Annotated in this window: 104 protein-coding genes, 3 tRNA genes and 1 pseudogene (2 of these 108 running past the window's edge); 53 read left to right on the forward strand and 55 right to left on the reverse strand. The window is 60.4% G+C overall.

Annotated elements, in window-relative coordinates:
* Positions 1 to 1,008 carry the end of a sensor domain-containing protein gene (locus tag ACZZ0Q_RS19440; RefSeq protein ID WP_463542285.1) on the forward strand. 3,123 nt of this gene lie to the left of the window's left edge, so 1,008 of the gene's 4,131 nt are visible here — the last part of the coding sequence; its start codon lies beyond the left edge, outside the window; it ends in the stop codon at positions 1,006 to 1,008.
* A 207-nt stretch (positions 1,009 to 1,215) separates the two neighbouring features.
* Complete coding sequence (gene glyA / locus ACZZ0Q_RS19445; RefSeq protein WP_463541120.1) at positions 1,216 to 2,469, forward strand: serine hydroxymethyltransferase; 1,254 nt, start codon at positions 1,216 to 1,218, stop codon at positions 2,467 to 2,469.
* A gap of 85 nt (positions 2,470 to 2,554) precedes the next feature.
* Here the strand turns inward: glyA and ACZZ0Q_RS19450 are convergent, their stop codons facing one another.
* The 6 genes from ACZZ0Q_RS19450 to hemA form a co-directional block, all read right to left on the reverse strand.
* Positions 2,555 to 3,067 (reverse strand): acyloxyacyl hydrolase, encoded by a 513-nt coding sequence (locus ACZZ0Q_RS19450; RefSeq protein ID WP_122492971.1) that lies wholly within the window; start codon positions 3,065 to 3,067, stop codon positions 2,555 to 2,557.
* Between the two features lie 149 nt (positions 3,068 to 3,216).
* Complete coding sequence (gene murI / locus ACZZ0Q_RS19455) at positions 3,217 to 4,011, reverse strand: glutamate racemase (protein ID WP_463541119.1); 795 nt, start codon at positions 4,009 to 4,011, stop codon at positions 3,217 to 3,219.
* Entirely contained in the window at positions 4,008 to 4,769 is a 762-nt protein-coding gene (locus tag ACZZ0Q_RS19460) for a molybdopterin-synthase adenylyltransferase MoeB (protein ID WP_463541118.1), read from the reverse strand. The genes murI and ACZZ0Q_RS19460 overlap by 4 nt, the downstream gene beginning before the upstream one ends.
* The gene (prmC, locus tag ACZZ0Q_RS19465; RefSeq protein WP_463541117.1) at positions 4,762 to 5,613 is read right to left on the reverse strand and encodes a peptide chain release factor N(5)-glutamine methyltransferase; all 852 of its coding nucleotides are present in this window, start codon (positions 5,611 to 5,613) and stop codon (positions 4,762 to 4,764) included. Before prmC ends, ACZZ0Q_RS19460 begins: the two co-directional genes overlap by 8 nt.
* Before the next feature lie 3 nt (positions 5,614 to 5,616).
* Positions 5,617 to 6,699, reverse strand: a complete 1,083-nt coding sequence (gene prfA, locus ACZZ0Q_RS19470) for a peptide chain release factor 1 (protein WP_463541116.1) — start codon at positions 6,697 to 6,699, stop codon at positions 5,617 to 5,619.
* Positions 6,696 to 7,973: a glutamyl-tRNA reductase gene (gene hemA / locus ACZZ0Q_RS19475; protein WP_463536241.1), complete on the reverse strand. Its 1,278-nt coding sequence runs from the start codon at positions 7,971 to 7,973 to the stop codon at positions 6,696 to 6,698. Before hemA ends, prfA begins: the two co-directional genes overlap by 4 nt.
* A gap of 197 nt (positions 7,974 to 8,170) precedes the next feature.
* On the opposite strand from hemA, the gene ACZZ0Q_RS19480 reads away from it, so the two are divergent.
* The 8 genes from ACZZ0Q_RS19480 (at position 8,171) to ychF (ending at position 14,959) form a co-directional block, all read left to right on the forward strand.
* Positions 8,171 to 9,898, forward strand: a complete 1,728-nt coding sequence (locus ACZZ0Q_RS19480; RefSeq protein ID WP_463560860.1) for a tetratricopeptide repeat protein — start codon at positions 8,171 to 8,173, stop codon at positions 9,896 to 9,898.
* On the forward strand, positions 9,899 to 10,516 hold the full coding sequence (gene lolB / locus ACZZ0Q_RS19485; protein ID WP_463541115.1) for a lipoprotein insertase outer membrane protein LolB: 618 nt from the start codon (positions 9,899 to 9,901) through the stop codon (positions 10,514 to 10,516).
* Positions 10,516 to 11,367 (forward strand): 4-(cytidine 5'-diphospho)-2-C-methyl-D-erythritol kinase, encoded by an 852-nt coding sequence (gene ispE / locus ACZZ0Q_RS19490; protein WP_463541114.1) that lies wholly within the window; start codon positions 10,516 to 10,518, stop codon positions 11,365 to 11,367. Before lolB ends, ispE begins: the two co-directional genes overlap by 1 nt.
* Positions 11,368 to 11,400: 33 nt before the next feature.
* A tRNA-Gln gene (locus ACZZ0Q_RS19495) sits at positions 11,401 to 11,475 on the forward strand.
* Positions 11,476 to 11,521: 46 nt separating this feature from the next.
* Entirely contained in the window at positions 11,522 to 12,463 is a 942-nt protein-coding gene (locus tag ACZZ0Q_RS19500) for a ribose-phosphate pyrophosphokinase (RefSeq protein ID WP_108098481.1), read from the forward strand.
* A gap of 127 nt (positions 12,464 to 12,590) precedes the next feature.
* Positions 12,591 to 13,202: a 50S ribosomal protein L25/general stress protein Ctc gene (locus ACZZ0Q_RS19505; protein WP_463541113.1), complete on the forward strand. Its 612-nt coding sequence runs from the start codon at positions 12,591 to 12,593 to the stop codon at positions 13,200 to 13,202.
* 31 nt (positions 13,203 to 13,233) lie between these two features.
* Positions 13,234 to 13,818 carry an aminoacyl-tRNA hydrolase gene (pth, locus tag ACZZ0Q_RS19510; RefSeq protein WP_463541112.1) on the forward strand — a complete coding sequence of 195 codons (585 nt, stop codon included), beginning with the start codon at positions 13,234 to 13,236 and terminating at the stop codon, positions 13,816 to 13,818.
* A gap of 40 nt (positions 13,819 to 13,858) precedes the next feature.
* Positions 13,859 to 14,959: a redox-regulated ATPase YchF gene (gene ychF, locus ACZZ0Q_RS19515; protein WP_463541111.1), complete on the forward strand. Its 1,101-nt coding sequence runs from the start codon at positions 13,859 to 13,861 to the stop codon at positions 14,957 to 14,959.
* A gap of 93 nt (positions 14,960 to 15,052) precedes the next feature.
* Here ychF and ACZZ0Q_RS19520 read toward each other — a convergent pair whose 3' ends face one another.
* Both ACZZ0Q_RS19520 and ACZZ0Q_RS19525 read right to left on the reverse strand, forming a co-directional pair.
* On the reverse strand, positions 15,053 to 15,490 hold the full coding sequence (locus ACZZ0Q_RS19520; protein ID WP_463541110.1) for a CopD family copper resistance protein: 438 nt from the start codon (positions 15,488 to 15,490) through the stop codon (positions 15,053 to 15,055).
* Positions 15,491 to 15,501: 11 nt separating this feature from the next.
* Positions 15,502 to 16,689 carry an NnrS family protein gene (locus tag ACZZ0Q_RS19525; RefSeq protein WP_463560862.1) on the reverse strand — a complete coding sequence of 396 codons (1,188 nt, stop codon included), beginning with the start codon at positions 16,687 to 16,689 and terminating at the stop codon, positions 15,502 to 15,504.
* A gap of 308 nt (positions 16,690 to 16,997) precedes the next feature.
* Here ACZZ0Q_RS19525 and ACZZ0Q_RS19530 point away from each other — a divergent pair, with 308 nt between their 5' ends.
* Complete coding sequence (locus tag ACZZ0Q_RS19530; protein WP_463541109.1) at positions 16,998 to 19,865, forward strand: bifunctional diguanylate cyclase/phosphodiesterase; 2,868 nt, start codon at positions 16,998 to 17,000, stop codon at positions 19,863 to 19,865.
* 86 nt (positions 19,866 to 19,951) lie between these two features.
* Positions 19,952 to 20,028: transfer RNA gene (locus ACZZ0Q_RS19535), tRNA-Met, on the forward strand.
* A gap of 86 nt (positions 20,029 to 20,114) precedes the next feature.
* On the opposite strand, the gene ACZZ0Q_RS19540 is transcribed toward ACZZ0Q_RS19535, so the two are convergent.
* From ACZZ0Q_RS19540 to ACZZ0Q_RS19570, 7 genes are all read right to left on the reverse strand, one after another.
* Positions 20,115 to 20,309, reverse strand: coding sequence for a hypothetical protein (locus tag ACZZ0Q_RS19540; RefSeq protein WP_463541108.1), 195 nt, complete (start codon positions 20,307 to 20,309; stop codon positions 20,115 to 20,117).
* Between the two features lie 303 nt (positions 20,310 to 20,612).
* Positions 20,613 to 20,972 (reverse strand): ribbon-helix-helix protein, CopG family, encoded by a 360-nt coding sequence (locus tag ACZZ0Q_RS19545; RefSeq protein WP_463541107.1) that lies wholly within the window; start codon positions 20,970 to 20,972, stop codon positions 20,613 to 20,615.
* Positions 20,973 to 21,540: 568 nt separating this feature from the next.
* On the reverse strand, positions 21,541 to 21,735 hold the full coding sequence (locus ACZZ0Q_RS19550) for a hypothetical protein (RefSeq protein ID WP_463541108.1): 195 nt from the start codon (positions 21,733 to 21,735) through the stop codon (positions 21,541 to 21,543).
* Between the two features lie 303 nt (positions 21,736 to 22,038).
* Positions 22,039 to 22,398 (reverse strand): ribbon-helix-helix protein, CopG family, encoded by a 360-nt coding sequence (locus ACZZ0Q_RS19555; protein WP_463541107.1) that lies wholly within the window; start codon positions 22,396 to 22,398, stop codon positions 22,039 to 22,041.
* 561 nt (positions 22,399 to 22,959) lie between these two features.
* Entirely contained in the window at positions 22,960 to 23,337 is a 378-nt protein-coding gene (locus ACZZ0Q_RS19560; RefSeq protein ID WP_463541106.1) for a Fic family protein, read from the reverse strand.
* A 3-nt stretch (positions 23,338 to 23,340) separates the two neighbouring features.
* Positions 23,341 to 23,553, reverse strand: coding sequence for a hypothetical protein (locus ACZZ0Q_RS19565; RefSeq protein WP_463541105.1), 213 nt, complete (start codon positions 23,551 to 23,553; stop codon positions 23,341 to 23,343).
* Entirely contained in the window at positions 23,546 to 23,791 is a 246-nt protein-coding gene (locus ACZZ0Q_RS19570; protein ID WP_463541104.1) for a YhfG family protein, read from the reverse strand. The genes ACZZ0Q_RS19565 and ACZZ0Q_RS19570 overlap by 8 nt, the downstream gene beginning before the upstream one ends.
* A gap of 148 nt (positions 23,792 to 23,939) precedes the next feature.
* Between ACZZ0Q_RS19570 and ACZZ0Q_RS19575 the strand changes: the two genes are divergently transcribed.
* Positions 23,940 to 24,263: a YdcA family protein gene (locus ACZZ0Q_RS19575; protein WP_463541103.1), complete on the forward strand. Its 324-nt coding sequence runs from the start codon at positions 23,940 to 23,942 to the stop codon at positions 24,261 to 24,263.
* Positions 24,264 to 24,840: 577 nt separating this feature from the next.
* Here the strand turns inward: ACZZ0Q_RS19575 and ACZZ0Q_RS19580 are convergent.
* The 5 genes from ACZZ0Q_RS19580 to ACZZ0Q_RS19600 form a co-directional block, all read right to left on the reverse strand.
* Positions 24,841 to 25,710, reverse strand: a complete 870-nt coding sequence (locus tag ACZZ0Q_RS19580; RefSeq protein WP_463541102.1) for an alpha/beta hydrolase — start codon at positions 25,708 to 25,710, stop codon at positions 24,841 to 24,843.
* Between the two features lie 99 nt (positions 25,711 to 25,809).
* Positions 25,810 to 27,723 (reverse strand): arginine decarboxylase, encoded by a 1,914-nt coding sequence (gene speA / locus ACZZ0Q_RS19585; protein ID WP_463541101.1) that lies wholly within the window; start codon positions 27,721 to 27,723, stop codon positions 25,810 to 25,812.
* Positions 27,724 to 27,862: 139 nt separating this feature from the next.
* Complete coding sequence (locus tag ACZZ0Q_RS19590; protein ID WP_463541100.1) at positions 27,863 to 28,234, reverse strand: translation initiation factor Sui1; 372 nt, start codon at positions 28,232 to 28,234, stop codon at positions 27,863 to 27,865.
* A gap of 189 nt (positions 28,235 to 28,423) precedes the next feature.
* A complete protein-coding gene (locus ACZZ0Q_RS19595) occupies positions 28,424 to 28,987 on the reverse strand; it encodes an NUDIX hydrolase (RefSeq protein WP_463560865.1) in 564 nt (187 codons plus the stop codon).
* The gene (locus ACZZ0Q_RS19600) at positions 28,984 to 30,057 is read right to left on the reverse strand and encodes a DUF2333 family protein (RefSeq protein WP_122454109.1); all 1,074 of its coding nucleotides are present in this window, start codon (positions 30,055 to 30,057) and stop codon (positions 28,984 to 28,986) included. Before ACZZ0Q_RS19600 ends, ACZZ0Q_RS19595 begins: the two co-directional genes overlap by 4 nt.
* Positions 30,058 to 30,404: 347 nt before the next feature.
* Between ACZZ0Q_RS19600 and ACZZ0Q_RS19605 the strand changes: the two genes are divergently transcribed.
* The 16 genes and pseudogenes from ACZZ0Q_RS19605 (at position 30,405) to ACZZ0Q_RS19680 (ending at position 51,554) form a co-directional block, all read left to right on the forward strand.
* Positions 30,405 to 32,012, forward strand: a complete 1,608-nt coding sequence (locus ACZZ0Q_RS19605; protein WP_463541098.1) for a diguanylate cyclase — start codon at positions 30,405 to 30,407, stop codon at positions 32,010 to 32,012.
* Positions 32,013 to 33,590: 1,578 nt separating this feature from the next.
* Positions 33,591 to 34,106 (forward strand): annotated as a pseudogene (locus tag ACZZ0Q_RS19610) (methyl-accepting chemotaxis protein); the annotation flags it as partial.
* A 261-nt stretch (positions 34,107 to 34,367) separates the two neighbouring features.
* On the forward strand, positions 34,368 to 36,155 hold the full coding sequence (locus tag ACZZ0Q_RS19615; protein WP_463541097.1) for a protein-disulfide reductase DsbD: 1,788 nt from the start codon (positions 34,368 to 34,370) through the stop codon (positions 36,153 to 36,155).
* A 128-nt stretch (positions 36,156 to 36,283) separates the two neighbouring features.
* Positions 36,284 to 36,727 (forward strand): type II 3-dehydroquinate dehydratase, encoded by a 444-nt coding sequence (gene aroQ, locus ACZZ0Q_RS19620; RefSeq protein WP_122454105.1) that lies wholly within the window; start codon positions 36,284 to 36,286, stop codon positions 36,725 to 36,727.
* 24 nt (positions 36,728 to 36,751) lie between these two features.
* Positions 36,752 to 37,210, forward strand: coding sequence for an acetyl-CoA carboxylase biotin carboxyl carrier protein (accB, locus tag ACZZ0Q_RS19625; RefSeq protein WP_463560866.1), 459 nt, complete (start codon positions 36,752 to 36,754; stop codon positions 37,208 to 37,210).
* 17 nt (positions 37,211 to 37,227) lie between these two features.
* The gene (gene accC / locus ACZZ0Q_RS19630) at positions 37,228 to 38,571 is read left to right on the forward strand and encodes an acetyl-CoA carboxylase biotin carboxylase subunit (protein WP_122493015.1); all 1,344 of its coding nucleotides are present in this window, start codon (positions 37,228 to 37,230) and stop codon (positions 38,569 to 38,571) included.
* 73 nt (positions 38,572 to 38,644) lie between these two features.
* Positions 38,645 to 39,496: an EI24 domain-containing protein gene (locus ACZZ0Q_RS19635; protein WP_463541096.1), complete on the forward strand. Its 852-nt coding sequence runs from the start codon at positions 38,645 to 38,647 to the stop codon at positions 39,494 to 39,496.
* 53 nt (positions 39,497 to 39,549) lie between these two features.
* Positions 39,550 to 40,428, forward strand: a complete 879-nt coding sequence (gene prmA, locus ACZZ0Q_RS19640; protein WP_463541095.1) for a 50S ribosomal protein L11 methyltransferase — start codon at positions 39,550 to 39,552, stop codon at positions 40,426 to 40,428.
* 68 nt (positions 40,429 to 40,496) lie between these two features.
* Complete coding sequence (locus ACZZ0Q_RS19645; protein WP_463541094.1) at positions 40,497 to 41,846, forward strand: DUF3426 domain-containing protein; 1,350 nt, start codon at positions 40,497 to 40,499, stop codon at positions 41,844 to 41,846.
* Positions 41,847 to 42,013: 167 nt separating this feature from the next.
* Positions 42,014 to 43,012, forward strand: a complete 999-nt coding sequence (gene dusB, locus ACZZ0Q_RS19650) for a tRNA dihydrouridine synthase DusB (RefSeq protein WP_463541093.1) — start codon at positions 42,014 to 42,016, stop codon at positions 43,010 to 43,012.
* Positions 43,009 to 43,329, forward strand: a complete 321-nt coding sequence (gene fis / locus ACZZ0Q_RS19655) for a DNA-binding transcriptional regulator Fis (protein WP_108098422.1) — start codon at positions 43,009 to 43,011, stop codon at positions 43,327 to 43,329. Before dusB ends, fis begins: the two co-directional genes overlap by 4 nt.
* Positions 43,330 to 43,411: 82 nt before the next feature.
* On the forward strand, positions 43,412 to 45,019 hold the full coding sequence (purH, locus tag ACZZ0Q_RS19660) for a bifunctional phosphoribosylaminoimidazolecarboxamide formyltransferase/IMP cyclohydrolase (protein ID WP_463541092.1): 1,608 nt from the start codon (positions 43,412 to 43,414) through the stop codon (positions 45,017 to 45,019).
* Between the two features lie 181 nt (positions 45,020 to 45,200).
* Positions 45,201 to 46,490 (forward strand): phosphoribosylamine--glycine ligase, encoded by a 1,290-nt coding sequence (gene purD, locus ACZZ0Q_RS19665; RefSeq protein ID WP_463541091.1) that lies wholly within the window; start codon positions 45,201 to 45,203, stop codon positions 46,488 to 46,490.
* Positions 46,491 to 46,615: 125 nt separating this feature from the next.
* Positions 46,616 to 49,402 (forward strand): hybrid sensor histidine kinase/response regulator, encoded by a 2,787-nt coding sequence (locus ACZZ0Q_RS19670; RefSeq protein WP_463541090.1) that lies wholly within the window; start codon positions 46,616 to 46,618, stop codon positions 49,400 to 49,402.
* A 31-nt stretch (positions 49,403 to 49,433) separates the two neighbouring features.
* On the forward strand, positions 49,434 to 50,033 hold the full coding sequence (locus ACZZ0Q_RS19675) for a MarC family protein (protein ID WP_463541089.1): 600 nt from the start codon (positions 49,434 to 49,436) through the stop codon (positions 50,031 to 50,033).
* 255 nt (positions 50,034 to 50,288) lie between these two features.
* Positions 50,289 to 51,554 carry an Hsp70 family protein gene (locus tag ACZZ0Q_RS19680; RefSeq protein WP_463541088.1) on the forward strand — a complete coding sequence of 422 codons (1,266 nt, stop codon included), beginning with the start codon at positions 50,289 to 50,291 and terminating at the stop codon, positions 51,552 to 51,554.
* A 348-nt stretch (positions 51,555 to 51,902) separates the two neighbouring features.
* On the opposite strand, the gene ACZZ0Q_RS19685 is transcribed toward ACZZ0Q_RS19680, so the two are convergent.
* Complete coding sequence (locus ACZZ0Q_RS19685; RefSeq protein WP_463560868.1) at positions 51,903 to 52,373, reverse strand: GreA/GreB family elongation factor; 471 nt, start codon at positions 52,371 to 52,373, stop codon at positions 51,903 to 51,905.
* A gap of 118 nt (positions 52,374 to 52,491) precedes the next feature.
* On the opposite strand from ACZZ0Q_RS19685, the gene ACZZ0Q_RS19690 reads away from it, so the two are divergent.
* The gene (locus tag ACZZ0Q_RS19690) at positions 52,492 to 52,692 is read left to right on the forward strand and encodes a hypothetical protein (protein ID WP_463541087.1); all 201 of its coding nucleotides are present in this window, start codon (positions 52,492 to 52,494) and stop codon (positions 52,690 to 52,692) included.
* An 8-nt stretch (positions 52,693 to 52,700) separates the two neighbouring features.
* On the opposite strand, the gene ACZZ0Q_RS19695 is transcribed toward ACZZ0Q_RS19690, so the two are convergent.
* Together ACZZ0Q_RS19695 and ACZZ0Q_RS19700 are read right to left on the reverse strand one after the other, a co-directional pair.
* A complete protein-coding gene (locus ACZZ0Q_RS19695) occupies positions 52,701 to 52,982 on the reverse strand; it encodes a PsiF family protein (RefSeq protein ID WP_463560869.1) in 282 nt (93 codons plus the stop codon).
* 61 nt (positions 52,983 to 53,043) lie between these two features.
* On the reverse strand, positions 53,044 to 53,400 hold the full coding sequence (locus ACZZ0Q_RS19700; protein ID WP_122493027.1) for a hypothetical protein: 357 nt from the start codon (positions 53,398 to 53,400) through the stop codon (positions 53,044 to 53,046).
* Between the two features lie 117 nt (positions 53,401 to 53,517).
* On the opposite strand from ACZZ0Q_RS19700, the gene osmE reads away from it, so the two are divergent.
* Positions 53,518 to 53,856: an osmotically-inducible lipoprotein OsmE gene (osmE, locus tag ACZZ0Q_RS19705; RefSeq protein ID WP_122454090.1), complete on the forward strand. Its 339-nt coding sequence runs from the start codon at positions 53,518 to 53,520 to the stop codon at positions 53,854 to 53,856.
* A 498-nt stretch (positions 53,857 to 54,354) separates the two neighbouring features.
* On the opposite strand, the gene can is transcribed toward osmE, so the two are convergent.
* The 10 genes from can to ACZZ0Q_RS19755 form a co-directional block, all read right to left on the reverse strand.
* The gene (gene can, locus ACZZ0Q_RS19710; RefSeq protein ID WP_463560870.1) at positions 54,355 to 54,999 is read right to left on the reverse strand and encodes a carbonate dehydratase; all 645 of its coding nucleotides are present in this window, start codon (positions 54,997 to 54,999) and stop codon (positions 54,355 to 54,357) included.
* A gap of 83 nt (positions 55,000 to 55,082) precedes the next feature.
* Positions 55,083 to 57,020 (reverse strand): bifunctional metallophosphatase/5'-nucleotidase, encoded by a 1,938-nt coding sequence (locus ACZZ0Q_RS19715; RefSeq protein WP_463541085.1) that lies wholly within the window; start codon positions 57,018 to 57,020, stop codon positions 55,083 to 55,085.
* 129 nt (positions 57,021 to 57,149) lie between these two features.
* Positions 57,150 to 57,602 (reverse strand): ribosomal protein S18-alanine N-acetyltransferase, encoded by a 453-nt coding sequence (rimI, locus tag ACZZ0Q_RS19720; protein WP_463541084.1) that lies wholly within the window; start codon positions 57,600 to 57,602, stop codon positions 57,150 to 57,152.
* Positions 57,595 to 58,410, reverse strand: a complete 816-nt coding sequence (locus ACZZ0Q_RS19725; RefSeq protein WP_463541083.1) for an energy transducer TonB — start codon at positions 58,408 to 58,410, stop codon at positions 57,595 to 57,597. The genes rimI and ACZZ0Q_RS19725 overlap by 8 nt, the downstream gene beginning before the upstream one ends.
* 120 nt (positions 58,411 to 58,530) lie before the next feature.
* Positions 58,531 to 59,403, reverse strand: a complete 873-nt coding sequence (locus tag ACZZ0Q_RS19730) for a ChaN family lipoprotein (protein ID WP_463541082.1) — start codon at positions 59,401 to 59,403, stop codon at positions 58,531 to 58,533.
* A 22-nt stretch (positions 59,404 to 59,425) separates the two neighbouring features.
* The gene (locus ACZZ0Q_RS19735) at positions 59,426 to 60,193 is read right to left on the reverse strand and encodes a heme ABC transporter ATP-binding protein (RefSeq protein ID WP_463541081.1); all 768 of its coding nucleotides are present in this window, start codon (positions 60,191 to 60,193) and stop codon (positions 59,426 to 59,428) included.
* Entirely contained in the window at positions 60,193 to 61,230 is a 1,038-nt protein-coding gene (locus ACZZ0Q_RS19740; protein ID WP_463541080.1) for a FecCD family ABC transporter permease, read from the reverse strand. The genes ACZZ0Q_RS19735 and ACZZ0Q_RS19740 overlap by 1 nt, the downstream gene beginning before the upstream one ends.
* Complete coding sequence (locus ACZZ0Q_RS19745) at positions 61,227 to 62,126, reverse strand: heme/hemin ABC transporter substrate-binding protein (protein ID WP_463541079.1); 900 nt, start codon at positions 62,124 to 62,126, stop codon at positions 61,227 to 61,229. The genes ACZZ0Q_RS19740 and ACZZ0Q_RS19745 overlap by 4 nt, the downstream gene beginning before the upstream one ends.
* Before the next feature lie 107 nt (positions 62,127 to 62,233).
* Positions 62,234 to 63,313: a hemin-degrading factor gene (locus ACZZ0Q_RS19750; RefSeq protein ID WP_463541078.1), complete on the reverse strand. Its 1,080-nt coding sequence runs from the start codon at positions 63,311 to 63,313 to the stop codon at positions 62,234 to 62,236.
* 18 nt (positions 63,314 to 63,331) lie between these two features.
* On the reverse strand, positions 63,332 to 64,045 hold the full coding sequence (locus ACZZ0Q_RS19755) for an energy transducer TonB (RefSeq protein WP_463541077.1): 714 nt from the start codon (positions 64,043 to 64,045) through the stop codon (positions 63,332 to 63,334).
* Positions 64,046 to 64,180: 135 nt separating this feature from the next.
* Here ACZZ0Q_RS19755 and ACZZ0Q_RS19760 point away from each other — a divergent pair, with 135 nt between their 5' ends.
* Together ACZZ0Q_RS19760 and ACZZ0Q_RS19765 are read left to right on the forward strand one after the other, a co-directional pair.
* Positions 64,181 to 66,409 carry a TonB-dependent hemoglobin/transferrin/lactoferrin family receptor gene (locus ACZZ0Q_RS19760; protein ID WP_463541076.1) on the forward strand — a complete coding sequence of 743 codons (2,229 nt, stop codon included), beginning with the start codon at positions 64,181 to 64,183 and terminating at the stop codon, positions 66,407 to 66,409.
* Positions 66,410 to 66,461: 52 nt separating this feature from the next.
* Positions 66,462 to 66,785, forward strand: a complete 324-nt coding sequence (locus ACZZ0Q_RS19765; RefSeq protein WP_463541075.1) for a Rieske (2Fe-2S) protein — start codon at positions 66,462 to 66,464, stop codon at positions 66,783 to 66,785.
* A gap of 3 nt (positions 66,786 to 66,788) precedes the next feature.
* Here the strand turns inward: ACZZ0Q_RS19765 and sfsA are convergent, their stop codons facing one another.
* Entirely contained in the window at positions 66,789 to 67,496 is a 708-nt protein-coding gene (gene sfsA, locus ACZZ0Q_RS19770) for a DNA/RNA nuclease SfsA (protein WP_463541074.1), read from the reverse strand.
* Positions 67,496 to 68,668, reverse strand: coding sequence for a pyridoxal phosphate-dependent aminotransferase (locus ACZZ0Q_RS19775; RefSeq protein WP_122493041.1), 1,173 nt, complete (start codon positions 68,666 to 68,668; stop codon positions 67,496 to 67,498). The genes sfsA and ACZZ0Q_RS19775 overlap by 1 nt, the downstream gene beginning before the upstream one ends.
* Positions 68,669 to 68,867: 199 nt before the next feature.
* Between ACZZ0Q_RS19775 and dksA the strand changes: the two genes are divergently transcribed.
* The 19 genes from dksA to ACZZ0Q_RS19870 all read left to right on the forward strand — a co-directional run bounded on the left by dksA (position 68,868) and on the right by ACZZ0Q_RS19870 (position 92,783).
* On the forward strand, positions 68,868 to 69,311 hold the full coding sequence (gene dksA / locus ACZZ0Q_RS19780; protein WP_457438518.1) for an RNA polymerase-binding protein DksA: 444 nt from the start codon (positions 68,868 to 68,870) through the stop codon (positions 69,309 to 69,311).
* A gap of 58 nt (positions 69,312 to 69,369) precedes the next feature.
* Positions 69,370 to 70,257, forward strand: a complete 888-nt coding sequence (gene gluQRS / locus ACZZ0Q_RS19785; RefSeq protein ID WP_463541073.1) for a tRNA glutamyl-Q(34) synthetase GluQRS — start codon at positions 69,370 to 69,372, stop codon at positions 70,255 to 70,257.
* 179 nt (positions 70,258 to 70,436) lie between these two features.
* Complete coding sequence (locus ACZZ0Q_RS19790) at positions 70,437 to 70,613, forward strand: hypothetical protein (RefSeq protein WP_108100001.1); 177 nt, start codon at positions 70,437 to 70,439, stop codon at positions 70,611 to 70,613.
* On the forward strand, positions 70,597 to 73,569 hold the full coding sequence (locus ACZZ0Q_RS19795; protein WP_463541072.1) for a sensor histidine kinase: 2,973 nt from the start codon (positions 70,597 to 70,599) through the stop codon (positions 73,567 to 73,569). The genes ACZZ0Q_RS19790 and ACZZ0Q_RS19795 overlap by 17 nt, the downstream gene beginning before the upstream one ends.
* Before the next feature lie 4 nt (positions 73,570 to 73,573).
* Positions 73,574 to 75,001 carry a sigma-54-dependent transcriptional regulator gene (locus ACZZ0Q_RS19800; RefSeq protein ID WP_463541071.1) on the forward strand — a complete coding sequence of 476 codons (1,428 nt, stop codon included), beginning with the start codon at positions 73,574 to 73,576 and terminating at the stop codon, positions 74,999 to 75,001.
* Positions 75,002 to 75,722: 721 nt separating this feature from the next.
* On the forward strand, positions 75,723 to 77,123 hold the full coding sequence (locus ACZZ0Q_RS19805) for a polynucleotide adenylyltransferase PcnB (RefSeq protein ID WP_122454070.1): 1,401 nt from the start codon (positions 75,723 to 75,725) through the stop codon (positions 77,121 to 77,123).
* On the forward strand, positions 77,123 to 77,614 hold the full coding sequence (folK, locus tag ACZZ0Q_RS19810; RefSeq protein ID WP_463541070.1) for a 2-amino-4-hydroxy-6-hydroxymethyldihydropteridine diphosphokinase: 492 nt from the start codon (positions 77,123 to 77,125) through the stop codon (positions 77,612 to 77,614). Before ACZZ0Q_RS19805 ends, folK begins: the two co-directional genes overlap by 1 nt.
* Before the next feature lie 167 nt (positions 77,615 to 77,781).
* On the forward strand, positions 77,782 to 78,582 hold the full coding sequence (gene panB, locus ACZZ0Q_RS19815; protein WP_463541069.1) for a 3-methyl-2-oxobutanoate hydroxymethyltransferase: 801 nt from the start codon (positions 77,782 to 77,784) through the stop codon (positions 78,580 to 78,582).
* The gene (gene panC, locus ACZZ0Q_RS19820) at positions 78,579 to 79,439 is read left to right on the forward strand and encodes a pantoate--beta-alanine ligase (RefSeq protein WP_463541068.1); all 861 of its coding nucleotides are present in this window, start codon (positions 78,579 to 78,581) and stop codon (positions 79,437 to 79,439) included. The genes panB and panC overlap by 4 nt, the downstream gene beginning before the upstream one ends.
* Positions 79,440 to 79,532: 93 nt before the next feature.
* Positions 79,533 to 79,913 carry an aspartate 1-decarboxylase gene (gene panD, locus ACZZ0Q_RS19825; RefSeq protein WP_122454067.1) on the forward strand — a complete coding sequence of 127 codons (381 nt, stop codon included), beginning with the start codon at positions 79,533 to 79,535 and terminating at the stop codon, positions 79,911 to 79,913.
* 175 nt (positions 79,914 to 80,088) lie between these two features.
* A complete protein-coding gene (gene pgi, locus ACZZ0Q_RS19830) occupies positions 80,089 to 81,753 on the forward strand; it encodes a glucose-6-phosphate isomerase (RefSeq protein WP_463541067.1) in 1,665 nt (554 codons plus the stop codon).
* Positions 81,754 to 82,020: 267 nt separating this feature from the next.
* Positions 82,021 to 83,958, forward strand: a complete 1,938-nt coding sequence (gene acs / locus ACZZ0Q_RS19835; RefSeq protein ID WP_463560872.1) for an acetate--CoA ligase — start codon at positions 82,021 to 82,023, stop codon at positions 83,956 to 83,958.
* Positions 83,959 to 84,012: 54 nt separating this feature from the next.
* Positions 84,013 to 84,891, forward strand: coding sequence for an oxygenase MpaB family protein (locus ACZZ0Q_RS19840; RefSeq protein ID WP_463541066.1), 879 nt, complete (start codon positions 84,013 to 84,015; stop codon positions 84,889 to 84,891).
* 101 nt (positions 84,892 to 84,992) lie between these two features.
* Positions 84,993 to 86,174, forward strand: coding sequence for an acetyl-CoA C-acetyltransferase (locus ACZZ0Q_RS19845; RefSeq protein WP_463541065.1), 1,182 nt, complete (start codon positions 84,993 to 84,995; stop codon positions 86,172 to 86,174).
* Between the two features lie 164 nt (positions 86,175 to 86,338).
* The gene (locus ACZZ0Q_RS19850) at positions 86,339 to 87,355 is read left to right on the forward strand and encodes a class I SAM-dependent rRNA methyltransferase (RefSeq protein ID WP_463541064.1); all 1,017 of its coding nucleotides are present in this window, start codon (positions 86,339 to 86,341) and stop codon (positions 87,353 to 87,355) included.
* Positions 87,356 to 87,518: 163 nt separating this feature from the next.
* Positions 87,519 to 90,503 (forward strand): DUF748 domain-containing protein, encoded by a 2,985-nt coding sequence (locus tag ACZZ0Q_RS19855; protein ID WP_463560873.1) that lies wholly within the window; start codon positions 87,519 to 87,521, stop codon positions 90,501 to 90,503.
* Between the two features lie 108 nt (positions 90,504 to 90,611).
* Positions 90,612 to 90,923, forward strand: coding sequence for a DUF2845 domain-containing protein (locus tag ACZZ0Q_RS19860; protein WP_463541063.1), 312 nt, complete (start codon positions 90,612 to 90,614; stop codon positions 90,921 to 90,923).
* A gap of 37 nt (positions 90,924 to 90,960) precedes the next feature.
* Complete coding sequence (locus tag ACZZ0Q_RS19865; protein WP_122493055.1) at positions 90,961 to 91,257, forward strand: DUF2845 domain-containing protein; 297 nt, start codon at positions 90,961 to 90,963, stop codon at positions 91,255 to 91,257.
* A 77-nt stretch (positions 91,258 to 91,334) separates the two neighbouring features.
* On the forward strand, positions 91,335 to 92,783 hold the full coding sequence (locus tag ACZZ0Q_RS19870) for a rhomboid family intramembrane serine protease (RefSeq protein WP_463541062.1): 1,449 nt from the start codon (positions 91,335 to 91,337) through the stop codon (positions 92,781 to 92,783).
* Between the two features lie 499 nt (positions 92,784 to 93,282).
* Here the strand turns inward: ACZZ0Q_RS19870 and ACZZ0Q_RS19875 are convergent, their stop codons facing one another.
* From ACZZ0Q_RS19875 to rlmE, 17 genes are all read right to left on the reverse strand, one after another.
* On the reverse strand, positions 93,283 to 93,480 hold the full coding sequence (locus ACZZ0Q_RS19875) for a CsbD family protein (protein ID WP_122454057.1): 198 nt from the start codon (positions 93,478 to 93,480) through the stop codon (positions 93,283 to 93,285).
* Positions 93,481 to 93,573: 93 nt separating this feature from the next.
* Positions 93,574 to 93,945 (reverse strand): BON domain-containing protein, encoded by a 372-nt coding sequence (locus ACZZ0Q_RS19880; protein WP_122454056.1) that lies wholly within the window; start codon positions 93,943 to 93,945, stop codon positions 93,574 to 93,576.
* Positions 93,946 to 94,143: 198 nt separating this feature from the next.
* Positions 94,144 to 95,559 (reverse strand): hypothetical protein, encoded by a 1,416-nt coding sequence (locus ACZZ0Q_RS19885; RefSeq protein ID WP_463541061.1) that lies wholly within the window; start codon positions 95,557 to 95,559, stop codon positions 94,144 to 94,146.
* Positions 95,560 to 95,687: 128 nt separating this feature from the next.
* Entirely contained in the window at positions 95,688 to 97,790 is a 2,103-nt protein-coding gene (gene pnp / locus ACZZ0Q_RS19890; protein WP_463541060.1) for a polyribonucleotide nucleotidyltransferase, read from the reverse strand.
* 225 nt (positions 97,791 to 98,015) lie between these two features.
* The gene (rpsO, locus tag ACZZ0Q_RS19895; RefSeq protein WP_010447232.1) at positions 98,016 to 98,285 is read right to left on the reverse strand and encodes a 30S ribosomal protein S15; all 270 of its coding nucleotides are present in this window, start codon (positions 98,283 to 98,285) and stop codon (positions 98,016 to 98,018) included.
* Positions 98,286 to 98,429: 144 nt separating this feature from the next.
* The gene (truB, locus tag ACZZ0Q_RS19900; protein ID WP_463541059.1) at positions 98,430 to 99,347 is read right to left on the reverse strand and encodes a tRNA pseudouridine(55) synthase TruB; all 918 of its coding nucleotides are present in this window, start codon (positions 99,345 to 99,347) and stop codon (positions 98,430 to 98,432) included.
* 4 nt (positions 99,348 to 99,351) lie between these two features.
* Complete coding sequence (gene rbfA / locus ACZZ0Q_RS19905) at positions 99,352 to 99,756, reverse strand: 30S ribosome-binding factor RbfA (protein ID WP_122493060.1); 405 nt, start codon at positions 99,754 to 99,756, stop codon at positions 99,352 to 99,354.
* 108 nt (positions 99,757 to 99,864) lie between these two features.
* Positions 99,865 to 102,369 (reverse strand): translation initiation factor IF-2, encoded by a 2,505-nt coding sequence (infB, locus tag ACZZ0Q_RS19910; RefSeq protein WP_122493061.1) that lies wholly within the window; start codon positions 102,367 to 102,369, stop codon positions 99,865 to 99,867.
* Positions 102,370 to 102,394: 25 nt separating this feature from the next.
* Positions 102,395 to 103,876 carry a transcription termination factor NusA gene (gene nusA / locus ACZZ0Q_RS19915; RefSeq protein ID WP_122493062.1) on the reverse strand — a complete coding sequence of 494 codons (1,482 nt, stop codon included), beginning with the start codon at positions 103,874 to 103,876 and terminating at the stop codon, positions 102,395 to 102,397.
* A 47-nt stretch (positions 103,877 to 103,923) separates the two neighbouring features.
* The gene (gene rimP, locus ACZZ0Q_RS19920) at positions 103,924 to 104,382 is read right to left on the reverse strand and encodes a ribosome maturation factor RimP (RefSeq protein WP_108098208.1); all 459 of its coding nucleotides are present in this window, start codon (positions 104,380 to 104,382) and stop codon (positions 103,924 to 103,926) included.
* 324 nt (positions 104,383 to 104,706) lie between these two features.
* Positions 104,707 to 104,792 (reverse strand) — tRNA-Leu (locus tag ACZZ0Q_RS19925).
* An 11-nt stretch (positions 104,793 to 104,803) separates the two neighbouring features.
* Positions 104,804 to 105,187: a preprotein translocase subunit SecG gene (secG, locus tag ACZZ0Q_RS19930; protein WP_122493063.1), complete on the reverse strand. Its 384-nt coding sequence runs from the start codon at positions 105,185 to 105,187 to the stop codon at positions 104,804 to 104,806.
* 3 nt (positions 105,188 to 105,190) lie between these two features.
* Complete coding sequence (gene tpiA, locus ACZZ0Q_RS19935; RefSeq protein ID WP_463541058.1) at positions 105,191 to 105,946, reverse strand: triose-phosphate isomerase; 756 nt, start codon at positions 105,944 to 105,946, stop codon at positions 105,191 to 105,193.
* A gap of 65 nt (positions 105,947 to 106,011) precedes the next feature.
* Positions 106,012 to 107,349, reverse strand: a complete 1,338-nt coding sequence (gene glmM / locus ACZZ0Q_RS19940) for a phosphoglucosamine mutase (RefSeq protein WP_463542284.1) — start codon at positions 107,347 to 107,349, stop codon at positions 106,012 to 106,014.
* 16 nt (positions 107,350 to 107,365) lie between these two features.
* Positions 107,366 to 108,217, reverse strand: coding sequence for a dihydropteroate synthase (gene folP, locus ACZZ0Q_RS19945; protein WP_463541057.1), 852 nt, complete (start codon positions 108,215 to 108,217; stop codon positions 107,366 to 107,368).
* An 8-nt stretch (positions 108,218 to 108,225) separates the two neighbouring features.
* Entirely contained in the window at positions 108,226 to 110,139 is a 1,914-nt protein-coding gene (ftsH, locus tag ACZZ0Q_RS19950) for an ATP-dependent zinc metalloprotease FtsH (protein WP_463541056.1), read from the reverse strand.
* A gap of 201 nt (positions 110,140 to 110,340) precedes the next feature.
* Entirely contained in the window at positions 110,341 to 110,970 is a 630-nt protein-coding gene (gene rlmE / locus ACZZ0Q_RS19955; RefSeq protein ID WP_122493068.1) for a 23S rRNA (uridine(2552)-2'-O)-methyltransferase RlmE, read from the reverse strand.
* A gap of 103 nt (positions 110,971 to 111,073) precedes the next feature.
* On the opposite strand from rlmE, the gene yhbY reads away from it, so the two are divergent.
* Positions 111,074 to 111,382 carry a ribosome assembly RNA-binding protein YhbY gene (gene yhbY / locus ACZZ0Q_RS19960; RefSeq protein WP_122493069.1) on the forward strand — a complete coding sequence of 103 codons (309 nt, stop codon included), beginning with the start codon at positions 111,074 to 111,076 and terminating at the stop codon, positions 111,380 to 111,382.
* A 14-nt stretch (positions 111,383 to 111,396) separates the two neighbouring features.
* Here the strand turns inward: yhbY and ACZZ0Q_RS19965 are convergent, their stop codons facing one another.
* The 3 genes in view from ACZZ0Q_RS19965 to carB are tightly spaced (at most 16 nt apart) and all read right to left on the reverse strand, a layout consistent with a single transcriptional unit that may run on beyond the window.
* Positions 111,397 to 111,813 carry a DUF4149 domain-containing protein gene (locus tag ACZZ0Q_RS19965; protein WP_463541055.1) on the reverse strand — a complete coding sequence of 139 codons (417 nt, stop codon included), beginning with the start codon at positions 111,811 to 111,813 and terminating at the stop codon, positions 111,397 to 111,399.
* A 16-nt stretch (positions 111,814 to 111,829) separates the two neighbouring features.
* On the reverse strand, positions 111,830 to 112,306 hold the full coding sequence (greA, locus tag ACZZ0Q_RS19970; RefSeq protein ID WP_463541054.1) for a transcription elongation factor GreA: 477 nt from the start codon (positions 112,304 to 112,306) through the stop codon (positions 111,830 to 111,832).
* On the reverse strand, positions 112,303 to 114,185 hold the 3' portion of the coding sequence (carB, locus tag ACZZ0Q_RS19975; protein WP_463541053.1) for a carbamoyl-phosphate synthase large subunit. It continues 1,339 nt past the right edge of the window; only the last 1,883 of its 3,222 coding nucleotides appear in the window; its start codon lies off the right edge, out of view — the gene reads right to left on this strand; it ends in the stop codon at positions 112,303 to 112,305. Before carB ends, greA begins: the two co-directional genes overlap by 4 nt.

Consider the following 114,185-nt stretch of genomic DNA (forward strand, 5'->3'; position numbering starts at 1 on the left):
ATTCATGTGGCCGAACAGATTCTGGCCAGCCTGTCGCAGCCGTTCATTCTTGAAGGGCGTGAGTTTTTCGTCACCGCCAGTATCGGCATTGCACTCAGCCCGCAAGACGGCGACGAGCTGAGCCAATTGATGAAGAACGCCGACACCGCCATGTACCACGCCAAAGAGCGCGGCAAAAACAACTTCCAGTTTTATCAGGCCGCCATGAACGCCACAGCGCTTGAGCGCCTGGAGCTGGAAAGCGACCTGCGCCACGCCCTCGATCAGAAGCAGTTCGTGCTCTATTACCAGCCGCAATTCAGCGCCAACGGCCAGCGGCTGATCGGTGCCGAAGCATTGTTGCGCTGGCAACACCCGCACCGGGGTCTGGTGGCGCCGAATGAATTTATTCCGGTGCTCGAAGAGCTGGGCCTGGTGGTGGATGTGGGCGACTGGGTGTTGGTGGAAGCCTGCCGACAAATGAACGCCTGGCATGCGCAGGGCGTGAAGGTGCCGAAAGTCTCGGTCAACCTGTCGGCCCGGCAGTTTGCCGAAGGCCAGTTGGGCCAGCGCATCGCACACATTCTTAAAACCAGTGGCTTGAGCCCGAGCTGCCTGGAGTTGGAGCTGACCGAAAGCATTCTGATGCGCGACGTGGAAGAAACCATGCAGGTGCTGGTGGGCTTCAAGCAGTTGGGGCTGAGCATTGCCGTGGACGACTTCGGCACCGGTTATTCCTCGCTCAATTACCTCAAGCAATTCCCCATCGACGTGCTGAAAATCGACCGCAGTTTTGTCGATGGCCTGCCCAGCGGCGAGCAGGACGCGCAGATCGCCCGCGCCATTATCGCCATGGCCCACAGCCTCAACCTGGCGGTGATCGCCGAAGGCGTCGAAACTCAGGAACAGCTCGACTTCCTGCGCGAGCATGGCTGCGACGAAGTGCAGGGCTATCTGCTCGGCAAGCCCATGACGGCCCGCCAACTGGCGGCACAGTTCAGTGGCAACGCGCTGTTTATGCTGAGCTAAAGGTCTGCTGCGGGCCTGCCTGGAAATTTGAAAGCACAATGAGCCGCACTTGTCAGGCACATGACCGACCGTCATGTGCCTGTTTCCGACGTTTCCGGTAGAATCGCCCGCTTCCAATCTTCGGGCCAGCACAACCGCTGCTGGGCTAAGGTCAGGCAGTTTGGCCGACGACCGGAAGATCGTTAATGACCTTTACAGGAGTCCGCCATGTTTAGCCGTTCCACGACTATCGCCACCTACGACGCCGAACTTTTTGCCGCCATGGAGCAAGAAGCTCAGCGCCAGGAAGAGCACATCGAGCTGATCGCCTCGGAGAACTACACCAGCCCGGCGGTGATGGAAGCGCAAGGTTCGGTGCTGACCAACAAGTACGCCGAAGGCTATCCGGGCAAGCGTTACTACGGTGGCTGCGAGTACGTGGATATTGTTGAGCAACTGGCCATCGACCGCGCCAAGGAGCTGTTCGGCGCCGACTACGCCAACGTGCAACCGCACGCCGGCTCGCAAGCCAACAGCGCTGTGTACCTGGCCCTGCTCAATGCAGGCGACACCATTCTGGGCATGAGCCTGGCCCACGGCGGCCACCTGACCCACGGTGCGTCGGTTAGCTCGTCGGGCAAGCTCTACAACGCCGTGCAGTACGGCATCGACGGCAACGGCCTGATCGACTACGACGAAGTCGAGCGCCTGGCCGTTGAGCACAAGCCAAAAATGATCGTGGCTGGCTTCTCGGCTTACTCGCAAATTCTCGACTTCGCCCGTTTCCGCGCCATCGCGGATAAAGTTGGCGCCTACCTGTTCGTCGACATGGCCCACGTGGCCGGCCTGGTTGCCGCTGGCGTGTACCCCAATCCGGTGCCGTTCGCCGACGTGGTCACCACCACCACCCACAAAACCCTGCGCGGTCCACGTGGCGGCCTGATCCTGGCCAAGGCCAACGCCGAAATCGAGAAGAAGCTGAACTCCGCCGTATTCCCGGGTGGCCAGGGCGGCCCGCTGGAGCACGTGATCGCCGCCAAAGCGATCTGCTTCAAAGAAGCGCTGCAACCTGAGTTCAAAACCTACCAGCAGCAAGTGGTGAAAAACGCCAAGGCCATGGCCGGCGTGTTCATCGAACGCGGTTTTGACGTGGTGTCTGGCGGCACTGAAAACCACCTGTTCTTGCTCTCGCTGATCAAGCAGGACATTTCCGGTAAAGACGCCGATGCCGCCTTGGGCAAAGCCTTTATCACCGTGAACAAGAACTCGGTGCCTAACGACCCACGCTCGCCGTTCGTGACCTCCGGTCTGCGCTTCGGGACCCCGGCCGTCACCACCCGTGGCTTCAAGGAAGCAGAATGCCGCGAGTTGGCCGGCTGGATCTGCGACATCCTGGCGGACCTGAACAACGAAGCGGTGATCGACGCCGTGCGTGAGAAGGTCAAAGCCATCTGCGCCAAGCTGCCGGTTTACGGCAAATAAGCTCAAGCGCCGCCTTTGCTCACGAAGGCGCAGAAACGAAAAAGCCCGGCCAAGAGCCGGGCTTTTTTATGCCTGCAGCGTGGCTTTAAAAGGCGACGCGGTAGTGCACGGTGTAAGCCTCTACACCATCGTTCGGCTGGCTGATGCCGGCGTTGGAATAGTGAATGGCGCGCAGGCCCACTTCCTGGCCGGCGAAGCGCAGGCCCAGGCCCAAGCGGTCTTCGAATTGGAAAGAGGAACCGAGATCGTTGGTTTCAAGTTCGGTGTTGGCGAACAGCGCCACGCCAATACCGGCTTCTACATAAGGACGAACGTTTTCGCCGGCGAACTCGTAAACGAACACCGGGGCGAACGACACGCTGTGGTTGCTGGAGGTTTTATCACCGTCCCAGTACGTGTAGCCCGCATCCCAGTAGCCGGTCAGACGACCAACGTCGCTCTGCCACCAACTGGTGCCGAAATCGAACTGGGTACCCAAGCGGTACACCATCGTCGAATCACCCGTTTGGCCAATGGCCACGGTGACATCGGCGGCGTGCGCGGAAAGGGACAAACCAAGGGAAAGGGCTGCAGACGCAACCAAGGAAATCAACTTCATCGCAACGTCCTTTGTATCAGGTTGATCACAGATATCTGCGTAACGGCTGAATTATAGAAATTTTGGCTATAAGCGAAAGGTACAGCTCGCATGAAATAGCGTTGATTACTCGGCCTTTTTACGGGATTTGCTCTCAATTGCTGATAACACTACCGCCCTAGCGGCGCGACGCTGACCCCTCTGCCAACTAGGAGCGGCAGTACCTGAATTAGGTTCGATAAATTTCCACTCGACCATAAACGGGTCGCGGAACCGGGCTGATCGGCGAGCAGATTCTGCTCACTGAGCAGCCGTTGCAGCTGCCGAGCGACCGCCATGCCGGTGTCAATGAGCGTCACCGAGGGCGGTACCAATTCCCGCAATAAGGGTTTGATAAATGGGTAATGGGTGCAGCCCAGAATCAAGGTGTCGCAGCCTTCGGCGAGCAGCGGCTCGACGTACCCGCGCAACAGTTCGCGGGTGACCTCGCTGTGCAGCTCGCCCGCCTCAATCAGCTCGACCAGCCCTGGGCACGGCCGCGTGATAACCCGCACATCGCTGGCGAAACGGTCGAGCAAGGCGGCGAACTTGGCGCTCTGCAAGGTGCCGGTTGTGGCCAGCACCCCGACCACTCCGCTTCGTGTTGCCGCCGCCGCCGGCTTTACCGCCGGCTCCATACCGATAATGGGCAACTGAGGATATTGCTCGCGCAGCTCGTTGATGCCCGCAGCGGTGGCCGTATTGCAGGCCACCACAAGCGCCTTGGCGCCCTGTTCCATCAAAAAATCGGTGATGACGGCGCTGCGCTTACGAATGAACTCGGGCGTTTTCTCGCCGTAGGGGACGTGGCCGCTGTCGGCGACATACAGCAAGGTTTCGTTGGGCAACAGGCGCTGAATTTCGCCCAGCACGGAGAGCCCGCCAACGCCCGAATCGAACACGCCGACCGGCGCCGACTTACTCATGGGCGCGACCCGCACACAGCGCAGGCCGGGTCACGTTTGACCCGCAGCTCGCGAAAGCGCGAGCCCAGCGCGTCGATCAGCAACAGTCGGCCCACCAGCGGCTCACCAAAACCGGCGAGTAGCTTCAGCGCTTCGAGCGCTTGCAATGAGCCGACCAGACCAACGAGCGGGCCGACCACGCCGGCTTCACTGCAGGTCAGCTCAGCCTCGCTGCCATGCCCGTACAGACAGTGGTAGCAAGGACTGTTGGCTTGGCGCGGATCGAACACCGACAACTGGCCTTCTAGGCGAATTGCCGCGCCACTCACCAGCGGCTTCCCGGCCGCGACGCAGGCGGCGTTCACCGCTTCGCGCGTGCCGAAATTGTCGGAGCAGTCCAACACCAAATCCACCGCCTCAACCGCCGCGTTCATGCTGTCGGCCTCCAGGGCACTGCGGTGGGCGTGCAGGCTCACGAGCGGATTGATCGCCCGCAATCGGGTTTGCATGGAGTCGACTTTGCTCTGGCCGACACTGGCTGTGTCGTGGGCAATCTGGCGTTGCAGGTTGGTGACGTCGACGGTATCGAAGTCTGCCAAATGCAGCTCCCCGACGCCCGCTGCCGCCAGGTAAAGCGCCACCGGCGAACCGAGGCCACCCAGCCCTACGATCAGCGCGCGGCTGTTTTTCAGGCGCAACTGGCCGTCGATGTCGATCTGGGTGAGCAGAATCTGCCGACTGTAGCGCAGCAGTTCTTCATCCGTAAGCGAGTCATGCATTGTCGTAACGCCCCAGGCTGATTCGTTCATGGCCGCCCAAATCGCGACGGCTTTCAATGGCATTAAAGCCTTGTGCTGCCAGCAGCTCACGGACGGCGGCAGCCTGGTCAAAACCGTGTTCCAACAACAGCCAGCCGCCGGCAACCAGGTGCGCGGGGGCGTGCTGAATAATCAATCGAATATCGTCCAGCCCATCCGGGCCCGACACCAGTGCACTGGCCGGCTCGAAGCGCACGTCGCCCTCGTCCAAGTGGTGATCGTCGGCGCGTATATAAGGAGGGTTGCTGACGATCAGGGCGAAGCGCTGAGCAGCGACCGCGCTAAACCAGTGACTGTGGCGAAAACCGGCATTGGCCAGGTTGAGGCGCAGCCGATTGCGCTCAGCCAGTGCTACCGCTTCGGGCACACGGTCCACGCCGAGAACCGTCCAGCCCGGGCGTTCGCTGGCCAGAGCCAAGGCAATAGCGCCCGTGCCGGTGCCGAGATCGAGCGCAGCAATGGGGTTATGCGGCAACAGCTCGAGCGCGGTTTCGACCAGCAACTCGGTGTCGGGACGGGGAATTAACGTGTGCGGCGCTACTTCGAGGTCCAGGCTCCAGAAGCCTTGTTGGCCGAGAATATAAGCGACGGGCTCGCCTCCCTGGCGGCGGGCAATGGAGGCGTGAAAGCGCTGCAATTGCTCAGCATCGAGCTCGCGCTCCGGCCAGGTGCGCAAGTAGCTGCGCGGCTTGCCCAGCGCCGCCGCGAGCAACAGCTCGATGTCCAACTGCGCGGTGTCCGAGCCAGGCAAGGTGACGCTGGCCAGCAGGTACTGAATGCTCGATGCGCCGCCTTGGCCAGTCAACGATCAGTCTCCCAGCGCGGCCAATTGGTCGGCCTGGTATTCGCTGAGCAGCGGTTCGATCACAGCGTCAACGCCACCGGCCAACACGTCGTCCAGGTTATAGAGCGTCAGGTTGATGCGGTGATCTGTGACGCGGCCCTGGGGAAAGTTGTACGTGCGAATGCGCTCGGAGCGATCACCCGAGCCAACGAGCAAGCGACGCGTGTCCGAGATCTCTTTGTGCGCCGCGGCTTCCTGTTGATCGTTGAGCTTGGCCGACAACCAGGCCATGGCCTTGGCGCGGTTCTTGTGCTGCGACCGTTCTTCCTGGCATTCGACAACGATGCCGGACGGAAGGTGGGTGATGCGGATCGCCGAATCGGTTTTGTTCACGTGTTGACCACCGGCCCCCGAGGAGCGGTAGGTGTCAACTCGCAGGTCCGCCGGGTTGATTTCGATGGCTTGCTGCTCATCCGGCTCCGGCAACACCGCGACGGTGCAAGCGGACGTATGAATGCGCCCCTGCGACTCGGTTTCCGGCACGCGCTGCACGCGATGCGCGCCCGACTCGAACTTGAGTTTGGCGTACACGTTGTCGCCTTCCACGCGAGCGATCACTTCTTTATAGCCGCCGTGCTCGCCGATGTTTTCCGAGAGAATTTCGACGCGCCAGCCGCGTTTTTCGGCGTAGCGCGAGTACATGCGAAACAGGTCGCCAGAAAAAATCGCCGCCTCGTCGCCACCAGTGCCGGCGCGCACTTCGAGGAACACGTTGCGGCCGTCGTTAGGGTCTTTGGGCAACAGCATGCGTTGCAGGCGGGCTTCCAGATCGGCGAGCAATTCTTTGCTGTCGGCCACTTCTTGCTCGGCCATTTCGCGCATGTCCGGGTCGCTGTCTTTGAGCAGCGCCTGGGCGCCCTGCATGTCGGCAGTGACTTTGCGGAATTCCTGCAACAGCTGCACCACCGGCTCGACCTCGGCGTACTCCTTGGAATACGCGCGGAACTTGCTCTGATCGCTGATCACCTCGGCGTCGCCCAGCAGCGCCGTCAGTTCCTCGAAGCGGTCGTGGATCATGTCCAGTTTATTCAGCAGTGACGCTTTCATTGCGGGGTTTTATCCGTGGTGCTCTCGTCGAGCGCGAAGAGTTCCTGGGCGACGGTCAACGCATCGATGCGCCCGTCAGCCGAGAGTTTTTTCAACTGCACGCTCGGCGCGTGCAGCAGTTTGTTGGTCAGGCCACGGGCCAGTTGGGCCAGCGCTTCTTCGGCCGAGGTGCCGTTGGCGAGCAAGCGCTGCGCCTTGGCCAGCTCGTCATCGCGCAGCCGTTCGGCTTGCTGGCGGTACGCCTTGAGCACATCCACCGCCGCCAACTCACGCAGACGCGACATGAAGTCGCTGGTGCCGACGGCGACCAATTCTTCAGCGGCCTGGGCAGCGCCTTGGCGGCTTTTGAGGTTTTCGGCGATTACATCGTGGAGGTCGTCGACGGTATAGAGGTACACATCGTCCAGCTCGCCGACTTCGGGCTCGATGTCGCGCGGCACGGCGATGTCGACCATAAAGATCGGCTTGTGCTTGCGCTGCTTCAGCGCACTTTCTACCGCGCCTTTGCCGAGGATTGGCAACTGGCTGGCGGTGGAGCTGATGACGATATCGCTGCTGATCAGCTCTTGAGGAATTTCCGACAGCAGCACCGCGTGGGCCCCGAACTGTTCGGCCAGCTGGCTGGCGCGCTCAAGGGTGCGGTTGGCCACCACAATGCGTTTCACGCCCTGCTCGTAGAGATGCCGGGCAACCAGGGTGATGGTTTCGCCGGCGCCGATCAGCAGGGCCTGACTGTTATTCAGGTTGCTGAAAATCTGCTTGGCCAGGCTGACGGCGGCGAAGGCCACGGACACCGGGTTCTCGCCAATGGCGGTGTCGGTGCGCACTTGTTTGGCGGTGCTAAAGGTGGCTTGAAACAGGCGCCCAAGCAGCGGGCCGACCGTGCCGGCTTCGCGGGCCACGGCGTAGGCAGATTTCATCTGACCAAGAATTTGTGGCTCGCCGAGTACCATGGAATCGAGGCCCGAGGCCACGCGCATCATGTGGCGCACGGCAGAGTCGTCCTGGTGCACATAGGCGCAAGCGCGCAGTTCGTCGAGGCTGAGGTTGTGGTAATCGGCCAGCCAGGCCAACACGCTGTCGGCGGTCAGGCTGTCCTGCTCGATGTACAACTCGCTGCGGTTACAGGTCGACAGAATGGCCGCCTCGCGGCTCGCGGTGCGCGCACATAGTTGCTGCAATGCCTCAACCAACTGCTCCGGGGTGAACGCCACACGTTCGCGGACGTCCACCGAGGCGGTCTTGTGGTTGATACCGAGGGCGAGAAAGGTCATGCAGGGTCGCTGGCAGAAACGGGAAGCCGCTAATTGTCCTACTTCACCAGAGTGAGAACAACCACCGCTCACTATTGTCCTAATAGCCGGTAGCCTGTCTCGCACAGCCAACCATAGATAGGCGCTTGCCCCATGGGTTTTGCCCCACGGCTTGTGTCATGATGCCCGCACCGCAGGTAAGTCGCCCTTTCCTATATATGAATAAATCGTTGCCATTGTTCGCCGCCGTCTTGTTTCTCGGGGGCTGCGCCAGCCTGAGCCCATCCAAGCAGGACGGCGTACCGCCGGTGGAAGACACCGCGCCGGTCGCCGTTGCCAAGCCTCAGGTGTACGGTTCGTTTAGCGAAGAAACGCTGCTTTCCTTGCTCACCGCCGAGCTTGCCGGGCAACGTAATCGCTTCGACATCGCCCTGGAAAACTACATTCAGCAAGCCAACGAAACCCAGGACGCCGGCGTTGCCGAGCGCGGATTTCGCATCGCTGAATACCTGGGCGCCGACGAACCTGCGCTGGAAATGTCGCTGATCTGGGCCAAGAACGCGCCAGACAACCTTGAAGCGCAACGCGCCGCCGCGATTCAGTTGGCCCGCGCCGGCCGCTACGACGAATCCATGGTGTACATGGAAAAAGTGCTGCAAGGCCAAGGCGACACCCACTTCGACTTCCTCGCCCTCTCCGCTGCCGAAACCGATCCCGACACCCGCGCCGGCTTGCAACAGAGCTTCGACCGTCTGCTGGTGAAATACCCGGATAACGGTCAACTGCTGTTCGGCAAAGCGCTGTTACTGCAGCAAGACGGACACCCCGACACCGCCCTGCAATTGCTAGAAGATCAGAAAGCCGCGACCCATGACGTCGCCCCGCTGCTGCTGCGCGCCCGTCTTCTGCAAAGCATGAAGCGCGGCGACGAAGCCATTCCTCTGTTGGAAAAAGGCATCAAACAGCATCCGGATGACAAGCGTCTGCGCCTGGCTTATGCACGCCTTCTGGTCGAGCAGAACCGCCTCGATGACGCCAAGGTCGAGTTCGCTTCCCTGGTTCAGCAATTCCCCGATGACGATGACCTGCGATTTTCGTTAGCGCTGGTGTGTCTGGAAGCCGGGGCTTGGCAGGAAGCGATCGGCTATCTGCAGGACCTGGTTGAACGCGAGAGCCACGTCGATGCCGCGCACTTCAATCTCGGCCGCGCCTATGAAGAATTGAAAGACCCGAACAATGCCGTTCAGGAGTTCAGCCAAGTCGGCCCAGGTAACGATTACCTGCCGGCGCAGCTGCGTCAGGCCAACATTCTGTTCGACACCGGTCGCAGCAGCGAAGCCTCGAAGGTGCTCGCCGAAGCCCGCGAAACCCAGCCGGATTACGCCATTCAGCTGTACTTGATCGAAGCCGAAGCGCAGTCCAGCCGGCAGCATTACGACCAAGCGTGGGCGGTGATTCAGCGCGCGCTGAAGCAGTACCCGGACGACCTGAACCTGCTTTACACCCGCTCGATGCTCGCCGAAAAACGCAACGACCTGAAGCAACTCGAAGCGGACCTGCGCACCATCCTCAGCCGCGAGCCGGACAACTCCATGGCGCTTAACGCCCTGGGCTACACGCTGGTCGACCGCACCACGCGCTATGCCGAAGGCCGTGACCTGATTCAAAAAGCCCACAAGCTGAGCCCCGACGATCCGGCGATTCTCGACAGCCTCGGCTGGGCCAACTACCGCACCGGCAATCTCGACGAAGCTGAGCGCCTATTGCGTCAGGCCCTGGAGCGCTTCCCAGACGCCGAAGTAGCAGCGCATTTGGGCGAAGTGCTTTGGGCCAACGGCAAACAGTCGGAAGCCAAAAAGGTGTGGGCAGCGGCTCAAAAAGAACAGCCCGACAATTCAATCCTGCGCGAAACCCTGTTGCGCCTGACCGGTTCCGAGAAGCTTTAAATGCGTTTGCGCCACCTCATTGTTATCGGCCTGCTCGCTGTACTCAGCGGCTGCGCCGGCCTCACCTCCCATGAATCGTTGGACGGCCAGGGTGACCCGGCTAAATGGCAGGCGCACAAAACGCGCACCGTTGCCCTGAACGGCTGGCAGATCAGCGGCAAAGTCGGCATTCGCGCTCCGAGAGATTCCGGCAGCGGCACGCTGTTCTGGCTGCAACGCCAAGACTATTTCGACATTCGTCTTTCCGGTCCACTGGGTCGCGGCGCTGCCCGACTGACCGGCCATGCCGGCGACGTCACGCTGGAAGTCGCCAATCAGGGTCGCTACCAAGCAGAAACTCCTGAGGCGCTGCTCGAAGAGCAACTGGGCTGGAAGCTGCCGATTTCACACCTGACCTGGTGGGTTCGCGGCCTGCCCGCGCCCGACAGCAAAAGCGGCCTGACACTCGACAGTGAGAGCCACTTGCAGCGCTTGAGTCAGGACGGCTGGCAAGTTGAATACCTCAGCTATGCCGAGCAAAACGGCTACTGGCTGCCAGAACGGATGAAGCTGCACGGTCGCGACCTCGACGTCACGTTGGTGATCAAGGACTGGCAGCCGCGCCAGCTGGGCCAGTGATGTCGGCTGCTCGCTTGACCTTGCCGGCCCCGGCAAAACTGAATCTTATGCTGCACATCCTCGGCCGCCGCGCCGACGGCTACCACCAACTGCAAACCTTGTTTCAGTTTCTCGACTACAGCGATGAGCTGACCTTCGCCTTGCGCGATGACGGCGAGATCCGTCTGCACACCGACATCGACGGCGTGCCCCACGAAAGCAACCTGATCGTAAAAGCCGCGCGGCAATTGCAACGCAACAGCGGCTGCTCGCTCGGGGCAGATATCTGGCTGGAAAAACGTCTGCCCATGGGCGGCGGTATTGGCGGCGGTAGCTCGGATGCCGCTACCACATTGCTGGGGCTCAACCACATTTGGCAGCTGGGTTGGAGCCTCGACCAACTGGCCGAACTGGGCGTGAACCTGGGCGCCGATGTGCCGGTGTTTGTGAAGGGCCATGCGGCATTTGCAGAGGGCGTTGGCGAGGTGCTGACCCCGGTGGAATTGGACGAACCGTGGTTTCTTGTGGCGATACCGCAAGTATCTGTCAGCACAGCAGAAATTTTCTCCGACGCGGAGTTGACACGCGATACTCCCCCGATTACATTGTCGGCCGTTCTCGAGCGGGGCGGTCGTAATGACTGTCAGTCGGTGGTCGAGAGGCGTTACCCAGATGTTCGTAACGCTTTGATCTTGCTAAACAAATTTGTTTCAGTTAGATTAACCGGCACTGGTTGTTGTGTTTTTGGGAGCTTCCCTAACAAAGCCGAAGCTGATAAAGTCGCGGCCCAACTTCCAGCCTCCCTGCCAGGGTTTGTTGCTAAAGGTTGTAACGTTTCGATGTTGCACCAGCGGTTACAAACACTGTCCTGAGAAGCGGATGCTAAGCATCCAGTTGCACATTACAGGGGCGTCGCCAAGCGGTAAGGCAGCAGGTTTTGATCCTGCCATGCGTTGGTTCGAATCCAGCCGCCCCTGCCATTTTCTATACTCATCCAGGTATACCCTCAGCCGGCAGGTACTGCGCGTGTCCAAGATGATGGTCTTTACGGGGAATGCTAACCCCGATCTGGCGCGACGTATCGTACGTCAGCTGCATATCCCACTCGGCGATGCCTCCGTTGGAAAATTTTCCGATGGCGAAATCAGCATTGAAATCAACGAAAACGTTCGCGGTAAAGACGTCTTCCTGATCCAGCCGACATGCGCGCCAACCAACGATAACCTGATGGAACTGGTGGTAATGGCCGACGCCTTCCGCCGCTCCTCGGCTACTCGAATCACAGCCGTGATCCCCTACTTCGGTTACGCCCGCCAGGATCGCCGTCCGCGTTCCGCTCGGGTGGCAATCAGCGCCAAAGTGGTGGCTGACATGCTGACCGTCGTCGGTATCGACCGCGTTCTGACTGTTGATTTGCACGCCGACCAGATTCAGGGCTTCTTCGATATTCCGGTAGATAACATCTACGGTTCGCCAGTTCTGGTGGACGACATCGAAGACCAACGTTTCGAAAACCTGATGATCGTGTCTCCGGACATTGGCGGTGTAGTGCGTGCTCGCGCTGTCGCCAAATCCTTGGGCGTGGATCTGGCCATCATCGACAAACGTCGCGAGAAGGCCAACCACTCCGAAGTGATGCACATCATTGGTGATGTTGAAGGCCGTACCTGCATCCTCGTGGATGACATGGTCGACACCGCCGGCACACTCTGCCACGCGGCCAAGGCTCTGAAGGAACACGGCGCTGCCAAGGTATTTGCCTACGCAACGCACGCCGTTCTCTCCGGTCGCGCCATCGAGAACATCGAAAATTCCATGCTCGACGAACTGGTGGTAACAAACACCATCCCGTTGTCGGCAGCTGCTCAAGCCTGCAAACGTATCCGCCAATTGGATATCGCGCCGGTAGTCGCTGAGGCGGTCCGCCGCATCAGCAATGAAGAATCGATCAGCGCGATGTTCCGCTAAGGGCTAAACCCCTGGCTGCATGACGCAGAACGAAAGTGCCCCGCCTCGTGCGGGGCTTTTTGCCTCACCGCCTTCCATTGCCGGTCGCAAGCAATGAAGGCGGCGATGTTTATTTTGGAGATTCACCATGACTGATTTTGCCCTGAATGCTGAAGTGCGTTCCGACCTGGGGAAAGGTGCGAGCCGCCGCCTGCGTCGTCTCGCCGCCCAAGTTCCTGCCGTAGTTTACGGTGGCGACAAAGCGCCTGTTTCCATCACCCTGCTGGCCAAAGAAATTGCCAAGCTGCTGGAAAACGAAGCTGCCTACAGCCACGTCATCACCCTGACCGTTGGCGGCGCTGCTGAAACTGTAGTGATCAAAGCCCTGCAACGTCACCCGGCCAAGGGTCACGTTCTGCACGCTGACTTCGTCCGCGTTATTGCTGGCCAGAAACTGACCGTCCTCGTTCCATTGCACTTCATCAACCAGGAAACTGCAGTTGGCGTGAAGCAGCAAGGTGGCGAAGTTTCCCACACCGCCGCTGAAGTTGAAGTGTCCTGCGAGGCTAAAGACCTGCCGGAATTCATCAACGTCGACATGGCTAAAGTAGAAATTGGTCAGATCGTTCACCTGTCGGACCTGACTCTGCCAGCTGGCGTTGAACTGGTTGCTCTGGCACACGGCAAAGACTTGCCAGTTGCCAACATCCACGCTTCGCGCGTACCGAAAGAAGATGAAGCAGAAGGCGCAGCCGAGTAATTCTCGCCTCGTCTAAGGAAGGGCTCCTGTCGTGACTGCCGTACAACTGATCGTCGGCCTGGGTAATCCAGGCGCTGAATACGAACAGACCCGGCATAACGCAGGAGCCCTTTTTGTTGAGCGTCTCGCTGCGGCCCAACGGGTCAATCTGGTAGCAGAGCGCAAATTTTTCGGCCTGACGGCGCGTTTCAGCCATCAAGGTCTCGATATTCGTCTGTTGATTCCCACTACCTACATGAACCGCAGCGGCCAGGCTGTTGCCGCCATGGCTGGTTTCTACCGCATTCCGGTAGACGCCATTCTGGTAGCCCACGACGAACTCGACATGCCTCCCGGCGTCGCCAAATTCAAACAAGGCGGCGGGCACGGTGGGCATAACGGCTTGCGCGACATCATTGCGCAACTCGGCAATCAAAATACCTTTCACCGTCTGCGCCTTGGCATTGGCCACCCCGGTGAAGCCAGCAAGGTATCCGGCTTTGTACTGGGTCGCGCGCCCCGCGCCGAGCAGGACAAACTGGACGCCAGCATCGATTTTGCCCTTGGCGTGATGCCAGAGGTTTACGCCGGGGAATGGAATCGGGCGATGAAGCTCCTGCACAGCCAGAAGGCCTGACCCTTCTTTTTAGCGAATTCACTTCCGCGAGGATTACACCATGGGATTTAACTGCGGCATCGTCGGCCTGCCCAACGTCGGCAAGTCCACCCTGTTCAACGCCCTGACCAAATCCGGCATCGCGGCGGAGAACTTCCCGTTCTGCACCATCGAGCCCAACAGCGGCATCGTGCCCATGCCGGACCCGCGTCTTGATGCGCTGGCAGCCATTGTTAATCCGAAGCGCATCCTGCCGACCACTATGGAATTCGTCGACATCGCCGGCCTGGTGGCCGGTGCATCCAAAGGCGAGGGCCTGGGCAACAAATTCCTCGCCAACATTCGTGAGACCGACGCCATCGCCCATGTGGTGCGCTGCTTTGAAGACGACAACGTCATCCACGTTTCCAACAGCGTCGACCCCAAGCGCGACATCGAGATCATCGACCTCGAACTGATCTTCGCCGACCTCGACAGCTGCGAAAAACAGCTGCAGAAAGTCACGCGTAACGCCAAGGGCGGCGACAAAGACGCCGTTGCGCAGAAAGCTTTGCTGGAACAACTGATCAACCACTTCACCGAAGGCAAGCCCGCGCGCAGCCTCATGAAGAACATGAGCAGCGAAGAAAAGCTGATCATCCGTGGCTTCCACCTGCTGACCACCAAGCCTGTGATGTACATCGCCAACGTGGCCGAAGACGGCTTCGAGAACAACCCGTTGCTCGACGTGGTGCAAGCCATCGCCAATGAAGAAGGCGCGATCGTGGTGCCCGTCTGCAACAAGATCGAAGCGGAAATCGCCGAGCTCGATGATGGCGAAGAAAAAGACATGTTCCTCGAAGCCCTTGGCCTCGAAGAACCTGGCTTGAACCGCGTCATCCGCGCCGGGTATGAGATGCTTCACCTGCAAACCTACTTCACCGCCGGCGTTGAAGAAGTTCGCGCCTGGACCGTTCGCGTCGGCGCCACCGCACCGCAAGCCGCTGGCGTGATTCACACCGACTTCGAAAAAGGCTTTATCCGCGCCGAAGTCATCGCCTACGACGACTTCATCCAGTTCAAAGGCGAAGCCGGCGCGAAAGAAGCCGGTAAATGGCGTTTGGAAGGCAAGGAATACATCGTCAAAGACGGTGACGTGATGCACTTCCGCTTCAACGTCTAAGGCTACGCGACAGACAAAAGCCCTCCACGTGAGGGCTTTTTTTCGAGCCAAAAATCTCATGCCGCTGGAGCGTTTCCAAGCACAACACACGCCTCAAACCGCAACAAACATCGCTTTGGCCATAAACACGATCCCCAGCATTTGAACCAGTACGCTGCCATGGATAAACCGCGAGCGCCCAGCCGTCATCCGGCCCGTTCGCAGCCAAAATACCCCCACCAAAAAGTGTCCAAGAATACTCAGGGCCAAGGCTATTTTCAGTGTCAGCAGTGCATTGAAATGCGAAGCGAAAGGCTCAGCCAACGCCGCGCGATATCGCCAGGCAAGGCTTGCGCCGGCGCCATACAACGCCAGTACGACCCAATGCATTACCACGCGCGCACGCTGCCCCACCGATCGGGAAAGCTGCTCGCGCGCACCGCGATGAAGAACCCCAGCAGCGCGGCTTAAAATCATCGTCTCGAAAAACACACCGCCGATAAAAAAGGCAGCCGCCAGAAAATGCACGAATTTAATCAGCAGGTAAGACATATCCCCTCCCCTTAGCCAGGCTGTCCGTCAGCTCGCCCGCGGCACAACATCGGTGCATAGCGAAACAGAAACAGCGCGAACGCCACGCTCCAACTCAGCCCAGCCAGCCAAAGCGACGGCCAATACCAAACCTGAACACCCACCACGCGAAACAGCCCGCCGACGTTGAGCAACAAAAACGCCACGCTCATGCCGCGAGGCAGCGTTAGCGCCCGCCCGGTATGCCCCAGCGAAACCCGCGCAAGCATCGCCAAAATCAGGCCGCCCATGGCCCCAATTGTCATCGCGTGCAACGCTTGGCTCGCCGAAACCGGAAGGCCGAAATGCCAGAGCGCCATGCCCGCACAGGCCAGCGCCAACCAGGCGTAAGCCAAGTGCAAGGACCACAATAGAGGCACCCGCAAAAGGCCCCTGTCGAACCAGCGAAACAAGCGAATGGCGTGCCCTAGGGCAAGCGCTGCGTACATCAGCCCTACGTCGAAACGCGGTTGCAACGCCGGGCCGGCGGCAAGCATCAATGCGAGACTGACAGTGACCAGCAGCAGCGCCCAGTCCAACCACGGCCACGGCTGCACGGCGTCTCTGCGGTTCAACCCGCGCTGAGTAAAAAAAGGAATCACCCGGCCACCGATCAATCCCATCATCGCCGCCACCAACCAGACCGCCGCCCAAATTCCCTGGCGCTGCCACACCTCATCGCCGCGCATCACACCCACCAGCGTTAACAGGTCAGCCGCCGCCAACAGCAGCAAAATGAACACGACCGGATAGTTTCGCCGCTGACGCGCAGCCCCTAGCAACCGCGCCATCAGAAACGCGGCGGCCAACAAAAACACCACGTTGCAGGTCAGCAACACCGCCGGTATCGGCTGCCACCACGCCAGCCGAGCGATGAGCCACACCAGCACCAACAGCATTAACGGCGGGCCCGACATACTCGGGCGTCCGGTCCAGGTCTGCACCGCTGTTAGCAGAAAGCCGACGATAATCGCCCCGCCAAAGCCAAACACCAGTTCATGCCGATGCCACGCCAACCACCCACCGGTGGGGCTGGCCAGTAGCGGCCTTGCGCTCCATGCCGGCAACCAAAGCGCCATCGCCACACACGCGAACAGGCAGCCGAACAGAAAGAACGGACGAAACCCCAGCCGCCACAACGCCGTACCGTTCAGCGCCTCACGTCGGTCAGTAATGTGCATAGCCTCTCCCCGGCCGTCAGCGGCCCGGCCGAATCCTGACGCCGCGCACTGCCCCATGGCCAGGCGGCCAGACGTCGCAGGGCGTGCGCTGGAGTCGTCCAAGCCTCGGACACAGAGCACTTCGGAAAAAGCGCAAGCCAACGGCGGCAGATTCGCCAGCGCTTACAGAGCTGACCGCCACCCTCGACAATCGCGGCCTAGGGCTGCGCCCGACTAATCGCCTCGCTAAAGCAATTCTTCGGCGCGGCTTGCAGCGCTTACGTGTAGGCCCGAAGATGAAGCCCGTCAGCACCTGGCTTGGAGCGCCAATGAACTCGTCCACCCTGCCCCATGGGTCGCCACACGCCGCAGCGTTTGCCAGCGCTATCAGCGCCTTGCTCACCGCAGCCAGCCACTGGTCACAAACGCGCGCCTGGGCCTGGTATCGGGTCAACGATCATTTGCACCTTAGCGGCCAGGGCGAAGCGGGTTCGTCGTGGCCGGCGAGTCTTTCGACCGCACAGCTCGACACGTTTTGCGCAACCCATCATCTCCAGCGCTGGGCCACCGGCAGCGGTGAAAACGTGTTGGGCTGGCTACTCGCCCCGCAGGATTGCAGCACCGAAGACGCAACCGTTCTGGCCGAGCTGGCGCAGCAATTGGCCTTGCAAACCCAAGCCATCACCCTGGCTCGTGCGCAGCTAACCCAACGCGTGCTGTATGAAATTACTTACCTGGCCACCTCCACCCGTGAGCGCTCCGAGTTTTTGATGGGTGTGCACAAACAACTGGCCAGCCTGATCGACGCGGAAAACTTCTACCTGGCGCTGTACGACAGCGATACGCGCAAGATCACCTATCCCTACTACGTCGACATCATTGACACCGAGGCCTTGGAGTCCGAGACGTACGAGTACCTGAACCCGGATCAACTGTCGCTCACCGGCACGGTGCTCACCAGCGGCCAGCCCTTGCTGATCGATTCAGCAGGCATCTACGCCGCCGAAGTCGAAGGCCGCTTTTTCTGCGTAGGACACAAGCCGGAATTCTGGATGGGCGCTCCGCTGAAGAACGCCTCCGACGAAGTGTTCGGCATGCTCGCCATGCAGGTGTACGAGAAGTCGCGCGTCTATAACTCCGAAGACCGCGCGTTATTTCTCGTGGTCGTACGCCACGTCGCCATGGCACTGGACCGCATTCTTCACCGCGCCGATCTGGAAGAGACCGTCTCACGGCGAACCCTGCAGTTATCCGAGCTCAATCACACGCTGCGCCAGGAAGTGGCCGACCGCGAGCGCGCCGAACATCTTCAGAGCGCGCTGTTCCAGATCACCGAATTGTCCAGCCAACCGGGGGAAATGGTTGACCTGTTTCGCGGCCTGCACAGCATCGTTGGCGAGCTGTTGTTTGCCCTCAACTTCTATATCGCCCAGTTCGACCGGCAGACCGACGAAGTCAGTTTTCCCTACTTCGTCGACGAACAACGCAGCGATCCACCACCGTCGCGCCGGGGCCAACGAGGCCTGACCGAATACGTAATTCGCCAGCGCCGGCCGTGCCTGATCGACTACGACGAAGCCTCACGGTTAATGGACGTTGGCGAAATCGAGCGCAGCAAAGAACCGGTGCGCTCACAGTCCTGGCTAGGCATTCCGCTGTTCGCCGACAACGACGTACGCGGCGTGCTGGTGGTGCAGAGCTATGAGCCCAACGTGCGCTATAGCCTGCGCGATCAGGAACTGCTCACCTTCGTATCGCGGCACATCGACACCGCCTTCTCCCGCCGCAACGCCGCCGAAGCGGTGCAGGCCGCCAACCTGCAACTGGAAGAACGGGTGCAAAGCCGCACCCGCGAACTGGACTACGCCAACGCCAAGCTGCAACACGAAAACACCCACGACTCACTGACCGGCCTGCCCAACCGCAGCCACCTGCAGCATCGCCTGAACCTGGCCTGGAATAACTTCCGCGACCACGGCAAGCAGTTGGTGGTGATGTTCATCGACCTGGACCGTTTCAAACTGATCAACGACAGCCTCGGCCACCACTTCGGCGACCTGCTGCTCACCGAAGCCGCCGCCCGCCTGCGCGCCTGCTTGCGTGGCAGCGACCTGCTCGCGCGCCTCGGCGGCGACGAATTTGCCGTACTCGCACCTGGCGCACCGCTCGACGTCGCCATTGGCATTGCCGAACGCATCCTCACCGAATTCGATCTGCCGTTCGCCATCGACGGCCACACCTTGTTCTCCTCGTGCAGCATCGGCATCGTCAGCGCCGACCAGCAATTCCATCAGGAACCCGCCGACCTGCTACGCGACGCAGACACCGCCATGTACCGGGTGAAAAATGGCGGCCGCGACAGCTACGCCGTGTTCAACCAGGAGCTGCGGCGCGAAGTGTCCGACCAAATGGAACGCGAAGGTGCGCTGCGAAACGCGCTAAAACGCAGCGACGAACTGGTGCCGTACTTTCAACCCATCGTGAACGTGCGCACCGGTGAACTGGTGTCGCTGGAAGCCCTAATTCGCTGGCATCAACCCGACGGCTCCGTAATCGCGCCCGGCTACTTCCTACCCGCTCTGGAAGGCCTACGCCTGATCGGTCGGCTGGACCTGTACATGCTCAACTGCGTGGCCGAAATTCTCGCCCAACCGCAGCACGCCAACTGGCCGACCGTGCACGTCAACTGCTCGAGCTATAGCATTACCCGCACCGAATTCGCCGATGAAGTACTGAGCGTACTCGCGCGCCACAACATCGCCCCGGCCCGCATCTGCCTGGAACTCACCGAAGGCGCACTGGTGGCCGAGCCGGCGCAAGCGCAACTGACCATGCAGCAATTGTCCGACCAAGGCATGAGCGTGGTACTCGACGATTTCGGCTCAGGTTTTTCATCCCTGAGCTACGTGCATCAGTACCAATTCAGCGGCTTGAAGATCGACAAATCCTTCATCTTCGAACTCACCACCAGCTCACGCAGCCGCGCCATCGTGCGCGCCATCGTGCGTATGGCCGAATCGCTGGGGTTATCGGTGGTGGCGGAAGGGGTAGAAGACGAAGCGACGTTGCAGCTATTACGCGAGATCGGCGCAGGGCAAGCGCAAGGCTACTTCTTCGCCAAACCCTTGGCTCTGGAACAGCTCACGCAAAACCCGCTCATGCAACCCAGCAGCATCGCCCAAAGCGACACCCACTAACTCTGTAAGCGCTTGATCATGCGTGCAAATTTACGGAAATTTCAGCTTGACAGCTAAGCCCCAGCCAAGAATAATGCGCGCCACTTGGCTACATAGCTCAGTTGGTTAGAGCATAGCATTCATAATGCTGGGGTCCGGGGTTCAAGTCCCTGTGTAGCCACCAAACAAAACAAGGGTTTAGCGAAAGCTAAGCCCTTTTTTGTTTGTGCGGTGACTACAGAAGTGACTACAAGCGGACTACAGCATTAGTCATTTCTCGTAAGCGCGCCCCACCTCAAGCAGCCCTATCAGCTCATCCATCCAACGCATGAACTCTGCTCGCGTAGCAGCGTTGAATTTCAGAGCAGTACGACCATCTCCCATCACTACCGATTGCAGCATCAGCGCAAGCTCTGCTGCCTTACGGTGCTGCTCACTGGTCAACATTAAACCTACATTAGACATACATTACTCCTACGTTATCGATTCGAGTTTCAGGCGGCTGCACAACCCTTAGAAACTGAACAGAATCTAAATAGAGCTCGTACTGGAAACCGTCGTTTGCCAATGACTCATTCCAACTATGCATCAGAAGGCAAGCGCGAACGGCCATCCCAGGGGCAGGCAACACAATGCCGACCACCTGAGCAGGCTCAGTGTCATGAGTCCCCTCATCACCCCAGTCAATACGGCATACAACCCATTTACCTAGCAAATCGACCGCGTGCGAAGCTCCAGGACGCAGAATTACCACTGGCTCTACGGTGCTCATAAGCGGTACGCCTTCAAGTAGGCTCTAATTGCCTGGCGAATATGGTGTGAGACCGACGAACCATCACGAGCAGCTATCACCTTCAAAGCATCCAATTGCTGAGGAAGCATCAGTAGCGTGTATGGAGTCTTTTTCGGCTTCTCCCCTACATCGGACAGGGCTGCGAGATTCAAGCCCACAGGAGGAGCGGAGAACGCTTGTTGAGCATCTTGCTTAACCTTTATCCGGTAGCCATCCAAAGCCCTTTTCAAGCTAACCTCAGTGGATGTCTTCACATCAGCAATCGCCGCTGCCTTGGATAGCCCCTCGTAACGCTGGATATAGCCAATCAGCTCCCGTCTCTCATCCGCTTTCATCAGACCACCTCAAATCACAATAGAACATACATATGTTTATAATGTTTTTTATGTATTTAACTCGAAATCAAGCCCCCGTCAAGACCAGTAGAATCGGGCCTTTCGAGATAAATCATGTTCAATGAGGTTATTTAGTTCGGTTTATATGACGTGTTACAGGGACGTCACTCGGCCGCTCGCTTGCTCTGTACCGAGCCGCGCGCTCGCGGCCCAGTGACCCCGTGCAGTTACCTAGACGGCATCCATGCCTGCGCTGGTGCCCACACCCTGGATATGAAGCCATCCAGGGTGTGGCTCGGCATCCATGCCTCACCAGCTCAAATTAGGTGACTACATTCAGCAGTTTTAAAGCAGCAGAATGGATAGCTGAGGATCAAGACAGGCCGGACACCCCGGAATATGTAGCCCTGAGGTTTAGCAAGGACGAACTACGAGGATTCATAATGCTGGGGTCCGGGGTTCAAGTCCCTGTGTAGCCACCAAACAAAACAAGGGTTTAGCGAAAGCTAAGCCCTTTTTTGTTTGTGCGGTGACTACAGAAGTGACTACAAGCGGACTACAGCATTAGTCATTTCTCGTAAGCGCGCCCCACCTCAAGCAGCCCTATCAGCTCATCCATCCAACGCATGAACTCTGCTCGCGTAGCAGCGTTGAATTTCAGAGCAGTACGACCATCTCCCATCACTACCGATTGCAGCATCAGCGCAAGCTCTGCTGCCTTACGGTGCTGCTCACTGGTCAACATTAAACCTACATTAGACATACATTACTCCTACGTTATCGATTCGAGTTTCAGGCGGCTGCACAACCCTTAGAAACTGAACAGAATCTAAATAGAGCTCGTACTGGAAACCGTCGTTTGCCAATGACTCATTCCAACTATGCATCAGAAGGCAAGCGCGAACGGCCATCCCAGGGGCAGGCAACACAATGCCGACCACCTGAGCAGGCTCAGTGTCATGAGTCCCCTCATCACCCCAGTCAATACGGCATACAACCCATTTACCTAGCAAATCGACCGCGTGCGAAGCTCCAGGACGCAGAATTACCACTGGCTCTACGGTGCTCATAAGCGGTACGCCTTCAAGTAGGCTCTAATTGCCTGGCGAATATGGTGTGAGACCGACGAACCATCACGAGCAGCTATCACCTTCAAAGCATCCAATTGCTGAGGAAGCATCAGTAGCGTGTATGGAGTCTTTTTCGGCTTCTCCCCTACATCGGACAGGGCTGCGAGATTCAAGCCCACAGGAGGAGCGGAGAACGCTTGTTGAGCATCTTGCTTAACCTTTATCCGGTAGCCATCCAAAGCCCTTTTCAAGCTAACCTCAGTGGATGTCTTCACATCAGCAATCGCCGCTGCCTTGGATAGCCCCTCGTAACGCTGGATATAGCCAATCAGCTCCCGTCTCTCATCCGCTTTCATCAGACCACCTCAAATCACAATAGAACATACATATGTTTATAATGTTTTTTATGTATTTAACTCGAAATCAAGCCCCCGTCAAGACCAGTAGAATCGGGCCTTTCGAGATAAATCATGTTCAATGAGGTTATTTAGTTCGGTTTATATGACGTGTTACAGGGACGTCACTCGGCCGCTCGCTTGCTCTGTACCGAGCCGCGCGCTCGCGGCCCAGTGACCCCGTGCAGTTACCTAGACGGCATCCATGCCTGCGCTGGTGCCCACACCCTGGATATGAAGCCATCCAGGGTGTGGCTCGGCATCCATGCCTCACCAGCTCAAATTAGGTGACTACATTCAGCAGTTTTAAAGCAGCAGAATGGATAGCTGAGGATCAAGACAGGCCGGACACCCCGGAATATGTAGCCCTGAGGTTTAGCAAGGACGAACTACGAGGATTCATAATGCTGGGGTCCGGGGTTCAAGTCCCTGTGTAGCCACCAAACAAAACAAAGGCTTACCTTCGGGTAGGCCTTTGTTGTTTCTGGACTTCCCCCGCGCTGCTCTAGCGTGCTCATCCCATCAAAGCCGCTCGCGAATGCAACGCTCAAATATCTCAGTGATCGGACCAGGATCACCAAACACCGCAGCGATGTTGGCTGGAACCCCATTCCGGCGTTTCAACCTACCACCAATCGTTTTGAAATCCGGCATTGATGATGATGTGTCCAAACAGAACACGTTGAGCCGTCCGTTGCCCTCGCGGAAGGGGTGAATCATGTTTACTTCGCCGTAAAAATCTGCGGCTGAAGCAACAAGTTTCTCCCGGCTTAATCCTTCAAACCAGTTTGCCGCTGCCAAGTCTCGGAACAACCTGGCTGACTGGGGCTCAATACGATCAACGTTACAGAACCGAGTTTGCTGCTTTGCAATATCGATCGTTCTAATTTTGCCCGCCAATTCCTAAACGCCACCAAAAAGCGTGCGGTGAATTGCGCAGAGGTAGCGAAGATCGTAGGGCGGAAGCTCAAACTCGATTTGGTTGAGCGCGGCTATAGAAATATCGCGCTCGGCTTCGCTGAGCGCATCCTCGTCGTTGAGGTACAAAATATTGCGAAGGACTGTGGTTCCTGGATAACAGTACGGATCAGATGCCGTGCCGTATTTATCACGCATTCGGCTTGTTCGCGCGTGATGGAGAAGCCCCTGACGAACAAGAAGGTTTGCCTGTCTCTGGCTTCGCCACATCGAAAACCTCCAAGCGAAGGCTGGCCGAATAATTCGACTGACGGGTCTGCGCAAAATAGGCTTTTTTCACCGCAAGTGAAGGCTTAGACATGCGGTCCCCCATTTCAAAGATGGCGATTATCCCACCGTGCGGGATACCTGGCGGTAATGCTTGTTTTTTAGACACTTCGACTCTACAAAGCAAGCTACGAAGAGAAGGATCCAAGAAGTCGTAAATGCCGCCCTGCTTCCCCGCGGCAACCTCCGTTAGTCGATACCAGACTCAGATCGTTCTCCGGACACAACGCCCCACATCGCGCAAAAAGGATTTCGCCGTGCTCTCCCGTTTCGCTCTGCCCGCCCTCCTCTTGCTGCTCCTCAGCGTCGCCCAACCCAGCTTCGCCAACACACCCTGTTCCGGCGCCAAAGGCGGCATCGCCCGTTGCGATGGTGAGCTGTTTATTTGTCGTGATGGTTCGATCAGTGGGTCGAAGAAGAACTGTGCGGCGATCCATGGCGGGAGCCCTGCGCCGTTGAAGGCGGTGGGTGGGAACGCGGGTGGGGATTGTCCGTGTGGTGGCGGGACGTTGTGTGTCGGGCCGCGGGGTGGGGAGTTTTGCGTGACGCCGTCGGGGAAGAAGAGTTATCGGCGTAAGTAGTCAGGCGACCAATCTTTCGCTTCCGACCGGTTCAGGCAATTGCTCCTATAATCGCGCGCGCTGGAAGCGGGCAAGCCTATTGCTGAATCCTTGCGCAGGCGTTTCCCGAGTACGCGTTGTGGCTGATATCGGAACGAACCAGGCCAGCAAATGGGCATCAAAGTCCAGACGGCATTTGAGCCAGACTAATTTCGTTAAAGCGCGCCCTGGGCGAGCGGAGAAAACATGAGAGACGATTTCGACGACATCCGCGCCGAGCGCGACCGCCCTGTCCGCTCCGGTAGCGCGACTCATAGCAATCCTCATGCAGGGCTGTGGAAGCAGATCGCGCTGGGGCTTGTCGTGGGGTGGGTGGTAATTGCGGTTTTAAGCGTGTTGGGTTGGACAGTGTTTGGACATCTAGCGTTGGGTACGTTGAAGTTTGGGGCGCCGTAGTCGAGGTGGTTGATGGGCGGCTCAGGGGTTGAGCGAGGACGACGGCGTTAGCGCTAGATTGAGGATTTAAGAGCTCGAGGCTGAAGCCTCTCCTACAGGATCGGGTCCGGTGGGAGGGGCTTTTGGCTCGGGCTTCTTTGTTTTAGGGGGTTCGGCCGCCGTCGCTGCCGATGAAGCGGGCGATCTCTTCCAGGGCGGGCGCTTTGTAGCGCAGGGGGCGCGACAGGGCGGCGATGAGGCTGATGTGGCTGACGTTGTCGTAGTAGTGCTCGCTCACGGGCACGCCCACGTCGCGCAGGCGGTTCGCCAGGCCGCCGGTGTTGCGCTTCGGGTTAACGAGGTCGTCTTCTTGCGCGGCGATCAACAGGGCTGGCGGCGCGCTGGCGGTGACGTGGTTGATGGGTTGCGAGTCTGGTGGGCTGTTGGGGTGGAAGAACACGGGGCGCACGTTTGGGTTTTCGATGGGGAGAAAATCGTACGGGCCGGCCAGACCGATCCAGCCGCGAATGGCGCTGGCGTTTAGGTTGACCTCAGCCAGCAGGCGCGTGTCGAGGGCGAGCATGGCGGCGTTGTAGGCGCCGGCACTGTGGCCCATGAGAAACAGGTGCGCGGGGTCGCCGCCGTACACGCTGATGTTTTGGTAAACCCAGGCGAACGCTTGCGCGCTGTCTTTGAGGAAGTCGGGGTAGCGCACCTGCGGGTACAGGCGGTAGTCGGCGATGACGGCGACGTAGCCTTTGCTGGCCAGTGCCTCGCCAACGAAGCGGTAGTCGTTGCGCTCGCCGCTGTTCCAGCTGCCGCCGTAGAAGAACAGCACGACCGGCGTGGGGCCGGGTTTCTTTACGGTGGGCACGTAGATGTCCAACTGCTGACGCGGGTCACTGCCGTAGGCGATGGCGCTGGTTTTGCGGTAGGTGTCGGTGGGGGTGATGGCGTTGAGCAGGCCTACAGGGGAGCAGGCGCTGAGGAAGGTGCTGAGGGCGAGGAAAAGCGGGGTGAGCAGTCGGCGCATAGAGGAAGTTGCTCTTGAGTTGGACTGCAGCAGGAGTGAACGCCTTGCCCTCTCCCCTAGCCCCTCTCCCGCAGGCGGGAGAGGGGAAACAAGCAATGGTTACGAAGACAAGTACGAAGACCGTGTCAGCCCTAAACGCAATGCGTCGAGGAAGTGGGTGCGTTCCCGTGGGCTGATCTTGGCGCTGGCCACTTTGTCGCGGTAGTGGGTCATCAGCTCCTCGGGAGACAGGTGCACGTAACGCAGCATGTCTTCGATGGTGTCGTGGGTTTCGATACCGGCGTGGTACGCGGTGCCGTCCGGGTTCTGGTAGATGTTCACCGAGTCGGTGTCGCCGAACAGGTTGTGCATGTCGCCGAGAATTTCCTGGTAGGCGCCGACCAGGAAGATGCCGAGCAAGTAGTCTTCACCTTCGCGAACTTCGTGCACCGGCAGGCTGGTTTCGATGCTCTGCTCGTCGACGTATTGCTTGATTTTGCCGTCGGAGTCGCAGGTTAAGTCCTGCAGCACGGCGCGACGCAGCGGTTCTTCGCCGAGACGGTGAAGCGGCAGAATCGGCAGCACCTGACCGATGGCCCAGGTGTCCGGCAGGCTCTGGAATACCGAGAAATTGCAGATGTATTTGTCGGCGAGTTTGTCGTTGAGCTCGTCGAGCACTTGGCGGTGCGAGCGCTGGCGGGCTTTTAGCGAGTTGTGCAGGCGGCGGCACACGGCGAAGTAGCACTGCTCGGCCAGGGCCTTTTGAGTGAGGCTGATTTTGCCGTCGGCGTATTGGCTGGCCACGTCGCTCATGTAGTGGGTGGCGCGCCAGTAGGTTTCGGTGACCATTTCCAGGTCCGTCGGGCCCAGCAGGTCGACCAGCCATTGTACGGTTTCGGGCAAGGTTTCCTTGTCGTCAATGGCCGGCACTTCGTCGTTGTGCTTTTCCACGTCGGTCACTTGCACCACCAGCATGGCGTGGTGCGCGGTGAGCGAGCGGCCGCTTTCCGAGAAGATGTGCGGGTGCGGCAGTTCCTGCGCGTCGCAGAATTCTTTAAGCATGCCGACCACGACACCGGCGTAGTCGTCCATGTCGTAGTTGATGGAGCTGGCGTTGCGCGAGTGGGTGCCGTCGTAGTCCACGCCCAGGCCGCCGCCGACGTCGATGTGGTCCACCGGCAGGCCGAGGCCGCGCAGTTCGCCGTAGTAGCGGATGGCTTCTTTGAAACCGTGTTGGTAGTCGGCCAGGTTGGCGATTTGCGAGCCCATGTGGAAGTGCAGCAGGCGAATGCCTTGGTCCAGCTTGGCGGCGCGGAAGCGCTCGACCACGGACAACAGCTGCGCGGCCGACAAGCCAAATTTGGATTTCTCACCGCCGGTGTCGGCCCACTTGCTCGAGGCCAGTGACGACAAGCGCACGCGCAAGCCCACTTGCGGCGCGACTTTAAGGTCGGCCGCTTCTTCGATCACCAGCTGAACTTCGGATTCTTTTTCGATGACGATAAAGACGTTGTGGCCGAGCTTCTGGCCAATCAGCGCCAGGCGAATGAATTCGCGGTCTTTGTAGCCGTTGCAGACGATGGTGCCGCCCTTCGGCGCCAGCGCCAGCACGGCCAACAGCTCGGGTTTGGAACCGGCTTCGAGGCCGATGGAAACGTTCTGGGTGGCGATGATGTTTTCCACCACCGCTTCCTGCTGGTTGACCTTGATCGGGTACAGCGCGGTGTACTGGCTTTGGTATTCCAGGCGCGCGATGTTGGCGTCAAAGGCGCCGGTCAGCTGGCGTACGCGGTCTTGCAGAATGTCGGGGAAACGCACCAGCAGGGGCAGCGACAGCCCGCTCTGACGCAGTTCTTCAACCTGTTCGAACAGGTCAATCGGCGCGCTGTTCGGGCCGCTGGGGCGCACTTCGACGCGGCCCGCTTCGTTGATGGCGAAATAGCCAGCGCCCCAATGGCGAATGCCGTAAACGCTGCGGCTGTCCGCAACGGTCCATTGGCTGCCGTCATCTTTACGTGTGCGTCGTACGGACATTCAGGTTCCCTTTTTGGAAGAATTCAAAAGCGCCGGGCAGCCCCGACTCGAGCAAGGTAAGCAGTGGACATGACGTTTTCTGAGGTGTTCAGCCGCATCGATGGCGGACAAAGCTCGCGAAAGTTTAGGAGGCGACGGGTCAGCCGCCAGATTTCTTCGCGTTGAAGCCTTGCTTGATCAATTCATCGAGCAGCAGCTGCACATGGTCGCCCTGGATTTCGATGATGCCGTCTTTGAGCGAACCACCGCAGCCGCAGCGCCGTTTAAGTTGGCTTGCCAATTCTTTAAGCGGCTCCTCGGCCAGGGGCACGCCGGTAATGGTGGTCACCGTTTTGCCGCCGCGACCTTTGGTTTCACGGCGCACGCGGGCGATGCCATCCCCGTCGGGAATAGCGGTCTGTTTGCAGATGCAGGCGTCCACCGGTTTGCTGCAGTCGGGGCAATGCCGGCCTGCATCGGTGGAAAACACCAAACCGCCGAGGGCGGAAAAGGACGAAGCTTTCTTGACCACCGGGTTGTCCTCGGTCAGGAAGGTCCAGCGCAGCGTTAGTAGGTGGACCTGAAAGCGACTGGCTGACGAGGTGTCAGCCGCGAAGCCCCACTCTGGCAGGGGCAGCGCACCTGGGCCGGGAGGCTCAGGCTTGAAAGGCGGCGCAGTGTACCGATAATTTTCGCTGTTGCTAATAGCCAATTTGCGCCATTAAACGCTGAATTCGCGACCTGCGGCGCCGCTGCGTAAATAACGTTTGAAGGCTTCGAGGGAATCGGGGCAGAACGGCAGGTTTTGCGTGGCGGCTAGCGCGGCTTCGATGGTGACAAAACGGGCTTCGAGCACCTCCTCTGGTTGCAGGCGCAACGGCGCGTCGGATACGGCGGAAAACACCGCGCCCCAGAGGCGATTGTCCGGTTGATCGAAGAAGAATCGACCGTGCTCGTGAAGGGTAACGCCGCCGATGCCCAGCTCCTCTTCCAGCTCGCGGGCGGCCGACTCGGCGTAGCTTTCGCCCTGCTGCACCATGCCGCCTGCAGCGACGTCCCAGTAACCGGGGCACACCGCTTTGCTCAGGGTGCGACGGTGAATGCACAGTTCGCCGGCCGAGTTGAACAGCAATATAAAGGTGCCGCGCCCGATCAGCCCACGCTCGCGCAGTTCAGCGCGCGGCAGGCTGCCCAGTTCTTTGTCGGCTTCATCAACCCACGCGATGTGCTCGGCGTCGGAGGCGGCCCGATGGGCCACCTCGTTGGCAGACAGCTCGGCCATCAACCTTGGCTCAGCAATTGGCGCAGGTCGATGATGGCGGCGTTGGCGCGGGAGATGTAGTTGGCCATCACCAGCGAGTGGTTGGCGAGAATGCCGTAGCCGCTGCCGTTGAGCACCATGGGGCTCCACAGCGGTTCCTGACAGGCTTCCAGTTCGCGAATGATCTGACGCACGCTGACGGTGGCGTTCTTTTTCGCCAGCACGTCGGCGAAGTCCACTTCAATGGCCCGCAAGATGTGCGACAGCGCCCAGGCCTGGCCACGAGCTTCGTAGAACACGTTGTCGATCTGCATCCACGGCGTTTCGTACACTTCCTCGCGCACGGCCGGCACGTCGCCAGCGGTCACGGTTTGCACCGGTTCCTTGGTGCCGCTGTTCAGGCGAACCTGACCGACGCTGGCAGACAAGCGTTGCGACAGCGAACCCAGGCGCGTGGCGGTGTCGCCCAGCCAGTTATTGAGGTTGTCGGCGCGGGTATAGAACTGCGCGCTCGGCTGGTTTGGATCGGCCAGACGCGCCAGGTAACGGTCGAGTGATTTGATGCCCTCGCGGTATTCGGCTTCGGAGGCCGGCAGCGCCCAGCTTTTGTTGTCGAAGTTGAAACGCGGCTCGGCCTTGGCCAGATCCGGGTCTTCGGTGGACTGGGTTTGCGAGCGGGCGAAGTCTTTACGCAGCGCGCGGGAAAGGTCACGCACCTGCACCAGCGCGCCGTATTCGAAGCTCGGCATGTTGTCGAGCCACAGGCCGGGCGGTGCGAGGTCGTTTGAAAGGTAGCCGCCCGGTTTATCGAGCAAGGTCGACACCACTTTCTTCAGGGTTTCGACCGTGGTGTAACCGCTGACCAGTTGGCGATTGGCTTGCTGGGCCGCCTGTTGAGCGTTTTGCTGAACCTGAAACAAACCGGGTTCTTGGCTCCACCACCAGCCGATAAGGCCTGCCACTATTAAATACAGCGCCAGCAAGGTGCCCAGTGCGCGACTCACCCAAAGGCCGCCGAAATAGCTGCGAGCGCCGTCTACCGAGTTACCGACGCCGTCGCGCACGGTGCTTGCGCGGTTCTTCCAATTCAACATGGCTTTGTCCTTTCAATCGAAGTCAGCAGTTCGACCACAGCCTCTACAGAGGGTGCCGCCTGATTGGCGCCTCTTTCTCGGAGTGCGCGGCGGGGCACTGTTCTATTGCGGTCCGCCGGGCACTATAAGGGAACCGCTTGCGGATGCGCAGGGCGCCGACGCAAACTTAGCGCCGGTTGTGTAACAGGTTTGTCACCGATCAGACGTTTCTGCCGCCCGTCAAAGAATCGATGTACGACTGGCGTCAAATGATCGACGGTACTAGCCTGTAAGAGTGCCACTGGTAGCATAGCGCCACCATTCGAGCCGCCCCCGCGGCACCGCCGTATCACAGAAGACGTCCGGCCATGTCCGAGCAAGAAGATCTCAGCAGTGACCGCCTCAAGCATCACTTTGCCCAGCGCGTAATTCACCAGGCGCGGCAAGTGCTGGAAGTGTGGCAGCGACTGCAAGAGCGCGAATGGAACGACACGGAACTGGCCGAAGCCAACCTGCGCTTGCTGCGTTATGCCGAGCGTTTTGGGCAAGAAGACCATGCGCAACTGGCCCGCAGCATAGGCCAATGCCTGGAAGCCAGCGGCGCCAACAAAGGCCGCCTGAATAGCGCGCTGATCACCGAACTCAATCAATTGATGCAGCGCTTGTCGCGCACCGGGCTGCGCCATGGCGATCAATACGAACAAACTTTCCTGCCGCCGCTGCGCAAACCCGTTTATGTCGGTTTGCAGGATCGCGAGCGCGCCGAGCGCTTGGCTCAGCAGCTGGAATTCTTTGGCCTGAGCGCGCAATCGTTCGGCAGCGTCAGCGCCTTCCGCGCGGCCATGCGCGAACGCCACCCGGCCGCCATTCTTATGGAAGTCGACTTCGCCGGCCCCGGCCAGGGCTTGGAGTTGGCCAACGAAATTCAGCAAGACCTCGAGCAAAAACTGCCGCTGCTTTTTTATAGCGAAGAAGAAACCGACACCCCTACCCGCCTCGCCGCCGTGCGTGCCGGCGGGCAAGAATTCTTCACCGGCAGCCTGGATGCCTCCACCTTGCTGGAGCGCATTGAAGTGCTCACCCATGTGAGCCAATACGAGCCCTTCCGCGTGCTGGTCATCGACGACTCCCGCGCCCAAGCCACGCACACCGAACGCGTGCTCAACAGCGCCGGCATCATCACCCACACGCTGACCGATCCGATCAAAACCATGAGCGTGCTGGCCGAGTTCCAGCCGGACCTGATCATCCTCGACATGTACATGCCCGAGTGCAACGGCACCGAGCTGGCGCAGGTGATTCGCCACAACGACCGTTACGTCAGCGTGCCAATTATCTATTTGTCCGCCGAAGACGACCTGGACAAACAGCTCGATGCGATGAGCGAAGGCGGCGACGATTTCCTCACCAAGCCGATCAAGCCGCGACACCTGATTGCCACCGTGCGCAACCGCGCTGAACGAGCGCGCAACCTGAAATCGCGCATGGTCCGCGACAGCCTCACCGGCCTATACAACCACACCCATATTTTGCAGTTGCTAGACGACACCCGCATTCGCGCGCGCCGCGACAACCAGCCGGTGACGTTTGCCATGCTCGACATCGATCACTTCAAAAAAGTGAACGACGTATACGGCCACCCCATGGGCGACCGCGTGATCAAAAGCCTGGCCCTGTTCCTCAAACAGCGTCTGCGCAAAACCGATCATATCGGCCGTTATGGCGGCGAAGAATTCGCCGTGGTGCTGCCCAATACCGACGCCGAGACTGCCGCGAAAGTGCTCGACGGCATTCGTCAGCGCTTCGCGGAAATTCACTACCCCGCCTCGCCGCAGGATTTGTCCTGCACCTTCAGTTGCGGCATCGCTCAACTGATCGACGATGTGGACAGCAACGAGCTGTCCAAACGTGCCGACCAAGCGCTGTATGCGGCCAAGCACGGCGGCCGCAATCGAGTCGACATTTTCAAAAGCTGACAACCGGCTCAGGAAAAAGCGTGACGCCCGTCACGCTGTCATCAACTTGCAATGAAAGAGCAATAAATTCAGGACTTTACAGCCAGTCATGGCGTTTTGACGCCATGGGTTATCGGTCGAGTCCTCCCTATGCGCCTGAAGCAACTAACCAACCTCAACACCGCCCTGCTCGTTGCCGTTTGCCTGGCGCTGGGCGCCACGCTGTGGTGGTCGCAGCGCGCGCTGGAACGGCCCTATCAGTTAATGGAGCAGTACCTGAGTTTGTCGCAGCGCTTCCAAACTGAAGTGGCGACCAATATTCAGGACTACCTCGGCAGCGGCGATGCCCTGCGCCACAGCAGCGCCAGCCAGGCCATCGACGCCCTGCAACAAGCCACCGACGCGCTGCCAGACGAACTGGCAGCCAATCTGCGTCCCAGCCTCAGTGATTTGCAGCGCTTCACTGGCACCGAACTGCTGGCGGCGGGCAAACTGGCCGGCGACCCGCAAGGGCTGTTGCTGCAAGCCGAGCGGGAAATTTCCGGCGCGTTGGAACAACTCAGTGCCTATGCCGACAGCGCACCGGCCGACGCTAGCGCTGCCTACCGCGCGCCGCTGTTCAACGCCGCCGTGCACCTCACGCGCCTGAGCCACGCGCGCGGCAAGCTGGTGAGCAGCGGCCGCGACGAACTGGCCGGCGACGTAGAGCGCGAAGTGACAGTGCTCAGCCAGCAAGCCGACGCCCTGCAAGCGCTGCCGCTGTTGGGCGTGGCCGATGCCAGCAACTCCGCTGCCGATGACTTCGCAGCGATGATGGGCATTGCCTCGGACATCAGCGCCACTCAAGCCGAGGACCGCGGCATTGCCCTCAAGCGCGACCTGGTCAGCCTGATCAAACGCTACCCGGCCGAATTGGCGCGCACCCGTGAGCTGATCAAAAACCGTGGCGCGCTGATGAGCAAAACCCGCGACACGCTCGCCGCCACCCAGCAAGCGCTGGACGCCGTGGCGCCTGCGGTGCGCGCGGAATACGGCCGCATCCAGCTGCAAGTGCGCGTGCTGCAGGGGGCCATGATCGGTTTGATTCTGCTGATTGCGCTGGTCATAGACCGTATCCAGCGGCGCCTCAGCACCGTATTGAGCCGCCTGGCGCCGTCGCTGTCGGCCTGGGCCCAAGGCAACTTTGCTGACGGCATTGTGCTGGACTCGAAAACACGCGAGCTGCGCGACATTGAAGAGTCGCTCAATCGCCTTCGCGCTTATTTGGTCGATTTGGTAGGCACCATTCGCCAGCACGCCGAACAAGTGGCCGGCAGCAGTCGGGCGCTGGCCGAACTGAGCAATGGTTTGCACAGCGGCGCCGAACGCCAGGCCGGTGATACCGAGCAGATTCGCGATGCGCTGGGTGATTTGGAGTCGACCATTCAGCAAGTCGCCGGCGATGCCAGCCAGGCCGCAGACGCCAGTCGCGAAGCCGGCCGGGCGCTGGAGCAAGGGCAAACCGTAATCGGCCAGAGCCTGACCGGCATGCACATGCTGGTCACCGAGGTGCAAGGCAACGCCCAGGCAATTGAACGGCTCGCCGAAGAAACCGCCACCATTGGCAGCGTATTGACGGTGATTCGCTCGATTGCCGAGCAAACCAACTTGCTGGCGTTGAACGCCGCAATCGAAGCCGCGCGGGCCGGCGAAAGCGGGCGCGGGTTTGCCGTGGTGGCCGAAGAAGTGCGCTCGCTGGCCCAGCGCACGGCCGGCGCCACGGGGGAAATTCAGCAACTGATCGGCCGCTTGCAGCAGGCCGCCGGGCACTCGCTGGAAGCGATGCGTGCGCAAGTGGGGCATGCCGAAGCCACCGCCAGCCAGGCCGAAGCGGCGGACGGCGCGCTGGATGAAATCGTCACCGCCATCCGCACCATCGCCACCATGGCCGAACGCATCGCCGACGCCACCGCGCAACAGAGCGGCGCGGTGAGCGAGATTCGTGGGCATAGCGAGCGAATTCATCAATTGGGTGGCAGTAACCTTGAGCGCATTGGGCATGGGCGTAATCAGGGGGAGCAGTTGCAGGCGTTGGGTGGGCAGTTGCATACGGCGGTGCAGCGGTTTCGGGTTTAGGTGAGCGTCGCGTACGCAATTCTGGATCGTCGGACCGCCGGCTACGTGGGGATGACGGAGTGTTTTGACCAGACCACCGTCGTCCTCGCGCAGGCGGGGATCCAGCGTGTCGGATTTGACTATGCTTGCGGAGTTAATGCCGGCTAGTACGGATGGCAGTGCAGTCGACCCACCCAGTAATTCCCCGTGTCGATTCACCCAAGGCCACGCGCCAACGCTTTCCGCTATGATTGCGCGCACTTTCTTTGCAGTGAGATTTCCATGCGCCGCCTGCTCAGCCTGTTTTTGCTGTTGCTCGCCCTGCCGGTCAGCGCCAGTCTTCTGGACAACCGCCCCAGCGCTACCCTCGGCGCGCCGCTGAATAACAGCGCTGATTTCCTGCCGGTGCGCGAGGCGTTCAAGCTGAGTGTGGTGCAGAACACGGCGGACAAAGTCACGCTGCGCTTCGTCGCCACTGACGGCTACTACCTGTACCGCCACCGTTTCCAATTTCGAATCGAGCCGGCCGACGTCGGCAACGGCCCCGCGCAGCTGCCGCCCGGCGAGAAAAAGCACGACGAGTATTTCGGCGACGTTGAGGTGTACCACGGCATTCTCGATGTCGATCTGCCGCTGAAGAACAGCTACAACCTGCCTTACACCTTGTTCGTGACCTACCAAGGCTGCGCGGATAAAGGCCTTTGCTATCCGCCGGAAACCGAACGGTTGGAGCTGGATGGCGAGGCCGCACCGCTAAACGCAGCCGCACCAGGCAGCGCCGCGGCAACCGTGCCAACACCCGGCTGGAGCTGGCATGAGCTGCTGCTGTTTTTCGTCGCAGGCCTGGGCCTGACCTTTACCCCGTGCGTGCTGCCGATGCTGCCGATTCTCTCGGGGGTGGTGCTGCGCGGACAGATTGGCGGCCTGCGCGGCTTGAGCTTGTCGCTGGCCTACGTGCTGCCCATGGCCGCCTGTTTCGCCGTGCTGGGCGCGCTGATGGGCGTGTTCGGCGCCGAGCTGAATTTGCAGGCGCGGTTGCAATCTGCCTGGGTGCTGGTGCCCTTTGCGTTGTTCTTCGGCGTGTTCGCCCTGGCCATGTTTGGCGTATTCGAGTTGCGCCTCCCGCGCTTTATCAGCGAGCCGCTGGACCGCATGGCCGGCAATGCCAAAGGCGGGTCGTTATGGGGCGCCGCGCTGCTGGGGGTGGTGTCGAGCTTGTTGGTGTCGCCGTGTGTATCGGCGCCGCTCGCAGGCGCGCTTCTTTATATAAGCGCCAGTGGCGATGCGCTGGGCGGCGGCTTGAAACTGTTCGCCTTGGGCCTCGGCATGGGCGCGCCGCTGGTGCTGTTTGCGGTCGGCGGCGGCACCTTGCTGCCCAAAGGCGGCAACTGGATGGTGACGGTGCGCAACGCCTTCGGCGTGTTGCTGCTCGCGGTGTCGGTGTGGATGCTCGAACGCGTGCTGCCGCCAAGCCTGGCGCTGGCGTTGTGGGGGCTGTTGGCCGTTGGCGTGGCGCTGTTCCTCGGCGCGCTGGAGTTCACCTACAAAGCGCCGCGCGCTCGGCTGGCGCAACTGCTCGGCCTGGTGTTGTTGGTGTATGGCGTGAGCGCGTGGATCGGTGCGATGCAGGGCGAAAGCGATCCGCTGCGCCCGTTGGGCAGAGCCTCGCAAACGGTCGCCACTACCGGCGCTGCACCCGTTGTCACAACCTGGCAGACGGTGAAAACGCCTTCCGAGCTGGACGCTGCACTCGCTGCGGCCAAAGCGGCGAATCAACCCTTGCTGCTCGATTGGTATGCCGATTGGTGCATCAGCTGCAAAGTGATCGAACGCGAAGTGCTGCACGCGCCGGAAGTGACCAGCCAGTTGGGGCGCTATCGTCTTGTTCGTTTCGATATCACCGACAGCACCGAAGAACAACGCACCCTACTCAACCGCTACAAGCTGTTCGGCCCGCCCGCCATTTTGTTTTTCGCACCTAACGGTGACGAATGGGCTGATATCCGTGTCGTAGGCGAGATTGATGCGGCGCAATTCGCCGAACGCCTGCGCACTGCCGCCGCGCGCTGACGAGCTGCATATATTTGCAGCAATCTGCTGCTATCGTGCTTGGTACTGCGTAGAACTGGACATGCCCAATCCGCCTGCGGCATAGTCCGGCGCAGCGTTGAATGGCAAAACAATAAGGAAAACTCCACATGGCCACCTTGCTGGTGCTGCATGGCCCCAATCTGAATTTGTTGGGCACACGCGAACCAGGCGTCTATGGCGCCACCACGCTGGAACAGATCAACCTCGACCTTGAGCGCCGCGCCCGCGACGCCGGTCACCACCTGATGTACTTGCAGAGCAATGCCGAGTACGAGCTGATCGAGCGTATTCACGCGGCTCGCAACGAGGCGGTGGACTTCATTCTTATCAATCCCGCAGCTTTTACGCACACAAGTGTCGCATTACGTGACGCGTTGCTAGCGGTGAGCATCCCATTCATCGAAGTGCACCTGTCAAACGTGCACAAGCGCGAACCTTTCCGCCATCACTCCTACTTTTCGGATGTTGCTGTAGGTGTGATCTGCGGCCTTGGCGCCAGCGGTTACCGGCTGGCCCTGGAGGCTGCCCTGGAACAACTTGAACGCCCCTGACCTTTTCCTTGGGAGTTGCTTTTTATGGATATTCGTAAAGTTAAGAAATTGATCGAGCTGCTGGAAGAATCCGGCATCGATGAGCTGGAGATTCGTGAGGGCGAAGAGTCCGTACGCATCAGCCGTCATGGCAAACAGCCGCAATACGCCCCCGCCCCACAAATGTTCGCCGCCCCCGCTCCAGCTGCTGCACCCGTTGCCCCTGCCGCTGCAGTGGCAGACGCCGCACCGGTTGCCGCCAAGCTCAATGGCAACGTGGTTCGCTCGCCAATGGTCGGCACCTTCTACCGCACCCCGGCGCCAACCTCGCCAGCCTTCGTTGAAGTGGGCCAGAGCGTGAAGAAAGGCGACATTCTGTGCATCGTCGAAGCCATGAAAATGATGAACCACATCGAAGCTGAAACCAGCGGCGTCATCGAATCCATCTTGGTGGAAAACGGCCAGCCGGTTGAGTACGACCAACCGCTGTTCACCATCGTTTGAACCGCGGAGAGCCTGCGATGTTGGAAAAAGTGCTGATCGCCAACCGCGGCGAAATTGCCTTGCGCATCCTGCGCGCTTGCAAGGAACTGGGCATCAAGACCGTCGCGGTGTACTCCACCGCCGACCGTGAATTGATGCACCTGGGCCTGGCAGACGAGACGGTGTGCATCGGTCCTGGCCCCGCTAACAAATCCTACCTGCATATTCCGGCGATCATCGCCGCCGCCGAAGTGACCGGCGCTACCGCCATTCACCCCGGCTACGGCTTCCTCGCGGAAAACGCCGATTTTGCCGAGCAGGTCGAGAAATCCGGTTTTGCCTTCATCGGCCCGAAAGCCGACACCATTCGCCTGATGGGCGACAAGGTTTCGGCCAAGCACGCGATGATCGCCGCTGGCGTTCCGACCGTTCCGGGCTCCGACGGCCCGCTGCCGGAAGACGAAGAAACTGCACTGCGTATCGGCCGTGAAGTCGGCTATCCCGTGATCATCAAAGCCGCTGGCGGCGGTGGTGGTCGTGGTATGCGCGTGGTTCACGACGAAGACGACCTGATCAAATCGGCCAAGCTGACCCGCACTGAAGCCGGTGCAGCGTTCGGCAACCCGATGGTCTATCTGGAAAAATTCCTCACCAACCCACGTCACGTGGAAGTGCAGGTGCTCTCCGACGGCCAGGGCAACGCCATTCACCTGGGTGACCGCGACTGCTCCCTGCAGCGCCGCCACCAGAAGGTATTGGAAGAAGCGCCGGCTCCGGGCATCGACGAAACCGCTCGCCAGGAAGTGTTCGCCCGTTGCGTTAAAGCCTGTATCGACATTGGCTACCGTGGCGCCGGCACCTTCGAGTTCCTGTACGAAAATGGCCGTTTCTACTTTATCGAGATGAACACCCGCGTTCAGGTGGAGCATCCGGTATCGGAAATGGTCACCGGCATCGACATCGTCAAGGAGATGCTCAGCATCGCCGCTGGCAACAAGTTGACGATCAAGCAGGAAGATGTGGTCATCCGTGGGCACGCCCTGGAATGCCGCATCAACGCCGAAGACCCGTCGACCTTTATGCCGAGCCCCGGCAAGGTTAAGCACTTCCATGCCCCTGGCGGCAATGGCGTGCGCGTGGATTCGCACCTGTACAGCGGCTACAGCGTTCCGCCGAACTATGACTCGTTGATCGGCAAGCTGATCACCTACGGGGCGACCCGTGACGAAGCCATGGCGCGCATGCGCAATGCGCTGGACGAGATTGTGGTCGATGGGATCAAGACCAATATCCCGCTGCACCGTGATTTGGTCCGGGATAAGGGTTTCTGCAAAGGTGGCGTAAACATTCACTACCTTGAGAAGAAACTCGGTATTCATTAAACCGCGTTCCAGATGCATCTCTAGAGAAAGGCCGCTTCCCGCGGCCTTTTCTCGTTTCATAAGGACATGATTCATGGGCCTCAAAGCCGCCGCCGACAACACCCTCGCCGCCTTTGCCGAAGCGTTTAAGTGCCTGGGCCTCGCCCTTCGCGACAGCCTGCGCCCTGGCATTCTGTTGCGCTCGGCGGGCCTGTGCGCCCTGGCGTTCGGGCTGTGGACGTGGGTGTTTTTCGAGTACTACGAGCAGATCGGCATGGCCTGTGGTGCCCTGTCCTTGTTCATCATTTACGGCGGCGTTGTGCTGGGCTTTTTGCCGAGTTTGAGTGGCGGCGGCGGTGGCAGTATGGGCGGCATGGCCGGGCCGCTGGCGATGCTGGTGATGTATGTCGCGGCGTTGGCGCTGATCTTGTTCGTGCTGCTGTATACCGTGGCCATCGTCGCGACCATTCGCCTTGCGCTGCGCTGGGTGCTGATGGGCAAGGTGCGCGAGCGCTGTATTCGTCATTATCCGCAGTTGCAACAGCGCGCCGAGCGCGACAGCAACTTGCTGCACGGCGTGCGTTATGTGCTCGGCCCGTGGCTTGGCATTACGCTGGGCACGCTGGTTTGTCTGCTGATTCCCCTGCTCAATGGCGTATTGCTGGTGGGGCTGCTGGCGTACTTGAACGTGCGTTTTCTAATTCCGGCGGCATTTTCCAGTCTGGCGACGTCGAACGAACAGTTGGGCGCGCTCGCCGATCGACGCGGCGCAATTCTGGCGTACGGCTTGCTGATTTTTCTGATCGCGCTGGTGCCGGTGCTCAATCTGTTGTTGCCGGCACTGCTCGCGGGCGGTGCTTGCCACCTGGGCTACCGTGGGCTACATCGCACGCAAAGCCCGGCTGGTGCGGCGTCGGCACGTCAAGTAAGCTTGCCGCCCTGTTAAACGCCCGTCGTCTAAAGTCCAGTCTTCTTACGTATCGCTTCGAGGTTGTTGTTATGCCGTGGTTACAAGTCCGTCTCTCCATCAGCCCGGAACAGGCAGAAACCTACGAAGACGCGCTGCTCTCGGTCGGCGCCGTGTCGGTGACCTTTATGGACGCCGAAGACCAGCCGATTTACGAGCCGGACCTGGGTACCACCCCGCTGTGGTCGCGCACGCACTTGCTGGCGTTGTTCGAGGCGGACGTCGACGAAGCCAACCTGCTCGCGCACCTGACCCTGCTCACCGGCGGCACGCTGCCGGACCATCAGGTCGAGCGCATTGAAGACCAGGATTGGGAACGCAGCTGGATGGATAACTTCCAGCCGATGCGTTTCGGCCAGCGCCTGTGGATTGTGCCGAGCTGGCACGCCGCGCCAGAGCCGGACGCCGTAAACCTGCTGCTTGATCCGGGCCTGGCCTTTGGCACGGGCACTCACCCGACCACGGCGCTGTGCCTGGAATGGCTGGATGGCCAGGATATGCAAGGCGTTGAGGTGCTGGATTTCGGCTGCGGCTCGGGCATTCTCGCCATCGCCGCCCTGCTGCTGGGCGCCAAGCATGCCGTAGGCACCGACATCGACCCGCAAGCGCTCGAGGCCTCGCGCGACAACGCCGGGCGCAACGGCATTGACCCGGCGCTGTTCCCGCTCTACCTGCCGGAGGACTTGCCGCGCAAGCCAGCCGAAGTGGTAGTGGCGAACATTCTGGCCGGTCCACTGGTCCAACTCGCGGGGCAGATTACCGCCCTCGTGCAGCCAGGTGGCCGTCTGGCCCTGTCGGGCATTCTCGCGGAACAAGCCGAGGAAGTTCGCGCCGCCTACGCCGATGCGTTCGAGCTCGACCCCACGGCCGAGAAAGATGGTTGGGTGCGCATCAGTGGCCGCCGCCGCTGAGGCTCGCCTGCTGCGAACCTTGAGTTAAACTAGCCCCCGTTTTGTTTTGCGCACCCTCGGAATACTGCATGACCGCCAGCTTCGTCACCCAATGCCCACATTGCCGCACCAGCTTTCGCGTTAGCAGCGCGCAGCTGGGTGCCGCGCATGGCGCTGTGCGTTGCGGGGCGTGTTTGCATGTATTCAATGCCGCGCAGCAGATTCTCGACGACAACCCGCTACAGCCAAAAGCGCCGGCGCCTGTCGCTGTGCAGCCGGTTAAAACTGCGGCCGCGCCAGCTCCGGCTCCGGCTCCCGTGCAGCCGGCGGCTGCTATTCCAACGGCCGGCAAAGCCACCAGCGAAACGTTGTGGATTCACGACGACCTCGACCTGGACAGCCTCGACGAAGAGCTGGCCAAGCTGGAGCAGCAGGAATTTCAGCTGTCCCAAGAGTTTTTGTCGCTGGCACCTGCCGCCGCCAATAAGCCGAAAGACGATTTCCTCAAAGCGCCGGATCGCATCCACGACCAGCACGATGAAGGCTGGGCCGAAGCCCTGCTGCGCAAAGAAACCGCACCGCGCCCGGCTAACGACGGCATCGAGCCGCCTGCGCCAAGCCTGGCGCCGCCGCCTCCGGTGTTCCGTGCCAAGCCGGTAGCGCCCGCTGCGCCGGTTGTGGCGCCAGAGCCAATCGAAGACGAACCGGCGCTCGGCAACGGTCGTATCGACGATGAAGACGACGACCTCGACCCGGCCTTCCGCCTCACGGCTGATCGTGAGCTGGACCGCGCCGTCGATGAAGACGAAGACCGCGAGCACGAGCACGAGCGCGATAACTTTGCGGCCGTTAAAAACCTCAACAAGCCCAGCCGCGCCGAACCTGCGTTGCGCGACGAGAGCCTGTTCCACCTGGCCGACGACCCGCTGCAACTGGACTGGCAAGAACAGCGCAAACCATGGGGCCGCTGGATCGGCTGGGGCTTGCTCAACCTGATCGGCGCCGCTGCTCTGACCACCCAATATGTGGCCTACCACTTCGACGAATTGGCCCGTCAGGACCAGTACCGCCCGTGGTTCGAAGCCATGTGTCCGAACATCGGTTGCACCCTGCCGTCGAAGGTTGAAATCAGCCTGATCAAGAGCAGCAACCTGGTGGTACGCAGCCACCCGGACTTCAACGGTGCACTGGTGGTGGACGCGATTATCTACAACCGCGCCGCGTTCGCTCAGCCGTTCCCGCTGCTGGAAATTCGCTTCGCCGACCTTAACGGTCAACTGCTTGCCAGTCGTCGCTTCAAACCCAGCGAATACCTCGCGGGCGAGTTGGCGGGCCAGGCCGAAATGCCACCGCAAACGCCGATTCACATCTCTCTGGATATTCTCGATCCAGGCAATAAAGCCGTGAATTACAGCTTGAGTTTTCACTCACCCGAGTAGTTTTCCACACGACATTTTTGCCATTTTGGCGTTCGCTGCGCGACTTTTTGACCGGCCAAAACTGTTCATAATTTATCCAAAACAGCCTTTATCCAGTCATCGAGAGCGGGTATCATGCCCACCCTTTTTCGTAGTCTCAGATCCGCCTTTCTCAGCAGGGAAGCCCCATGTCGGCGGTACGCATCGGCCCATACACATTGCCCAATCAGTTGATCCTCGCCCCGATGGCGGGCGTCACTGATCGCCCGTTTCGCCAGCTGTGCAGGCGCCTCGGAGCTGGCATGGTGGTATCGGAGATGGTGACCAGCGACATGAGCCTGTGGAACACGCGCAAATCCAGTTTGCGCTTGATTCACGCCGACGACCCCGAGCCGCGCTCGGTGCAGATCGCCGGTGGCGACCCGCAAATGCTGGCTGATGCCGCACGGGCGAACGTGGAGCTGGGCGCGCAAATTATCGACATCAATATGGGTTGCCCAGCCAAGAAGGTGTGCAACAAGGCAGCGGGGTCGGCGCTGCTAAAAGACGAAGCGTTGGTGAGTGCGATTTTGCAGGCAGTGGTTGCCGCGGTAGACGTACCGGTAACCCTGAAAATTCGCACCGGTTGGGACCGCGACAACAAAAATGGCATCACCGTTGCGCGCATTGCCGAAGCATCCGGCATCACCGCCCTGGCCGTTCATGGTCGCACCCGCGCCGATCTGTACACCGGTGAGGCCGAGTACGAGACCATCGCCGCGATCAAACAGGCGGTCTCGATTCCGGTGTTCGCCAATGGCGATATCACCTCGCCAGAAAAGGCCCGTGAGGTGCTCGACAGCACCGGCGCCGATGGTTTGTTGATTGGTCGCGCTGCTCAGGGCCGGCCATGGATCTTTCGCGAGATCGAGCATTACCTGCGCACAGGCACTCACCTGCCGGCGCCAACGTTGTACGAGGTGGAACGCATTCTGCTAGAGCATCTGGCCGAACTGCACAGTTTCTATGGTGACGTGATGGGCCCGCGAATCGCGCGCAAGCACGTCGGCTGGTACCTCTCCACCCTGCCGGGCGCCAGGGAGTTTCGCGCCCAATTCAATCGTCTGGAAAACACGGACGTGCAATGCGCCAGCGTTCGGCAGTTCTTCGCCGAGCGTCACAACGATGGAGAAGAGGTGGCCGCATGACGATGATGACTGAGACTTTAGTGAGTGGAATTGCACCCGTGACCGATAACGTCAATTTGAAACAGCACCTCAACACACCCAGCGACGAAGGCCAGACCTTGCGCGGCAATGTGGAAAAGGCGCTGCACAACTACTTCGCCCACCTCGATGGGCAAGATGTGTGTGATGTCTACAACCTGGTGCTTTCCGAAGTCGAAGCACCGCTGCTGGAAACCGTGATGAATTACGTCAAGGGCAACCAGACCAAGGCTTCCGAACTGCTGGGGCTGAACCGCGGAACATTGCGTAAAAAGCTCAAGCAGTACGACCTGCTGTAAGCATGCATTCATACGAAAAAGGGCGGACTGATCAAACAGCCGCCCTTTTTTGCTGATTTCTTCGCTTTAGATGGAAACTGAGATGACCGACCAAACCACCCGCCTACCCGTTCGCCGTGCCTTGATCAGCGTTTCCGACAAGACCGGCATCCTCGAGTTTGCCCGGGAGCTGTCCGCCCTTGGCGTGGAAATTCTGTCCACCGGCGGCACCTTCAAACTGCTCAAGGACAACGGCGTAGCTGCTGTCGAAGTCGCCGACTACACCGGCTTCGCGGAAATGATGGATGGCCGGGTTAAAACCCTGCACCCGAAAATCCACGGTGGCATCCTGGGCCGTCGCGGCACCGACGATGCCGTCATGGCCGAGCACGGCATCAAGCCGATCGACCTGGTGGCGGTCAATCTCTACCCCTTCGAAGCGACCATTTCCCAGCCCGGCTGCGACCTGCCGACCGCCATCGAGAACATCGACATCGGCGGCCCGACCATGGTCCGCTCGGCGGCGAAAAACCATAAAGACGTGGCCATCGTGGTGAATGCCAGCGACTACGCCAACGTTCTGGAAAACCTCAAAGCCGGCGGCCTGACCTACGCACAGCGCTTCGACCTGATGCTCAAAGCCTTCGAGCACACTGCTGCCTATGACGGCATGATTGCCAACTACATGGGCACCGTTAACCAGGCCGCTGAAACCCTGTCGACCTCCGACCGCAGCGAATTTCCGCGCACTTTCAACAGCCAGTTCATCAAGGCTCAGGAAATGCGCTACGGCGAGAACCCGCACCAAAGCGCGGCGTTCTACGTGGAAGCCAAGCCAGCCGAAGTCAGCGTGGCCACCGCCACCCAACTGCAAGGCAAAGAGCTGTCGTTCAACAACGTGGCCGATACCGACGCCGCGCTGGAATGCGTGAAGAGCTTCGTGAAACCGGCCTGCGTAATCGTCAAACACGCCAACCCATGCGGCGTGGCCGTGGCGCTGGACAGCGAAGGCGGCATTCGCCAGGCCTACGAACTGGCCTACGCCACCGACACAGAATCGGCCTTCGGCGGCATCATCGCCTTCAACCGTGAGCTGGACGCAGCGACCGCCAAAGCCATCGTCGACCGCCAGTTCGTGGAAGTGATCATTGCCCCAAGCGTAAGCGCCGAGGCCCGTGAAGTGGTCGCCGCCAAAGCCAACGTGCGCCTGCTGGCCTGCGGTCAGTGGGACGCCGAGCGCGCCGCTGCCTGGGACTACAAACGTGTTAACGGTGGCCTGCTGGTACAGAGCCGCGACATCGGCATGATCACCGCCGACGACCTGAAAGTGGTTACCCAGCGCGCCCCGACCGAGCAGGAAATTCACGACCTGATCTTCGCCTGGAAAGTGGCCAAGTACGTGAAATCCAACGCCATCATCTACGCCAAGAACCGCCAGACCATCGGTGTCGGCGCCGGCCAGATGAGCCGCGTTAACTCCGCCCGTATTGCTGCCATCAAAGCCGAACACGCTGGCTTGCAAGTGCAGGGTGCGGTGATGGCCTCCGACGCGTTTTTCCCGTTCCGCGATGGCATTGATAACGCGGCGAAAAACGGTATCACCGCCGTTATCCAGCCAGGCGGTTCGATGCGCGATAACGAAGTGATTGCAGCGGCCGATGAAGCCGGCATCGCCATGGTGTTCACCGGCATGCGCCACTTTAGACATTAAGACGGCTGCGCTGACGCAGGCATCTGCTGCGTTGGACTGGACTTTTGCGATGCTCATTGCCAGGCGGCAACTCCGCTCGCAAAAGCCCAATCCGCCTTGCATCTACCTACGCCATCACACCCTCGATAGGCGTCGCTGATTTTTTAGCCCGGCGCTTCGGCGCCCCACAGAGGCTTGCACCATGAATGTTTTGATCATTGGCAGTGGCGGTCGTGAACACGCCCTGGCGTGGAAAGTCGCACAAGATCCGCGTGTGGAAAAAGTATTCGTTGCCCCCGGCAACGCAGGCACTGCCACCGAAGCCAAGTGCGAAAACGTGGCCATCGACGTATTGGCGCTGGAGCAATTGGCGGATTTCGCTGAGAAGAATGTCAGCCTGACCATCGTTGGCCCGGAAGCGCCGCTGGTGAAGGGCGTGGTCGATCTGTTCCGCAGCCGCAACCTGCGCTGCTTCGGCCCGACCGCTGGCGCGGCGCAGTTGGAAGGTTCGAAAGCGTTCACCAAAGACTTCCTCGCCCGTCACAACATTCCGACTGCCGAGTACCAGAACTTCACCGAAGTAGAGCCAGCCCTGGCTTACCTGCGTGAAAAAGGCGCGCCGATCGTGATCAAGGCCGACGGCCTGGCCGCCGGCAAAGGCGTGATCGTGGCCATGACGCTGGAAGAAGCCGAAGACGCCGTACGCGACATGCTCGCCGGCAACGCCTTTGGCGACGCCGGTTCGCGTGTAGTGATCGAAGAATTCCTGGAAGGCGAAGAAGCCAGCTTTATCGTCATGGTCGACGGCAAGAACGTGCTGCCAATGGCCACCAGCCAGGACCACAAACGCGTAGGCGATGCCGACACCGGCCCGAACACCGGCGGCATGGGCGCTTACTCGCCGGCGCCAGTGGTCACCGCCGAGGTGCATCAGCGCGCCATGGACGAAGTGATCTGGCCCACCGTGCGTGGCATGGCTGCCGAAGGCAACGTGTACACCGGCTTCCTGTACGCCGGTTTGATGATCGACAAGGCCGGCAAGCCGAAAGTCATCGAATTCAACTGCCGCTTCGGCGACCCGGAAACCCAGCCGATCATGCTGCGTTTGCAGTCGAGCCTGGTGCTGCTGATTGAAGGCGCACTGGCCGAAGCGCTGGATAAGATCGAAGCGCAATGGGACCCGCGTCCGAGCCTGGGCGTGGTACTGGCCGCTGGCGGTTATCCGGGCGACTACGCCAAAGGCGTGGCCATCAATGGCTTGGCCGACGCGGTGTCGGAGCAAGGCAAGGTGTTCCATGCCGGCACGACGCTCGAAGACGGCAAGGTGGTGACCGCAGGGGGCCGCGTGTTGTGCGCAACCGCGCTCGGCGAAAGCGTTGGCGCTGCGCAGGCACATGCCTACGAGCTGGCGAAAAAAATCGACTGGGACGGCTGTTTCTACCGCACCGACATCGGTTATCGCGCCATCGCTCGTGAACGCGGTGAAGATTGACGAATTAATTACCCAATTAGTCGGCAATTACGCACGAAAGGCAGCTCATTGAGCTGCCTTTTGCGTATTACCGGCCAAGCCAGGTTGGCTATAATCCGACCACTTAAAGCTGAAGGGATTTCATTGTGCGCGGGCTCAGGATTGCCATAGGACTTGTTGCCAGCCTGCTACTGGCTGCGCTTTCACCACTGCCGGCGCTGGCAGCGGAGCAAGGCCAATGGTCTGCGCTGCTGGACAGCGACGCTAGCCTGCAACTCAACGACATCCGCGCCAATAGCAGCGCCAGCCGTTTTTCCCCCATCGACATCCAGCAACTGGTCACCCCTGGCGGCAATGTCGCGCAGTGGCTGCACACGCGCTTGCCCGGCAAAGACCGCGAACGCCTGCTGCGGGTATTCGCCCCTTACCTCGGCCACCTTGATCTCTACGTGCTGCGCGGCGACGAAGTGCTTGCCAGCACGCGCACCGGCAGCCAGACGCCGCTGGCCGAACGCCCCCTGCCAAGCCGCGACTTTCTATTACCCCTGCCGGTGAGCAACGACACCCTCGACATTTACCTGCGCCTGTCCAGCAGCCACGCGCTGCGCCCGGCCATCAGCATTGACGACACCAGCGCCTTCGCCGCCGATGACAGCCGCGCGCTGTTTTACGGCATGTTGCTCGCCGCGTTTGGCTTGCTGCTGCTTTACAACCTGGTGCGCTTTGCCTACACGCGCATTCGCAGCAGTTTGTGGCTGGCATTGGCGCAACTGAGCCTGCTGGGCACCACCAGTACGCTGCTCGGCATCAACGCCTCGTGGCTGGTGGGCTGGCCAGGCTTGCAGGTGCAGGCGGGGAATATCTCGATTCTGCTGGCGATTCTTTGCAGCCTGGCGTTCACCCTCAACTTCTTCCAGCGCGTGCAGCCCGTTGCGGTTTGGCGACGCTTGCTGCTGGCCGAGTGCGCGGCCATCGGTCTGCTCATTCTGCTGTTGCTGGCCGCCAGCCACGTGCAGTTCAACCGTGTGGTGTATCTGTTCGCCGCCATCAGCAGCCTGAGCGTAATGGCCGTAGCGGCGTATCACTGGATGCACGGCTACAAACCGGCGCGCCTGTTCACCCTGGCGCAGTTGATCTTCAACCTGGCGTTTGTCGGCGCCCTGCCCTCGCTGTTCGGTTATTGGTCATACGACTCCGACTGGCTCGCCTTCAACCTGCTGTGTTTCGCCGCGGTCAGCGGTTTTCTGCAGAGCCTGGCCCTGGCCGAACGGCAGCTGCGCTTGCAGCAGGAACACTTCACCTACAGCCGCGAACAAGCAGCGAGTTCGGCCGAGCTGCGCGCAAAGGCCGAGTTTTTGGCCAAGATCAGCCACGAAATTCGCACGCCCATGAATGGCGTGTTGGGCATGACCGAGTTGCTGCTCGGCACCCAGCTGTCGACCAAACAGCGCGACTACGTGCAAACCATCCACAGCTCGGGCAATGAACTGCTCACGCTGATCAACGAGATTCTCGACATATCCAAGCTGGAGTCCGGGCAGATCGAGCTGGACGATGTGCAGTTCGACCTCAACGCCCTGATCGACGACTGCCTCGACATCTTCCGCGCCAAAGCCGAACAGCAAAAGGTCGAGCTCATCAGCTTTATGCAGCCGCAAGTGCCGCGTGTGGTCAGCGGCGATCCAACGCGCCTGCGCCAAACCCTGCTGAGCCTGCTGGACAACGCCTTTAAACAAACCGACGAAGGCGAAATTCTGTTGGTGGTGGCCGTGGACAGCAGCGCCGACGAACCGCGCCTACGCATCGCCGTGCAAGATAGCGGCCGCTCGCTGGAAAGCGACGAGCGCGACGCCCTGCTCAACGCCGAGCTGCACAGCAAAGACTTCCTCGCCGCCACCGGCGTTGGCGCCCGCCTGGGCCTGATCATCGCCCGCCAATTGGTGCGGTTGATGAACGGCACCTTTGGCATCCAAAGCGGCGGCAACCAGGGCAACACCTTGTGGCTAACCCTGCCCCTGGACGCCGAGCGCCTGGAAAACCCCACCGCCGACCTCGACGGCCCGCTGCAAGGCGCGCGCTTGCTGGTGGTGGACGACAACGAAACCTGCCGCAAAGTGCTGCTGCAACAGTGCAGCGCCTGGGGCCTGACCGTGAGCGCCGTGCCGTCTGGCAAGGAAGCGCTGGCGTTGCTGCGCACCAAAGCCAACATCCGTGAGTACTTCGACGTGGTGCTGCTCGACCAGGAAATGCCCGGCATGACCGGCATGCAGCTGGCAGCCAAAATCAAAGAAGACCCGAGCCTAAACCACGACGTGCTGCTGATCATGCTCACCGGAATCAGCAACGCGCCGAGCAAAATCATCGCACGCAACGCTGGCATCAAACGCATCCTGGCCAAACCGGTGGCCGGCTACACCCTGAAAACGACCCTGGCCGACGAACTGGCCCAGCGCAAACCGGGCCTGGAACCGCGCAGCTACGCGCCGATGCCCGCGCCGCAGGAATTCCCCGAGGACTTCCGCATTCTGGTGGCCGAAGACAACACCATCTCCACCAAAGTAATCCGCGGCATGTTGGGCAAACTCAACCTGCAACCGGACACGGCCAGCAACGGCGAAGAAGCTCTCAGCGCCATGAAAGCGCAGCAATACGACCTGGTGCTGATGGATTGCGAAATGCCGGTGATGGACGGCTTTTCTGCCACCGAACAACTGCGTGCCTGGGAAGCCCGGGAGCAACGCCAGCGCACCCCGGTGGTGGCGCTGACGGCGCATATTTTGTCTGAACACAAAGAGCGTGCGCGGCAGGTCGGCATGGACGGCCACATGGCCAAACCGGTAGAGCTGTCGAACCTGCGTGAGCTGGTGGAGCACTGGGTAGCCGAACGCGACGCCCGCCGTCAGAACGAATCCGACCCGGCGTTGCCCCACTAACGTTTCTCTCCCTTTGCCTGCGAGCCTGCCGATGTTGTCCACCTTGTTCAGCCTGTATCTGAAGATGCTGGTGCTCTACAGCCCGTTCTTCGTGCTGTCGGTTTTTATCGGCATGACCCGTGGTTACACGGTGAAAGAACGCAAGCGCCTGGCTTGGAAAGTGGCCACCGGCGTGGTGGTGGCGAGCAGCGTGTTGTACCTGTTCGGGCAAAGTATTTTTACCGTGTTCGGCATCACCATCGACGCCTTCCGCATCGGCGCCGGCAGCGTGCTGTTTATCTCTGCGTTGGGCATGGCCCAAGGTCGCCCGGTGATACAGAGCGACAACCAGCAGCAAGACGTGACCATCGTGCCGCTCACCATTCCCCTCACCGTCGGCCCCGGCACCATCGGTGCGATGCTGGTGATGGGCGCGGGCCAGCCGCACTGGGACAGCAAACTGGTGGCGCTGGTAGCGATTTTTCTCGCCAGCGTGACTGTGGGGTTGGTGCTGTACCTCAGCGATAAATTCGAACGGATTCTGGGCGATCAGGGGCTGGAGATTATTGGCCGGCTGATGGGCCTGTTCGTGTGTGCGCTGGCCGCGCAAATTATTTTTACCGGAATTAAGGGTTACCTGATCACCCCGTAACGGGTTTGTCTCCCCTCTCCCTCTGGGAGAGGGGCGGGGGAGAGGGTGACTGCTCGCACGATCGCCGGCAGACAACTCCACCGCGCGTTAACACCGCGCCTACTCAGGCAAACGCAGGACCGCTGCCCTCTCCCCCGGCCCCTCTCCCGTAAACGGGCGAGGGGAGACAAGCGGCAGAACCCTTTCATCGTTTGCCGCGCATCCCCCCACACCTTCGCGTAAACTGCGCGGCCGTTTTTGCACCCGGAACCGACCATGACCAACACGCAACCTGCTCGTGCCTGTGGCATCGATTTCGGCACGTCCAACTCCACCGTCGGCTGGCTGCGCCCCGGCGAGGAATCGTTGATTGTGCTGGAAGACGGAAAAATCACCCTGCCGTCGGTGGTGTTTTTCAACTTCGAGGAACGTCGCCCTGTGTATGGCCGCCAGGCGCTGCACGAGTATCTGGAAGGCTACGAAGGCCGCCTGATGCGCTCGCTGAAAAGCCTGCTGGGTTCCAAATTGCTGAAAAGCGAAACCGCCGTGCTGGGCAGCAGCCTGCCGTTCAAGGACATCCTCGGCTATTTCATCGGCGAGCTGAAAACCCGCGCCGAAGCGGTGGCGGGTCGGCCGTTTGAGCAGGTGGTGCTGGGCCGTCCAGTGTTCTTCGTTGACGACGACGAAAAAGCCGACAAAGAAGCCGAAGACACCTTGGTCGCCGTGGCGAAAAAGCTCGGTTTCAGCGACGTGTCGTTCCAGTTCGAACCCATTGCCGCTGCCTTCGATTACGAAAGCACGCTGAGCCGCGAAGAGCTGGTGCTGATCGTCGACATCGGCGGCGGTACGTCGGACTTCTCCCTCATTCGTCTGGCGCCGGAACGGCACATGGTGGCCGAACGGCAAAGCGACATCCTAGCTACCGGCGGTGTGCACATCGGCGGTACCGACTTCGACAAACAGCTGAGCCTGGCCGGCGTAATGCCGCTGTTCGGCTACGGCAGCCGCATGAAAAACCAGGCGTATATGCCCACCAGTCACCACCTGAACATGGTGACCTGGCACACCATCAACGCCGTGTATTCCCAGCAAGCGCAAAACGCGTTGAAGAACATGCGCTACGACGCGCTGGACACCGACGGCCTGGACCGCTTCTTCAAACTCATCGAACAGCGCGCCGGGCATTGGCTGGCGATGCAAGTTGAGCAAAGCAAAATCGAACTGACCGAAATGGACAGCCGCAATATTTCCCTGGAACGCATCGAGCCTGGGTTGGTGGCAGAGCTGAATCGCGAGCTGTTCGACGAGTCCATCGACGTGCTGCTGGGCAAAGTGAATGGCAGCGTGTTGCAGCTGTTGGCTGATGCGGGCGTGAGCACCGAAGACATCGACACGGTGTTTTTCACCGGCGGCTCCAGCGGCATTCCGGCGCTGCGGGGAAATATTCAGCGGTTGTTGCCGAATGCTCGGCATGCCGAAGGGGATACGTTCGGAAGCATCGGCAGCGGCCTGGCAATCGAAGCCAAAAAACGCTACGGCTAAGCGCTTTTGATTCTCGTAGGAGAGGCTTCAGCCTCGATTGGCCGGGCCTGCAAACGAGGTTTCCAGGAATCGCGGCTAAAGCCGCTCCCACAGATCAGATTCCACCTGCACCCCTTCGGCTAAGCGTTTTTGATCTCTGTAGGAGAGGCTTCAGCCTCGATTGGTCAGGCCTGCAAACGAGGTTTCCAGGAATCGCGGCTAAAGCCGCTCCCACAGAATAGAGTCCACCTGTAACCCTTCGACTAAGCGCTTTTGATTCTTGTAGGAGAGGCTTCAGCCTCGATTGGCCGGGCCTGCAAACGAGGTTTCCAGGAATCGCGGCTAAAGCCGCTCCTACAAAATCGCGGTTCAGCTGACGTCCACAATCTCCGACTCCTGCCCATTCACCACAACCACCTCCCCCGCCACCTTGCCGAGCAGGCTTTTGCCCATGGGTGATTGGGGGGTGATGCTCATTACTTCGCCTTCATCCGTCTGCACTTTCAGCCCGGCGCCATCAGGCACCAGGTACAGGCGGCGCTGCTGGCCAGCGTCAGTTTCGAGGAGCACCAGCGCGCTGAGTTGAATGCCGCTTTCGGCGTTGAATTCGCGCAGCGGCAGGGCGCGGAAGGCGATTAATGCTTGTTCGATTTCCGCCACCCGCCGCGCCTGACCGTGGGCCAGGTAGCCCGCTTCCAACCCGAGCGTGTCGTATTTGTTTTCGGCGACGTTTTCTTCGTGGGTGGCCGCTTCGTGGGCGGTTTGCAACGCTAACTGCGCATTGTGCAGATCGGCCAAAAGCCGCTCGATGAACAGGCGGTGCAGGTCGGTTTTGGTCATGGAAAAAGCAACTTGTGTGGGATCAGCCGGCCGCCATTGTGTCGTCCCGCGCAGTGTTTATAAACGCCTTTTGCTAGAGTCCACCCACCGGCTTCGGCCCACCTCGTTGGAGTGCAGCATGTCCCTTTTCAAAGCGTCGGCCGTCATCGTGTGCGCCACCCTGCTCAGTGCCTGCGGCCTCGGCGAAACCGCCGCCACGGCCGAACTGCAAGCCAAACAGGCGCAGCAGGCCCAACAGCAGATGAAAGACATGCAAAAACAGATCGATGCCGCCAACGCCGTCAATAACGAACGGCTGAAGCAAGCGACCGAGCAGTAATCAGCGGCTTATTTTTTCTTCAAGCACTCGCTCATAAAGGCTTTGCGCTCGTCGCCTTTCAGCGTTTTGGTGGTGGCGTCGGCGTTGCAGGTTTTCATCCGTTCCTGCGGCGTGGTGGGCTTGGCCTCGGCTTTGAGGCAGGTGCTCATAAAGGCTTTGCGTTCATCACCTTTAAGCGCTTTGGTGGTGGCGTCGGCGTTGCAGGTTTTCATCCGCTCTTGCGGGGTGGTGGCGAAGGCCGACGCATTCAGGGCAGACAACAGCAACAAGGCAGTGGCGAGACGGTGCATGGCAGTTCTCCTGGGTTGGAAGCACGCTGCGCTTGAGCGTAGCCACTGCCGGGCACTTTGCTCAGTTGGCGGGCACCAGGGTCATTTCCACCGGCTCGCCGGGGTTGAATTGACGCAATTGCAGGATGTCTTTGGTGGCCATCAGCACTTCGGTTTTATAGCGCTGCCCTTCTTCGATCATCACCAAGTCGGTGCCGTCTTGCTGCCATTGGCCAAACGCCGGCTTGTTCCCCGCCGAGGCCAGCACCAGAGTGCCGTCGGATAGAAACACGTAAAGCATGCCTTTGCTCACGGTGGTCGATTCGCTGACGCTCCACACCCGGTTGACGAAGCTGGCAGGCTCCGGCGTTTCGGAGCAGGCGTTGAGCAACAGGGCGCCCAGCAGGGGCAACAGAAAACGTAAGCGGTTGGCGCGCATGGGAAGTCCTTGGTTCTTGTTATGGAATAGCTAAGGGGCAAAAAACTCGAACTTAGTTCCAGCGAGGCGGCTCAAAAAGTTGCAAGCCGACAACGGCTCCTCACAAGGAAAGACACCATGTCCAAGACCAAACTCCTCGCGGCTGCCTGTGCACTGGCGGCGGTTACAGGTTGCGCCAGTAAAGTGGAAAACCCGGTCGACTACGTCACCTACCGCAACGAGCCCCTGGCCAAGCAGGTAGATGTAGGCATGACCAAGTCGGAAGTGCTCACCGTTGGCGGCCCACCCTCCACCGAACTGAACCGCACCGTGCGCCCGGGTACCTGCAATAACTACGTGATGGAAAAAGACGGCGCCAAGCAGGTTTATTACGTGAGTTTTGATGCCAATGATCGCGTTGATGGCAAGGGATTTATGACCTGCGAGCAAATGGAACATAACGAGCGGGTTCAGTAGGACTTCGATCGGCTGCGCGTCGGCATCGCTGCGTTGAAATGTGTTTTTGAATGCTCATTGGCTACAGGCCAACTGCGCTTCAAAAACACATTTCGCCTTGCACTGCTCTAGCTCGCTCGATCTGGATTTTCGGCGCGGCTGATATTTTTTGGATCAAGGGCTTCGCGAGCAAGCTCGCTCCTACGGATGCTTCGGCTTTTGTAGGAGCGAGCTTGCTCGCGAAGCTTTGTTGTTTGGATGGGATTTTGAGATCAAAAGCTCGCGGCTGAAGCCGCTCCTACAGGGGTGCGGTTTGTAGGAACGATGCGCTTGATCTCGGCGATTCCCACAATCGGCATTCCCCTTCACGATTCTGGATCCCCGCGTGCGCGAGGATGACGGGTGTGGCCCGCAAATTCCTCGTCATTCCCGCGGAGGCGGGAATCCAGAATCGCAACTCCAGCGCGTCGCGACAGGCCACTTTCCATTCCTGTGGACTGTAGCCGCGATGCTTTTGGCTCAGCTTTCGCCCAGCGGGCGCAGGCGGTATTGGGGGGGAAGTTGTTCCATGCCGCTGACGGTGACGTTGAGGTTTTTCCAGCGGCCGTCTTTGATCCCGTAGATGCAGCCGTGTACCGACAGGCTTTGGCCGCGGTGCCAGGCGTTTTGAACAATCGTGGTGTGGCTGACGTTGGCCACTTGCTGGATAACGTTCAGTTCACACAAGCGGTCGACCCGCTCTTCTTCGGTGGGCAGCAGGGCCAGGTGATCGCGCTGTTCGTAGTAGAGGTCGCGGATGGTGCGGATCCAGCCGTCGATCAGGCCCAGCTGTGCATCGTTCATCGAGGCGCGAACGCCGCCGCAGCCGTAGTGGCCCGTGACGAGGATGTGTTTGACCTTGAGCACGTCGACGGCGTACTGGATGACCGACATGCAGTTGAGGTCAGTGTGCAGCACCACGTTGGCGACGTTGCGGTGCACGAACAGATCGCCGGGCAACATGCCGACGATTTCGTTGGCCGGCACGCGGGCGTCGGAGCAACCGATCCAGAGGTATTCCGGCACTTGCTGGCGCGCCAGCTTTTCGAAGAACTCAGGGTCTTCCTGCTTGATGGATTCGGCCCACCGCTCGTTGTTGTCAAACAGCTGCTGCAGATCGCTCATGTCAGTTCTCCCAGAAAGTCCGATGGGCACCCTACGGGGTGCCTGGTGCCTTTGACAAGCGCGCGGTGAGCCGGGTCACAGCGTTAAGCGCGACGCGGCCTGCGGCGAAACGCTTGGCGCAGTAGCCATAGAATCAGCAGCACGCCCAGCACAATCACCACGCTCACGCCCCATTGCAGCGGACCGGCGTAGCGGAACATTGCCGCCGGGGCAAAGCTTGGCGCGCGCAGCATGCGTGGCTCGGCCGCCGGGCCGCTGGTGGGAATGTCGGCCAGGCCATCGCCGTTAAGGTCGGGCAGACGGCGGATGTGGTCGAGCAAGCCTTGCCATTCTTTGTATTCCTGCACGCCGGGGGTGTTGGGGTCGGCGTCGATGATGGCGTCGTTGAGCTCGGCCAGCGGCTGGCCGTTGGCGTCTTTGGGCACCACGGTCATCAGGCCTTTGCTGAGGTCGGAAATCAGCCAGGTAAAACCGCCGACATAACTGCTGGCACCAATGCTGTAGAGCCGTGGATCGTCGAGATCGAGGTCACGGTAGCCGCGCACGGCGTCGCCCAGCTCAACTGTGCTCACCCGGTCGAACGGCACGCGGTAGGGGTTGTAGCTGAAGCGCAGGCCGGCCACGCGGGGAAAGTAGCTGTCGCTGTCGCGCATCTGGTAGGCCAGCAGCAGCACTTCCAGAATGTCTTTCAGTTCTTTGCCGGTGACGTACACCTTGACCAGCGGATAGCCCGGCGCGTCGTCCAGTTGGCCGATGCCCAGCGGCGCGATACGGAACAGGTCGGACACCGCCTGAATGCCGGTGCGGCCTTTGATCATGTCGTCGCGGATGGTGCCGTTGCCGGTAAAAGCAATGTCGCTGCCCGTGGCGTCGCGCAGGGCGTCGGTCACCAGGTTGGCGAGAATCGGGTCGTCGTGCTCGCGGGTCAGGGTTTTATCCACGCTTGCCAGCGGCTGGTCGAAGCGGTAGCCCTTGGGTTCGAGCATCTGCTGGCTGACGTGCTGTTTGAAGTCGTCGACCAGGGTGGTGATGACGCCGTCGCCTGCGGTCTGGTCGTTAATCGGGTGCAGGCTGTAGTCGCGCACCTGGGTTTTGCCGTCATCGCCCAAGCGCATGTGCAGCTCGCCCAGGTATTGAATTTCCGAACCGGCCTGCACCACCGGCGTGTGGCCGTTGACCAGCACCGGCTGCGGCAAGGCGACGTGGGAATGGCCGCCCACCACGATGTCTATGCCCGGCACCTGCTCGACCATTTCCACCTCTTCGCCGCGCCAGCTGCCGTCGTCTTGCTGGGCCACACCCATGTGTGAAAGCAGGATGACCACGTCGACCTTGTCGTCCTCGCGCAGTTTCTTGACCATGGTTTTTGCGGTTTCGATGGGGTCGGCGAAGGTCACCGGTTTGGTCATCGGCGACACGGCAATGGCGTTGTAACCAAGCAGGCCGAACAGACCAAAGCGAATGCCGCCTTTCTCAACGATTTTGTACGGCACGATGCGGCCGGCGTCTTGCTGGGCTTTGAGGCTGTCGTCGGCGGGGTTGTTGGCGTCGAACTGAATGTTGCTGGCAATCACCGGCACCAGCGCATCGCCTTCGGCCTTGGCGGCCGCATTGAGCATGGCGGCCAGGCCCATGGGGCGGAAGTCGAATTCGTGGTTGCCGAGGGTGGTGGCGTCGTAGCCAATCTGGCTCATCAAACGCAGCTCGCTGCCGGCTTCGCGGGTGATGGTGTGAAACAGCGTGCCCATGGTGAAGTCGCCCGCATCGAGCAGCAGCAAGGGCTGTTCGCCGGCCGCCTCGCGACGGGCTTTGACCAGCGTGGCCAGCCGCGCCACGCCGCCCACCGTGCCGTCGTCGTTGACGGTGGCCGGGGTGTATTCGTTGTTTGGCCCAAACCCGAGCAGGCGCGACTGCCAGTCGTTGGTGTGCAGAATGGTGAAATCGCGCGGCGCAGCGTGGGCGCCGCTGGCGGTGAGCATTAGGCCCAGAAGCGAGGCCAGTGAAAGCAGGCGAACGAGCATGAACGAGTCCTTATTCATGGGCCCAACCGTCGGCCCGAAAACGTGGCCGGCAGTATGGGCGAGCGCCAAGCCCGTCACAGCGACCGAACGCGCCGGGCGCTGTAGCCAATCAAGTCAGGACCGTGGCGCTCAGTCGAACAAGGTGCAGGCCATGACCAACGCGTCTTCGCGGCCACCCGGCGCCGGGTAGTAGTCGCGGCGCCGGCCGATTTCGTTGAAGCCGTAGCGCTCGTACAAGCGATACGCCGCCAGATTGCTGGCGCGCACTTCCAGAAAGCATTCGCCGGCTTTCAGTTCGAGCGCGCGCTGCATCAGGCGCTCCAGCAGCAGCAGCCCCAAACCCCGGCCCTGGCAGTGCGGGGCCACGGTGATGTTGAGCAGATGGGCTTCGTCGATGATCACGCTCAGCACGGCGTGGCCGACCTGACGCTCGCCTTCAAACATCACCCAGCAGTCGTAGCTGCTGAGGCCGTCGCTGAATAGCTTGCGCGACCACGGGTGGCTGAAGGCGGCGCATTCGATTTGCACCACTTCGTCGAGATCCGCCTCGGTCATGGGACGGATGATTACGGTGTCATTCATGCAGCGACTCGGCCCCTTGCGTGTGCCAGCGCCGCATCACGCGCTGCATGGCTTGCCACAGCGGCGCCTTGCGCGCCGGCTCGTCCATCAGCAGTTCCAGGCTCGGCAACGCCCAGGCCGCGCCAAGGCCTTCAACCTGAAGTTCGCGGTTGTACACCTGCTCATCCGCCTCGCCGGCAAACCGAATGGCCGGCAACCCGACCAACCACAGGCATTTGCAGTCGGGCTCTTCTTCCAGGCGGGCCATCAGGAAACCTTGCACATATTCCAACGCGGCTTGCGGGCCCTGGTCGAGGTTGCCGCGCGCCAGCAGCGGCCAGCGCACCGGCTCGCCGATGATTTGCGGGCTGTCGGGCAGGCCGGCGGCGCGCAGCAGGTCTTTGAGCAGTAGATAAGCAGGGTCGCGGGCGGCAAACGGTTCGCCGGTCGACAGCTCGGCGAGAATCACGCACGAGCCGGCACGCAGCAGTTGCAGGCTGAAGCGCGGCGGCGCAACGGGGGCGACTTTGGCTGGCGCAACCGCCGCCTTTTCCTCAGCGGCGACCGGCTCGGGTTTGGCTTCGACGCGGGCGCTGGGGCGCGGTACTTCAATTTTCGGCCGTTCACTGACCACCGGCGCAGCGGGCACGGCGACCGGTTCAGGCGCGCGCTCAACCGGTACTTCGGCAACGGCAATCACAGGCTCGTCGGCCAGCGGTTCGAGCAGTTCCGGGCGCGAAGGCGCGGCGAACGGCAGGGCCACGCGCGGCAACCAGTTGGCGACCTGCATGGCATTTAAATAGGCGCGGCGGCGCAACTCAGTGATCACAGCAGCGCCTCGGGCAAGCAAGCATTCATGTCAACTCCACACACCTGCGCAAGGGCCGGTGTGACTGTCGCGAGGAAACGCGATTGTCGCCGGAATTGCCGGTGGCGGGAAGGCGCGACGTTACTGACCCATGGACTTGCGCAGCTCGGCGCAGTGGTCGATGTCGGCAACTGCCGGGGTGTACCAGACGTAATCGGCTGAGCTTGCCGGCACGGTCTTGCCCACTTCTGCCAGTACCAGCGTGACGCTGCCCTGCCCTGCGCCCAGGTCCGTCAGGTGCAGCGGCACGCCCACGTCACGGCGCACATGAAACGCGCCGGCAAACAACAGCGCCGGTTGCGCGGCGGCTGATAATTGCTGGGCCATGCGCCGGTCGCGTTGTTGCTGCACCGCCAGCATGGCGGGCAATTGCGACTCGGGCAGCAAGCCGCAATGGGACTCGCGAATTTGTTCCAGCAACGGCGCTTGTACGCTCGGCGCGGTCGAGGCCGTTCCGCTCAATACCGGCTTGGTTTTGTAAATGCCCATGATTTCGCTGCGGTCCAGATTGGCCGCCAGCAAGGGATACGGCTGAGCCAGCGCGTGGCGGACGAGGGGGCCGTACATCGCCCAGTCCCAGTTTTGCTGCCAGGCCAGCGCGGTGGGTAAATCGGTCGGCGCCTGGCCATGCGCCGCATCGACCTTGGCTTGTTGGTCCGGGTTGAGCATTTCCATCAGCACGCTGCCTTGCGGGCGTTTCTGCTCCAGCGCTTGCAGCAGCCAAAGTTCCAGGGCGTGGTGGTCGGGGTTGTCGTGTTGCTCGCCAACCAGCACACGCGGCGCCGGGGCCAGACGCTGCACGAGCTGTTCAGGGCTCAGTGATTCGCCGGTACGCAGATCGCGAATAACGCCGACGTCGGCGTGGTCGCGATCTTTTGGCGCCTGCCAGTCCGGCAACGGCGGCAGGGCCTGGCAGCCCGTCAGAAACACACACAGCAGTAAAACGAAACGCATGGTCGCTCCTTGATAGCGGGGCTTAACGGGCAATGATCAGCGGATGGCCGCGCTCGGGGTGGCGCTGCACCAGCACTTCCAGATCAAACACGGCGCGCAGCGGTTCGGCTTGCAGCACCTCATCAGGCGTACCCAGCGCGTGGGCGCCGCCGTTGTGCAGCAGTAACAGGCGGTCGCAGTAGCGGGCGGCCAGGTTCAGGTCGTGCAGAATCACCAGCACCGCTACGCCGTTGGCGGCGATGTTCCGCGCGGCCTGCAGGGTGATGTGTTGGTGCAGCGGGTCGAGCATGGAGGTCGGCTCATCCAGCAGCAGGGTTTGCCCGCTGGCGCCCGGCCATAGCTGTGCCAGCACCCGCGCCAGGTGCACGCGCTGACGCTCGCCGCCGGACAACTCCAGGTAATTGCGGCCGGCCAAATGACCGGCATCGGCGGCGCCCAGCGCCTCGGCAATGATTTGCTCATCACGCAGGCGGCCGGTGGCGTGGGGCAGGCGGCCCATGCCGACCACGTCTTCGACGCGGAAGGCGAAATTCAGGGTCGAGGTTTGCGGCAGTATCGCCAACCGTTGCGCGCGCTCAGGGCCGGTCCACTCGTTGAGCGCACGGCCGTCCAGGCTGATGCGCCCTTCGCTGGGTTTCAGCTCACCGCTCAGGGCATCCAGCAAGGTGCTTTTGCCGGCGCCGTTGGGGCCGAGCACGCCGAGCATTTCGCCGGGCTGCAGGGCCAGATTAATGCCGGTCAGCACGCGTTTACTGCCGCGTTGAATGGTCAGGTTTTCGGCGCACAGCATCAGGCGCGTCCTCGCAGCAGCAGATAAAGAAAGAACGGCGCGCCAATCAGGGCAGTCACGATGCCAATCGGCAATTCAGCCGGCGCCAGCACCAGCCGCGCCACCACATCGGCAAACAGCAGCAACGCCGCACCGGCCAGGGCTGAAGCCGGCAGCAGCACGCGGTGATCCGGCCCCACCAGCAAGCGCACCAGGTGCGGCACCACCAGACCGATAAAGCCGATCATGCCGGCCGCCGCCACCGCAGCGCCGACGCCGAGCGCGGTGCAGAACACCAGCTCGCGTTTGACCCGCTCGATATCAAAACCCAGGTGCCGCGCTTCCGATTCACCGAGCAGCAACGCATTCAACGCCTTCGCGCGTTTGGGCAGCCACAGGCCGACCGCCAGCGTAACCACCAGCAACGGCCAGAGCCGCGAATAGCTGGCGCCGTTGAGGCTACCCAGGTTCCAGAATGTGAGGGTGCGCAGCGTGGCGTCGTCCGCCAGGTAGGTGAACAGGCCGATAACCGCGCCGGCCAACGCGGTGAGTGCGATGCCGGCGAGCAGCATGGTCGACACGCTGGTCTGACCGTTGCGGCTGCCGAGGCGGTAGACCAGCGCGGTCACTACCAGGCCACCGGCAAAGGCGCTGGCCGACAACAGGTACGGCGCGAACGCTTCCGGCACACCGCCCAACGAGGCGCCGCCGACAATCGCAATCGCCGCCCCCAACGCCGCGCCGCTAGAAACGCCGACCAGGCCGGGGTCGGCCAACGGGTTGCGAAACAATCCCTGCATCGCCACGCCGGCCAGCGCCAGCACCGCGCCCACCGCCAGGCCGAGCAAGGTTCTCGGCATGCGAATCTGGCCGATGATCAGCTCGGCCTGGGCAAGCTCGGCGCCGCCTACCGGAATACCGAACACACGCAGCGCGGCATTGAGTGTGTCCATCAGCGGCAAGCTCACCGGCCCGAGCGCCAACGACAGCAGCAAGGCGAGCGCGAGCAACAGGCCCAGTGCAATAAACAGTGAGCGCGGCAGTACAACTGGATTCATGGTTGCGGCTTAGCGTCGGCAGTCAGGGGTTGCGCGGCAGGATAGAAGCCTGCGCTGAGGGTTGCCAGCGCGTCGGGAACGCGCGGGCCCAAACCGCCCACCAGCAGCGTTGGGTCGATGGCCAGCAGGCGATCATTTTTTGCCGCGCGGGTGGCGGCCAGTGCCGGGTTCTGTTTAAGCAACGCCGCTTTCGCCTCGGCGCCGGCAATGCTGCGGTCGGCGAAAATAATCACCTCCGGGTCCAGCGCCAGCAACGCTTCGGTCGACAGCGCTTTGTAGCTGGAATGGGTGGTGACGCTGTGCCCGCCGGCCTGTTCGATCAGCCAGGCGCCGAGGGTGTCTTGCCCAGCGGCCATGGGGCTGCTGCCGGCGTGGGATAACAACAGCAGCACACTCGGGGCGGCCGTGCTGGCTTGCGCGGCGCTCACCCAGTCGGCCTGTTTTTTCAGGCGCTGTTGGTAGGCAGCGAACGCGCTGGAGGCGCGCGGTTGATCGCCCAGCAGCGTGCCGATGCGCTGGAGGCTGTGTTCCAAGGTCGGCAGATCGGCTTTGGTCGATAGCGATTCCACCGTTACGCCGGCATTTTTAACCTGTGCCAATACGGGCGGCGGGCCCATTTCTTCGCTGCCCACGAGCAGGTCCGGCTTAAGGCTCAAAATACCTTCGGCGGCCAGCTGACGTTGGTAGCCAATGCTCGGCAGCTGCTTCAGTTCAGGCGGGTTAAGGCTGGTGGTGTCGACACCCACCAGTTTGCCTTGGCCGCCGAGCGTGACCACCCACTCGGTGATCGAGCCGCCCGCACTGACCCAGCGCTGCGGCAGGGTGTCGGCGGCGAGCACCGTTTGGCTCAGAACAATGGCGCAGCACAGGCTGGCGAGACGGACAGACACACGCATAAAAAACTCCAGGAAGTCGGCTCACTGCTTTGCACGAACGGCATAAAAAACCAGCCTGTACCTATATAGAAGGTACAGGCTGGTTGTGTAGCGCTGCGGCGCCGGGATTAAACCGCGAGCACCGGCGGCGCCTCGGCCAGGGCGCGCCATTCGCTGAGTTCCGGCACGCCGGGTTTGCGCGCGCCGAACAGCTGCACGATCAGCTCGCCGTCCGCGTCGAAGGCTTCCCAGCTGGTGATCACGCCATCGCTGCTAGGCTTGCGCACACGCCACAGCTCGGCCACGGCGGGGGTTTTCAGGTGCAGGTTGAAGGCCGGGTCGAGCACGTTGAACCAGGTGTCCATCCAGCGCAGGTTTTTCACCGGGCCGCTGTGAATCTGAATGCAGTGGCGGTTGCCGACAAACACCATCAGCGGCACATCGGTGGCGCCCGCTGCTTCCATCAGCGTCGGCAATTCGGAGGGTGCCAACGGCTCAGCCCACTCGTGCCCGGCCAAACGCAGCGCTTGGGTGCGGGTGGTGTCGTGCTTTTTCAGCAGGGCAAAGAAGTGGTGGGTGTCTTTTAGGGTGGACCAGCCGGCGCGCAGGGAGTCGACGTCGATGTCGGCGTCTGGCTTGGCCACCACCGGTTCCGGCATCGGCTTCAGTTCCAGCGTGGCGCTTTGTTCCTCGGCGCGGAAACGCTCGATCAGCGGCGCCCAGGCGGCTTCGTCACTGTCTTCGGTGAAGAATACTTTATGCACGGCCATGCCTTGATGGTCGAACACCTGGATGCTGCGTTGCGTGCCGTTGCCGGTTTCTTCGGCGACGGCGAACACGCTGGCCCAGCCGCCGAGGAACAGGCGCAGGTCGATGTCAGGGGAAACCACCAGGCCCATCTGCCCGTTCGCCATCACGGTGACGTCGCGGTAATAACCTTTGCGCTCGTGCACGCAGTGTTCATTGCGGGTCAGCGCCATCACGTAACCCAACTCGCCGAGCGCCGGTAACAACGTGGCCCACGCCGGGTTCAGGCGCACGGTATCGACGCCCAAGCGGCTGGCGACCAGCTCGCCTTCGCTGACCGCCAAATGCGCGGCAGCATCGCGGGCGCGCAGTTTCGGCTGTTCGCCGCGCAGGGTTTGCCAGGCCAGGTACAGCTCGTTGGCAGCGGCGGTTGGGTGTGCAGCCTGAATGGCGCTCGTCATGGACAACTCCTCGATCAATCAACGGCTCACCGTGAGGGCGAACTCAATAGGTATTTGTACGCGGCTCGGCACAGCGCGGCCGTCCACGGTTTCGGGGCGGAACTGCCAGTCGGCCACCGCCTCCAGCGCGGCTTCATCCAGGCTGTCGATGCCGGACGAACGCACAATTTGCAGCGCGCGCTGCTGGCCGCGCTCATCCAGCCGCACTTCCAGCACCACAACGCCTTGCTGATTTCGACGCTTGGCCAGGTTCGGGTACCGCGGCTGTTTGGGCGCCTGTAAATAACTAGGGCGACGGCTGAGCACTTCGCTCACCACCGGTTTCGGCGTAGGGGAAACGGGGCCAGCGGCGGTGGCGGCAGTCGGCAATGCAACCTCGGCTGTTTCAGTTATTTCTGGTTTAGGCGGCGCCGGTTTGGTCACCGGTTTGCTCGGCTTGACCACGTGCTTGGCCATGGCGCGCGGCTCGACTTTGCGCTCCACCATCGCCGCTTTCGCCACGGGCGGAATCGGTGTTGCGGCGGGTTCGGGCACCGGTTCCCGGACGGCCGGCTGCGCCATGACAACCGCCGCCGGCGCCGGGGCTGGCGGCAGTTGAATGAGCATGGCCGCCGGCTCGTTTGAAGCCAGATCGCGAGCGCGGCCAGGCTCTACGACCGGCTCGCGCAGCAGCAAACTCGCCGCCGCATGCAGCGCGAGCGAAAGCAGGAAATACACCGAGAAGCGTCGCATCGGATGCCACGATTACCAAGATTTAATCTATTTGATAATTGTTTGCATCTGCATGTCAATATCGTTAACGTGCGGCCCGATATCAAACCGGTGGCCAAAGTAGCCGCCCGACGTTAACGATCTAGGAGTAGATCCATGTCCCTTCGTCCGCCCTTCGCCCGCAAGCCCTGGCTGGTGTTGCTGCTGCTTTCGCCCTCGCTGGCCGCCGCCGCCGACAAAACCCCGACCCAGTTCGACACGGTTACCGTCACTGCCACCCGCACCGAGCAGAAGCTTGATGAAGTGCCGAGCACCGTGTCGGTGATGACCGAGCGCGATATCGACCAGAACAACGTCAAAGACATCAAGGATTTGGTGCGTTACGAACCGGGCGTTTCGGTGGGTGGTTCCGGCAGCCGGTTCGGCTTGTCGGGCTTTACCATTCGCGGCATCGGCGGCAATCGGGTATTGACCCAAGTAGACGGCGTGGCCGTGCCGGACGCCTTTACGTTCGGGCCGTTTATGGAAGCGCGCCGCGACTACATCGACCCCGACACCATGAAGCAGGTCGAAATCATCCGTGGCCCCGCTTCGTCCCTGTACGGCAGCGACGCCATCGGCGGTGCGGTGAGCTTTCTCACCAAAGACGCGGCGGATTATCTGGAAGACGGCGACGACGCGTACGCCCGCCTGAAAACCGGCTTCGACACCTCCGACGACAGCTGGATGCGCAGCGCCACCGTTGCCGGCCGCCTGGGCAGCGTCGACGGCGTGGTGCACATCGGCCACCGCAATGGCCAGGAAGTGGATTCGTTTGGCGGGCGCGACGGCATTGGCGCCAGCCGTGGCGAAGCCAACCCGCAGGACTACAGCGCCGAAAACCTGCTGGTCAAAGGCGGCTGGAATTACTACGGCAACGACCGCCTGCAACTGACCTACGAGCGCTATTCCGTCGACACCGACACCCAGGTGCTCAGCGAATACAGCAACACCGCGACCATCCGCACCTCGGACGCCATCGACAGCACCGACCGCGAGCGCTACAGCCTTCAGCACCAGTTCGAGCTGAACACCTTGTTGGTGGACAAAGTCGACTGGCATCTGGATTACCAGGAAAGCCAGATGCGCCAGCGTACCGAGCAGGAGCGTTTCGTTGCGTCCGCACTGCGCGACCGTTACCGCGATTCCAGCTACGAAGAAAAACTGTGGGTGCTTAACGCCAAGTTCGACAAAGCGTTCGCCACCGGCCTGGTTAACCATCAGCTGATTTATGGCTTCGACGTGAAGCGTTTGGAGAACAGCGATCTGCGTCGTGGCGCGGAAACCGTGCGTGCTACCGGGGCGGCAGTGCCTGTCGCGCCAGGTGGAGACGCCTTCCCGATCAGCGACTTCCCGGACCCAACCACCAAGGAATACGCACTGTTCGCCCAGAACGAAATGACCATCGGCGCGTGGACCATCCTGCCGGGCGTGCGCTATGACCGTTTCGAAATGAAGCCCCACGTCACCGACGAATACCTCAACAGCGGCGCCACCGATGCCAGCCCTGACGACACCAAAGACGAGCACATTTCGCCGAAGCTGGGCGTGACCTTCCAGGTCGACGACGCCCACAGCGTGTACGGCCAGTACGCAGCGGGCTTCCGCGCTCCGCAGGCGGTGGAAATGTTCGGCGAGTTCGTCAACAGCACCGCGCGCTACCGCACCATTGCCAACACCAGCCTGAAAGCGGAAACCAGCGATAGCTATGAGATTGGTTTGCGCGGCCAGTACCGCGTGGGCAGCTTCGGCGCCGCGCTGTTTTACAACCGTTACAAAGACTTTATCGAACAGCAGAGCCGCACCTCTGCGCTGCCACCGCTCACTACCGACTTTCAGTACATCAACATGGACCGCGTCACCATTCGCGGCGCTGAAGCCAAAGGTGAGTTGTTCCTCGACCAGCTTGGCGTAATGCCAGCGGGCTGGAAGGCCATCGGCACCGTGGCGTATGCACGCGGGGAAGACGAAGGAACGGGCGAGCCTATTAATAGTGTCGACCCGCTCAAAGGCGTGTTCGGCCTGGGCTACGCCGCGCCAACCGGCAAGTTCGGCGGCAGCCTGAACTGGACACTCGTAGCGGCCAAGGAGCGGGTCAACAACAGCCCAACCAATGAAGGCGGCACGCCCAGCCAATACGAGCCCTCCGGCTATGGTGTGCTGGACTTGAACGGGTGGTGGCAGATTAGCGACGAATTCTCGGTAAACGCCGGCCTCTACAACTTGGGCGACAAAGAGTACTGGCAATGGGGTGATGTTCGCGGCCTGACCTCCCTCAACACCGGCCTGGACCGCTACTCCCAGCCCGGCCGCCACGCCGCCGTTAACTTCATCTGGGAAATCTGACTACCGTCCACCCCGGGTGCACGGGATAATCCCCGTTCACCTGGAGGCGTCTATGCAGTTTCTCTGCGCCCCGGAATCTTTGGCTGAAGGCCAGAGCCGGGGCTTTTTCTTGGGCGGGATAAAGCTGGTGGCCGTGCGCAAGCAAGGCCAGGTGTACGCCTATATCAACCGCTGCCCGCACAAAGGCGTGACGCTGGAATGGCAGGCGGATGAGTTTCTCGACAGCAGCCAGAGCCTGATTCAGTGCGCGCGCCATGGCGCCTTGTTTTTGATCGAGTCGGGCGAATGCATTACCGGCCCGTGTGAGGGCGAAGCGCTGACCGCCCTCGGCTGCCGCGAAGACGCCAGCGGCATTTGGGTCGACGTGCCGACTTGATGGTTATAGCTGCACGTCGAGGCGGCGCGTCAGCCTGATTTCCGTCGGCGTCAGCACCGCGCCGTAAGCCAGCACTTCGACGCCAGCCGCTTTGGCTTCTTTCAGCGCCTCGGCATAGGCCGCGTCAATTTCCCCGGCCGGGCGAACCGCGTCGATATCCGACAGGTTCACGCAATACAACTGCACCGCACGAATGCCCTGGCGCGCCAGGTTGGCCAGCTCGCGCAAATGCTTGGCGCCGCGCTGGGTTTTGGCGTCGGGAAACGCCGCCACGCGGGTGCCTTCAAAGCCCAGGGTCACGCTTTTCACTTCCACGTACGCCATGCCGGTTGGGTATTCCAAAACGAAGTCGATGCGGCTGCTTTCCTCGCCGTAGGGCACTTCACGTTTAAGCGTGGTAAAGCCGGCTAGCTCGCTGATCACGCCTTCGCGCAGCGCTTCCTCCACCAGCGGATTGGCCCGCGCCGTGTTCACACAGGCCCAGCGGCCTTGCGGGGTTTCGGCCAGTTCCCAGGTGCCGGGCAACTTGCGCTTCGGGTCGTTGGAACGGCTGAACCACACGGCGCCGCCCTCGACCATGCAATTGGACATAGAGCCGGTGTTGGGGCAGTGAATGGTCAGCGGCTCGCCGTGAAGCGTTTCGATGTCGGCGAGGAAGCGTTTGTAGCGGCGGATCAGGCGGCCTTCTTCTAATAGCGGTGAAAACAGCATCAAGGCCGCCAGGTTTTCAGGCCGCGAGCGATACGCTCGACCGCTTCCTGCAGGCGCGGCAGGCTTTGCGTGTAGGCAAAACGCACGTGATGGCCGGCTTGATAGCGGCCGAAATCCAGGCCCGGGGTGAACGCGACATGCTCGGTTTCCAGGAAGTGCTGGCAGAAGGCAAAGGCGTCGCCGCCAAAGGCGCTGATGTCTGCATATAAATAGAAGGCGCCTTCCGGTTCCACGGCAATGCCGAAACCCAATTCGCGCAGTGCGGGCAACAGGAAGTCGCGACGGCGGGCAAATTCGCCACGGCGCTGTTCGAGAATCTCCAGCGTGGCGGGTTCAAAGCACGCCAACGCGGCGTGCTGGGCCATGCTTGGCGCGCTGATATAGAGGTTCTGCGCCAGTTTCTCTAGTTCACCCACCGCTTGCGGCGGCGCCACCAGCCAGCCCAAACGCCAGCCGGTCATGCCGAAGTATTTGGAGAAGCTATTGAGCACGAAGGCGTCGTTGTCGACTTCCAACACGCTGGCGGCATCCACACCGTAAGTCAGGCCGTGGTAGATCTCGTCCACCACCAAGTGGCCGCCGTGCCCCTTGATGGCTTTGGACAAACCGCCCAATTCTTCACGCGACAACAAGGTGCCGGTCGGGTTGGCCGGCGAGGCCACCAGCGCGCCGACGCTGTCGCGGTCCCAGTGGCGGTCGACCAGTTCAGGCGTCAGTTGGTAGCGCACGTCCGGACCGACCGGTACCAGCTGCGCAGCGCCTTCCACCAGCCGTAGGAAATGACGGTTGCACGGGTAGCCTGGGTCGGCGAGCAGCCAGTGTTTGCCGGGGTCGACCAGCAAGGCGCTGGCCAGCAGCAACGCACCCGAACCGCCGGGCGTAATCAGGATGCGTTCGGGGTCTATGCTCAATCGATAACGTTGCGCGTAGAAATTGGATATGGCCTCGCGCAGGGCCGGCAAGCCGCGGGCGGCGGTGTAGCGGGTATGGCCATCGGCCAAGGCGGCCTGGCCGGCAGCGACGATGGGCGCGGCGGTGGTGAAGTCCGGCTCGCCGATTTCCAGGTGGATTACATCATGGCCGTCGGCCTGCAATTGATTGGCCCGCGCCAGCAGCGCCATCACGTGAAACGGCTCAATCGCGCGGCTGCGAGCACTGTAGGGCGAAGTCATCGGCCTTCCTTATATAAGTTCAGGCGGCGATTCTACCCAACCAGTTGGCTAAACAGCAGCACGATGACAACCGGGAGTGGCATAGGCGAAGGCGATCTGGTAAGTTCGCCCGCTTGCAGCCGCAGGGCCGGCAATAAATGACGGCAATGGACAGTAATCCTGCGCAGTGGATTAGAGAGTTTTCAAGAGGCGGTCATCCATGCCCACCAAAGCAAAAGCAAAGAACGACCCGCTCAACCGTGGTTTCGAACCGTATAAAGAAACCAAGGGTGAGGAGTACATGAGTGAGCCAATGCGTGCGCACTTCACCAATATTCTGGGCAAGTGGAAGCTTGAGCTGATGCAGGAAGTCGATCGGACTGTGCATCACATGCAGGACGAAGCGGCCAACTTCCCTGACCCGGCCGACCGTGCCAGCCAGGAAGAAGAATTCAGCCTGGAACTGCGTGCCCGTGATCGTGAGCGCAAGCTGATCAAGAAAATCGATCAGACGCTTCAACTCATCGAAGACAACGATTACGGCTGGTGCGATTCCTGCGGCGTTGAGATCGGCATCCGCCGCCTCGAAGCCCGCCCTACCGCCACCCTTTGCATCGATTGCAAAACCCTGGCGGAAATCAAAGAAAAGCAGATCGGTTCCTGATCTGAGAACGGGGCGCTTAGGCGCCCCGCTTCATTTCTGTCATGACCTTTTCTCGCGTATGACCACTCCAGCCTACATCGGGCGCTTCGCCCCTACGCCCAGCGGCTACCTGCACTTCGGCTCGCTGGTGGCGGCCCTCGCTTCCTATCTCGACGCCAAAGCCTGCGGCGGCACCTGGTTGCTGCGCATGGAAGACATCGACCCTCCCCGCGAAGTACCCGGCGCCCAATCGGCCATTTTGCAGACGCTGGAAAGCTACGGCTTCGAATGGGACGGCGAACTGGTGCGCCAGAGCGAGCGCCACGCAGTGTATGAAAGCGTGGTGCAGCGCCTGTTCAGCCAGGGCCTGGCGTACGCCTGCACCTGTTCGCGCAAGCAACTGGAGAATTACCAAGGCGTTTATCCGGGCTTCTGCCGTAACGCGGGCCATGAGCAGGAAGGCGCCGCCATTCGCCTGCGGGTGCCGGAACTTGAGTACCACTTTGTCGACCGCGTGCAAGGCGAGTACCGCCAGCATTTGGGCCGCGACGTGGGCGATTTTGTGATTCGCCGCCGCGATGGTTTGTACGCCTATCAACTGGCCGTGGTGCTGGATGACGCCTGGCAAGGCGTGACCGACATCGTTCGCGGCGCCGACCTGCTGGATTCCACGCCGCGCCAGTTGTACCTACAAGAACTGCTCGGGCTGTCGCACCCGCGTTACTTGCATGTGCCGCTGATTATTCAGCCCGATGGCCACAAACTGGGAAAATCCTACCGCTCGCCCCCGCTGGAAACCCACGAAGCCGCCCGCTTGCTACTGCGCGCCTTGCGCGCGCTGGGGCAAGCGGTGGTGCCGGAACTGGACGACGCCAAGCCAGCAGAATTGTTGGCCTGGGGCGTTCGTCATTGGGAAGTCGCGCGCATTCCACGCACGCTGACGTTGGCGGAATCGCAGCTGCGCTGACGCAACCCTCTCCCCCGCCCCTCTCCCCCAAGCGGGCGAGGGTAGACCGGCGAACCGCGTTTTGTTCCCCTCGCCCGTTTACGGGAGAGGGGCTAGGGGAGAGGGCAACCTGGAAACGCACCTTCCAGCCCTCACCTTCCATCCGTTACCATCGCCGCTCGCCAACCACGAGAAACGGCATGTACATCTACCGATTGGTCTTACTTCTGGTGGTGGGGATTTACCTCTTCTCCCCCGCCATCATGGACTGGTGGATCGACCCGACCGGCGCCTGGTATCGCCCGTATTTGCTGTGGCTGATCCTTATCGTGGTGACCTTTATCTTGCAGAGCGGACGTGATGCTGACGAGCTTTAGCCTGAGTCAGCTGATTCTGATCAGCGCTGCCTACCTCCTTGTTTTGTTCGGCGTGGCCTGGATCAGCGAGCGCGGCATCATCCCGCGCTGGATCGTCTCGCACCCGTTGACGTACACCTTGTCGCTGGGCGTGTATGCCAGTGCCTGGGCGTTCTACGGCACGGTGGGGCTGGCCTATCAATACGGCTTCGGTTTTCTGGCCAGCTATTTAGGCGTCTCGGGCGCGTTCTTGTTGGCGCCGGTGTTGCTGTATCCGATTCTGCGCATCACCCGCACGTATCAGTTGTCGTCGCTGGCCGACCTGTTTGCCTTCCGCTTTCGCAGCACCTGGGCCGGTGCGCTGACCACGCTGTTTATGCTGATCGGCGTGTTACCGCTGCTGGCCCTGCAGTTTCAGGCGGTGGCCGATTCCATTGGCATTCTCACCCGCGAGCCAGTGCACGAGCGGGTGGCGCTGAGTTACTGCGCGCTGATCACCCTGTTCACCATTTTGTTCGGCGCCCGCCACATCGCCACGCGCGGCAAGAATGAAGGCCTGGTGTTTGCCATCGCGTTTGAGTCCATCGTGAAAATGGTCGCCCTGGGCGGCATCGCGCTGTATGCCTTGTATGGCGTGTTCGGCGGCCCCCACGAATTGGAACTGTGGCTGCTGCAAAACCAGGCGACGCTCGCTGCGCTGCACACGCCGTTGCAGGAAGGCCCGTGGCGCACGCTGCTGCTGATTTTCTTCGCCTCGGCCATCGTGATGCCGCACATGTATCACATGACCTTCACGGAAAACCTCAACCCGCGCGCGATGGTCAGCGCCAGTTGGGGTCTGCCGTTGTTCCTGCTGCTGCTGAGTTTGACCGTGCCGCTGATTCTCTGGGCCGGACTGAAACTGGGCGCCACTACCAACCCGGAATATTTCACCCTCGGCATCGGCATTGCGGTGAACAACGACACCCTGGCCCTGCTGGCGTATGTGGGCGGGTTGTCGGCCTCCAGCGGTTTGATCATCGTCACCACGTTGGCGCTGTCGGGCATGGCACTGAATCACCTGGTGTTACCGCTGTATCAGCCGCCGGCGCAGGGCAATATTTACCGCTGGCTGAAGTGGACGCGCCGCGCCCTGATCATCGCCATCATTGCCGCCGGTTACGGCTTCTATCTATTACTGGGCGCCGAACAAGACCTGGCCAACCTGGGCATCGTCGCGTTTGTGGCCACCCTGCAATTTCTGCCCGGCGTGCTGTCGGTGCTGTATTGGCCGACCGCCAACCGCAAAGGTTTTATCGCCGGCCTGCTGGTGGGCATTTCGGTGTGGACCGCGAGCATGCTGTTACCGCTGATTGGTAACGTGCAGGGCATTTATATTCCGCTGTTCAACTTCGTCTACGTGCTGGACGACACCAGTTGGCACCTGGCGGCCATCGCCTCGCTGGCGGCCAACGTGCTGGTATTCACGCTGGTGTCGCTGTTCACCGAGTCTAGCGCCGAAGAAGAAAGCGCCGCCGAAGCCTGTGCTGTGGATAACGTGCGGCGCCCACAGCGGCGCGAGCTGCTGGCCACGTCGCCGCAGGAATTTGCCACGCAACTGGCCAAACCGTTGGGCGCGAAAACAGCGCAGCGGGAAGTAGAACAGGCGTTGCGCGATTTGCACCTGCCGTTCGACGAAAACCGCCCCTACGCCCTGCGCCGCCTGCGCGACCGCATTGAAGCCAACCTCTCCGGCCTGATGGGCCCAAGCGTGGCGCAGGACATTGTCGAGACGTTCCTTCCTTATAAGTCCGGCAGCGAAAGCTACGTGACCGAAGACATTCACTTCATCGAAAACCGCCTGGAAGACTACCACTCGCGCCTCACCGGCCTGGCCGCCGAGCTTGATGCCTTGCGCCGTTACCACCGTCAGACCTTGCAAGAGCTGCCCATGGGCGTGTGCTCGCTGGCCAAAGACCAGGAAATTCTGATGTGGAACCGGGCCATGGAAGACCTCACCGGCATCGTCGCTCACCGCGTGGTCGGCTCGCGGCTGTCGACCATTGGCGAGCCGTGGAAGGCGCTGCTTGAAGGCTTTATCAACCTGCCCGACGAGCACCTGCACAAACAACGCCTGGCCCTGGACGGTCAAATTCGCTGGCTGAACCTGCACAAAGCGGCGATCGACGAGCCCTTGGCGCCCGGTAACACGGGTTTGGTGTTACTGGTCGAAGACCTCACCGAAACGCAGATGCTCGAAGACAAACTGGTGCACTCCGAACGCCTGGCGAGCATTGGCCGCCTGGCTGCGGGCGTGGCCCATGAAATCGGCAACCCCATTACCGGCATCGCCTGCCTGGCGCAAAACCTGCGCGAAGAACGCGAAACCGATCCGGAACTGGCGGAAATCAGCAGCCAGATCATCGAGCAGACCAAGCGGGTGTCGCGCATCGTGCAGTCGTTGATGAGCTTTGCCCACGCGGGCGGGCGTCAGCAGCCGGAAGAGCCGGTGTGCCTGGCGGAAGTGGCGCAGGACGCTATCGGTTTACTGGCCCTGAACCGGCGCAGCATCGAAGTGCAATTCTTTAATTTGTGCGACCCGGACCACTGGGCCGTAGGCGATCCGCAGCGTTTGGCGCAGGTGCTGATCAACTTGTTGTCCAACGCCCGCGACGCCTCGCCACCGCGCGGCGCGATTCGCGTGAAGAGCGAAGCCAGCGAACAGACCGTCGATTTAATCGTCGAAGATGAAGGCACCGGCATTCCCAAGGCGATCATGGATCGCCTGTTCGAACCGTTCTTTACCACCAAAGATCCCGGTGAAGGAACCGGCCTGGGCCTCGCTCTGGTCTATTCCATCGTTGAAGAGCATTATGGGCAAATTACAATCGACAGCCCGGCAGACCCGGAGCTACAACGCGGAACCCGTATTCGGGTAACGTTACCGCGACATGTCGAAGCGACGTCCGTAGTGACCAGAGATCGTCGAGAGAGCTGAATTCATGCCACATATTCTGATCGTCGAAGACGAGACCATTATCCGTTCCGCCCTGCGCCGCTTGTTGGAGCGCAACCAGTACGAAGTCAGCGAAGCCGGCTCCGTGCAGGAAGCCCAGGAACGGTTCAACATCCCCAGCTTTGACCTGATCGTCAGCGATTTGCGTCTACCCGGCGCGCCCGGCACCGAGCTGATCAAGCTCGGCCAAGGCATTCCGGTGCTGATCATGACCAGCTACGCCAGCCTGCGTTCAGCGGTCGACTCCATGAAAATGGGCGCGGTGGATTACATCGCCAAACCCTTCGACCACGACGAAATGCTCCAGGCCGTGGCGCGCATCCTTCGCGACCGCCAAGACAACAAACCGGCCCTCGCCGTCAGCACCAGCAATGGCAACCGCGCCGGTGACAAAGCCGTAGCCGGTAACACCAACGGCGAAATCGGCATCATCGGCTCCAGCCCGTCGATGCAAGAGCTGTACAGCAAAATCCGCAAAGTCGCCCCCACCGATTCCACCGTGCTGGTTCAAGGCGAATCCGGCACCGGTAAAGAGTTGGTGGCGCGTGCGCTGCACAACCTGTCCAAACGCGCCAAGGCGCCGATGATTTCGGTGAACTGCGCGGCCATTCCTGAAACCCTGATCGAGTCCGAACTGTTCGGCCATGAGAAAGGCGCGTTCACGGGCGCCAGCGCCGGCCGCGCGGGCTTGGTGGAAGCGGCCGACGGCGGCACGCTGTTCCTCGACGAAATTGGTGAGCTGCCGCTAGAAGCACAAGCGCGCCTGCTGCGCGTGCTGCAAGAAGGGGAGATTCGCCGCGTGGGTTCGGTGCAGTCGCAAAAGGTGGATGTGCGCTTGATCGCCGCCACCCACCGCGACCTGAAAACCCTGGCCAAAACCGGCCAATTCCGTGAAGACCTTTTCTACCGCCTGCACGTTATCGCCCTGAAGCTGCCCGCTCTGCGCGAGCGCGGTGCCGACGTCAGCGAAATCGCCGCGCTGTTCCTGGCCCGCCAGTCGAGCAAAATGGGCCGCAGCGACCTGCGCTTCGCCCCCGACGCCGAGCAGGCGATTCGTCATTACACCTGGCCAGGTAACGTGCGCGAATTGGAAAACGCCATCGAGCGCGCCGTCATTCTGTGTGAAGGCTCGGATATTTCAGCTGAGCTGCTGGGCATCGACGTAGAACTCGACGACCTCGAAGACGGCGATTTCCTCGGTGCTCCCGTTAGCCACAACAGCACTAACGCTCACGAGCCGACCGAAGACCTGTCGTTGGAAGACTACTTCCAGCACTTCGTGCTTGAGCACCAAGACCACATGACTGAAACCGAGCTGGCGCGCAAATTGGGCATCAGCCGTAAATGCCTGTGGGAACGCCGTCAACGCCTGGGCATTCCACGGCGCAAAACCGGCGCCGCATTGGAAGGTTGATAGCTGAGCGGTAACAAGGAATGTGCGCGCCGGGTCGCCACACTTTGTTACCGCTCCAACATCGCGTAACAAAGCCGGGTTTAACGGTAACGGAAATCCGGCTTTTTTGTGCCTGTTCTGACACAGCGATTCTAGCTAAGCCCTTGTTTTATAAGGATTCACCAAAACTGGCACGGCATCTGCTATATGTTTGGTACAACAACAATAACAAGCAACGCCCAAGACAATAAAAATAAGACGTAACGACTCCAGCACAACAAAAACAAAATCGCGGGAGGCGCAGCTAACTGATTCTTTTGGAGAGGAATGGCTTTTGGGGTTCGCCCCGCGACCAGGCTGAGAATAACAAGACTGCTTTCAGGCAGAGCCCGAACTGGTTGGATCGAATGATCATGGCTACATCAGCATCCAAAGCAATCCGTTTGCTATTAACCTCCAAATTGGAGGTTTTTCCTGAAGCCACTAGGCCGACGGAACGGGTCAACAAACAAAAACAACAAGCCCGACATAATAATAAAAACAAAGCACGCACCTACTTGGGGGGGAGCCTCGGCTCCCCCAGTAGCTTTTGCTACCACCCTCTCGTTTCCCTCCTTCTATATCGCGCTTCACGCCCAACTTCGCGGCGTCCTACACCATTCCCCGACACAATGCTAGAATCCGCAGCCTTCATGCGGTCATTTCCTTTTCTGGCCGGTCATTCCGTCAAACAGTGCATCCCATGCTGAAAAAGCTGTTCCAGTCCCTACGCTCCCCATTGCGCCGCGCCAAGCAGCACCCGCGCAGCACCCCCGAAGTGGTGACCAGTCACCAGCACCCGTTGCGTCGCGCGCACATCAGTCGCTATGCGGTGAGCATCGTTGAACGCTTGCAGAACGCGGGTTACCAGGCCTACCTGGTCGGCGGCTGTGTACGCGACTTGCTACTGGACATCGAACCCAAAGACTTCGACGTCGCCACCAGCGCCACCCCCGAGCAAGTGCGTGCCGAATTTCGCAACGCCCGGGTCATCGGCCGCCGCTTCAAGTTGGTTCATGTGCACTTCGGTCGCGAAATCATCGAAGTGGCCACCTTCCGCGCCAATCACCCGGTGAGCGAAGAAGAGGAAGACAGCAACCAGTCTTCCCGCCACGAAAGCGGCCGCATCTTGCGCGACAACGTATATGGCAGCCTGGAAGACGACGCCCAGCGCCGCGACTTCACCATCAACGCCCTGTACTTCGATGTAACCGGCGAGCGCATTCTCGATTACGCCCGTGGCATGCACGACATCCGTAACCGCCAGGTGCGCCTGATTGGTGACCCGGAAAAGCGTTACCTCGAAGACCCTGTGCGCATGCTGCGTGCGGTGCGCTTTGCCGCCAAGCTCGACTTCGACATCGAAAGCCACAGCGCCGAGCCGATTCCGCGCTTGGCGAAAATGCTGCGGGACATTCCCTCGGCGCGCCTGTTTGATGAAGTGCTCAAACTGTTCCTCTCCGGTTACGCCGAGCACGTGTTCGAGCTGCTGCTAGAGTACGACCTGTTCGAGCCGCTGTTCCCGGCCAGCGCCGCCGCCCTCAAGGCGAGCCCGGAATACACGTACAACCTGATCAGCCAGGCCTTGATCAACACCGATCAGCGCATTGAAGACGGCAAGCCGGTGACCCCGGCGTTCCTGTTCGCCGCCCTGCTCTGGCCTGCGCTGCCGGCCCGCGTGATCAAGCTGCAAGACCGTGGCATGCCGCCGATTCCGGCGATGCAGGAAGCGGCTCACGAACTGATCGCAGAGCAATGCCAACGCATTGCCGTGCCCAAGCGTTTCACCATTCCAATCCGCGAAATCTGGGACATGCAGGAGCGCCTGCCTCGGCGCAGCGGCAAACGTGCCGACCTGTTGCTGGAGAACCCACGTTTCCGCGCCGGCTACGATTTCTTGCTGCTGCGCGAAAGCGCCGGAGAGAAAACCAATGGCCTGGGGGACTGGTGGACCGATTACCAGGATTGCACCGACAGCGAACGCCGCCAGATGATTCGCGACCTCGCCGCCACGGGTGAAGACACCAGCACTGCACCGCGCAAACGTCGTCGCAGCGGTAGCAGTCGCAAACGCGGCGCCGCCCCGAGCCCGGCGCAAGACTGATGGAGCGGGTGTATATCGGTCTCGGTAGCAACCTGGCCGAACCACTGGACCAATTGCGCGGCGCCCTGGCGGCGCTGGCGCAGTTGCCCGATACCCAGTTGGTGAATTGCTCTTCCTTCTATAGCAGCGACCCCCTCGGCCCCGCCGACCAGCCCCGTTACGTCAATGCCGTCGCAGCGCTGGATACTGCCCTCGCGCCCCTGTCACTGCTCGATGCGTTGCAAGCCATCGAACTGGACCAGGGCCGCGAACGCAAAGCCGAACGCTGGGGACCGCGAACCCTCGATCTGGACATTCTCGCCTTCGGCCAACGCCTGCTTAACGAACCCCGTTTGCAGGTGCCGCATTACCACATGCATGCCCGGCCGTTCGTCCTCTACCCGCTCGCCGAACTGGCCCCCGAACTGACCCTGGCCGATGGTCGCCGCCTCAGCGACCTGCTACTGGCCTGTCCCTTCGAAGGCCTGGAAAAACTGCCTGCCTCGCTGTAACCGCCGCCGTTGCTGGGCTCAGGTAGTAAAACTACAAGCCCGGCATTGGCGGTAACGCCAGTAACAAGTCGGTAACACCTGCAATTGACTTCGCCCTTTCGCATCACGACTATAGGCGTCCCGTTGCCCCGCGCCGGTGCGCGCGAGGCGCTAAGAGGACCAATATGATGCCTGACGTTACCCTGAGCACCCTGCAAGAGCTGAATCAAAAAGGCGAAAAAATCGTCATGCTCACTGCCTACGATGCCACCTTCGCTTCCGTTGCCGCGAAGGCCGGCGTCGAGGTGCTGCTGGTGGGCGATTCCCTCGGCATGGTTGTGCAAGGCCATGACAGCACCCTGCCCGTCAGCGTTGCCGATATGGCTTACCACACCGCCTGCGTAAAACGCGGCAACAGCGGTGCGCTCATCCTTACCGACCTGCCTTTCATGGCCTACGCCACGCTCGAACAAGCCTTGGTCAACAGCGGCGCGCTGATGCAAGCCGGCGCTCATATGGTCAAGCTCGAAGGCGGCGCCTTCCTCACTGAAACCGTGCGCCGTCTGGCCGAGAACGGCGTGCCGGTGTGCATGCACATGGGCCTGACGCCGCAGTCGGTCAACGTGCTCGGCGGCTATAAAGTGCAAGGCCGCGGCGAAGCCCAGGCGCGGCAACTGCGCAGCGATGCGATCGCCCTCGAACAAGCTGGCGCCGCCATGCTGCTGCTCGAATGCGTGCCGAGCGAGCTGGCCGCTGAAATTACCGAAGCGGTGAAAATTCCCGTCATCGGTATTGGTGCCGGTAACGCCACCGACGGCCAGGTTCTGGTGCTGCACGACATGCTCGGCCTGTCGCTCACCGGCCGTACGCCCAAGTTCGTGAAGAACTTTATGCAAGACCAGACCAGCATCGATGGCGCCATTCGCGCCTATGTCGCGGCGGTCAAAGATTCGTCATTCCCTGCCGCTGAACACGGATTCTCTGCATGAACACGGTTACCACCGTCCGCGAATTACGCGCCGCTGTTGCTCAAGCGCGTGCCGAGGGCAAAGACGTCGGCCTGGTGCCGACCATGGGCAATCTGCACGACGGCCACGCCAAGCTGGTGGAAAAAGCCGCCCAGCGCGTCGACTTCGTGGTTGCCAGCATCTTCGTCAACCCGCTGCAGTTCGGGCCGAAGGAAGACTTGGAAAACTACCCGCGCACCCTGGCCGCCGACAAAGAACGCCTGATTCAAGCCGGTTGCCAACTGCTGTTCGCGCCAAGCGTTGAAGAGATGTATCCCGACGGCATGGCCGCGCAAACCATCGTGCACGTGTCTGGCGTTTCCGAAGGCCTGTGTGGCGGCAGCCGCCCTGGGCATTTCGACGGCGTGTCGACCGTGGTGACCAAACTGTTCCAGATGGTGCAGCCGGACATCGCCATCTTCGGCCAGAAGGACTACCAGCAACTGGCCGTAATCCGCACCCTGGTGCGCGACCTGAACATGCCCATCCAGATTATCGGCGAGCCCACCGTACGCGCCGAAGACGGCCTGGCGCTGTCTTCGCGCAACGGTTATCTGGACGACACCCAGCGCGCCGCCGTTCCAGCCATCTACCAATGCCTGCAACAAATGGCCACCGCCATCAAAGCCGGCGCCCGCGATTTCGCGCCGCTGATCGAGCAAGGCCAGCAGCAGCTGGAAGCTGCCGGTTTCCGTATGGATTACCTGGAAGTGCGCCGCTCCGACAATCTGCGCCCGGCCACTAAAGATGATCGCCAGTTGGCCATTCTGGTTGCCGTGTTCGTCGGCACTACGCGCCTGATCGACAACGTCGTGTTCGAGTTGCCCGAAAGCGCCTGACCCATCCCGTACTGCTTATTAACCCCCGGCGCCCTTCCAACAACAAAAGGCGCCGTTGTTTAGCCTGCCGAGGCTCTTTAAAGGAAGCACGCCATGCACGCCATCATGCTCAAGGCCAAACTGCACCGCGCCGAAGTGACCCACGCGGTGCTCGATTACGAAGGCTCATGCGCCATTGACGGCGAATGGCTCGACCTGGCCGGCATTCGCGAGTACGAGCAAATTCAGATTTACAACGTCGACAACGGTGAGCGCTTCACCACCTACGCCATCCGTGGCGAAGAAGGCTCGCGCATCATCTCGGTCAACGGCGCGGCCGCGCACAAAGCCCATGTCGGCCACCGCGTCATCATTTGCGCCTACGCCCACTACAGCGAGGCCGAGCTGGTGAATTTCAAACCGCGCATGTTGTATATGGCGCCGGGCAATGAACTCAGTCACACCAGCGATGCCATACCGGTACAAGTTGCGTAAGCACAGGGCTATGATGCGTCCTGTTTTCCGCGCTGGAGCTCGGTTTACGGACGCGCACGGGGTTGGCATGAAAGCCGCTAAACCCCGTATCGCCCGCTAAGAAAAAGCCTGGAGCCTTCCGGGCTTTTTAATGGTCATAGGTTTCTCACGTTAGTCAGAAAGGAATTTGCAGGCTATGGCGTACTACCAACACCCTCATGACGTTACAACCTTGCCGGCCTGGCAGGCACTGCGCCAGCATCGCGAAGCCATGCAGAACTTCAGCATGCGCGAAGCTTTCAACTCCGATGACAAGCGCTTCGCCGAATTCTCCCTGAGCAGCTGTGGCCTGTTTCTCGATTACTCGAAAAACCTGATCACCACCGAAACCCGCGACCTGCTCGTCGCCCTGGCTGAAGAAGTCGGGCTTAAAGAAGCGATTGAGCAGTTGTTCGACGGCACTCTGGTGAACGCCTCGGAAGGTCGTCCGGCCCTGCACACCGCCCTGCGTCGCCCGGTTGGCGAGCGCCTGATGGTCAACGGCGCCAACGTGATGCCCGACGTGCACCGCGTGCTGAACCAAATGACCGAGCTGGTCACGCGCATTCACAACGGCCTGTGGCGCGGTTACACCGAAAAGCCGATCACCGACGTGGTCAACATCGGCATCGGCGGCTCGTTCCTCGGCCCGCAACTGGTGTCCGAAGCGCTGCTGCCCTATGCCCAGCAAGGCGTGCGCTGCCACTACCTGGCAAACATCGACGGCAGTGAATTCCACGAGCTGTCCGATGGCCTGAAGGCCGAGACCACACTGTTTATCGTCTCGTCGAAATCGTTCAACACCCTCGAAACCCTGAAAAACGCCCAGGCCGCGCGCAGCTGGTACCTGGCGCAAGGCGGTTCCGAGGGCGATCTGTACAAGCACTTCATCGCCGTTTCCAGCAACCGTGAGGCCGCCGTGGCCTTTGGTATTCGTGAAGAAAACATCTTCCCGATGTGGGACTGGGTAGGCGGGCGTTACTCGCTGTGGTCGGCCATCGGTTTGCCTATCGCGCTGGCCATCGGCATGTCCAACTTCAAGGAACTGCTCTCCGGCGCCTACAGCATGGACCAGCACTTTCAGACCGCGCCGTTCGAACGCAACATGCCGGTGCTGCTGGCCCTGCTCGGCGTGTGGTACGGCAACTTCTGGAGCGCGCAAAGCCACGCGATCCTTCCGTACGACCATTACCTGCGCAACATCACTAAGCACTTGCAGCAGTTGGACATGGAATCCAACGGCAAGAGCGTGCGCCAGGACGGCAGCGCCGCTACCTGCGACACCGGCCCGGTGATCTGGGGTGGCGTTGGCTGTAACGGCCAGCACGCCTACCACCAGTTATTGCACCAAGGCACCCAACTGATTCCGGCCGACTTTATTGTGCCGGTGGTCAGCTACAACCCGGTGGCCGACCACCACCAATGGCTGTACGCCAACTGCCTGTCGCAGAGCCAGGCATTGATGCTGGGTAAAACCCGCGAAGAAGCTGAAGTCGAACTGCGCAGCAAAGGCTTGCCGGAAGAAGAAGTGCAGCGCCTGGCGCCGCACAAAGTCATTCCCGGCAATCGCCCGAGCAACACCTTGGCCATGGAACGCATCAGCCCGCGTCGCCTCGGCGGCTTGGTGGCGCTGTATGAACACAAAGTGTTTGTGCAGAGCGTGGTGTGGGGGATCAACGCCTTCGACCAGTGGGGCGTTGAGCTGGGTAAGGAATTGGGCAAGGGCGTGTACCAGCGTCTTACGGGCGGTAACGAACAGCCGGCTGAGGATGCGTCCACTCAGGGTCTGATCGATTACTTCCGCGGCCGTCACCGCGGGTGATGGGTTAGCGAGAACACAAAGCCGGCCTGCTTACACAGGCCGGCTTTTTTGTGGATGCACGATTAAGAGCATCGCGGCTGAAGCCGCTCCTACAGGGGTTTGGAAACTGTGGGAGCGGCTTTAGCCGCGATCCCCCGCAAACGCCGGCTATTCGAGGGGGTTGTACCTTTCTTCGTCGCCAGTGCACCCTTACGGTCTATCTTTAGCTTCACGCTTTCCTACATCCTGCGGTCAAAACTAGCGGTCAACAAAAACAAGGACTCCGCCATGTTCAAGATCTCCGACCACCCGGTTGCCGATGCCGTGCGTGAGCGCGCACTGATCGACAATGAGGGCTACCAGCGCCTGTACAAACAATCCATCGAGCAGCCCGAGCAGTTCTGGGGCGAACAGGCCAAAGCATTCCTCGACTGGTTCCAGCCATGGCGCAGCGTGTACCACGGCGACATGGCCACCGGCCACGCCAGTTGGTTCAAGGAAGGCAAACTCAACGTCAGCTACAACTGCATCGACCGCCACCTGGAAAAACGTGGCGATCAGGTGGCCATCATTTGGGAAGGCGACAACCCCAGCGAGTCGGCGCACATCACCTACAAAAAACTTCATCACCACGTTTGCCGCCTGGCCAATGTGCTGAAAAGCCGTGGCGTGCAGAAAGGCGACCGCGTGTGTATCTATATGCCCATGGTGCCGGAAGCCACCTACGCCATGCTCGCCTGCGCGCGCATCGGCGCGGTGCATTCGGTGGTGTTCGGCGGCTTCTCGCCCGACGCCCTGCGCGACCGCATTCTGGATGCCGACTGCCGCACCGTGATCACCGCCGATGAAGGCGTGCGCGGCGGCAAATACGTGCCGCTGAAAAAGAACGTGGATAAAGCCCTGGAAAGCTGCCCGGGCGTTTCGACCGTCGTCGTGGTGCAACGCACCGAAGGCGATGTGCAATGGCAAGACGGCCGCGACCTCTGGTACCACGAAGCGGTGCGCGGCGCTGACAGCGAATGCGCGCCAGAGCCGATGGACGCCGAAGACCCGCTGTTCATCCTGTACACCTCCGGCTCCACCGGCAAACCCAAAGGCGTACTGCACACCACCGGCGGCTACTTGCTGATGGCGGCCATGACCCACAAGTACGTGTTCGACTACCACGACGGTGACGTGTACTGGTGCACCGCGGACGTCGGCTGGGTCACCGGCCACAGCTACATCGTCTACGGCCCGTTGGCCAACGGCGCCACCACGCTGGTGTTTGAAGGCGTGCCGAATTACCCCGACAGCTCGCGCTTCTGGCAGGTGATCGACAAGCACGAGGTCAACATTTTCTACACGGCGCCAACCGCCCTGCGCGCCTTGATGCGCGAAGGCACCGGCCCGGTGGAAAAGACCTCGCGCGCCAGCTTGCGCCTGCTCGGCAGCGTCGGCGAGCCGATCAACCCGGAAGCCTGGGAATGGTATTTCAACGTGGTCGGCGAATGCCGCTGCCCGATTGTTGATACCTGGTGGCAGACCGAAACCGGCGGCATCATGCTCACGCCATTGCCGGGTGCGACCGTATTGAAACCGGGCGCAGCGACCAAACCGTTCTTCGGCGTGCAGCCGGCGTTGCTGGATGAACACGGCAAGGAAATCGACGGCCCCGGCTCAGGCGTATTGGTGATCAAAGCCAGTTGGCCCAGCCAGATCCGCAGCGTGTACGGCGACCATCAGCGCATGATCGACACCTACTTCAAGCCCTACCCCGGTTACTACTTCGCCGGCGACGGCGCGCGCCGCGATGCCGACGGCGATTACTGGATTACCGGGCGTATCGACGACGTAATCAACGTCTCGGGCCACCGCATCGGCACCGCTGAAGTGGAAAGCGCCTTGGTGCTGCACGACGCCGTGGCCGAAGCGGCGGTGGTCGGTTATCCCCACGACGTTAAAGGCCAGGGCATTTACGCGTTTGTGACGCTGATGCAGGGCATCGAGGTCAGCGACGAGCTGCAGAAAGAACTGCTGACGCTGGTCGGCAAGGAAATCGGCAGCTTCGCCAAACCGGAACTGCTGCAATGGGCGCCGGGCTTGCCGAAAACCCGCTCGGGCAAAATCATGCGCCGCATCCTGCGCAAGATCGCCTGCAACGAACTCGACAGCCTGGGCGACACCTCGACCCTGGCCGACCCGTCGGTAGTCGACAGCCTTATCGACAACCGCCTCAACCGCTAGCCCGCACCACCCGGCAGCGCGCACGCGGTGCCGGGTCTGTTTATGAAGTGAGTCATGGAATTTATTCGCCAGCGCATCGAGCGACAGATCTTCAGCCTGACGGGCCTTGCGCTCGGCCAAATCGACTTTGAACAACCACTCGGCGACCCCGGCCTGTTTGGCCCGGAAGCCGTTTGTTGGCGCGTGCACGGCGACTTCACCAGCATGATGGTCGGCGGCATCAGCGCCCTGCTGCTGCAAGCGCTGCATCCCCTGGCTCTGGCCGGCGTGTGGGATCACTCCAACTTTCGCGAAGACTTGCTCGGTCGCCTGCGCCGCACCGGGCAATTTATTTCCGGCACCACGTATGGCTCGACCCGAGACGCCAATTGGCTGATCGACAAAGTGCGCACCATTCACCTGCAAGTGACCGGCACCGCCGCCGATGGCCGCCCCTATGCGGCGAGCGATCCGGCGTTACTGACCTGGGTGCACGTGGCGGAAGTGAGCAGCTTTCTGGCTGCCCATTTGCGCTACTTCAACCCGGATTTATCTGTGAGCGAGCAAGACCGTTACTACGCCGAAATCGCCTTGATCGCCGAGCGACTAGGCGCCACAAACGTGCCGCGCAGTTGCCAGGAAGTGGCCGATTACCTGGAACAGATTCGTCCGCAATTGCGCTGCGATGAGCGCAGCCTGGAAATCCTGCGCGTGCTGTTCAACGCGCCGGCGCCCAGCCACATCGCCAAGCCGTTCGGGGCGCTGATGATGCGCGCCGGTGTCGACCTGCTACCGCGTTGGGCCGCCGATATGCTGGGGCTCGAATTGTCAGAACGCCAACGCCTGCTGATTCGCAGCGGCGTCAAACGCGGTGCGCCATTGCTGCGGTGGGCCGTGCGCGGCAGCGCCTTGATGCGCGCCCGGCGGCGCATGGGTTTGCCGCCCCTGCGCTGACCCACCAGTCAGCCAAGCCGGTGGCCGCGCCATTGCCGCCTATGCCACCATAACCGCCCGCCGCGGCCTGGCCGCGCCCTGCTCACATGAGGATTCGCGCCATGCAAGACGTCGTAATCGTAGCCGCCACCCGCACCGCCGTCGGCAGTTTCCAAGGCTCGCTGGCGAACATTCCCGCCGTTGATTTGGGCGCGGCCGTAATCCGCGCGCTGCTGGAAAAGACCGGCCTGGATGGCGCCGAAGTGGACGAAGTAATCCTCGGCCAAGTGCTCACCGCAGGCGCCGGACAAAACCCTGCGCGCCAAGCCGCGATCAAAGCCGGCCTGCCCGTTGCGGTTCCGGCGCTGACCCTGAATAAAGTCTGCGGCTCAGGCCTCAAAGCCCTGCACCTCGGCGCCCAGGCTATTCGCTGCGGCGATGCCGACGTGATCATCGCCGGCGGCCAAGAAAACATGAGCCTGGCCCCGTACGTAATGCCGGGCGCCCGCACCGGTTTGCGCATGGGCCACGCGCAGATTAAGGACACCATGCTCACCGACGGCCTGTGGGATGCCTTCAACGACTACCACATGGGCATCACCGCCGAGAATCTGGTGGAGAAGTATGAGATCACTCGCGAAGCCCAAGACGCCTTTGCCGCCGGCTCGCAGCAGAAAGCCGTGGCCGCGATTGAAGGCGGGCGCTTCAACGACGAAATTACGCCGATCCTGATTCCGCAGCGCAAAGGCGACCCGGTTGCTTTCGCCACCGACGAACAACCCCGCGCCGGCACCACCGCCGAAGCGCTGGCGAAACTCAAACCGGCCTTCAAAAAAGACGGCACCGTCACCGCCGGAAACGCCTCGAGCCTCAACGACGGCGCCGCTGCCGTGATCCTCATGAGCGCCGACAAGGCCAAGGCGTTGGGCCTGCCCGTACTGGCAAAAATCGCCGCCTACGCCAATGCCGGCGTCGACCCCGCCATCATGGGCATCGCCCCGGTTTCGGCCACCAAACGCTGCCTGGAAAAGGCCGGCTGGACGCTCGACCAACTCGACCTGATCGAAGCCAACGAAGCCTTCGCCGCGCAGGCGTTGTCGGTCGGCAAAGAACTCGGCTGGGATGCGAGCAAGGTCAACGTCAACGGCGGCGCCATCGCCATCGGCCATCCCATCGGCGCATCAGGCTGCCGCGTGCTGGTGACCTTGCTGCACGAAATGATCAAACGCGACGCCAAGAAAGGCTTGGCCACGCTGTGCATTGGTGGCGGGCAAGGTGTGGCGTTGGCTCTGGAACGCGAGTAAGCCAACGGCGGATATCTGCGCGCCTGGCCCCCCGCCTTCGCGGGGGAGACGATTACGGACACAAACTCCCGTCATTCCCGCGCAGGCGGGAATCCAGGTGCGCAGGTATTTGCCCATGACTTTCTTGGTAAACTGCGCGCCCTTAATTTCCCGAGCCGCGGCGCATGTCTTCTCTCGATCAGGCGCTGCGCGCCGCTCTCGTCAATCGCCATGCCCTGCTCGCTGAGCTGCACACTCAGGGCACCGACTGCTACCGCCTGTTCCACGGCAGCCAGGAAGGCGCGTCCGGCCTGACCATCGACCGTTACGGCCCACAATTGCTGGTGCAGAGCTTCCACAGCCCGCTGGACCGCGACGCCCTGCTGGCCGCCCACGCGCTGATCAACCGCGAACTCAACCTCGACCTGCTGCTGGTCTACAACGACCGTTCCGGCAGCAACTCGCGCATCGACCGCAGCGATGCCGTGTACCCAGCCGAACCTGCTGCGCTGGAAGCGTGCGTGGGTCACGAATGGGGCCTGAACTATCGCGTACGCGGGCGCCACGCCGGGCAAGACCCGCTGCTGTTTCTCGACCTGCGCAACGCCCGCGGCTGGGTAAAAGACCACAGCGCCGGCAAGAGCGTGCTCAACCTGTTTGCCTACACCTGCGGCGTCGGCCTTAGCGCGGCGGCAGGTGGGGCGAGCGAGGTATGCAATCTGGACTTCGCCGAAGGCAACCTGGCCGTCGGCAAGGAAAACGGTGCGCTCAACCCGACCCTTGCGCCGATGCAGTTCATTCAATCCGACTATTTCCCCGCCATTCGCCAACTCGCCGGCCTGCCGATCAGCCAGCGGCGCGGGCAAAAACTGCCGAGCTACCCGCGCCTCGAACAACGCCACTACGACCTCGTGCTACTCGACCCACCAGCCTGGGCGAAAAGCGCATTTGGTACGGTCGATTTGCTGCGCGATTACCAGAGCCTGCTCAAGCCCGCGATTCTCACCACCGCCGAAGACGGCGTGCTGATTTGCTGTAACAACCTGGCAAAGGTGGCCCTGGAAGATTGGCGAGATCAGGTGCTGCGTTGCGCCGAGAAAGCCGGTCGGCCGGTGCGCAAATGGCAGGTGATGCCGCCGGCTGCGGACTTCCCTTCAAGCGATGGCAAGCCGCCGTTGAAGACACTGATTTTGCAGTTTTAAAAGCATCGCGGCTGAAGCCGCTCCCACCGTTCGCGCACTCTGTGGGAGCGGGCTTTAGCCGCGATGTTTTCCCATCCTACAAACGAAACATGCCGCACGTGCCGAACCTCAAGCGCGTGCCATACTCCAAGCCACTTCTCGCCAGGAAAGTTGAAGCGTCGCCATGCCCAAAGGATTGAAACGCGCCGTTGGCGCCCTGCTGATTGCCGTCGGTTTATATAGCCTGCTCGGCTTTCTGATTTTGCCGGGCATTGCCCTGCGTATCGCCAACCAGCAACTGGCGGCCATGGCCACGGTGCCGGCGAAACTGGAGCGTCTGGAGCTCAACCCATTCAGCCTGGAAGTCAGCGCCTGGGGCCTGCACATCGGCGAACCGGCCGCCGACCAAATCGGCTTTCAACGCCTGTACGCCAACCTGCAACTGGACAGCCTATGGACCGGCGCCCTGCACCTGGCCGACGTTGAACTGGAAAAGTCCCAAACTGCCGTGCAGTTCAGTAAAGACGGCACGCTAAATCTGACCCAACTTTTCAAACTTCCCACCAGCCCCGAGCCAGTCAAAGACCCGGACGCCAAGCCATTCCCGCTGCGCCTGGACCGTCTGCAACTGATTGAAGGCGCGCTGCAATTCGCCGATTTGCGCCCCAGCGAGCCCGTGCAGTTCGTGTACGACTCGATGAACCTTGAGCTCAAGCACCTGAGTACGCTGCCCGAAGACAACGCCGAAATGACCCTGGTCGCCAAAGGTCCGTACGGCGGCCAGGTGGATTGGAGCGGCAAAGTCAGCCTGTCGCCCATCACCTCCAGCGGTCAGTTGAAAATCACCGACGGCAACATGAAGGCGTTCTGGCCATACGTTCGCGATGCGGTGCCGTTGGTGTTGGAAAAAGGCACCTTGAGCCTGAGCACCGATTACACGTTGGATTTGAGCCAAGGCACCAAGATGCTGCTCACCAATGCCACCCTCACCGTGGCACCTTTCGCCATCAAAGCCACCGACAATCGCCCGCTGGTAAACCTTGAGCGTTTGGAAGTCAGCGAAACCTCGGTGGACCTGGCCAAGCAACTGGTCACCATCGGCAAGATTCGCAGCCAGAATCTGGAAACCTGGGCCACGCGGGAAAAGGACGGCGAGCTGGATTGGCAGAAGTTATTTGCCAGCAAACCGGCGAGCAAAAAAGTCGAGCCCTCGCCTACCGCCGCCGTTGAGCAACCGGAAGGCACCGAAGCGCCAGCCCCCACGCCAGCGACCGACCCGAACGTGGTGGCCGCCAAACAAGTGCCGCCCTCCAGCGAGCCGGCCAAACCCTGGCAGGTGCTGTTGCAAGACACGCAGCTGCGCGGCTACAGCATCCATCTGGCCGACCGCGTGCCGAAAGACGCTGTGGCTTTGGACGTCGGGCCGCTGAACCTCGACCTGCAAAAATTCGACAGCCTCAACGGCTCGCCTTTCACCCTCAAGCTCGACACGGGCGTGGGCAAGCAGGGCAAGATCACCGCTGCCGGGCAGATCAACCTCAATCCGGTTAACGCGCAACTGAAGGTAACCACCCAAGACATCGACCTGCGCGTGGCCCAGGCTTACCTCGACCCGTTTGTGCGCATCGAGCTGCGTAGCGGCCTACTGGGCAGCGACCTGGCCGTTGACCTGAAAAGCACCGAGCCGCTGGCGTTCAGCATCACTGGCCGCGCGCAAGTGAACCAGCTGCACACGCTCGACACCCTGAAAAGCCGCGATTTTGTGAAGTGGAAACAGCTCACGCTGGACGGCGTGAATTACAAACACGGCGATGCGCTTTCCATCGAGAAGGTCAGCCTGGCCCAGCCCTACGCGCGCTTCATGATTAATGAAGACCGCAGCACCAACGTTAGCGATCTGGTGATCAAGCAACCCGACGCGCCAAGCACCACCGCGAAGACACAACCGGCCCCGGCCGGCAAACCGCTGGGCATTCACATCGGCGGCATTGCCATCGACAACGGCTCGGCCAACTTTGCCGACTTCAGCCTGACGCCCAACTTCGGCACCGCCATTCAGCAGCTCAACGGGCAGATCGGCACCCTCGACAACCGCACCTCGCAAGCGGCGAACGTGGACATCAAAGGCAAGGTCGATCGTTACGCGCCGGTGAGCATCGTCGGTAGCCTGAACCCGTTCGAACCACTGGACGCGCTGGACCTGACCACCAGCTTCAAACACGTCGAACTGACCACGCTGACGCCCTACTCCGGCAAGTTCGCGGGCTATCGCATCCGCAAAGGGCGGATCAATCTGGACCTGCATTACCGCATCGAAAAAGGTCAGCTGAACGCCGAGAACAAGCTGGTGGTGGAGAAGCTGCAACTGGGCGAAAAAGTCGATAGCCCGGATGCGGTGGACCTGCCGATTCGCTTGGCGGTGGCCCTGCTGAAAGACACCAGCGGCAAGATTCAGCTGGAGTTGCCGGTATCGGGCGACCTCAACAACCCGCAATTCAGCGTGATGCCGATTGTGTGGCAGACCCTGCGTAATCTGGTGCTGCGCGCGGCATCGGCACCGTTCAAATTTATCGCCGGCTTGGTTACTGGCGGCTCGGACGTCGACATCAGCACCGTGCAGTTCGCCGCCGGCAGCGCCAGCCTTGATGGCAGCGCCGAAAGCGGCTTGAACACGCTGTCTTCTGCGTTGAAAGAACGGCCGCTGCTGCGCCTGGAAGTGGAAGGCCTGAGCGCCGCCAAAGCCGACGGCCCGTTGCTGGCGGAACAGCGGTTGCACCGCGAGTACCAGTACATCTACTACAAGATGCTGCAACGCCGTGGCGACAAAGTGCCCGCCAAAGCCGGCCTGCTTGAGGTGCCGGAAGATGAGCAAGCGCCGATGCTTGAAGGCATCTACCGCACCCGCTTGAAGAAACAGCCACCGGCTGAATGGGCACAGTTGAGCGACGACGAACGCTCGGCCAAATTGCGCGCCGACCTGATTGCCCACTGGAGCAACAACGAGGTGCTGCTGCGCAAACTGGCGCAGGCCCGCGCGGCGGCGATCAAGCATTACCTGGTCAGTAAAGGCGGCCTGGCGGACGAGCGCATCTACATGGTCGACGTCAGCCTGGGCGAACCGGAAAGCAACGGCCGGGTGGCCTCGCCGCTTAACCTCGACAGCGAATAATCCGTCGCGCTGCACGCCCTGCAACAGGGGGTGCAGCGCCAATCGGCAGTGTGACAGTGCCGATACACGGGTGTAGCCTATTGCCTACATCGCCACCGGACGCCTTCCGTGAAAACCTCCGCGTTAAACGCTGTCGCCCTCCTCGCTCTTCTTGCTTGCAATCCTGCATTCGCCTCGGCCACTTTGCGCTGCGAAAGCGGCCTGATCAGCCTTGACGACCGCGCTGGCGAGGTGCAAAGCAAATGCGGCGAACCGCTGACCCGCAACGTGGTGGCCAACAAAGTGGTGTACGGCTATTACGGCGAACGCAGCGAAGTGCTGGTGGAAGAGTGGTCCTATGGCCCGCGCAACGGCATGTATTACTTCCTGCGGTTCGAAAGTAATCGGCTGGTGAACATCGACTCCAAACGGGGCGGCTAGTCGCCGCCCTCAAGCCAACAGGACAGGAAGCCCTGCCATGAAAAAACTGTTTTTACTGTGTTTGCCGTTACTGGCTATCGCCACCCAGAGCGAAGCATCGTTGCGCTGCGCCAAAGGCATCGCGAGCGAAGGCGACCGTACGATTGAAGTGCAAACCAAATGCGGTGACCCGGTGAGCAACAGCGTGATCGGGTACGTGAAAACCCGCACTGGCATCACCAGCACCGAAGTAGAAGTGCAGGAGTGGGTGTACGGCCCGCGTGAAGGCGGAATGATGTATTTCCTGCGCTTCGAAGGTGGGCGGTTAGTGCGGATCGACAGCAAACGCGGCTAAAACCGCATCGGGCTTCCCGGCGTCGGCCCATAAGGCGTTGAAGCCCGAGACCAACTATCAAGTCATCGGAAGACGCCGTGCTCATCATCCCCGCCGAACACCCGCTGGACTGGAAAAAACCGCCCGTCATTACCCTGCTGCTGATCGTGCTCAACGTGCTGATTTACTTCGGCTACCAAAGCGGCGACAGCGCGCGGCAGGAGGTGGCGGTGAAGGCATATCTGGACGCCGGGTTGCTCAACCGCGAGAAGGCGCTGTTCGTCGAGTCATTCAGCCGCCGCAATAAACTCGACGACGACCAGCGCAAATGGCTGACCGCAGCGCCTCGCGTGCAACTGGCGCAAGTGATCCTCGGCGACCTCGAATTCGAAAACACCCTGCACTACACGCCGGCCTATCAGGACGACCCCGCCTGGCAAGCCGACCGCGCCAAGGCCGAAGCCGCGCGCAACACCATGAGTAACTACCGCTTTGGCTTCATCCCAGCCAAGTTCACCGTGCAAGGCTTGTTCGGCGCGATGTTCCTGCACGCCGACTTCGGGCACCTGGCGGGCAACATGTTGTTCCTGTTTATCTTCGGCTTCGCCCTGGAGCGCGCCCTGAGCCCAGCCGTTTACGTGGGCTTGTACCTCATGAGCGGCCTGGCCTCGCACTTGCTGTGGTGGGCCATGGACCCGGTATGGGCCACCGGTATTGGCGCGTCCGGCGCCATTGCCGGGTTGATGGGCATGTACCTGGGCATTTACGGGCTACGGCGGATCAATTTTTTCTACTGGCTTGGCCCGATGTTCGGCTACTTCCGTGCGCCGGCGTTGTGGATTCTGCCGATCTGGATGGGCAAAGAACTCTACGGTGTGCTGCTGGCTGACGACCACGTGAACTACTACGCGCACCTCGGCGGCATGGGCGCCGGGTTCCTCGCCGTGTGGTTGCCACGGCAAGTGGGCAAGCTGAAGGTCGATGAGGCGTACCTCAACAAGGAAGACCCGGACGCGCCGTTCAAACGCGAAGTGGCCGCGTTGGATAGCTTGATCGGTCAATTCAACCTGGAACAAGCGGCCGCGCGCGGACCCGATTTGCTCACGCGTTATCCCAATCGCCTGATACTGCTTGAACGCCTATATCCGGTCGCCAAAAGCCGCGAAGACAAAGTGCTGCTCAGCGCCGTGCTCAAACAATTCTTCGCCCTGCCCCACGCCACCGCCAACCTGCCGCAGCTGCAACGCCTCGCCGACGACAGCGCACAGTTCGCCCTGCTGCAACACCCCGCCGTGCAACTGCACCTGCTGCAACGCCTGCTTCAAGCGCGTGACGGCGTGCGCGCGCTGTCAGCCTGGCGAAAACTCATCCAAACCCGCAACCGCCCGCCGCAGCTGCCCGCCCTGACCCTGCAACTGGCCAAACAGCTCGGCCAACAAGACGACCGAAGAAGCGTGGCCGAACTGCACGAATTTCTGCGCGCCGTTTATCCCGATGCCGAGCAGACGCATCAATTAGGCGTATACCAGCAGCACATCGCCCGGTAGCACTGCTTTTTGTAGGAGCCAGCTTGCTGGCGAACCCTGCAAACCTCGGTCGCGATCATCGTTTACAGGAATTCGCGAGCAAGCTCGCTCCTACAGAGCCCTGAAACTGTGGGAGCGGCTTTAGCCGCGATGCTTTTGCGCTTTCAGGCCCGGCCCATCGCGACTGAAGTCGCTCCCACAGGATGACTGCGGTTTCGATGGGCGCGCTAACCGACTGGGGGAGCGGCTTTAGCCGCGATGCTTTTGTGGTTTCAGGCCCGGCCCATCGCGACTGAAGTCGCTCCTACAGTGGGTAGGTGATACTGGCTTTGCAAAGGTGGCCGTTACTCGGTCGAGGGTTTCGGGGCTAAGGTCGGGCAAGGCGCCCGGAGCTTTTGAGCGCAGCGTAGTCCACTACGTGAGCATCAAAAGCGAGGAGCAACGCCGCCCGGCCGACGACCCGGAAGCCGTCCGGTTGTGAACAAAAAAAAGCCCCCAATGAAGGGGGCTTTTTAGATGTTCACAACTTGCTTGAGAAGTCGCGGAGCTCGTCCTGAGCTTTTTCTTTGCTCCACCCATAGCGCTCCTGAAGTTTCCCTGCCAGGTACTCGCTATGCCCTTCGGCGACATCCAAGTCGTCGTCCGTCAGGTCGCCCCAACGTTCCTTAATCTTGCCGTTGAGCTGTTTCCACTTGCCTTTGATCACGTCGGAATTCATGAGAAGTCCTCCTTTGATGGGGCGAACCAGGCGCCAGAATGACGCCTGGGGAATTGCTGTCTGGCGATCAACCGAGTCTTTCAGTTGATGGAATTAATCAGCCGATTTCAGGCCGTCGGCAGAAACTGCCTTAACGCCTTTGATGCCTTTGGCTTTGGCAACGGCCAGGTCACGCTCGGCTTCGCTCTTAACGACACCGGACAAGGCAACCACGCCTTTGTTGGTTTCTACCTTGATGTCCAGTGCGCTGAGTGCGCTGTCGGCCACGAAGGTGGATTTAACTTTGCTGGTGATCCAGGTATCGGTTACCGCTTCTTCGGCGTTGTCCACGGTGTCGCTGGCGGCCATCATCAGCGGCGCAGTCGAGGTGTGGGTGGTGTCGGCGAACGCCAGAGGCGTCATGCTCAGGCTCAGTGCGCCGGCAGTGGCAGCTGCAATAACCAGTTTATTGAATGGCTTGTTCATAACGTCTCACTCCTGTTCATTTGAAATTTCCGCGGCCTGTCCTGGCTGCGGTTTCACAGTACATATCGCAAGCGCTGTGCCAGTTTTTAAAAGATCATTTAATCTTTTAAAATCAATAACTTAGCAAACACTGGAAACGAAGCGGATCGTGCAGATTGCAAGTTAGCCGCTTCGCTTACTTGCAAACTGCATGAACTGTCAGTCCTTGGCGGCCATTCGTTCGAGAACCACCTGCAAATTGTCGACTTCGGCCATCAAGGGCGACTGCGGATAGCGGCCGCGCACGAAGGCCAACAGTTTCTGCGCCGGCTCCACCTGGCCCAGGCCTTCGGCAAAGCCGCGTGCTGCCAGCAAATAGGCGCGAGGGATGTGCGGATAGTCGGGGAAGCGCTGGTGCAGGTTGCGCAGCAGGCTCAGGCCTTCGCGCGTACGGTGGCGGTCGAGCAAGGCGCCGGCAATGCGCTCGCAGACCAAGGGATCGTCCGGCATATAGTCGGGCTGAAGCTTGCGTGCATTAAGCAGCGCGGTAGACGCCAGCGCCGGACTGCTGCGGGTTGCCAGCGGCAGGTAATGAGCGAGGTGGCGCAGGCAGCGCTCGCGGGCGTTGAGGTTGAACAGCAACTGATGGAAACGCTCGTTGAGCTTGAGGTCATCGGGCGTACGCTCCAGCGCCAGCGTAAGCGTTTCTAACGCGTGCTGACTTTGACCTTCCTTAATGCGGATTTCCGCCTCGGCCATGGCGCGGCGCCGCAGGTATTCAGCGGCGGGAAAACCGTTATGGCTGTCTTCTTCGGCTATCACGTAGCCGAGCGCGCCCTGATATTGGAACACCACATAGCCCATCATCGCGCACATCACCACGGTGAAATAACTGAACAGAAAGGCCGCGATGGGGAACAGCACGACCCGCGGCAAGCCGTGGGACAGCATCATCGTTACCCAACTGGGCGACTGCCACAGGATGAACAAAAACGCGCAGAGGATCAGGTAACGCCAACCCATGGCTTTGATGACCTGGCCGACTTCCTCGGGGCTCAGGGCTGCGCCCAGTGTTTTATCCAGAGCCAGGCGAATAATGCTGGCGGGCATGACCAGTAGCAGTGAAATATTAACGGCCCAGTACACCGCCTCGCTCTCAAAGTCGGCGGCGATCCACAGCGCCACGAAGCACAGGATGAACACCGCCATCTGTTTGAAAAACAGGCTGAAGCCCGAGCCGGTAAATGCACTGGCGAGCGTAGGCGCGGCTTTTTGCGCTTCACTGCTGGCCTCGATGACGCTGTAGAAGTATTTGGTGGCGATGCTGAACAGCACCGTCCATAGAATCAGCGAGGCCGGCATAAACAGGCTCGCCAGGGCGATCAGGCCGCTAAACGCCAAGGGCCCGGCTTGTAGGCCGTAAGCGAAAAACTGGGGAATGCGTTCCCAAAACGGTTGCGCGGTATTGGCAGCGCCGAGAAATTCCAGGCGGCTGGCGCACAACGGGCAGGTTGGGCTTTCTTCCGGGGCGTCGTCATTAAGCGGCGTGCAGCAATCGCCGTAATGCCGGGGGCAGGTGCGGCACAGCCAGGTGGCAGGCTGCGTCGGGTGATAGTGGCAAAGACTCTTTTCCATGGAGGCAGCGTTCCTTGTTGCGTCTCGGCGTTCGGCGTCTCGGCCGCATGATGGGTTGAAAAATGATTTTCAGGGCAAAAAAAGAGGGCCGGTTAGGGCCCTCTCTTCAAACTGCGAACCCGTTCGGGTTAAACGCCAGAAGCTTTCGCCGCTGCTACGTCTTTGATCGACAGTTTGATACGGCCACGGTTGTCGACGTCCAGTACCAGCACTTCAACTTCCTGACCTTCTTTCAAGATGTCGGTCACTTTCTCAACGCGCGCGTCGCTCAGCATCGAGATGTGCACCAGACCGTCTTTGCCCGGCAGGATGTTTACGAATGCGCCGAAGTCGACGATGCGCTCAACCTTACCGACGTAGATCTTGCCGATTTCAGCCTCTGCGGTGATACCCAGAACGCGCTGACGTGCAGCTTCAGCCGCTTCTTTGGTTTCGCCGAAGATTTTGATCGAGCCGTCGTCTTCGATGTCGATCGAGGCTTTGGTTTCTTCGCAGATCGCGCGGATGGTTGCACCACCTTTGCCGATAACGTCGCGAATTTTGTCTTGGTCGATTTTCATCGCGATCATGGTCGGCGCGTTGGCCGACAGCTCGCTGCGCGAGGTCGAAATAACCTGGTTCATCTGACCGAGGATATTCAGGCGAGCTTCCAGGGCCTGGCCCAGGGCGATCTCCATGATTTCTTCGGTGATGCCATTGATCTTGATGTCCATCTGCAGCGCGGTAACACCTTTGGCGGTACCGGCCACTTTGAAGTCCATGTCGCCCAGGTGGTCTTCGTCACCGAGGATGTCGGTGAGGATGGCGAACTTCTCGCCTTCTTTAACCAGACCCATGGCGATACCGGCAACCGGCGCCTTCATCGGCACACCAGCGTCCATCAGGGCCAGGGAAGCGCCGCACACGGAAGCCATGGAGCTGGAACCGTTGGACTCGGTGATTTCCGACACCACACGGATGGTGTACGGGAACGCATCAGCAGCAGGCAGCATGGCCTGAACCGAACGACGCGCCAGACGGCCGTGACCGATTTCGCGACGGCCAGTGGCGCCCATACGACCACACTCGCCCACCGAGTACGGAGGGAAGTTGTAGTGCAGCATGAAGGGGTCTTTGCGCTCGCCTTCGAGGGTGTCGAGCAGCTGAGCGTCACGCGCGGTGCCGAGGGTGGCAACGACCAGCGCCTGGGTTTCGCCACGGGTGAACAGGGCCGAACCGTGGGTGCGATCGAGAACGCCAACTTCGATGTTCAGCGGGCGAACGGTGCGGGTGTCGCGACCGTCGATACGTGGCTTGCCGTTAACGATGTTTTCGCGAACGGTGCGGTATTCGATTTCGCCGAACGCGTCTTTCACTTCACCAGCGGTAGGACCGCCTTCAACGGCGAACTTGGCAACAACCTGGTCTTTCAGCTCACCCAGACGGCCATAACGCTCGTGCTTGATGGTGATGGTGTAAGCCTGGGAAATGGCCTCACCGAATTCGCTGCGGATAGCGTCCAGCAGGGCGGTGTTCTTGGCAGCAGGTGCCCAGGCCCAGGTCGGTTTGCCGCATTCGGCAGCCAGTTCACCAACGGCTTTGATCACCGATTGGAATTCGTCGTGGGCGAACAGTACGGCGCCCAGCATCTGGTCTTCGGTCAGCTCTTTGGCTTCGGATTCAACCATCAGCACGGCGTCTTTGGTACCGGCTACGACCATGTCCAGGCTCGAGGCCTTGAGTTGTTCGTAAGTCGGGTTCAGCAGGTAGCCGGTGCTTTCGTGGAAGGCAACGCGCGCGGCGCCAATCGGGCCTTCGAACGGGATGCCGGAGATAGCCAGGGCAGCCGAGGTGCCGATCATGGCAGCGATATCCGGATCGGTTTTCTTGCTGGTGGAAACCACGGTGCAGATCACCTGAACTTCGTTCAGGAAACCTTCAGGAAACAGTGGGCGGATCGGACGGTCGATCAGGCGGGAAGTCAGGGTCTCTTTTTCCGAAGGACGCGCTTCACGCTTGAAGAAGCCGCCTGGGATCTTACCGGCAGCGTAGGTTTTTTCTTGGTAGTGAACGGACAGCGGGAAGAAGCCTTTGCTTGGGTCGGCTTGCTTGGCGCCAACCACGGTCACCAATACGCTGACGTCGTCGTCAACGGTGACCAATACTGCGCCGGAGGCCTGACGGGCAATGCGGCCAGTCTCGAGAGTGACGGTCGATTGACCGAACTGGAATTTCTTGATTACCGGGTTCACGGTGTATTTACCTTCTTTTTGCCTTGGGGAAATCGTTTTCTTGCAGAATTCTTGGGCAACCACGGGATTCGGACCCGCTACCTGTCCAGGGGTAACGCCTACAGCTCAAACAAAACGCAAGGTGCAGATAAAACTTGAGGCTGGAAGCCTGCCGTTAATCACCGGGCTGCGTGAGCATACCCAATCAATAACGACAAACAACCAACCTCTAGCAGCTTCGCTAAATTAGCGACGCAGGCCCAGACGACCGATCAAGGTGCTGTAGCGGGTAACGTCTTTGCCTTTGAGGTAATCCAGCAGCTTACGACGCTGGTTTACCATGCGGATCAGACCACGACGGGAGTGGTGATCTTTACCGTTGGCTTTGAAGTGACCTTGCAGCTTGTTGATGTTGGCGGTCAGCAGTGCAACTTGCACTTCTGGCGAACCAGTATCACCAACGGCTTGTTGGTAGTCGGTAACGATTTGAGCTTTTTCTTCAACGCTGAGTGCCATGTGGGCTTCCTCTCAATTGAGAAACTGCATTCCAGTGAAGGCAGTTCCAATAGGCCGAGGACAAATCCTCGTATTAAAAAATGAGATGTGACCGTGCCTATTAACAGCCACCCTCGCCCACCCCGGTTTCCCGGAATGGTTCGGTCATTCTGACCGAATCAAACGACGCGGCGCGATGCGCCCGTCTTCGCTCACTTCGCCAATCCCGATGAAGCGAGCCGTGTGATCGTATACGCGGACCATGCCACTTTGCGGCGAATCCGGGGCACGTACCGCCTGCCCATGTAACCAGTAAAACGCGCTGTGCTCGGAGAACTGCACGCGAGCCCAGTGTTCGAGGCCGCTGTCGGAGGGCAGCAAAAAGCGGTCAACCGCTTCGTTACCGCCATCGGCGTGCACCTGTTCCAGCTCGTCCAGCGTGACGGTTTGCGCCAACACGAATGGACCGGCCTGGGTACGGCGCAACTCCGCGACATGAGCGCCACATCCCAACGCCTGGCCGATGTCTTCCACCAGGGTCCGGATGTAGGTGCCTTTGCTGCAAGCCACTGACAAACGTGCCTGCTCGCCTTCGCAGCCCAGCATTTCCAGGCGCGCAATAGTAACAGAACGCGCTTCACGCTCCACTACCTCGCCCGCACGCGCCAGTTTGTAAAGCGGCTGGCCGTCTCGTTTGAGGGCGGAGTACATCGGCGGTATCTGGCTGATTTGCCCGCGAAAACGCGGCAGCACGGCTTCGATATCGTCACGACCAACGGTCACCTCGCGACGCTCAATCACCTCACCCTCGGCATCGGCCGTGGTGGTGGTGACGCCCATCTGCATGACCGTCTCGTAGCCCTTGTCGGCATCGAGCAGGTACTGGGAAAACTTGGTTGCCTCACCGAAGCACAGCGGCAGTACACCGGTGGCCAACGGGTCGAGGCTGCCGGTGTGCCCGGCTTTCTCGGCATTGAGCAACCAGCGCACCTTTTGCAGGGCGGCGTTTGAACTGAAGCCCTTAGGCTTGTCGAGCAGAATAATGCCGCTGACGTTCCGGCGAATGCGCTTGACCTGAACCAAGCCCTTACTCCTTCTCGGAAGCTGGGGCGTCGTCGACATCGACATGCTGACCGTCTTCGGCCACGGCACGCTCAATCAGCGCCGACAGATGGGCGCCGCGCATAACGCTTTCGTCGTAATGGAAATGCAGCTGCGGCACGCTGCGCAGCTTCATGGCGCGAGCCAATTGCATGCGCAGGAAACCGGCGGCGTCGTTCAGGGCTTTGACGTTCTGCGCGATTTCTTCGGCGGTGTCTTGGCCCATAACGGTGATGAAAATTTTGGCATGGCCGACATCACGGCTCACGTCCACCGCGGTCACTGTTACCAGGCCGACACGCGGGTCTTTAACTTCGCGACGGATCAGTTGCGCCAGTTCGCGCTGCATCTGATCGCCAATGCGTTGGGTACGGCTATATTCTTTGGCCATCTAACTACCTGTTACCTCCCGCCACGGCGCAAAACCCTGACGGTCTGAAAGCGGCAAACGCCCGGCCAGGCGTGAGCCGGACCGGGCGTTGCGTATAACGGCTCGTGCTTAGAGGCTGCGAGCCACTTGGATCTTCTCGAACACTTCGATCTTGTCGCCGACCTTGACGTCGTTGTAGCTCTTAACGCCAATACCGCATTCCATGCCGGCACGAACTTCGGACGCGTCGTCTTTGAAGCGACGCAGCGATTCCAGCTCGCCTTCGAAGATAACGATGTCTTCGCGCAGTACACGGATCGGACGGTTACGGAAGACCGTACCTTCGATAACCATGCAACCGGCGATCGCACCAAACTTCGGCGAACGGAACACGTCACGAACTTCGGCGATACCGAGAATGTTCTCGCGAACATCGCTGCCAAGCATGCCGGTGAGGGCTTTCTTGACGTCTTCGATGATGTCGTAGATGACGTTGTAGTAACGCATGTCCAGGCTTTCCTGCTCGACGATCTTGCGAGCGCCGGCATCAGCACGCACGTTGAAGCCAAACAGAACAGCGTTGGAGGCGAGTGCCAGGTTGGCATCGGACTCGGTAATACCACCGACACCGCCACCGACTACGCGCACTTGCACTTCGTCGTTACCCAGACCGTTGAGCGCACCTTGCAGAGCTTCCAACGAACCACGTACATCAGACTTGAGCACGATGTTGAGCGTTTTCTTCTCTTCCTGGCCCATGTTCTCGAAGATGTTTTCCAGCTTGCCAGCGTGGGCACGAGCCAGTTTCACTTCGCGGAACTTGCCTTGGCGGAACAGGGCGACTTCACGAGCTTTCTTCTCGTCAGCCACAACGCTCATCTCGTCGCCAGCGTCCGGCGTGCCGTCGAGGCCGAGGATTTCGACCGGGATCGAAGGACCTGCTTCCTTGATGGACTTGCCGTTCTCGTCGAGCATGGCGCGAACGCGGCCATAGTTCGAGCCGACCAGCACCATGTCGCCTTGACGCAAGGTACCGTCCTGAACCAGCACGGTGGCAACCGGGCCACGGCCTTTGTCCAGACGGGACTCAACCACCACACCACGGCCTGGAGCCGACGGCGTTGCAGTGAGTTCCAGTACTTCGGCTTGCAGCAAGACGGCTTCAAGCAGCTCGTCTACGCCAGTACCCATCTTCGCCGACACGTTCACGAACGGGTTGTCACCACCCCACTCTTCCGGCGTCACGCCTTGAGCAGCCAGTTCGCTTTTGATGCGTTCCAGGTCTGCGCCAGGCTTATCGATTTTGTTCACCGCAACAACCAACGGCACACCAGCGGCTTTCGCATGCTGAACGGCTTCGATGGTTTGTGGCATCACGCCGTCGTCGGCTGCGACTACCAGAATCACGATGTCGGTTGCCTTGGCACCACGGGCACGCATGGCGGTAAACGCGGCGTGACCAGGGGTGTCGAGGAAGGTCACCATGCCGCGCTCGGTTTCTACGTGGTAGGCGCCGATGTGCTGGGTGATACCGCCCGCTTCGCCGGCGGCCACTTTGGCGCGACGGATGTAGTCGAGCAGCGAAGTTTTACCGTGGTCAACGTGGCCCATTACGGTCACAACCGGAGCACGGGAAATCGCTTCGCCTTCAAACTTCAGGGACTCGGCCAGTTGCTCTTCAAGCGCGTTGTCGCTGACCAGCTTGACCTTGTGGCCAAGCTCTTCGGCGATCAACTGAGCGGTTTCTTGATCGAGCACTTGGTTGATGGTCACCGGGGTGCCCATCTTGAACATGAACTTGATCACTTCAGCCGCTTTGACCGACATCTGCTGGGCCAACTCGCCAACAGTGATGGTTTCGCCGATGGATACGTCGCGCACAACCGGACCGGTCGGGCTCTGGAAACCATGGGCATTGCGCTTTTTCAGCTTGGCTTTGCCACGACCGCCGCGACGGAAGCTGTCGCTTTCTTCGTCGGTGGTACGTGGAGCAACGCGAGGCGCCGGAACCTTTTCCTTCTCTTTAACCGAAGGACGGTGCGCGGTGTTCTTGCGATCGCCGCCACGACGGTCGTCGTCGTTGCGCGGTTTGTCCGGACGACGCTGTTCGTCTTTCTTGCGCTCTTCAACCGGCGCAACAACAGGCGGCAGCTCGATATCAGCAACAACGGGCTGAGGAGCAGGTGCGGCAGGCGCCGCCTCGGCAGCAGGCTCGTTGTTCGAAGCGCTGTTCTTACGCGCTTCTTCTTCGGCCTGACGCTTGGCTTCTTCAGCCGCTTTCAGACGCGCCTCTTCAGCCGCGCGCTCTTCTTGCTCGCGCTTCTGCTCGGCTTCGATCTCTTCGGAACTGCGCTTAACGAAGGTTTTCTTCTTACGCACTTCAACGCTGATGGTTTTGCTTCCTGCAACACGCAGGGTGCTGGTGGTTTTGCGCTGCAAGGTAATCTTGCGCGGCTCTTCCACTTTCTCGCCGTGACTGCTTTTGAGATGCGCCAACAAGGCTTGCTTCTCGCTGTCAGTCACAACTTGATCGGCACCCGTGTGCGGCAAACCCGCTTCGCGCATCTGCAGCAACAGACGCTCTACCGGGGTGGCGACCACTTGGGCCAGTTCTTTGACCGTGACTTGCGTCATGCACTTCTCTCCTCAGGCCGCCGAATTACTCGAACCAATGGGCTCGGGCGGCCATGATCAACTTGCCGGCACGCTCTGCGTCGATACCGTCGATGTCGAGCAGGTCGTCAATCGACTGCTCGGCCAGGTCTTCGCGGTTAATCACGCCGCGTACTGCCAGTTCTTGCGCCAACCCTTTGTCCATACCCTCAAGCGAGAGCAGGTCTTCGGCTGGTTGCGCGTCTGCCAGCTTTTCTTCCGTCGCAATGGCCTTGGTCAGCAGGCGATCTTTGGCACGAGCGCGAAGCTCGGTGACGATTTCCTCGTCAAAGCCATCGATGCTGAGCATCTCCTCCATTGGGACATAGGCGATTTCTTCCAGGCTGGTGAAGCCTTCCTCTACCAGCACCTGAGCAATATCTTCGTCGACTTCCAGCTCGTCGATGAAGTTCTGCAGGATGTCGCCAGTTTCGGCTTGCTGCTTGGCCTGAATATCCGCTTCGGTCATTACATTCAGTGTCCAGCCGGTCAACTGACTGGCCAAACGAACGTTCTGACCGCCACGGCCGATTGCTTGTGCCAGGTTGTCTTCACCGACGGCGATGTCCATGGCATGGGCATCTTCGTCAACGATGATGGCGGCAACTTCGGCCGGTGACATGGCGTTGATCACGAACTGAGCAGGGTTGTCATCCCACAGCACGATATCGACACGCTCGCCGCCCAACTCACCCGACACCGCTTGTACACGCGAGCCGCGCATACCGATGCAGGCGCCTTGCGGGTCAATACGTTTGTCTTTTGAGCGCACGGCAATTTTGGCTCGCGAACCCGGATCACGGGAGGCGGCCATCACTTCAATAAGCTCTTCAGCGATTTCTGGCACTTCGATGCGGAACAGTTCGATCAGCATTTCCGGCGCGGTGCGCGACAGGATCAGCTGAGGACCACGGTTCTCGGTGCGAATTTCTTTCAACAATGCACGCAGGCGAGCGCCAACGCGGAAGGTTTCGCGGGAGATGATGTCCTCGCGAGCCAGCAGCGCTTCAGCATTGTTGCCCAAGTCAACGATAACGTTGTCGCGGGTAACTTTCTTCACGGTGCCGGAGATAATTTCGCCCAGTCGTTCACGGTAAGCTTCGACCACTTGGGCGCGCTCAGCTTCACGAACTTTCTGCACGATAACTTGCTTGGCGGTTTGCGCCGCGATACGACCGAATTCGATCGACTCGATTTTTTCTTCGATGGTGTCGCCAAGCTGGGCATCAGGCTTGATTTCACGTGCCTCGTCGAGCGTCAGCTCGGATGCCAGGTTGAACAGCGATTGATCATCAACCACGGTCCAGCAACGGAACGTTTCATAGCTGCCCGTTACACGATTGATCTCTACGCGAAGCTCAACTTCTACGTCGAAACGTTTTTTCGTTGCAGTGGCCAACGCCAACTCCAACGCCTCAAAAATCACGCCGGCCGGTACACCCTTTTCGTTGGATACCGACTCAACAACCAGCAGTACTTCTTTGCTCATCGTACGCCTCGCCTTTCGCAATCCATTGGATCCGCGGGATCCGCGTCTCAGTCAAAACTGGGAACAATATTGGCCTTGTCGATCGAATCGATCGGCAACAGGTATTCATGGTCATCAACCAGCACCACAACGTCCTGTTCCTCTACTCCGCGAAGGAGGCCCTGAAAGTTACGCCGCCCATCAAAGGGAGAACGCAGTTTGATCTTTACTTGCTCACCGGCGTGCGCGGCGAACTGCTCAATCGTGAACAGCGGCCGGTCCATGCCTGGCGAAGACACCTCCAAGGTGTACTCGCTAGCTACCGGGTCTTCGACATCCAGGACACCGCTCAACTGGCGACTGACCTTTTCGCAGTCCTCGACAAGAATGCCGTTGGCATGATCGATATAGACGCGAAGCAGGGAATGCCGCCCCTGGGACAGGAACTCGATACCCCAGCATTGATAGCCAAGGGCCTCGACTACCGGGGCCAGCAAGGCCTGCAACTCTTCTAGCTTGCTCGACACTTGAACCCCTCGTGCATGTCGTACAAATAAAAAATGGGCGAAACGCCCATCCCTTGAAGCCGCTGAACGCTACGTTCATCGACAAAACAGCCAAGCCAACAAAGCAACCGGCTAACAAAAAGCCCCTAAAAAGGGGCTCCGCTACAACCGATTGCAGGGGAAGGAAGGTTGAACCACACCTTCTTAGCCATGAGCCCATCGGGCTATCAAACGGCCGAACCCCACGTTAAAGCTGGGGCCGAAGTATACGACCGAATTAGCGCGAGGGTCAATCCAATCCCCAGCAACAGCAAAGCCCGCATGAAGCGGGCTTTGCTGTTTAATTGGTACCGAGAAGGGGACTCGAACCCCTACAGCCTATGGCCACTACCACCTCAAGGTAGCGTGTCTACCAATTCCACCACCTCGGCAATTAACGCACTTACTTCTGCTCTGGAGCTTGAGGTACGTCGCTAGCGTTAGACGCTGGCTTTTGCTCTTCGAGCACCGGCACATCTTCTGCGACCGGTTTTTGCTGCGGTACTTCCAACACCGCCGGATCTGGCAAACCTGCCTGACCCAGCATGTGAGCTTTTTCCTTAGCAAAGAAGCCTAAGCCCAAGCTAGTAATGAAAAAAGCGGCTGCAAGTATAGCAGTAAAGCGACTAAGAAAGGTAGAGGAACCTTGGCTACCAAAAACAGTGGCCGAAGCACCCGAACCAAACGAGGCACCGGCATCGGCACCTTTACCCTGCTGCAGCAATACGAGCGCAACTACGCCCAAAGCCGCCAACAGATGCAGAACTACAACGATAGTTTCCAGCATTTCTTAGTTTCCTGCGGCGCGACAGATCGCACCAAACTCATCCGCATTCAGAGAGGCTCCACCAATGAGCCCCCCATCGATATCCGGCATGCCGAACAATTCAATCGCATTGGCCGCCTTAACACTGCCGCCATAAAGAATTCGTACACCGCGAGCCACTTCAGCATCGCTAGCGCTCAGTTGCGCACGAATAGCTGCGTGCACGTCCTGCGCCTGCTCTGGCGTTGCGGTTAGGCCCGTGCCAATGGCCCAGACCGGCTCGTACGCAATGACCGCACGAGCAAACACTTCAACACCGAGCGCTTCTATCACGCAGCTCACCTGGCGATTCACCACCTCGATGGTCTGACCTGCTTCGCGCTGCTCCAGGGTTTCCCCTATGCACAGCACGGGCTTCAAACCAGAGGCTTGTACCGCGGCGAACTTACGAACAAGCAGGTCATCTGTTTCGCCCAACACCTGACGGCGCTCGGAATGACCTACAAGTATAAAATCACATCCTGCATCTGCCAGCTGACTTGAGGCGATTTCGCCTGTCAGCGCCCCCTGCTCGGGAACAGCGGCGCAATTCTGCGCGCCTACGGCGATGGACTTGCCTCTCACGCCAACCAACACGTCATTGATATAAAGACTTGGCGGAAAAACCGCTACCTCTACACCACCCGGCAAAGCCAGCGCGTGCAAGCCATTGATCAACTCAGCGACGCTGGCGCGGGTACCGTGCATTTTCCAGTTACCAGCTACCAAAGGGCGACGCATGCTCTACCTCGTCGATCAAAGTGGGCGCAGATGCTACCCAAGACATTAAGGATTAGCAAGCCGAATCAGGCGCAGACTTCGGTAACTATTTTAGCTAATTCATCAGCATAGCTACGCACCTGGGCTTCGTCGTCACCCTCGACCATCACACGAACCAACGGTTCGGTGCCGGACTTACGCAACAACACGCGCCCACGCCCTCCCATACGCTCGGTCACGCGGGCGCAGGCATCGGTAACTGACGGGTGAGAAACCGGGTCGACGCCACCAGCAAACCGCACATTAACCAACACCTGCGGACATTTACGCAGACCCTGCCGGGCCTCGGCCAGACTCTTACCCCAACGACGCAACGCCAACAGCACCTGCAACGCAGCAATGATGGCGTCCCCGGTAGTAGTGTGCTGGAAGCACACGATATGCCCGGAGTTTTCGCCGCCAATCTGCCAGTTACGCTCGAGCAGTTCGCTGATTACGTAGCGGTCGCCGACATTGGCGCGCACGAAAGGGATGTTCAGATCGGCCAGCGCTAACTCAAGCCCCAGATTGCTCATCAGCGTCCCAACGACGCCGCCCTGCAGCTTGCCGAGTTCTTGGAGATCTCGAGCAATGATGTACAGCAGCTCATCGCCATCGACCAGAGCCCCCGTGTGATCAACCATCAGCACGCGGTCGGCATCTCCGTCGAAGCCGATGCCCAGATCCGCACCATGCCCCACAACGGCCGCCTGCAGCGCGCCCATGTGCGTGGAGCCGCAGTCATCGTTGATGTTCAGGCCGTTAGGGGAAGCGGACAGCACCGTGACATGCGCGCCCAGCTCGCGAAATACGCTAGGCGCAATTTTGTAAGCAGCGCCATGAGCACAGTCCACCACCAGTTTCAAACCGGCGAAATCGGTGCTGGTTGGCACGCTGCTCTTACAGAATTCGATGTACCGGCCCGCTGCGTCATTGATACGCGACACTTTCCCGAGCTTCGCCGACTCCACCACCGTCATCGGCGCGTCGAGCAGCTCTTCAATCATCAGCTCTAACTCGTCCGGCAATTTGGTGCCCTGGCCGGAGAAGAACTTGATGCCATTGTCGTCGTGCGGGTTGTGCGAAGCGCTGATAACAATGCCCGCTTCAGCGTGGAAGGTGCGAGTCAGGTAGGCGATGGCTGGGGTCGGCATCGGGCCGAGCAGCATCACGTCGGCGCCCGCAGCAGACAAACCCGCCTCCAAGGCAGACTCAAACATATAGCCGGAAATTCGCGTGTCTTTGCCAATCAGCACGCGACAGGCACCCTGCTTACGAAACGCCATGCCCGCCGCCCAGCCGAGTTTAAGCATGAAATCTGGAGTGATCGGGAATTGACCAACGCGCCCACGGATGCCGTCGGTGCCGAAATATTTTTTGCCCATTTGCTCTCCGATCTCTTTAATCTGCTGCTTGCACAGCAGCAATCATGCGCACCACGTCGACGGTTTCCGCCACGTCATGCACACGCAAAATATGTGCACCCTTCGCCACTGCCAAAGCGGCCAGCGCGAGACTTCCGTGCAGTCGCTCACCAACTTCGCGACCCAGCGCCCTGCCGATCATGCTTTTACGCGAAACGCCGACTAACAAAGGCCGGCCAAGCGCGTGCAAGGCGTCCAAGTGCTTAAACAGCGACAGATTATGCTCATACGTTTTGGCAAAGCCGAAACCAGGATCCAGCGCCACACGCTCGGGGCCAATCCCAGCCGCTACACAAGCGGCCATACGCTCAGCCAGGAAGTCGCGCACCTCAGCCACGATATCTGCATACACCGGATTGTCTTGCATGGTGCCCGGCTCGCCGCGCATATGCATCAGACACACCGGCAAACGGGTGGCCGCCGCCGCTTCCAGCGCGCCGTCACGCTGCAACGAGCGGACGTCGTTGATCAGTCCGGCCCCTAGCCGCGCTGACTCGCGCATCACAGCTGGTGTGGACGTATCGACAGAGATGATCACATCCAGCTCGCGCGCTATCGCCTCGACCACCGGCGCCACGCGCTCCAATTCCTCGACCGGCGATACGGCCCGCGCTCCCGGGCGCGTTGACTCCCCGCCGACGTCGATAAGCGTAGCGCCTGCGGCCACCATGTCGGCGGCGTGACGCAACGCCAGATCGACGCGACTGAAGCGCCCGCCGTCAGAGAAAGAGTCAGGGGTCACGTTAAGAATGCCCATCACGTGCGGGCGGCTTAAATCAAGAAACCGGCTACCACAAGGCAGCCGGTTCGGGTGTTGCATCAGAGACATGTCAGGCCTTAGTGCTCAGCGGCTGGACCACCGATAGGTTTTTCAGACACTTCAGCCGGATCTTGTTTGCTGATCGTGGAACCGGAATCGCCATCATCCTGCCAGTCGCGGGGCTCGCGTGGCGTGCGGCCATTCATGATGTCGTCGATCTGATCAGCATCGATGGTTTCGTACTTCATCAGCGCGTCGCACATGGCGTTTAGCTTGTCGCGGTTTTCTTCGAGCAGACGTTTGGCGGTTCCGTAGCACTCGTCGATGATGCTGCGTACTTCCAGATCGATCAATCGAGACGTGTCCGCCGACATGCTGCTCTGCTGACCACCACCACCGCGACCCAAGAACACCTCACCGTCTTCTTCCGCATACATGAGCGGGCCCAGTTTTTCCGAGAGGCCCCACTTGGTCACCATATTTCGGGCAATCTGGCTGGCGCGCATGATGTCGTTCGAAGCGCCGGTGGTGACGCCATCAAAACCCAACGTCATTTCTTCAGCAATACGGCCGCCGTACAGCGAGCAGATTTGGCTGATCAGCGCACGCTTCGACAGGCTGTAGCGATCTTCTTCCGGCAGAAACATGGTGACGCCCAGCGCCCGACCACGAGGAATGATCGACACTTTGTAAACCGGGTCATGCTCAGGAACCAGGCGACCAACGATGGCGTGGCCTGCTTCGTGGAAGGCGGTGTTGAGCTTCTCTTTTTCCGACATGACCATGGACTTGCGCTCAGCGCCCATCATGATTTTGTCTTTCGCCAGCTCAAACTCTTTCATTTCGACGATGCGCTTGCCAGCACGAGCCGCAAACAGCGAAGCCTCGTTGACCAGATTCGCCAGATCAGCACCGGAAAAACCCGGCGTACCACGAGCAATGACGGCAGGCTTTACGTTGTCGCCCATGGGCACTTTGCGCATGTGCACTTTCAGAATTTGTTCGCGACCACGAATGTCCGGCAGACCAACCACAACCTGGCGGTCGAAACGACCAGGACGCAGCAATGCCGGGTCCAGGACATCGGGACGGTTGGTGGCGGCGATGACGATGATGCCGTCATTCATTTCGAAGCCGTCCATCTCAACCAGCAATTGGTTCAGCGTCTGCTCACGCTCGTCGTGACCACCGCCCATACCGGCACCACGGTGACGGCCTACGGCGTCAATTTCGTCGATGAAGATGATGCATGGGGCGTGTTTCTTCGCTTGCTCAAACATATCGCGAACGCGGCTGGCGCCAACCCCCACGAACATTTCTACAAAGTCCGAACCGGAGATGGTGAAGAACGGAACCTTCGCCTCACCGGCAATGGCTTTGGCGAGCAAGGTTTTACCGGTACCTGGCGGGCCGACCATCAAGACGCCACGAGGGATTCGACCGCCTAGGCGCTGGAATTTACCCGGATCACGAAGGAACTCGACGAGCTCGCCCACTTCCTCTTTAGCCTCGTCGCAACCGGCAACGTCGGCCAACGTGGTTTTGACCTGGTCTTCGGAAAGCAACCGCGCCTTGCTCTTGCCGAAGCTCATCGGGCCGCCCTTGCCGCCAGCACCGCCTTGCATCTGGCGCATGAAGAACATGAAGACTGCGATGATCACCAGGATCGGGAAGCTCGCAACCAGCAACTGAGTCCAGATGCTCTGCTGCTCAGGCTTCTTGCCCTCAACAGTGACGTTGTTGTTGATCAGATCACCGATCAGCCCGCGGTCTTCGATCATCGGCCTCACTGTCGTGAACGGCTTACCGTCAGTGCCAATACCCGTAATGGTGAAGCCTTCGATGGTGACTTTTTGCACGCCGCCGTCTTTGACCTGCTCGATAAATTGCGAGTAGTTCAGGGTCTGGGGCTCGCTCGGACTGGAGAAATTGTTCATCACCGTCACCAGGACGGCAGCGATGATCAGCCACAAGATCAGGTTCTTTGCCATGTCGTTCAATTAGCTACCCTCTGAAGCAGGCCCCACGCGGGACGAACCTCGCATTACGGCTGGATATTGATCCGCCTAACTTACTACACAACTTCCGAACCTAGGCAGGAAGCGTCTGTAACCCTTTATGAGGCATTGCCGTGAAACGGCAAAACAACGCTCGACTCTTACAACGTTCGACTGAGCCCCGTCTTCAGGGGTTCAATCTTGCGCCCCGCGAAAGCCGCGAGCTAGCAGATATTGCTCGCGGGACCGGTCTCGAGAAGAAAGCGGCTTACGCATCTGCACCTTCTCGAACATGGTTCGCACTTGCTTGTGATACGTATCGAAGCCTTCGCCCTGGAAGATTTTGATCAGGAAATCGCCACCTGGACGTAAGACCTGACCTGCCAAATCCAGCGCTAACTCGCACAGATACATCGCACGCGCCTGATCGGCCATCTTCACCCCACTCATATTGGGGGCCATATCCGAAATCACAAGGTCCACTGGATGATCGCCGACCGCCTCGAGTATCTGGGCGAGGACGGACTCTTCCGTGAAATCGCCTTGGATAAAGGTGACGTCAGGAATGCTGTCCATTTCCAGGATATCGGAAGCAATCAGCCTACCTTTATCCCCGAGCACCCGACTGGTCACCTGCGACCAGCCACCCGGAGCGGCGCCAAGGTCAATCACGGTGTTGCCCGGCCGCAAAATGCGGTCTTTTTCTTGGATCTCTAAGAGCTTGTAGCTGGCGCGCGAACGGTATCCGTCCTTCTGCGCCATTTTTACGTAAGGGTCGTTGAAATGCTCTTTCAGCCAACCTTGACTTGTTTTGGAACGTGCCACTGGGCACCTCAACATTAACGGGGCGTGATTAACTGGGCGGTACCGAGGGCGCTCGGTTAAACTAGCCGCCGCTTTTTACAAGATCAGACGCAGGGGTCAGATTATGCCGCTCACTCAGGAGCAGAAGAAACAGTACAAATCTATCGGTCACCATCTAAAACCGGTATTGATTGTTGCTGACAATGGTTTGACCGAAGGTGTGCTCGCCGAACTGGAGCGCGCGCTGACTGATCACGAACTGATCAAGATTCAACTCAGAATCACCGAGCGCGAGAGCCGCTTGGCTGCCATTGAAGAACTGTGCAAAACCGCGAAGAGCGATTTGGTGCAGGTCATCGGCAAGATGGCGCTTATCTATCGTAAGAATCCGAAAGTGAACAAGCAGCTGTCGAACGTGACCCGTTTTAGCTGATTGCCCGTCTCTCGTCAGTGGCGCGCTTTGCGTGCCCTGGCCGCCTCGCCGTCCGGCACCGGTTGTAAAACCAACAGCGCACCGCAAAACGCTAAGAGCAAAAACGAGAACAACTGCAACCGCAGGGCGTCTGGCTGCCAGCGATGCAGAGCGCCATACATCAACGCAACGAGCAAACTGGCAACCAAAAGCTGGCCACGAGTATCGCGCCACAACGATGAAATACGCTCGGCCTGCAGCAGTACGAGCATCTGCAGCACCAGCCCTCCCGCTGCCAGAAGCACCAGCAACGGACTCAACGTGTTAGCGATTTCCTCGACGAGCATCGGTGCAAGACCGATTCGCTCCAGCGCAGGCAGCACAACGAAGTGGAGCAACCACAGGCCGCCGACCCAGAAAGTCTGACCCAGCCGCCACGTGATTGCGCCCACGTCGAGTGGACGGGCTTTAGATATGACGAACCTCGACAATCTCGTACTCGATCAACCCACTCGGTGTACGCACTGGAACCACATCGCCTTCTTCCTTGGCGATCAGTGCGCGAGCGATTGGCGAGCCTACGGAAATTTTCCCGAGCTTGATGTCCGCTTCGTCTTCACCAACTATTTGGTAGGTCACGCGCTCGTCAGTTTCAACGTTCGCAATTTCCACCGTGGTGCCGAAAATCACCTTGCCGGTTGGCTCGATGGCCTTCACGTCGATGATCTGGGCGTTCTGCAACCGACCTTCGATATCGCGGATCCGCGCTTCAACCATGCCCTGCTGTTCACGCGCGGCATGGTATTCAGCGTTTTCTTTCAGGTCACCCAATTCGCGGGCCGTGCCGATGTCCTGGCTGAGCTTCGGACGCACGACCTTCGTCAAATGGGCGTGTTCTTCTTCCAGGGCGCGAGCGCCCTGGACGGTCATTGGGTACTTGATCATGCTTTTAATCCTGCATGCAGATCCTGCAAGCGGCGCACGGTCTTCTCGGGACCGAACTTCAGCGCCTCACAGATAGCCTCGCCCGCTGCAATCGTGGTGGTGCAGTAAATCTTGTGCTGCAGCGCGTTACGGCGGATGGAGTAAGAATCAGCGATCGACTGACGACCTTCGGTGGTGTTGATGATCAGCGTGACTTCGTCATTTTTGATCATGTCGACCACGTGCGGACGGCCTTCGGTCACCTTGTTCACACGACGCACTTTCAGGCCAGCCGCTTCGATCAGTTTGGCAGTGCCAGCAGTAGCGACGATTTCAAAACCCAACTCAATGAGGTCGCGAGCAACGCCTGCAACCAGCGGTTTGTCATCGTCACGCACGCTGATAAAGGCGGTGCCGCCTGTTGGCAAAATTTCGCTGGCGCCCATCTGGGCTTTAGCGAACGCCTCGCCGAACGTGTCGCCCACACCCATCACTTCACCGGTCGACTTCATTTCTGGGCCGAGGATCGGGTCTACGCCTGGGAACTTGGCGAACGGGAACACGGCTTCTTTCACGCTGTAGAAGTTCGGAATGATCTCTTCGGTCAGACCGACTTCTTTCAGGGTTTTGCCGGCCATGACGCGAGCCGCGATCATCGCCAGGGAAACGCCGATGCACTTGGACACGAACGGCACGGTACGCGAAGCACGCGGGTTCACTTCAATGACGAAGATGTCCTCGCCCTGCACGGCCATCTGCACGTTCATCAAACCCACCACACCGAGCTCCAAGGCCATCTTTTTGACCTGTTCGCGGATCTCGTTCTGGATGTGGGCCGGCAGCGAATACGGCGGCAGCGAGCAAGCCGAGTCACCGGAGTGAACGCCGGCCTGTTCGATGTGCTGCATGATGGCGCCGATAACTACTGTCTCGCCGTCGCACACCGCGTCGATGTCGACTTCGATGGCGCAGTTAAGGAAGTGATCAAGCAGCACAGGGCTGTCATTCGAGACCTGCACGGCCTCACGCAGATAGCGCTTGAGCTCTTCTTCTTCGTAGACGATTTCCATCGCCCGACCGCCCAGCACGTAGGACGGACGCACCACCAGTGGGTAGCCAATTTTGTTGGCTGCGCGAATGGCTTCATCTTCACTGCGCACGGTGGCGTTCGGCGGCTGACGCAAGTTCAGACGCTCAACCATCTGCTGGAAGCGCTCGCGGTCTTCGGCGCGGTCGATGGCATCCGGCGAGGTGCCGATGATGGGTACACCAGCTTCTTCCAAGGCACGCGCCAGTTTCAGCGGGGTCTGGCCGCCGTACTGCACGATCACACCCTTAGGCTGCTCAACGCGGACGATTTCAAGCACGTCTTCCAAGGTTACCGACTCAAAATACAGGCGGTCCGAGGTGTCGTAGTCGGTCGAAACGGTTTCCGGGTTGCAGTTGACCATGATGGTTTCGTAACCATCGTCCCGCATCGCCAAAGCGGCATGTACGCAGCAGTAGTCAAACTCGATTCCCTGACCGATACGGTTCGGGCCACCGCCCAGAATCATGATCTTGTCGCGGGTCGACGGATTCGCTTCGCACTCTTCCTCGTAGGTCGAATACATGTAAGCGGTGTCGGTGGAGAACTCAGCAGCGCAGGTATCCACGCGCTTGTAGACCGGCAGCACCTTCAACTTGTGACGGTGGCTGCGCAGGTTTTTCTCGGTCACGCCCAGCAGCTTGGCCAAACGGGCGTCGGAGAAGCCCTTGCGCTTGAGCTTGTACATCACGTCGCGATCAATGGACGACAGGCCCATGGTCTTGATGCGCTCTTCGTCTTTGATCAGGTCTTCGATCTGCACCAGGAACCAGTGATCGATCTTGGTCAGCGCAAAAATATCATCGCAGCTCA

The organism is Pseudomonas sp. AC070, assembly GCF_979258635.1.

What these genes read in the sequence shown, in the direction of transcription:
- glyA (WP_463541120.1), top strand. Translation starts at nt 1,216, where the DNA reads ATGTTTAGCCGTTCCACGACTATCGCCACCTACGACGCCGAACTTTTT.
- ACZZ0Q_RS19450 (WP_122492971.1), bottom strand. Translation starts at nt 3,067, where the DNA reads ATGAAGTTGATTTCCTTGGTTGCGTCTGCAGCCCTTTCCCTTGGTTTG.
- murI (WP_463541119.1), bottom strand. Translation starts at nt 4,011, where the DNA reads ATGAGTAAGTCGGCGCCGGTCGGCGTGTTCGATTCGGGCGTTGGCGGG.
- ACZZ0Q_RS19460 (WP_463541118.1), bottom strand. Translation starts at nt 4,769, where the DNA reads ATGCATGACTCGCTTACGGATGAAGAACTGCTGCGCTACAGTCGGCAG.
- prfA (WP_463541116.1), bottom strand. Translation starts at nt 6,699, where the DNA reads ATGAAAGCGTCACTGCTGAATAAACTGGACATGATCCACGACCGCTTC.
- hemA (WP_463536241.1), bottom strand. Translation starts at nt 7,973, where the DNA reads ATGACCTTTCTCGCCCTCGGTATCAACCACAAGACCGCCTCGGTGGAC.
- ACZZ0Q_RS19480 (WP_463560860.1), top strand. Translation starts at nt 8,171, where the DNA reads ATGAATAAATCGTTGCCATTGTTCGCCGCCGTCTTGTTTCTCGGGGGC.
- lolB (WP_463541115.1), top strand. Translation starts at nt 9,899, where the DNA reads ATGCGTTTGCGCCACCTCATTGTTATCGGCCTGCTCGCTGTACTCAGC.
- ispE (WP_463541114.1), top strand. Translation starts at nt 10,516, where the DNA reads ATGTCGGCTGCTCGCTTGACCTTGCCGGCCCCGGCAAAACTGAATCTT.
- ACZZ0Q_RS19505 (WP_463541113.1), top strand. Translation starts at nt 12,591, where the DNA reads ATGACTGATTTTGCCCTGAATGCTGAAGTGCGTTCCGACCTGGGGAAA.
- ychF (WP_463541111.1), top strand. Translation starts at nt 13,859, where the DNA reads ATGGGATTTAACTGCGGCATCGTCGGCCTGCCCAACGTCGGCAAGTCC.
- ACZZ0Q_RS19520 (WP_463541110.1), bottom strand. Translation starts at nt 15,490, where the DNA reads ATGTCTTACCTGCTGATTAAATTCGTGCATTTTCTGGCGGCTGCCTTT.
- ACZZ0Q_RS19525 (WP_463560862.1), bottom strand. Translation starts at nt 16,689, where the DNA reads ATGCACATTACTGACCGACGTGAGGCGCTGAACGGTACGGCGTTGTGG.
- ACZZ0Q_RS19530 (WP_463541109.1), top strand. Translation starts at nt 16,998, where the DNA reads ATGAACTCGTCCACCCTGCCCCATGGGTCGCCACACGCCGCAGCGTTT.
- ACZZ0Q_RS19540 (WP_463541108.1), bottom strand. Translation starts at nt 20,309, where the DNA reads ATGTCTAATGTAGGTTTAATGTTGACCAGTGAGCAGCACCGTAAGGCA.
- ACZZ0Q_RS19545 (WP_463541107.1), bottom strand. Translation starts at nt 20,972, where the DNA reads ATGAAAGCGGATGAGAGACGGGAGCTGATTGGCTATATCCAGCGTTAC.
- ACZZ0Q_RS19550 (WP_463541108.1), bottom strand. Translation starts at nt 21,735, where the DNA reads ATGTCTAATGTAGGTTTAATGTTGACCAGTGAGCAGCACCGTAAGGCA.
- ACZZ0Q_RS19555 (WP_463541107.1), bottom strand. Translation starts at nt 22,398, where the DNA reads ATGAAAGCGGATGAGAGACGGGAGCTGATTGGCTATATCCAGCGTTAC.
- ACZZ0Q_RS19565 (WP_463541105.1), bottom strand. Translation starts at nt 23,553, where the DNA reads ATGCGTGATAAATACGGCACGGCATCTGATCCGTACTGTTATCCAGGA.
- ACZZ0Q_RS19580 (WP_463541102.1), bottom strand. Translation starts at nt 25,710, where the DNA reads ATGCGCCGACTGCTCACCCCGCTTTTCCTCGCCCTCAGCACCTTCCTC.
- speA (WP_463541101.1), bottom strand. Translation starts at nt 27,723, where the DNA reads ATGTCCGTACGACGCACACGTAAAGATGACGGCAGCCAATGGACCGTT.
- ACZZ0Q_RS19600 (WP_122454109.1), bottom strand. Translation starts at nt 30,057, where the DNA reads ATGTTGAATTGGAAGAACCGCGCAAGCACCGTGCGCGACGGCGTCGGT.
- ACZZ0Q_RS19605 (WP_463541098.1), top strand. Translation starts at nt 30,405, where the DNA reads ATGTCCGAGCAAGAAGATCTCAGCAGTGACCGCCTCAAGCATCACTTT.
- ACZZ0Q_RS19615 (WP_463541097.1), top strand. Translation starts at nt 34,368, where the DNA reads ATGCGCCGCCTGCTCAGCCTGTTTTTGCTGTTGCTCGCCCTGCCGGTC.
- aroQ (WP_122454105.1), top strand. Translation starts at nt 36,284, where the DNA reads ATGGCCACCTTGCTGGTGCTGCATGGCCCCAATCTGAATTTGTTGGGC.
- accB (WP_463560866.1), top strand. Translation starts at nt 36,752, where the DNA reads ATGGATATTCGTAAAGTTAAGAAATTGATCGAGCTGCTGGAAGAATCC.
- accC (WP_122493015.1), top strand. Translation starts at nt 37,228, where the DNA reads ATGTTGGAAAAAGTGCTGATCGCCAACCGCGGCGAAATTGCCTTGCGC.
- ACZZ0Q_RS19635 (WP_463541096.1), top strand. Translation starts at nt 38,645, where the DNA reads ATGGGCCTCAAAGCCGCCGCCGACAACACCCTCGCCGCCTTTGCCGAA.
- prmA (WP_463541095.1), top strand. Translation starts at nt 39,550, where the DNA reads ATGCCGTGGTTACAAGTCCGTCTCTCCATCAGCCCGGAACAGGCAGAA.
- ACZZ0Q_RS19645 (WP_463541094.1), top strand. Translation starts at nt 40,497, where the DNA reads ATGACCGCCAGCTTCGTCACCCAATGCCCACATTGCCGCACCAGCTTT.
- dusB (WP_463541093.1), top strand. Translation starts at nt 42,014, where the DNA reads ATGTCGGCGGTACGCATCGGCCCATACACATTGCCCAATCAGTTGATC.
- fis (WP_108098422.1), top strand. Translation starts at nt 43,009, where the DNA reads ATGACGATGATGACTGAGACTTTAGTGAGTGGAATTGCACCCGTGACC.
- purH (WP_463541092.1), top strand. Translation starts at nt 43,412, where the DNA reads ATGACCGACCAAACCACCCGCCTACCCGTTCGCCGTGCCTTGATCAGC.
- purD (WP_463541091.1), top strand. Translation starts at nt 45,201, where the DNA reads ATGAATGTTTTGATCATTGGCAGTGGCGGTCGTGAACACGCCCTGGCG.
- ACZZ0Q_RS19675 (WP_463541089.1), top strand. Translation starts at nt 49,434, where the DNA reads ATGTTGTCCACCTTGTTCAGCCTGTATCTGAAGATGCTGGTGCTCTAC.
- ACZZ0Q_RS19680 (WP_463541088.1), top strand. Translation starts at nt 50,289, where the DNA reads ATGACCAACACGCAACCTGCTCGTGCCTGTGGCATCGATTTCGGCACG.
- ACZZ0Q_RS19685 (WP_463560868.1), bottom strand. Translation starts at nt 52,373, where the DNA reads ATGACCAAAACCGACCTGCACCGCCTGTTCATCGAGCGGCTTTTGGCC.
- ACZZ0Q_RS19690 (WP_463541087.1), top strand. Translation starts at nt 52,492, where the DNA reads ATGTCCCTTTTCAAAGCGTCGGCCGTCATCGTGTGCGCCACCCTGCTC.
- ACZZ0Q_RS19695 (WP_463560869.1), bottom strand. Translation starts at nt 52,982, where the DNA reads ATGCACCGTCTCGCCACTGCCTTGTTGCTGTTGTCTGCCCTGAATGCG.
- ACZZ0Q_RS19700 (WP_122493027.1), bottom strand. Translation starts at nt 53,400, where the DNA reads ATGCGCGCCAACCGCTTACGTTTTCTGTTGCCCCTGCTGGGCGCCCTG.
- osmE (WP_122454090.1), top strand. Translation starts at nt 53,518, where the DNA reads ATGTCCAAGACCAAACTCCTCGCGGCTGCCTGTGCACTGGCGGCGGTT.
- can (WP_463560870.1), bottom strand. Translation starts at nt 54,999, where the DNA reads ATGAGCGATCTGCAGCAGCTGTTTGACAACAACGAGCGGTGGGCCGAA.
- ACZZ0Q_RS19715 (WP_463541085.1), bottom strand. Translation starts at nt 57,020, where the DNA reads ATGCTCGTTCGCCTGCTTTCACTGGCCTCGCTTCTGGGCCTAATGCTC.
- rimI (WP_463541084.1), bottom strand. Translation starts at nt 57,602, where the DNA reads ATGAATGACACCGTAATCATCCGTCCCATGACCGAGGCGGATCTCGAC.
- ACZZ0Q_RS19730 (WP_463541082.1), bottom strand. Translation starts at nt 59,403, where the DNA reads ATGCGTTTCGTTTTACTGCTGTGTGTGTTTCTGACGGGCTGCCAGGCC.
- ACZZ0Q_RS19735 (WP_463541081.1), bottom strand. Translation starts at nt 60,193, where the DNA reads ATGCTGTGCGCCGAAAACCTGACCATTCAACGCGGCAGTAAACGCGTG.
- ACZZ0Q_RS19740 (WP_463541080.1), bottom strand. Translation starts at nt 61,230, where the DNA reads ATGAATCCAGTTGTACTGCCGCGCTCACTGTTTATTGCACTGGGCCTG.
- ACZZ0Q_RS19745 (WP_463541079.1), bottom strand. Translation starts at nt 62,126, where the DNA reads ATGCGTGTGTCTGTCCGTCTCGCCAGCCTGTGCTGCGCCATTGTTCTG.
- ACZZ0Q_RS19750 (WP_463541078.1), bottom strand. Translation starts at nt 63,313, where the DNA reads ATGACGAGCGCCATTCAGGCTGCACACCCAACCGCCGCTGCCAACGAG.
- ACZZ0Q_RS19755 (WP_463541077.1), bottom strand. Translation starts at nt 64,045, where the DNA reads ATGCGACGCTTCTCGGTGTATTTCCTGCTTTCGCTCGCGCTGCATGCG.
- ACZZ0Q_RS19760 (WP_463541076.1), top strand. Translation starts at nt 64,181, where the DNA reads ATGTCCCTTCGTCCGCCCTTCGCCCGCAAGCCCTGGCTGGTGTTGCTG.
- ACZZ0Q_RS19765 (WP_463541075.1), top strand. Translation starts at nt 66,462, where the DNA reads ATGCAGTTTCTCTGCGCCCCGGAATCTTTGGCTGAAGGCCAGAGCCGG.
- sfsA (WP_463541074.1), bottom strand. Translation starts at nt 67,496, where the DNA reads ATGCTGTTTTCACCGCTATTAGAAGAAGGCCGCCTGATCCGCCGCTAC.
- ACZZ0Q_RS19775 (WP_122493041.1), bottom strand. Translation starts at nt 68,668, where the DNA reads ATGACTTCGCCCTACAGTGCTCGCAGCCGCGCGATTGAGCCGTTTCAC.
- dksA (WP_457438518.1), top strand. Translation starts at nt 68,868, where the DNA reads ATGCCCACCAAAGCAAAAGCAAAGAACGACCCGCTCAACCGTGGTTTC.
- gluQRS (WP_463541073.1), top strand. Translation starts at nt 69,370, where the DNA reads ATGACCACTCCAGCCTACATCGGGCGCTTCGCCCCTACGCCCAGCGGC.
- ACZZ0Q_RS19790 (WP_108100001.1), top strand. Translation starts at nt 70,437, where the DNA reads ATGTACATCTACCGATTGGTCTTACTTCTGGTGGTGGGGATTTACCTC.
- ACZZ0Q_RS19795 (WP_463541072.1), top strand. Translation starts at nt 70,597, where the DNA reads ATGCTGACGAGCTTTAGCCTGAGTCAGCTGATTCTGATCAGCGCTGCC.
- ACZZ0Q_RS19800 (WP_463541071.1), top strand. Translation starts at nt 73,574, where the DNA reads ATGCCACATATTCTGATCGTCGAAGACGAGACCATTATCCGTTCCGCC.
- ACZZ0Q_RS19805 (WP_122454070.1), top strand. Translation starts at nt 75,723, where the DNA reads ATGCTGAAAAAGCTGTTCCAGTCCCTACGCTCCCCATTGCGCCGCGCC.
- folK (WP_463541070.1), top strand. Translation starts at nt 77,123, where the DNA reads ATGGAGCGGGTGTATATCGGTCTCGGTAGCAACCTGGCCGAACCACTG.
- panB (WP_463541069.1), top strand. Translation starts at nt 77,782, where the DNA reads ATGCCTGACGTTACCCTGAGCACCCTGCAAGAGCTGAATCAAAAAGGC.
- panC (WP_463541068.1), top strand. Translation starts at nt 78,579, where the DNA reads ATGAACACGGTTACCACCGTCCGCGAATTACGCGCCGCTGTTGCTCAA.
- panD (WP_122454067.1), top strand. Translation starts at nt 79,533, where the DNA reads ATGCACGCCATCATGCTCAAGGCCAAACTGCACCGCGCCGAAGTGACC.
- pgi (WP_463541067.1), top strand. Translation starts at nt 80,089, where the DNA reads ATGGCGTACTACCAACACCCTCATGACGTTACAACCTTGCCGGCCTGG.
- acs (WP_463560872.1), top strand. Translation starts at nt 82,021, where the DNA reads ATGTTCAAGATCTCCGACCACCCGGTTGCCGATGCCGTGCGTGAGCGC.
- ACZZ0Q_RS19840 (WP_463541066.1), top strand. Translation starts at nt 84,013, where the DNA reads ATGGAATTTATTCGCCAGCGCATCGAGCGACAGATCTTCAGCCTGACG.
- ACZZ0Q_RS19845 (WP_463541065.1), top strand. Translation starts at nt 84,993, where the DNA reads ATGCAAGACGTCGTAATCGTAGCCGCCACCCGCACCGCCGTCGGCAGT.
- ACZZ0Q_RS19850 (WP_463541064.1), top strand. Translation starts at nt 86,339, where the DNA reads ATGTCTTCTCTCGATCAGGCGCTGCGCGCCGCTCTCGTCAATCGCCAT.
- ACZZ0Q_RS19855 (WP_463560873.1), top strand. Translation starts at nt 87,519, where the DNA reads ATGCCCAAAGGATTGAAACGCGCCGTTGGCGCCCTGCTGATTGCCGTC.
- ACZZ0Q_RS19865 (WP_122493055.1), top strand. Translation starts at nt 90,961, where the DNA reads ATGAAAAAACTGTTTTTACTGTGTTTGCCGTTACTGGCTATCGCCACC.
- ACZZ0Q_RS19875 (WP_122454057.1), bottom strand. Translation starts at nt 93,480, where the DNA reads ATGAATTCCGACGTGATCAAAGGCAAGTGGAAACAGCTCAACGGCAAG.
- ACZZ0Q_RS19880 (WP_122454056.1), bottom strand. Translation starts at nt 93,945, where the DNA reads ATGAACAAGCCATTCAATAAACTGGTTATTGCAGCTGCCACTGCCGGC.
- ACZZ0Q_RS19885 (WP_463541061.1), bottom strand. Translation starts at nt 95,559, where the DNA reads ATGGAAAAGAGTCTTTGCCACTATCACCCGACGCAGCCTGCCACCTGG.
- rpsO (WP_010447232.1), bottom strand. Translation starts at nt 98,285, where the DNA reads ATGGCACTCAGCGTTGAAGAAAAAGCTCAAATCGTTACCGACTACCAA.
- rbfA (WP_122493060.1), bottom strand. Translation starts at nt 99,756, where the DNA reads ATGGCCAAAGAATATAGCCGTACCCAACGCATTGGCGATCAGATGCAG.
- infB (WP_122493061.1), bottom strand. Translation starts at nt 102,369, where the DNA reads ATGACGCAAGTCACGGTCAAAGAACTGGCCCAAGTGGTCGCCACCCCG.
- nusA (WP_122493062.1), bottom strand. Translation starts at nt 103,876, where the DNA reads ATGAGCAAAGAAGTACTGCTGGTTGTTGAGTCGGTATCCAACGAAAAG.
- secG (WP_122493063.1), bottom strand. Translation starts at nt 105,187, where the DNA reads ATGCTGGAAACTATCGTTGTAGTTCTGCATCTGTTGGCGGCTTTGGGC.
- tpiA (WP_463541058.1), bottom strand. Translation starts at nt 105,946, where the DNA reads ATGCGTCGCCCTTTGGTAGCTGGTAACTGGAAAATGCACGGTACCCGC.
- glmM (WP_463542284.1), bottom strand. Translation starts at nt 107,349, where the DNA reads ATGGGCAAAAAATATTTCGGCACCGACGGCATCCGTGGGCGCGTTGGT.
- folP (WP_463541057.1), bottom strand. Translation starts at nt 108,217, where the DNA reads ATGTCTCTGATGCAACACCCGAACCGGCTGCCTTGTGGTAGCCGGTTT.
- ftsH (WP_463541056.1), bottom strand. Translation starts at nt 110,139, where the DNA reads ATGGCAAAGAACCTGATCTTGTGGCTGATCATCGCTGCCGTCCTGGTG.
- yhbY (WP_122493069.1), top strand. Translation starts at nt 111,074, where the DNA reads ATGCCGCTCACTCAGGAGCAGAAGAAACAGTACAAATCTATCGGTCAC.
- greA (WP_463541054.1), bottom strand. Translation starts at nt 112,306, where the DNA reads ATGATCAAGTACCCAATGACCGTCCAGGGCGCTCGCGCCCTGGAAGAA.